General features: G+C 44.3%; 63 protein-coding genes and 1 pseudogene. 42 read left to right on the top strand and 22 right to left on the bottom strand.

The features are described from left to right. Both AAEY72_RS08975 and AAEY72_RS08970 read right to left on the bottom strand, forming a co-directional pair. Positions 1 to 557, bottom strand: a 557-nt coding sequence (locus tag AAEY72_RS08975) for a CNNM domain-containing protein (RefSeq protein ID WP_352310261.1), incomplete at its 3' end; no start/stop codon positions are given. A 215-nt stretch (positions 558 to 772) separates the two neighbouring features. Next, on the bottom strand, positions 773 to 2,464 hold the full coding sequence (locus AAEY72_RS08970) for an NAD+ synthase (protein WP_010195736.1): 1,692 nt from the start codon (positions 2,462 to 2,464) through the stop codon (positions 773 to 775). Positions 2,465 to 3,294: 830 nt separating this feature from the next. On the opposite strand from AAEY72_RS08970, the gene AAEY72_RS08965 reads away from it, so the two are divergent. The 3 genes from AAEY72_RS08965 to epmA all read left to right on the top strand — a co-directional run bounded on the left by AAEY72_RS08965 (position 3,295) and on the right by epmA (position 6,770). Continuing rightward, on the top strand, positions 3,295 to 4,416 hold the full coding sequence (locus AAEY72_RS08965; RefSeq protein ID WP_210541092.1) for an AI-2E family transporter: 1,122 nt from the start codon (positions 3,295 to 3,297) through the stop codon (positions 4,414 to 4,416). Between the two features lie 68 nt (positions 4,417 to 4,484). Continuing rightward, on the top strand, positions 4,485 to 5,663 hold the full coding sequence (locus AAEY72_RS08960; RefSeq protein WP_352310260.1) for a 4-phosphoerythronate dehydrogenase: 1,179 nt from the start codon (positions 4,485 to 4,487) through the stop codon (positions 5,661 to 5,663). Positions 5,664 to 5,720: 57 nt separating this feature from the next. After that, positions 5,721 to 6,770, top strand: coding sequence for an EF-P lysine aminoacylase EpmA (gene epmA / locus AAEY72_RS08955; RefSeq protein WP_352310259.1), 1,050 nt, complete (start codon positions 5,721 to 5,723; stop codon positions 6,768 to 6,770). A gap of 318 nt (positions 6,771 to 7,088) precedes the next feature. Here the strand turns inward: epmA and AAEY72_RS08950 are convergent, their stop codons facing one another. The 6 genes from AAEY72_RS08950 to AAEY72_RS08925 form a co-directional block, all read right to left on the bottom strand. Continuing rightward, positions 7,089 to 7,727, bottom strand: a complete 639-nt coding sequence (locus AAEY72_RS08950; protein WP_352310258.1) for an NAD(P)H-binding protein — start codon at positions 7,725 to 7,727, stop codon at positions 7,089 to 7,091. 189 nt (positions 7,728 to 7,916) lie between these two features. Then, positions 7,917 to 8,366, bottom strand: coding sequence for a YaiI/YqxD family protein (locus tag AAEY72_RS08945; protein WP_010195720.1), 450 nt, complete (start codon positions 8,364 to 8,366; stop codon positions 7,917 to 7,919). Continuing rightward, positions 8,366 to 9,742, bottom strand: coding sequence for a 5-(carboxyamino)imidazole ribonucleotide synthase (locus AAEY72_RS08940; RefSeq protein ID WP_352310257.1), 1,377 nt, complete (start codon positions 9,740 to 9,742; stop codon positions 8,366 to 8,368). Before AAEY72_RS08940 ends, AAEY72_RS08945 begins: the two co-directional genes overlap by 1 nt. Positions 9,743 to 10,228: 486 nt before the next feature. After that, positions 10,229 to 10,789: a 5-(carboxyamino)imidazole ribonucleotide mutase gene (gene purE / locus AAEY72_RS08935; RefSeq protein ID WP_010201919.1), complete on the bottom strand. Its 561-nt coding sequence runs from the start codon at positions 10,787 to 10,789 to the stop codon at positions 10,229 to 10,231. 99 nt (positions 10,790 to 10,888) lie between these two features. After that, a complete protein-coding gene (locus AAEY72_RS08930) occupies positions 10,889 to 11,854 on the bottom strand; it encodes a metallophosphoesterase (protein WP_352310256.1) in 966 nt (321 codons plus the stop codon). A gap of 168 nt (positions 11,855 to 12,022) precedes the next feature. Next, positions 12,023 to 12,631, bottom strand: a complete 609-nt coding sequence (locus AAEY72_RS08925; protein ID WP_010201910.1) for a rhomboid family intramembrane serine protease — start codon at positions 12,629 to 12,631, stop codon at positions 12,023 to 12,025. Positions 12,632 to 13,166: 535 nt separating this feature from the next. On the opposite strand from AAEY72_RS08925, the gene AAEY72_RS08920 reads away from it, so the two are divergent. Then, entirely contained in the window at positions 13,167 to 14,819 is a 1,653-nt protein-coding gene (locus AAEY72_RS08920) for a hypothetical protein (RefSeq protein ID WP_352310255.1), read from the top strand. 542 nt (positions 14,820 to 15,361) lie between these two features. Further along, positions 15,362 to 16,960 carry an OmpA family protein gene (locus tag AAEY72_RS08915; RefSeq protein ID WP_352310254.1) on the top strand — a complete coding sequence of 533 codons (1,599 nt, stop codon included), beginning with the start codon at positions 15,362 to 15,364 and terminating at the stop codon, positions 16,958 to 16,960. A 108-nt stretch (positions 16,961 to 17,068) separates the two neighbouring features. Here the strand turns inward: AAEY72_RS08915 and nagZ are convergent, their stop codons facing one another. Continuing rightward, positions 17,069 to 18,151 carry a beta-N-acetylhexosaminidase gene (nagZ, locus tag AAEY72_RS08910; RefSeq protein WP_352310253.1) on the bottom strand — a complete coding sequence of 361 codons (1,083 nt, stop codon included), beginning with the start codon at positions 18,149 to 18,151 and terminating at the stop codon, positions 17,069 to 17,071. A gap of 553 nt (positions 18,152 to 18,704) precedes the next feature. Here nagZ and AAEY72_RS08905 point away from each other — a divergent pair. Then, the gene (locus tag AAEY72_RS08905) at positions 18,705 to 20,915 is read left to right on the top strand and encodes a carboxy terminal-processing peptidase (RefSeq protein WP_352310252.1); all 2,211 of its coding nucleotides are present in this window, start codon (positions 18,705 to 18,707) and stop codon (positions 20,913 to 20,915) included. A gap of 482 nt (positions 20,916 to 21,397) precedes the next feature. Here AAEY72_RS08905 and AAEY72_RS08900 read toward each other — a convergent pair whose 3' ends face one another. Next, a complete protein-coding gene (locus tag AAEY72_RS08900) occupies positions 21,398 to 21,883 on the bottom strand; it encodes an FKBP-type peptidyl-prolyl cis-trans isomerase (protein ID WP_010201899.1) in 486 nt (161 codons plus the stop codon). 326 nt (positions 21,884 to 22,209) lie between these two features. Here AAEY72_RS08900 and AAEY72_RS08895 point away from each other — a divergent pair, with 326 nt between their 5' ends. After that, the gene (locus AAEY72_RS08895) at positions 22,210 to 24,249 is read left to right on the top strand and encodes a M61 family metallopeptidase (RefSeq protein WP_352310251.1); all 2,040 of its coding nucleotides are present in this window, start codon (positions 22,210 to 22,212) and stop codon (positions 24,247 to 24,249) included. Between the two features lie 127 nt (positions 24,250 to 24,376). Here AAEY72_RS08895 and copM read toward each other — a convergent pair whose 3' ends face one another. Further along, complete coding sequence (gene copM / locus AAEY72_RS08890; RefSeq protein WP_194620781.1) at positions 24,377 to 25,195, bottom strand: CopM family metallochaperone; 819 nt, start codon at positions 25,193 to 25,195, stop codon at positions 24,377 to 24,379. A gap of 357 nt (positions 25,196 to 25,552) precedes the next feature. Next, positions 25,553 to 26,167 carry an rRNA large subunit pseudouridine synthase E gene (locus AAEY72_RS08885; RefSeq protein WP_352310250.1) on the bottom strand — a complete coding sequence of 205 codons (615 nt, stop codon included), beginning with the start codon at positions 26,165 to 26,167 and terminating at the stop codon, positions 25,553 to 25,555. Positions 26,168 to 26,855: 688 nt separating this feature from the next. Here AAEY72_RS08885 and icd point away from each other — a divergent pair. Continuing rightward, entirely contained in the window at positions 26,856 to 28,115 is a 1,260-nt protein-coding gene (gene icd / locus AAEY72_RS08880) for an NADP-dependent isocitrate dehydrogenase (RefSeq protein ID WP_194620783.1), read from the top strand. A gap of 499 nt (positions 28,116 to 28,614) precedes the next feature. Here the strand turns inward: icd and AAEY72_RS08875 are convergent, their stop codons facing one another. Beyond that, complete coding sequence (locus tag AAEY72_RS08875) at positions 28,615 to 30,834, bottom strand: NADP-dependent isocitrate dehydrogenase (protein WP_194620784.1); 2,220 nt, start codon at positions 30,832 to 30,834, stop codon at positions 28,615 to 28,617. Between the two features lie 669 nt (positions 30,835 to 31,503). Between AAEY72_RS08875 and AAEY72_RS08870 the strand changes: the two are divergent. From AAEY72_RS08870 to AAEY72_RS08850, 5 genes and pseudogenes are all read left to right on the top strand, one after another. Continuing rightward, positions 31,504 to 32,856 (top strand): annotated as a pseudogene (locus AAEY72_RS08870) (GNAT family N-acetyltransferase). A gap of 409 nt (positions 32,857 to 33,265) precedes the next feature. Then, positions 33,266 to 33,769: a chorismate--pyruvate lyase family protein gene (locus AAEY72_RS08865; protein ID WP_352310249.1), complete on the top strand. Its 504-nt coding sequence runs from the start codon at positions 33,266 to 33,268 to the stop codon at positions 33,767 to 33,769. Positions 33,770 to 33,926: 157 nt separating this feature from the next. Next, the gene (locus AAEY72_RS08860) at positions 33,927 to 34,385 is read left to right on the top strand and encodes a hypothetical protein (protein WP_352310248.1); all 459 of its coding nucleotides are present in this window, start codon (positions 33,927 to 33,929) and stop codon (positions 34,383 to 34,385) included. Positions 34,386 to 34,892: 507 nt separating this feature from the next. Then, entirely contained in the window at positions 34,893 to 36,149 is a 1,257-nt protein-coding gene (glyA, locus tag AAEY72_RS08855; RefSeq protein WP_210541110.1) for a serine hydroxymethyltransferase, read from the top strand. A 403-nt stretch (positions 36,150 to 36,552) separates the two neighbouring features. Further along, a complete protein-coding gene (locus AAEY72_RS08850; protein WP_010201879.1) occupies positions 36,553 to 38,091 on the top strand; it encodes an alanine/glycine:cation symporter family protein in 1,539 nt (512 codons plus the stop codon). Between the two features lie 269 nt (positions 38,092 to 38,360). Here AAEY72_RS08850 and gltS read toward each other — a convergent pair whose 3' ends face one another. The 4 genes from gltS to AAEY72_RS08830 all read right to left on the bottom strand — a co-directional run bounded on the left by gltS (position 38,361) and on the right by AAEY72_RS08830 (position 42,352). Beyond that, positions 38,361 to 39,635 (bottom strand): sodium/glutamate symporter, encoded by a 1,275-nt coding sequence (gene gltS / locus AAEY72_RS08845; protein ID WP_352310247.1) that lies wholly within the window; start codon positions 39,633 to 39,635, stop codon positions 38,361 to 38,363. 118 nt (positions 39,636 to 39,753) lie between these two features. Beyond that, the gene (locus AAEY72_RS08840) at positions 39,754 to 40,113 is read right to left on the bottom strand and encodes a barstar family protein (protein WP_352310246.1); all 360 of its coding nucleotides are present in this window, start codon (positions 40,111 to 40,113) and stop codon (positions 39,754 to 39,756) included. A 1-nt stretch (position 40,114) separates the two neighbouring features. Next, positions 40,115 to 40,894 (bottom strand): ribonuclease domain-containing protein, encoded by a 780-nt coding sequence (locus tag AAEY72_RS08835; protein WP_352310245.1) that lies wholly within the window; start codon positions 40,892 to 40,894, stop codon positions 40,115 to 40,117. 156 nt (positions 40,895 to 41,050) lie between these two features. After that, positions 41,051 to 42,352 carry a glutamate-5-semialdehyde dehydrogenase gene (locus tag AAEY72_RS08830; RefSeq protein WP_352310244.1) on the bottom strand — a complete coding sequence of 434 codons (1,302 nt, stop codon included), beginning with the start codon at positions 42,350 to 42,352 and terminating at the stop codon, positions 41,051 to 41,053. A gap of 392 nt (positions 42,353 to 42,744) precedes the next feature. Between AAEY72_RS08830 and AAEY72_RS08825 the strand changes: the two genes are divergently transcribed. The 10 genes from AAEY72_RS08825 (at position 42,745) to AAEY72_RS08780 (ending at position 54,330) form a co-directional block, all read left to right on the top strand. Then, complete coding sequence (locus AAEY72_RS08825) at positions 42,745 to 43,041, top strand: hypothetical protein (protein ID WP_352310243.1); 297 nt, start codon at positions 42,745 to 42,747, stop codon at positions 43,039 to 43,041. Positions 43,042 to 43,378: 337 nt separating this feature from the next. Further along, on the top strand, positions 43,379 to 44,179 hold the full coding sequence (locus AAEY72_RS08820) for an ABC transporter ATP-binding protein (RefSeq protein WP_010201862.1): 801 nt from the start codon (positions 43,379 to 43,381) through the stop codon (positions 44,177 to 44,179). Between the two features lie 274 nt (positions 44,180 to 44,453). Then, positions 44,454 to 45,254, top strand: coding sequence for a transporter substrate-binding domain-containing protein (locus tag AAEY72_RS08815; RefSeq protein WP_352310242.1), 801 nt, complete (start codon positions 44,454 to 44,456; stop codon positions 45,252 to 45,254). A gap of 103 nt (positions 45,255 to 45,357) precedes the next feature. Continuing rightward, entirely contained in the window at positions 45,358 to 46,296 is a 939-nt protein-coding gene (locus tag AAEY72_RS08810) for a transporter substrate-binding domain-containing protein (protein ID WP_210541116.1), read from the top strand. Between the two features lie 166 nt (positions 46,297 to 46,462). Beyond that, positions 46,463 to 47,302 carry an ABC transporter substrate-binding protein gene (locus AAEY72_RS08805; RefSeq protein WP_502945359.1) on the top strand — a complete coding sequence of 280 codons (840 nt, stop codon included), beginning with the start codon at positions 46,463 to 46,465 and terminating at the stop codon, positions 47,300 to 47,302. A gap of 463 nt (positions 47,303 to 47,765) precedes the next feature. Further along, positions 47,766 to 48,500 (top strand): ABC transporter permease, encoded by a 735-nt coding sequence (locus tag AAEY72_RS08800; protein ID WP_010201853.1) that lies wholly within the window; start codon positions 47,766 to 47,768, stop codon positions 48,498 to 48,500. Positions 48,501 to 48,512: 12 nt separating this feature from the next. Continuing rightward, positions 48,513 to 49,238, top strand: a complete 726-nt coding sequence (locus tag AAEY72_RS08795) for an ABC transporter permease (protein WP_194620792.1) — start codon at positions 48,513 to 48,515, stop codon at positions 49,236 to 49,238. 196 nt (positions 49,239 to 49,434) lie between these two features. Next, positions 49,435 to 50,151, top strand: coding sequence for a fumarylacetoacetate hydrolase family protein (locus AAEY72_RS08790; RefSeq protein ID WP_352310241.1), 717 nt, complete (start codon positions 49,435 to 49,437; stop codon positions 50,149 to 50,151). Positions 50,152 to 50,405: 254 nt separating this feature from the next. After that, the gene (locus AAEY72_RS08785) at positions 50,406 to 52,610 is read left to right on the top strand and encodes a PhoX family protein (protein ID WP_352310240.1); all 2,205 of its coding nucleotides are present in this window, start codon (positions 50,406 to 50,408) and stop codon (positions 52,608 to 52,610) included. 235 nt (positions 52,611 to 52,845) lie between these two features. Next, complete coding sequence (locus AAEY72_RS08780; protein WP_352310239.1) at positions 52,846 to 54,330, top strand: esterase/lipase family protein; 1,485 nt, start codon at positions 52,846 to 52,848, stop codon at positions 54,328 to 54,330. Between the two features lie 132 nt (positions 54,331 to 54,462). Here the strand turns inward: AAEY72_RS08780 and hslO are convergent, their stop codons facing one another. Beyond that, positions 54,463 to 55,443: an Hsp33 family molecular chaperone HslO gene (hslO, locus tag AAEY72_RS08775; protein WP_352310238.1), complete on the bottom strand. Its 981-nt coding sequence runs from the start codon at positions 55,441 to 55,443 to the stop codon at positions 54,463 to 54,465. Positions 55,444 to 55,819: 376 nt separating this feature from the next. On the opposite strand from hslO, the gene AAEY72_RS08770 reads away from it, so the two are divergent. From AAEY72_RS08770 to AAEY72_RS08710, 13 genes are all read left to right on the top strand, one after another. Next, positions 55,820 to 56,791: a glutamate/aspartate ABC transporter substrate-binding protein gene (locus AAEY72_RS08770; protein ID WP_194620796.1), complete on the top strand. Its 972-nt coding sequence runs from the start codon at positions 55,820 to 55,822 to the stop codon at positions 56,789 to 56,791. 95 nt (positions 56,792 to 56,886) lie between these two features. Next, positions 56,887 to 57,633 carry an amino acid ABC transporter permease gene (locus AAEY72_RS08765; RefSeq protein ID WP_110921780.1) on the top strand — a complete coding sequence of 249 codons (747 nt, stop codon included), beginning with the start codon at positions 56,887 to 56,889 and terminating at the stop codon, positions 57,631 to 57,633. Beyond that, on the top strand, positions 57,630 to 58,301 hold the full coding sequence (locus AAEY72_RS08760; protein ID WP_352310237.1) for an ABC transporter permease subunit: 672 nt from the start codon (positions 57,630 to 57,632) through the stop codon (positions 58,299 to 58,301). The genes AAEY72_RS08765 and AAEY72_RS08760 overlap by 4 nt, the downstream gene beginning before the upstream one ends. 231 nt (positions 58,302 to 58,532) lie before the next feature. Next, complete coding sequence (locus AAEY72_RS08755) at positions 58,533 to 59,264, top strand: amino acid ABC transporter ATP-binding protein (RefSeq protein ID WP_037033768.1); 732 nt, start codon at positions 58,533 to 58,535, stop codon at positions 59,262 to 59,264. A gap of 215 nt (positions 59,265 to 59,479) precedes the next feature. Next, on the top strand, positions 59,480 to 60,700 hold the full coding sequence (locus tag AAEY72_RS08750; protein WP_352310236.1) for an FAD-dependent oxidoreductase: 1,221 nt from the start codon (positions 59,480 to 59,482) through the stop codon (positions 60,698 to 60,700). Positions 60,701 to 60,984: 284 nt separating this feature from the next. Beyond that, positions 60,985 to 62,757, top strand: coding sequence for an AMP-binding protein (locus AAEY72_RS08745; protein ID WP_352310235.1), 1,773 nt, complete (start codon positions 60,985 to 60,987; stop codon positions 62,755 to 62,757). 351 nt (positions 62,758 to 63,108) lie between these two features. Continuing rightward, positions 63,109 to 64,884: an AMP-binding protein gene (locus tag AAEY72_RS08740; RefSeq protein WP_352310234.1), complete on the top strand. Its 1,776-nt coding sequence runs from the start codon at positions 63,109 to 63,111 to the stop codon at positions 64,882 to 64,884. Positions 64,885 to 65,159: 275 nt separating this feature from the next. Next, positions 65,160 to 66,770, top strand: coding sequence for a carboxyl transferase domain-containing protein (locus tag AAEY72_RS08735; RefSeq protein WP_352310233.1), 1,611 nt, complete (start codon positions 65,160 to 65,162; stop codon positions 66,768 to 66,770). 152 nt (positions 66,771 to 66,922) lie between these two features. Beyond that, a complete protein-coding gene (locus tag AAEY72_RS08730; protein WP_352310232.1) occupies positions 66,923 to 67,732 on the top strand; it encodes an enoyl-CoA hydratase/isomerase family protein in 810 nt (269 codons plus the stop codon). A gap of 60 nt (positions 67,733 to 67,792) precedes the next feature. After that, positions 67,793 to 69,910 carry an acetyl/propionyl/methylcrotonyl-CoA carboxylase subunit alpha gene (locus tag AAEY72_RS08725; protein ID WP_352310231.1) on the top strand — a complete coding sequence of 706 codons (2,118 nt, stop codon included), beginning with the start codon at positions 67,793 to 67,795 and terminating at the stop codon, positions 69,908 to 69,910. Positions 69,911 to 70,102: 192 nt separating this feature from the next. Next, positions 70,103 to 71,023 (top strand): hydroxymethylglutaryl-CoA lyase, encoded by a 921-nt coding sequence (locus tag AAEY72_RS08720; RefSeq protein WP_352310230.1) that lies wholly within the window; start codon positions 70,103 to 70,105, stop codon positions 71,021 to 71,023. Between the two features lie 203 nt (positions 71,024 to 71,226). Next, entirely contained in the window at positions 71,227 to 72,414 is a 1,188-nt protein-coding gene (locus AAEY72_RS08715) for an isovaleryl-CoA dehydrogenase (protein WP_194363649.1), read from the top strand. A gap of 138 nt (positions 72,415 to 72,552) precedes the next feature. Next, positions 72,553 to 73,071 carry an energy transducer TonB gene (locus AAEY72_RS08710; RefSeq protein WP_352310229.1) on the top strand — a complete coding sequence of 173 codons (519 nt, stop codon included), beginning with the start codon at positions 72,553 to 72,555 and terminating at the stop codon, positions 73,069 to 73,071. 88 nt (positions 73,072 to 73,159) lie between these two features. On the opposite strand, the gene AAEY72_RS08705 is transcribed toward AAEY72_RS08710, so the two are convergent. Together AAEY72_RS08705 and AAEY72_RS08700 are read right to left on the bottom strand one after the other, a co-directional pair. After that, on the bottom strand, positions 73,160 to 73,882 hold the full coding sequence (locus AAEY72_RS08705; protein WP_352310228.1) for a pantothenate kinase: 723 nt from the start codon (positions 73,880 to 73,882) through the stop codon (positions 73,160 to 73,162). Positions 73,883 to 73,963: 81 nt separating this feature from the next. Beyond that, complete coding sequence (locus tag AAEY72_RS08700) at positions 73,964 to 74,953, bottom strand: biotin--[acetyl-CoA-carboxylase] ligase (protein ID WP_352310227.1); 990 nt, start codon at positions 74,951 to 74,953, stop codon at positions 73,964 to 73,966. 195 nt (positions 74,954 to 75,148) lie between these two features. Here AAEY72_RS08700 and AAEY72_RS08695 point away from each other — a divergent pair, with 195 nt between their 5' ends. After that, on the top strand, positions 75,149 to 75,952 hold the full coding sequence (locus AAEY72_RS08695) for a sulfite exporter TauE/SafE family protein (RefSeq protein WP_352310262.1): 804 nt from the start codon (positions 75,149 to 75,151) through the stop codon (positions 75,950 to 75,952). A 3-nt stretch (positions 75,953 to 75,955) separates the two neighbouring features. Continuing rightward, complete coding sequence (locus AAEY72_RS08690) at positions 75,956 to 76,489, top strand: hypothetical protein (RefSeq protein WP_352310226.1); 534 nt, start codon at positions 75,956 to 75,958, stop codon at positions 76,487 to 76,489. On the opposite strand, the gene AAEY72_RS08685 is transcribed toward AAEY72_RS08690, so the two are convergent. Both AAEY72_RS08685 and AAEY72_RS08680 read right to left on the bottom strand, forming a co-directional pair. Further along, the gene (locus AAEY72_RS08685; RefSeq protein WP_352310225.1) at positions 76,476 to 77,042 is read right to left on the bottom strand and encodes an IS630 family transposase; all 567 of its coding nucleotides are present in this window, start codon (positions 77,040 to 77,042) and stop codon (positions 76,476 to 76,478) included. The two genes, AAEY72_RS08690 and AAEY72_RS08685, sit on opposite strands and share 14 nt — an antisense overlap. After that, positions 76,969 to 77,319 carry an IS630 transposase-related protein gene (locus tag AAEY72_RS08680; RefSeq protein WP_352310224.1) on the bottom strand — a complete coding sequence of 117 codons (351 nt, stop codon included), beginning with the start codon at positions 77,317 to 77,319 and terminating at the stop codon, positions 76,969 to 76,971. The genes AAEY72_RS08685 and AAEY72_RS08680 overlap by 74 nt, the downstream gene beginning before the upstream one ends. Here AAEY72_RS08680 and AAEY72_RS08675 point away from each other — a divergent pair. The 4 genes from AAEY72_RS08675 (at position 77,307) to ligA (ending at position 85,632) form a co-directional block, all read left to right on the top strand. Then, complete coding sequence (locus AAEY72_RS08675) at positions 77,307 to 77,942, top strand: hypothetical protein (protein WP_352310223.1); 636 nt, start codon at positions 77,307 to 77,309, stop codon at positions 77,940 to 77,942. The genes AAEY72_RS08680 and AAEY72_RS08675 overlap by 13 nt on opposite strands. 89 nt (positions 77,943 to 78,031) lie before the next feature. After that, the gene (locus AAEY72_RS08670) at positions 78,032 to 82,033 is read left to right on the top strand and encodes an AAA family ATPase (RefSeq protein WP_352310222.1); all 4,002 of its coding nucleotides are present in this window, start codon (positions 78,032 to 78,034) and stop codon (positions 82,031 to 82,033) included. Positions 82,034 to 82,248: 215 nt separating this feature from the next. Beyond that, positions 82,249 to 83,265, top strand: a complete 1,017-nt coding sequence (locus AAEY72_RS08665) for a cell division protein ZipA (RefSeq protein ID WP_352310221.1) — start codon at positions 82,249 to 82,251, stop codon at positions 83,263 to 83,265. Between the two features lie 279 nt (positions 83,266 to 83,544). Then, entirely contained in the window at positions 83,545 to 85,632 is a 2,088-nt protein-coding gene (gene ligA, locus AAEY72_RS08660; RefSeq protein WP_352310220.1) for an NAD-dependent DNA ligase LigA, read from the top strand. The last annotated feature ends 230 nt before the right edge of the window (positions 85,633 to 85,862 follow it).

The raw sequence follows: 85,862 nt of genomic DNA, 5'->3' as shown, positions 1-85,862 counted from the left end.
AAGCTTACGTCCATTCTTCTTGGTGTGTTTATCACTACAAAAAGGGCAGTTTTTTGATTCATGGCGTTGATTCCTTGGAAATATAGACAGTATATAGCGTTAGACCCTACGCCAGCATGAATAATGTCCATTACACCAAAAATTAAAAAAATCATCGGCCGTACAACTTTGATAGCAATCGGTTCAGAGTTGGACATGGCGAGACGTTTGGGCATAAGGTCGGCAAACAGCACAAAGACGCTGGTGATGATGATAAATGACACAACAGAGGCGAGCGCTTCATGACCGAATAGACGCTCTAAATAAGGACTGATGGCTGATTCGCCGATAACACCTGCCAAAATGGCCACCGCATTGAGCGCGATCTGTACCACAGTAATAAAACTGCCAGGATGCTCTTGCATATTGAGAACATCAAGCGCGCGCACTTCGCCTTCTTTGGCCATCACTTGTAGTTTGATTTTTCGGGCGGAGGCTAGTGCTAGCTCGGAGCTGGAGACAAGGGCGCTGAGCGCAATTAATAAAAAGATAAACACACCAGCAGTTAGCAAGCTCATGAGATACTCGGATAGAAATAGGTAGGGTAGTTAGATTAAAAATAAAGGGTTCAATTTGTGGACGCGAAAAGCTTATTTGTGAATGTTCAACACATTCTAGTCAGAAACTAAAAAAGCTGGGCAAGCACCCAGCTAATAATTAAAGATTGATTTTTAAACAAGGAGGTTGTCATTGTCTGACTTTTTTACGGTAGCAGTCAGACAATGGTTGCAACCTAGCCTTTTATCGACCATTTATTCACCAATGGGTAACGACGCTCACGACCAAAGGCTTTATGGCTGATCTTCGTGCCAATTGGTGCCTGACAGCGTTTAAATTCGTTATTGTCGACCATTTGGATAACCTTGGCGACCAAGTCAGCATCGAACCCTTTATCTACGATATCTTGGTAGCCCATGTCTTCATCGATATAAGACATCAAAATGCCGTCTAAGATGTCATAGTCAGGTAAGCTGTCCTGATCTTTTTGGTCAGGGCGTAGCTCGGCTGATGGGGGACGGGTAATCACGCGCTCAGGAATCACAGGCGTGTCTTCTAGACGGTTGCGATAGCTGGCCAGTTTATAAACCTGTGATTTATAAACATCTTTTAGCACATCGAAGCCACCTGCCATATCACCATATAAGGTTGAATAACCAACCGCCAGCTCTGATTTGTTGCCAGTCGTGATGACCAAATGACCAAATTTATTGGACAGTGCCATCAATACAACACCGCGCGCACGTGCTTGGATATTTTCTTCAGTGGTGTCCGCAGGTGATTTATTAAATAGCGGGGCAAGGGTATGACGAATACCTTCGACCGCATCAAAAATTGGACAAACCGTATAAGAAACATTTAGACGACGGGCTTGTGCTTGTGCGTCTTCTAAGCTGATTGGTGACGTATATTCATAGGGCATCATGACCGCATAAACTTTATCCGCACCCAAGGCATCGACTGCGATACACAGCGTTAATGCCGAATCAATACCACCTGATAAACCGACGATAATGCCAGAGAATCCTGAAAGGTTGACATAATCACGCAAGCCAACTACCAGCGCTTGATACATCTCTGATTCGCGGCTGAGGGTCAAAGGTGCTTTAGACTGCGCATTGAATTTGGCAGTTTTGACATCTAAAGTCGCGAGTAGCAATTGGTTCATAAAGCGTGGCGCTTCGTGGGCAACGCTACCATCAGCTTGAACTGCCATAGAGCCACCGTCAAAGACCAAGTCATCTTGACCGCCAACAGCATTGACATAGATGATGGGGAGGCCATTCTCACGGCTGCGTTTGGTCAGCATGGTTTTACGATTGTCTTGTTTTTCAATTTCGAAAGGTGAGGCATTTAAGCTGATGACCAGATCCGCGCCTTGCTTTTTGAGGTCAGAAATAGGGCCTTTTTCCCACAAATCTTCACAGATGAGCAGACCAATGGTAATGCCTTTATAATCAAATAGGACTTGATTGCGACCTTTGTCAAAGTAACGACGCTCATCAAACACGCCATAGTTTGGCAATATTTGCTTATGATAAAAGCCTTTTTGATGCCCATTATGTAGGATGGCTGCTGAGTTGAACGTGCCATGGTGATCGACGTGCGGATAACCAACGATCATGACTATGTCATCGATATCACTTAAGCTAGATAAAGCGCTTTTGATGCGACCTGACAAGCTTGGGCGCAGCAGTAAGTCTTGGGGTGGATAGCCTAATAGTGCGAGCTCTGGAAAGACAATCACATCAGCACCTTGCTCGCGAGCTTCTAGTGCCAGTGTGCGCATTTTTGCTGCATTGGCGGTAATATCACCGACCAAAAAGTGTGATTGGGCTAAAGCAAAAGTAACGCTGTCTTGGGTTTTAGTGGTCTTACTCGCCTCATTTGAGGCAGTAAGGTTAGGGTTATCATTGTCTTTTGACATTGTTATTGTTCCTATGAATATAGTATTTAAAATTTGGTGGATCAGTGTTGGTTTAAAATAAAAATTAATCCGAAATTACATCAAAGCATTGCGCGTCAGTCATGGTTTTTTTTACATTGTTTTTAACCGTGAGTTCGTATATCGAACTCGCATGATGCGTACAACGCTTGTATAAGCATTAATGTAATGCTTATATAGCAGACCCAAATTATGCTGCACTACTCTAAAAAACTAGACATTAACAGTGTTTAGAGAGGAAGAATAAAGAAGGGTTATGATAAAGGATTCGCTCTAATAATGACGAAAATAAATAAGGTCAAATTGAAGTAGCGACACTTAAAATTTCAAAACAATTATTCTAGTATAACATCAATTGTTGATACTAATAGAACGCGCCAGTGATTTACCTTGCTAGATAGTGACTCATAAAGTGACAGCAAATAGTACTCAATGGTTATTGTTTTTCGGTATTCATTCTATGTATGATGGTTTGGTTAACAACGTAACGGTCCAGTGAAGTTAGCCCAAAAAAATTGTAAGGAAAGATTACAACATAGGGTTATTTATTTGACCTACTTTGTTGCATAATACCTGTCGGTAGGTAGTCTGCTTCTTGTCCTGTTTTCTAAGACATTATTGACATCAACTGTGTTACGGTTGACGTGAGGCAAGCTTACTTGTAGCCAATATTGACCTGTATATTTATAGCCAACTACCCTCGCTAATGAACAGCAATCTACGGAAATTGCCCGTAGATTGCTGTTCACCTATTTATAAACTTTGCAGCAATGCCGTATGAGGTTTTGCTGTCCGCTTTTGGTTTATACACTATGATAGAAAACTGGACAAAAGAATTTATTATTCAGCGCTTATTGGCCATTACTTTATTGGTTGTGCTGTTTATATTATGTTTTCAAGTGGTACAGTTTTTTATTGTACCGGCACTATGGGCGGCGATTTTAGCGTATGTTACTTTTCCTATTTATAACTTTTTTCACCAACGCGTAAAGTTCAGCTCAAACGTTAGCGCCGCTATTATGACCGTGAACATCTCTCTTATGATCGGCGTGCCGCTCGTGGTCGGTATCTTTATTTTGCAGCAGGAAGCCTTAAGTATCATCAGTAACTTAATTTATCGTATTAAAGTAGGTTATTTGGACGTGCCTGATTCTGTCAAAGATTTACCGATTATCGGTCAACAAGTCAAAGATGTGCTGTGGCGCATCAATAAAAACCCCGAAGGGACGCTAGAAGCGTTTCGTATTTGGGTACAGTCCCATTTATATTATGGCAAAATCGCTTTTGATGTGGTGTTCAGTAGTCTTGCCAAGCTTGGCATGGCGCTGATGACCCTGTTCTTCTTTTATCGTGATGGCACAAGCTTGGTTCGCCAAATTCGTCAAGCCTTACGTAACATCATTGGCAATCGTATCGATGGTTATATTGACTCTGTCGGTACGACCACTCGCGCTGTAGTATATGGCATTGGGCTGACCGCATTGGCACAGGCGATACTGGCTGGTATTGGTTATTATTTCTCTGGTGCGCCAAGTCCTATTTTACTGACAATTATCACTTTCATCATTGCCTTAATCCCGTTTGGTACGCCATTCGTGTGGGGCGGGGTGTCGATTTGGTTGTTAAGTCAGGGTCATACGGTGGAAGGTATTGGCTTGGCATTGTGGGGCGTGTTGGTCATCAGCTGGGTCGACAACCTTATTCGTCCTATCGTGATTAGCGGTGCCACCAAGATTCCTTTCATCATTATTTTTATCGGGGTATTGGGCGGGTTAACAGCTTTTGGTTTCGTTGGTCTGTTCATCGGTCCTGTGGTATTGGCTATCGGTCTTGCGGTATGGCGTGAGTGGATATCGCAACACAAAAATGAAATATTCGCCCCACAAGAAATCATGTTGAGCGATAAAAACACACAATCAGCGGTTGATGAGTAAAGTAAAAACAGCTGAGTCATAAAGAATAAAACACCGATCGATAAAGATATTTAATAAGGCTTAACGCGATGACGGATACAGTAACAGGAATCACTATTTTGGCGGATAGTAATATCGCCAGCCTTGATGAGTTTTTTACTGCCACTATGCTTGGTCAGGCGACTGAGCAGACGGTAAATATTATCAAAGTAGCTGGACGTGATATCAATGCGCAATTGCTTGCCGAATTACAGCCAACTATATTGTTAATACGCTCTGTAACGTCAGTAAACGAAGCATTACTGGCTGATAATGAAAGTGTGGAGTTTGTTGGCTCTGCAACGATCGGTACCGATCATGTTGATCAAGATTATTTGGCTGCACGCAATATCACTTTTGCCAATGCTGCTGGCTGTAGCAAACATTCGGTCGCCCAATATGTACTGACGGCTATCTTAACGCTGCGTCCGCAGTATTGGCAGCCATCAACGACGCTATCAATGACATCATCAATGCCACCATTAACCTTGGGCATCATTGGGCTTGGTAATATTGGCAGTACACTCGCTCAGTATGCGACTGCTTTGGGCTGGCAAGTACTGGGCTATGACCCATTATTACACCCTTCAGATATCAATAATGCCAGTTTTGAGCAAGTGCTTAGCCAAAGCGACGTTGTCAGTTTACATGTGCCACTCACGGACAAAAAAAGTACGGATAAAAAGGCTGCGGCTGGACAAAGTTTTCAAAGCAGTAATGGCAGTGATTATCCAACGCGTCATTTAATCAATGCAGAGGCTCTAGCAATGATGTCGCCGCATACCATGCTCATTAATAGCGCGCGTGGGCCTGTTGTTAATGCGAGTGATTTAGAAGCAGATATTGAGCGTAACGAGCGGCAAGTGGTGCTTGATGTGTTTGAGCACGAGCCAGAGATTTCTGAAGGCTTGTTGGCCAAATTGGCTATCGCCACGCCGCACATCGCTGGCTATACCGTAGAAGGGAAGCTGCGCGGCACGCAAATTATCTATGATGCGCTATGTGAAAAACTGGCGGTCGCACCTGTTCAGTCTATGCAAAAACTGCTGCCACTAAATATGTTTTTATGGTCTGAGTTGAAGGCGCATCCAGATAGATTGATTAAGTTCTATGACATTATGCAAGATGATGCTTCTCTGCGGAGTCAGGCAGTTGATGGACAAGTTAGTGGTGCTGATTTTGATCAACTGCGCCGTGATTATCATTTGCGCCGTGAATGGCAGTTTTAAAGCCAACCCTCGGTTTACAAACTTATTTTTATAATCCATTAGCCACAGTAAATAGTCATGAATCAATCAATCAGTTCTTCTGTTAAGCCGGATACTAAGCCAGATGCTAAGCCCAGCTACGCACCCACTATGACGCTAGGTATGGCGCAGCAGCGTGCGCAATTCATGCAGGATATTCGTCAGTTTTTTAATAAGCGGCAAGTACTAGAAGTGCAAACACCGCTACTGTCGCAAGCTGGCAATACAGATACTTTTTTGCAGTCCGTCGCTGCGCAAGTTACCTATCAAGATCGACCTTGTACTTATTACCTGCATACGTCACCTGAATTTGCCATGAAGCGTTTACTGGCTAGCTGGCAAGTGCCTATTTATCAGATCTGTCCCGTTTTTCGAGATAATGAGATAGGCTTACGTCACAATATTGAATTTACCATGCTGGAATGGTATCAGCCGAATTATAGCTTAGCCGATATGGCGGCTGAGCTTGGCGAATTACTAGAAGCGCTCTATGGATATCCGATTGTGATGAACCATTACCGCTATGTTGATGCTTTTATGGACTTCGTCGGCATACATCCGCTGACGGCTAGTCTAGCCGCTCTACAAGCAGTGGCAGAGGATAAAGGGTTGACCGGTTTTGATTTTAATAGTGTAGAAAGTAGCGCAACCAATAGTGAAGAAGATATTCGTCAAAGTTGGTTGGACCTATTGTTCAGCCATGCAGTTGAGCCAAACTTGGGTCACGATTTGCCGACTTTGATTATAGAATATCCGCCAGCAACGGCAGCATTAGCAAAAACGGCTTTAGATAAAGACGGTAATAAGGTGGCTAAGCGCTTTGAGTTATATGTTAATGGTATTGAGATTGCCAATGCTTATGACGAGCTGGCAGATGGGCAGGCATTAAGGGCACGCTTTGAGCAAGACAATCGACTGCGTCAGCGCCATCACTTGCCAGTTATGCCAATCGATGAGCACTTATTGGCAGCATCCGATGACTTGATACCCTGTAGCGGTATCGCCGTCGGTATCGATAGATTGCTCATGGTGATAACAGGGGCGAATAGCTTAGAGGACGTCATTCCATTTCCGAGTGGTTTGGCGTAATATAGCCGACACTGTATAGTCAAGGAATGTTGGAATCGCTACAAGGCGACCGACCGCAGATAGCACACTGAGTACATCTAGGACGGGTAACACCGTAGCGGTTTAAAAGTGCTCTTACTATATGTATCAATGAGATAAAGTGTTAGGCGTACCCAGTTTAAATAATCACTTTCCTTACTGATTTTGAATACCGTACAAAGCAAAAGGGTCACTTATCGATTGGCTGTTTGAACGCTCGCCAATAAATAAGTGACCCTTCTTTTAAGCTTTTTAAAGATCTAATCTCGTTAGATTCCTATAAGCCGTTATCAAATAAGCTTATACACTGGCTACAGCTTCATCGATTGCTGTCTCACCGTTATGCATGCCAAACACTTTCTTGGTCGTATTGCTCGCATTTAATACAGCCACTAAAGTAGCGGCAACATCTGCAATCGAGTTTTCACCAGAATTGTTGTCATTGACGATGATTTTACCAGTCGCTTCGCGTTCTTTTAGCGCCGCTGCTTGTACGATAGTGTAGTCAAGGCTGCTGTTATTTACCAACCACTGATCGGCATAGTGCTTAGAGATGTAATAGCCTTTTAAGTCGCCAAGTCCTAACTCGTCCCATTTCTTAGTGTCTAATGAGAACACTGTGCTGAGCATGATGTAGCGTTTGATACCTTTATCCTGTACCGCTTGCATGGTTTTGATCGCACCATGTAAATCGACTTCTAAGATATCTTTACCACCAGAACCAGCCACAAAATAAACCGCATCGATATCTTGATCGATTTGCTTCTGAATCGCGTCTTTTTGAGCCGTAATGTCTAAATCCAACTGGCTATAATTGTCATCATTGAGCAATTTTTCTTTTTGACGAGTTGTACCTACCACTTGGTGATTATCAGCCAATAACTGCTTGACCAAATCTGTTCCCACTCGACCGCTTGCGCCAATTACTAGAATTTTCATAGTCAATCCTATTCTTATGTACGTTACTGTTGTTGTAAAAACTGAGTGTAGCGTAACAAGGATGGTTGGCACACTTCGTTATGAAGCGTGCCGATTGCATAGTGTTTGGTTATGATTGTATACGGTTTGCAAAGAGCACAGGCTATGAGAGGTTTAGATTGAGTGGAAGGGAAATAGCATTATTAAAAATCAACGTACCAAACGATTTAGACCATCGGCAAAGGCTTTTTTATCACGGTCGCCGTATGGTTTTTGTCCGCTCATCTCTTGTAGCTCTAGCACACCAGTACCGCGCATGGTATCCATAAAATCGCGCATATTGAGCTTTTGCTTGATATTGTTTTTGTCATAGACCATGCCGCGTGTGGTCAGTACCATGCCGCCTTTGTCCAAAATGTCATTGGCCAAAGGAATATCACTGGTAATCGCAAGATCGCCTGGTTGTATTTGTTCTACGATATAATCATCCGCTTTATCAAACCCTGATGGCACTACCGTCATGATGAGCAACGGAGACTTACGCAGCTTAATTGGCTGATTGGCGACAAAAATAGCCATTGTCTGCGTCCGTTCAGCCGTTTTGATAATCAAATCTTTGGCAATTAATGGCACCGAATCAGCATCCACCCAAATTTGCATTATTTTTTAGCCTTCTCTGTTTTTGATTTAGCCTCTATAACTGGCTTGGTTTGGCTATCCTTGATAGCGTTATCATTTTTAACCGTGTCGTTACTGTCTTTAGACGTTCTATCAGCTGCTATAACCGCCGAATGATCTGTCACTTTTGGCTGATTATCGATGACACCAGAGGCTAATTTTTTATCAAGACCAACTTTATTGGGAAGTACCGCGACGAGTTTGGCTAAGGCAGGCTCTAAATCGGCAACATCATTGGGCATCAATGTGATGTGTGCAATTTTTCGATCCTCACGTTCAGCCTTATGATAACTATGATAATGCGCGCCATCGATAGCTAGCACGGCGCTGATATCAGGATATTGCCCTAAGACGTTGAGCATAATCGCTGGATGAACATTGTCTGTGTCACCTAATGGTAAATTGACCACGGCACGGATATGGTTTTCAAATTGACTGGTAACAGCGCCTTCAATACTCCAGTGTCCAGAATTGTGTACACGCGGCGCAATCTCATTGGCGAGTACAGCGTCATTGCCACGCGCGTCTTTGGTGACGAACAGCTCAAGCGCCATCACGCCCACATAACCCAAATGATTCATGACCGTGGTAATCGCATCGGTCGCTTGCTTAAATAAATGGCTAGTCCCAACCGCAGGTGCTTGGGTCTTGGCCAAAACACCATGATGATGATGGTTTTCAACCAAATCATAACAGCGTACCTGACCGTTCTGTCCTCGTGCCGCGATAATAGAGACCTCACGGCTAAAATGAATAAAACCTTCTGCAATCAATGGCGCGGGCGTTGGCGTCAGCTCACCTTTACCACTGACAGCGTCTTTGAGGTCTTGCCAGGCGGCTTTGATATCGCTGTCTTGCTTAATGACAAATTGACCTTTGCCATCATAACCGCCGCGGCTGGTCTTGAGGACGATCGGCAGTCCAAGCTCACTGCAAGCTTGCTGTAGCTCGGCTTCAGAGTTGACTGCTTTAAAAGGGACGGTGGCGATATCAAGCGCATTAAACATCTGCTTTTCTTTTAAGCGATCTTGGGCGATATCAAGGGCAATCGGTGGCGGAAACATACCTTGCTTGCTACCAGATGTTGATAAATTGGCCAGTTGTTCAACCGTCGCCGTCGGTGTGTTTTCAAACTCCAATGTAAATACATCGGCTGCGGCAATAAACGCTTCTAATTGCTCGCTATGAAAGACGCGCCCGTAAAGGCTGGCAGGGCATTCAGCATTGTCTTCTAAAAACACACACTGATAGCCTAGAGGCATGGCCGCTTCGGCAAGCATCATGCCAAGCTGACCACCGCCTAAAATACCGATAGTACGAATGGTTTGGGTAACAGGATAAGCGTTCGCTGTGGTCATGGCAGGCTCTTTGAATTGAAAATGAATAAAGGGTATTCGGTTTAGGGTCTGTTGAACATTCAAATATTAGGACTGCTGATCGCTAAAATTGCACCAAACCTTTTATCAAATCAGGCGCAAACCGACGATAATGTCGAGACCTTAGCTAGGTTTACAACAACGTTTGGGGTGATTTTAGCATCAGCCTTTCAGGGCAGGTCTATTTTTTGCCAATACATGGCGAAATTGTCTAACCTAGAATGACTAGGCGTCAAAAATTTCACTGCGTATTGTCTAAAAAATAGCCACTGCCAGTTCCACATTTGAATGTTCAACAGACCTTATTTAGATCTGAAATCTAATCTATTAAAATAGGAAAAGGTGCACTGTATGCACCTTGTATTTAGTAGAACTCATCTAAGCATAAATATCAAGTTTAGAACATTTATAATCAGATAATGGGTCTTCGTGTTTTTTTAGAAACTATCATCAATTCAGTTGTATTTTTTAACTGTTGATAATGCCCGGTGTTGGGCTGGCAAGGATGGTTTCGGTTTGTGTTTGGCGTAGAGTATCCAGCTTAGTAGCGATTGCGTCGTCATGCAAGGCCAAGACTTGAATCGCCAGCAATGCGGCATTATAAGCACCTGCCGCCCCAATTGCTAAAGTACCAACCGCAACACCTTTTGGCATCTGTACGATAGATAATAAGCTGTCCCAACCACTGAGCATCGAGGATTTTACAGGGACACCAAATACTGGTAGCGGCGTTTGGCTGGCACACATACCCGGCAAGTGAGCAGCACCACCAGCCCCAGCGATAATAACTTGTAAGCCATTACCTTTAGCATTTTTGGCATAGTCAAATAATCTGTCAGGCGTACGGTGTGCTGATACCACTTCACAATCAAAAGCGATATCAAAGTCTGCAAGCAATTGCGCAGCGGCGCTCATGGTTGCCCAATCAGACTGCGAGCCCATGATAATGCCAACTTTTGGCTGACCAGCAGGAGAGGCGATTGGACTGTTTTGCTCAACAGAGTTAACACTAGCTGATTGGGTACTCATGCTTTGATATCCTCAAAACGACCATCATACAAAAGTTTTGCCGCCTTCGTAAAGCCAAGTTTACCGATTAATGCTAAAGCGAGTGAAATGGCACTCATATTATGAATGTATAACGGTGTCTTTGTCATGGCGATATTGCACAAAATTGCTGGCTTTGAGTGGCAAAGGCTGCTCGGTATCGAGCTGATAGCCTGTTAGGTAACCACTATCTACCGCTGCCGAATAATCAGTACAAGCAACTTGTGGACTCAATGGTTCAGGTGTCCCAGTTAGCCAATAATGGCCGACGAATACGGGTTTATCGGTTTTGAGCGCAAAATTGATATTTTCTGCTAAGGCATCTACTGGAATTTGTGCCAATGCAGAGGAGGGGGCACGTGCAACCTCATATAGCGTACGCTCGTTCAGACTCTCAAGCCACCAACGTACCCGCACTCGTGTGCGCTCGGTACCTTCTTTATCAACCATCACCATGCCATCAGGTAGCGGTGTCTCTACGCCTTTTAATACTCTCTCTAATGCTTCAAAATTCTCGCTATGCTCTTGAGCAGTTACGACAAGTCCTTTAGGCGTTAAGCAGTTATCAGCAGTCAATAAGGGTGCTAATACCGCCATGCTGTCCACATCCCAACAGGCGTGCACAAAGCAAGCATAGTCAGTCTCCAGCCATAAGGGAATTTCATATAACCGCTCAAGCCAATAGCGATGGCTTTCTGAGCCAAAGGGCACTTCTGCGAGAAAAGCCTCGTGTTGGCGCGTATGTGTCTCATTGTGTGAGCGTAAGTATTCCTGAGGATTATTAGGGTCGAGCGTTGCAAAGGCTAAAGCATTGTATTCATGATTGCCCATCACTGCATCGGCAACATCCGCATCCAGCATGGCAAAAACAATTTCTAACGTGGTCAACTGCTGCGACCCACGGTCGATCAAATCACCGATAAATAATGCCCGATGACCTACTGGCGGCACAAAGTACTGTCCGTTATGGCGATAGCCTAGCTGGGTAAGCAGACCCACTAGCTTGTCTGCATAACCGTGAATATCACCGATAATATCTATAATCATAAGTCACTGTCTAATCTTAAAGTATAAAATTGCTCGACATGCCGAGCAACGCGACGAAATTAAAAAGGAGTTAAATTTTTTTAACTGGTTTAGATTTAAGCGTCATTCGTTTAAGTAGTTTAACCAAGTGACGCTTCTTTCTTAAAACAGACCTCTAAAAATCATACTTTAAAGGCTTGGCGATAATAACGCGTTTAAAAAATGCGGGAGTACTTGTGGCTCCAGAATAATAGTGGCGATTATGCCAAACGCGCCGCCCCACAGATGCGCCATGTGATTGATGTTTGAACCACCGCGTTTGTCCGCATAAATGCTATAAGCCACGTAAGCGACGGCAAATAATATCGCTGGGATAGGAACGACTGCAAATAAATAGATTTTTTCCCAAGGTGCCAGCAAGATAAAGGCAAATAATACCGCTGATACACCGCCTGATGCGCCAAGGCTGAGATAGCTGGCATTGTTTTTATTTTTAATATAACTTGGAATCATCGCGATAATGATAGCCAATACATAAAACACCACGAAACCATAACCGAATAAAAATGATTGATATAACCCTTCGATAGCACGACCGAAAAAATACAAAGTAAACATATTAAACAGTAAGTGCATACTGTCAGCATGAATAAAACCATGGGTCACAAAACGATCCCATTGACCATTATTTACCGCGGGTGGATAAAAAATGAGTCGATTGAATAGTGTCTTGTTTTGCCAAGCCAACAAGCTGACAATAACAGTGATAATGATGATAAGGGTCGTATGGTTAAGCAAAGGGTAATCCTTAGGCCGAGCCTAGTGTGTGATTGTGGTATATACAACAGGGTGAACCGCCTAAATGCGATGGCTAAATAACCACTGGGTAAGACAATCAATAATAAGTAGTGATATGACAGTGCCCATAATAATTGCTGATCATCGATTCAGCAACGATCAGAGTAAGTCAAAAACCCATTATGTAGAGAACTGTGCTTTAATAATCATTTATTATTAACAATATAACAGTGTATAAAAGAGAGTAAGTAATGCTTCGTATACTGACCGTAACGTTAATGCTAAATGCATTTGTAGCAAGCAGTCTACAGCGCCTTAAAAATAAACTTAAGTCTACATATATATTTAAGATAAGATAAAATAAAATCGTTCATATGAGCGACGCATAGCAACAACTACCAACAGCACAGCCGTTTCATAGGGCGCAACTTATAAAGTATAGGCATTTAAAGTACAGGCATTAAGCAAAGCGGATAAAAAAACGATTTACTTCTTTTATATATTTAAACATTAAAGCCGGTAGAGGCCGTCAGTTATGAGTATTATTGAGCAACTAGAACAACATGTCACGCCAGCTGTGTTGGGTGATAATAGCAGCGTCGCCCATATCTGCCTCCTTGAGCAGTTTTATGCGATTTTGGTAGCCCGCTTGGCTTTGCCAGAAGTTTATTCGCAGTTGCTAAGGTCGGATCAAGTCGTGGTTGCTGATAGCTTGCCAGAAACCCCTCTCTTTGAGCAACTATGGCAAGCCCCAAGTATGCGGCAAACTCTAGTGCAAGAACTTGCCGCCACACATCATATCGATGAGCTTGCTACCGTACAGTTACTTATAAATGCTGCGCCACTGGCCTACCGTGAGCTAAAAGTACTGGCGAATGGACAGTTTTTGCCTGCGTTTTTGCAAAGAGAACAATCTGCCTTGCGCCAGTATTTACCCACATGGTCAGCACCTTTTATCACGGCCTCCCAAAGTATTCATCAACCATCCAGTGCACCGAGTGTCAGAGCGGATGCTACTATAGCAGCTGTGCCAGATATACCAAAGGACAAAGTCAGTGCCCCTGATACAACCGCGATAATGCCGTCGACAGCAGCTGCCATAGAGAATAGTAGTGTTCATCCAAATACTAGTGTGAATTTAAGTAAGCATAGCAATAGCAATTTAAACAATCTTACTGATGTTATGCATACCAGTCCTGCTGACCATCATTTGGCAGAAAATGGCAGTATGAAGCGAGAGAAAGTCCGTAGCCGTAATCAACGCAATGATTTATTGGTACGGGTGTTTTTATTGATAGTGGCAGTGGTAGCGATAGGCTTTGCGGCATGGGCACTGTTAATTAAGCCTAATGGTGAGACAACAGTAGAACCTGTGGCCACCGCCCCAGTCGTTGTTCCGTCTACCATTGAACCAGCCGCACAGGTTTTAACGCCAGTTGAGCTCATCGTTAGAGTAGATGACAGTGGCAGTCTATATACTTGTAGCGCAACGGTCGGGGATGAAGCGTTGCAAAGCATACTACAACAGGCACTCAATACAAGTTTCGGTGAGCAGGCAAGTATCTGTGAGTTGACCATACAGGTAGGCGTGGCCAGTAGTATGAATAGTATACCAGCAGAGGTGCTGCCCAATATCTTGACTATGTTGAGATCAACACCATTTGCTCAACTGCATTTACAAAATGAGCGAGTGACCTTGGAAGCGCCAGACAATATACTCCTACAACGCTTGGTCACTGACATACGTACGTTAGCGCCAGCGCTGATGATCGACAGTGTAGCACCATTACCGTTGCCCAATAATAGTAACGGAGTAGGTGATATGACGGCTATGAATGGTCAGAATCCTCAGTTTGAGTCCGATGCCAGCGCTGCAAACAATGCTTATAACAGTAACGTTAATGGTAATAATTTTGCCGAGAATGCAAACAATAATGGTGCTGGAGAGTATCAAGCAACAGATGACGATACCGGTGATAGTATGATGCCCGCACCAGCCCGCAATACACCAGTGCGTAGCAATAACGGCAATCTTACTAATGTGCCTAGCAACTTACCGAATAACTCAAATAGCCGTGCACCTACAAACAATACAAACAGTAGACCATCAGGCCCTATCTCCCTGTCTGAAGTAGATAATATGGCCAGCAATGTTATTGTGGCTGAGCCCGCGCAAGTAAGAAACTGATTAGACCGACCATTGAGATGTAATATGAGTCATATTACATCTCAATACTTTTATAAAAAGTGATGGTCAAAGGTGATGGTTATAAGCAATCAGATGAAGTCGTTTTATTACTATAGTCAGTTCGGAATAAAATCGATACATTGCCAGTTAGGGGTGACTGGTATAAATTTCCCTTACTTGCTGCTATCACAGAGGCTACGAAAAATTCATTCCAGTGACACTGTATTTGTTTTAAAGTGAATCTACTATATGAATTTCATTGTTTAATAAACAGTTCTGTTTCTACCGCAAGCACTATCGATATGTTAGGGATTTGTACTTTGTGGTCTTTCTAGTTACGCGTAACAACTGAAACATTACCTAACGTATCATTTGCACAACAACGTGTTGATTGTTAACACTTACTTAATACTTTTATAATAATGAAAATTGAATATTGCCAAGATGGTTTTAACGGTTACGGCTCTTATCTCTTAGCAAAATTTTTGAGTATTTTAATTATATAGATTGATACTAATAAGTATTAATAGGAGAGTTATATTATGGATGTTATCAGCCATTTGACGCGAACGGTAAGCCCCGCAGTATTGGGAGATGACCGTAGCCCAGCTAAGAAAAACTTGCTTGAGCAATTTTATGCTATTTTTGCTGCTCGCTTGGCAGACAAAGATACTCATGATCGCTTTTCTAACGAGAGTATCGCTCGTGATGATCAGGGATTTCATGAGCGCGTATGGACGGACAGCGCACACCGTGACCAAATAGCTCGTGAGCTTGCTGGCAAACACAATGTCGATGTCACTGCTTCTCGCGGTTTAATCGCGATGGCAGCACCACTTGCGTACCATGAAATAAAGAGCTTGGCAGGGACGACACCTGTGCCGCAGTTTTTAAACGACAACTCGGCTAGCTACCAACATCATATTCCTGCTTGGGCGAGTGCAGTTTTGCCAGCAGGTATGATTGCCGCTGCGCCTGCAGGCGCACGAATGTCTGATACGGTCAGCACCGCACCCCTTCAGCGCGAAGAAGAAACAGAAGGCAGTTTTATGAAAGCGCTGCTGCCCATCATTGGTCTGATTATTTTAGGCGCTTTGGCTTGGGCATTGCTTAGAGGCTGCCAAGAAAATCCTGAACCCGTTGCTACGCCTGCTATCACCCAAGAGCAAGCCGCCGAAGGTAATGCAACAGCTGTTGCCGCTGATGTTGAGCCTGCGTCATTGCGTATCGCCACAGGTGAGAACGGTGAATTATATGCTTGCCGTATGAACGTTGGTAACGAGATGCTACAGACCAATGTCATGAATGCTTTGACCAGTGCATTTGGTGATGAAGCCAATAACTGCCGTGCCGATGTCGATGATAATTTTGCGATAGATATGCCTGCCGCTGCCCAGCTGGCTGCTATCTTGCCTATCGTCAAAAACGTACCGAATGCCAGTATGCTCATAAAAGGTGATACCATCACGGTCAATGCACCTGATGCGGCAACTTTAGACAAGCTGGTCGCTGATTTGCAAGCAGCAGCGCCTGCGATGACAGTAAAAGCCGAAGGTGCATTAGACGCACAAAGTGAGATTGACAACAGTTTAACTGCTGCCGACACCGCGATGAGCAACCTTGGTGAAAACCCTGATCCACGTGATGTGGCGCGTGCCTTGAGCTTGCAGGTTATTAACTTCGAAGTAGATGCAAAGTCTATTCCTGATGCCAACAAATCATTTCTTGACCGTGCCTCTAAGATAATCACTGAAGTACCAAATATGAATTTGATGATTATCGGTCATACTGATAGCCAAGCAGATGACGCTTACAACATGAAACTGTCTCGCGATCGTGCCGAATCTGTAAAAGAATACTTAGTATCTCAAGGTATTGACGCAAGTAAACTAAGCACTAAAGGCATGGGTGAAACAGATCCTATCGCTGATAACTCGACGGAACAAGGTCGCTTTCGCAACCGCCGTATTGAGTTCGTGGTCAATGATGAGACCACCAGTGCAAATGATGGTATGATTATTAGCAACGATGCGCTTGATCCTGACTTGAATCCATTAGACAGCAACAATGATGACCTATTGCCAGATAGTGATGATGCAAGTCGTGGTACAGCAGTAGATCCACAAATGAATACTCAGTAGTCTTTAGTCGGTAATCTTTAAAAAATTATTGATAGTAAGAAAATAATGAATACAAAAAACCGCATCTGAAAAGGTGCGGTTTTTTATTTGCCAAAAAATGAGCGACTGTTATTTATAGACAGTGGGATCTTTTAGCTCATTATTAGACTCAGATGTACTCTCTGTTGACGTATTAAAAAAGGTCTGAGTCACATTTTTCTTTGCTTGCTGCCAGTAGTCAAACTGCTGACAAGTAGCGTCAAGGTCACCTTGCCAAACGGGGATATTGCCGCACATGGTTTTGATACGTTTTTGATTGGGGTAGGGCAGATTTTGCGCTGCTTTAGCTGCTTCATGGGCGGCAATTCTATCATTACATACCAAGGCAATGTCGCAACCAGCTTCAATTGCTGCTTTGACGCGCGCGCTAATATCTCCAGCTGCCTGCGCGCCTGCCATAGATAAATCGTCAGAAAATAAAACCCCATCAAATTTAAGCGCATCACGGATGATGTCTTTGAGCCAAATTTTAGAGAATCCTGCTGGCTTGTTATCCACTTGTGAAAAAATCACGTGCGCTGGCATCAGCGCATCAAGCCATGGCAGCGTTTGGGCAAACGGCTGCATATCGCTGTTCATAATCTCATCTAAACTACGGCTATCGATGGCTTCTGATATATGGGAATCAGGAGCGATGGCACCGTGACCGGGGAAATGCTTCCCAGTGGTTGCCATACCAGCCGCTTTCATGCCGTGCATAAACTGGGATGCCAAAGCGGTGATGGCTTGCGGGTCTTGATGGAAGCTACGATCACCAATGACTTGGCTGATACCACCTCTGTCGAGTACAGGGGCAAAGCTCAGATCAATGCCCACGGCCAGCACTTCTGCTGCCATCAGATAGCCGCAATCGTAGGCACAGCTAAGCGCATGGCTGGGATCTTGATTAAATAAGTCACCCAGTCGCCCCATAGCTGGCAGTGGGCTAAACCCATCACGTAACCTTGCGACGCGTCCACCCTCTTGATCAACACCGATCAATATATCAGCATTGTGATAGCGTATATCGTCACACAGTGCGCGTACTTGTGCGGCATCTTTGACATTTCGTCCAAACAAGATGACCCCGCCAACTTGAGCTTGCTTGATTAAACTCACATCTTCAGCAGTCAGTGCGGTACTATCGATATCAATCATTAAGACGCCGTACATCGCGTAATCCTTATTATGTTATATCAGTGATTGCATTTATATCAGATTCAAATACAACCGACTGTTCAGTGTTATATTATGACAGCTATTATGAATTGAGTATAATCTGCTGGTCAAATCGGCCAAAAATAATGGCTATTAACTGTTAAATAGCGATCAGTAGCCACGAGCAATAAATGTGATAGAAAGTTTGGTATGTACCGCGGTAAAGTGTAATATTGCTTATACAGATTGAGACAATGACGCATTTATGGTCATGCTAGTATTGAGTGATTTTTCGCAAGACGCGGGTCGTACTTTTCCAATAATTAATATCGCTAAAAAGCCAAGTAGTTAAAAGGCTGCGCCGTAAAAAAATAACTAATACCATTCACAAAAATTAGAGTAGCAAGGAAAACGAGTATAAGTGCTACGCATTGTAGACTAAACGAGTTTGACACCGCCAATCGTACTTTTTGGGTTTGGTGTAAATTTGATGGATAGGGACTCACCAAGCAAATACTTTCGATGACAATTGATAATACTTTCAACTTAAAATAACTAGGTATATATGATGAAAAAACAACCAGCACAGTGGTTACTCAGTGCAGCGTCAGTGGGCATCGCCGGTCTTATTCTCACCCAAAGCTACGGCACTGCAGTGGCAGATACTAACACCGAAGGTTTCGTCCAAACACCTGAACAAAAAGTCACCACTCGTCAAGTAGCCGCCTTGCTGGATCGCAGCCATTATCTCAATCAGCCGCTCGATAGCAAAACAGGCAGCGAGATTCTGTCTATGTATATTGATAGCCTTGATCCAAACCATACCTTGTTTTTGCAGTCTGATGTCGATGAGCTAAAGAAAAAGTATGCCGCCGAATTCGGTGATCGCCTCAAACGTGGTGATCTGTCTGCAGGTATAGAGGTATTTGAGCGCTATCGTAAACGCTCAAACGAATATTTTGCCATGGCAAGCAAAATGCTAAAGACGGATCTGGATTTGACCAGCAATGAGACTATCGTACTTGACCGTGAAAAGCTCGGTCACTTCAAGTCCAAAAAAGAGCAGCGTGATTACTGGGCGCGTCAGTTGAAGTTTCAGTTGATGAGTATCACGTTAGGTCAAGAAGACGAAAAAGCCAAAGAAAAAGTATTCTTGAATAATCCAGACATCACTCGTGGACAGGATTTAGTACGTAATGACGAGCGTACGCCCAGTGAGATTTTACTCAATCGTTTGTCACGTCAACAAGAGCAGTTCAAGCGTCTCAAAGATGATGAAATCATGGAGACAATCTTGAATACTGCCATGCTGACCTATGATCCGCATAGTAACTATTATGCACCGGTTCAAGCAAACGAATTACAAATCCAATCGAGTCTACAATTAGAAGGTATTGGCGTCTCTATCCGTCCTGATCGTAAAAACCCAGACTACACGCGTATTGTGACTCTGGTGGATGGTGGCCCAGCAGCCAAATCTGGTCAGATTAAACCCAATGATTTGATTGTCGGGATCGCCAAAGATGGCAAAAACATGATCGACGTGGTTGGTTGGTCGACACGTGAGATTGTCAGTCTTATTCGCGGTAAGCGCGGCACTTCAGTCACGCTCAAGCTACGTCAGGCTAGTGCCCCAGAAGCCAGCGCTCGTACCGTCACTGTGGTTCGGGATATCATTCAGCAAGAAGAGTCAGGCGTGACCCAGCGCGTTGTAGAAGTACAGCGTCCTAATATCGATAAAACGCCAAAACGTATTGGTGTCCTTGAGATACCAAGCTTTTATTTGAACTATCGAGCGCGCCGTAACGGGGAAGATTATCGTAGCGTCAGTATCGATACTGAAAAAGCACTCAAAGAATTGAATAAAGAAAATATCGATGGTCTCGTGGTCGATCTGCGTAATAACCCTGGTGGTTCATTAGACGAAGTGGCCAAAATGCTCGGCTTCTTTATCAAGAGTGGACCACTGGTGCAAATTCGTGACAATCGCGGCAACATTCAGGTGTACCGTGATGATGATGGTGGCGAACAACTCTATGATGGCAAGGTGGTCGTTATTACTAACCTAGCATCTGCCTCCGCTAGTGAAATTTTTGCAGCTGCCATTCAAGATTATGGCCGTGGCTTGGTAGTCGGTAGCACCACTACGGGTAAAGGCTCTGCTCAGATTCAACTGGACAATTTAGCGCTAGGTTCTGCGACTTTAACTCAGCGCAAGTTCTATCGTATCACCGGTGGTAGTACGCAAAATAAAGGCGTTGTTCCCGATGTCGAATTGGTCAATATCTATGATGATGCGACCTTTGGTGAGCGCGCGCAGAAAAAAGCACTGCCTTGGGATACCATCAAAACCGCACCTTATAAGCCTGAAGGCAAATTTACCAACGATACGTTAGCAACGCTGAATCAGCAGTCTACAATCCGTCAGCAAAAAGACCCACAGTTTACTTACTTATCAACGTTGAACGATATTCGCAATATGGATGATGAGAAAAAACCTGTCAAGCTCGATATCAATAGCCGACGCGCCAAGATGCAGCTGATCGAAAAGCGTTCATTAGAGGCGGAGAATAAACGTCTCATTGCCACAGGTGAGCGTCCGTATGCCAATTGGAATACCTATCAAGCCGCGATGGATGCGAAGTTTGAAGAGCGTAGTCAAATGAAAGCCAATGAACGCCCAGAGCTACCTGAAGATGAAACTTTCATCAATGAAGCGGCTTATATTATGCTCAGCGCTGACTCAAAAAAAATGATCAGCCCTGAAGACAGTCTCTAGCAAGCGTATCACTGTGAGCTAGAAAAGCAGTTAAATAAAAATCCGTGTAAGCATAGGCTTACACGGATTGACGCTTAGACCTCTTACTAACTTATCATCAATCTGCGATTATAACTGTACGGCACGATTGAACGAAATGGTTCATTGATACTAGGGATTGGTATCTTAAAATCGCGTCAGGGATAGATGGTTTGCTGATTAAGGACAATAAGGCTGGATGCCTGCTAGTTATAAGATACTCCGGGATTAAGTATCATATAGCGTTAACATGGATGGTTGGTAATAAAAGCCGCATAGCGCTCGTCGTTACGCGGCTTTGTTACGTTTGGAAGAATGTGTTTCTATCAATAAGCCATAAAAATCCATAAGCCATAAAACACAAAAAAAGGTCAGTAGACGTATCTACTGACCTTTTAGAATAAACGACAAGCTTCATCTTACTTACTTGTCGTTTAAGCGTTTTACTAATGCTCTAATAGAGATTAGTGTTCAACGCCACCTGCGCCATGTACATGGCCGTGGCTTAGTTCGTCTTCAGTCGCTGCACGTACTTCTTGGATTTCAACATCAAAAGTCAAACGCTTACCAGCTAGTGGATGGTTAGCATCAACAACTACTTCGTCATCATTCACTTCAGTAACCGTAACCAACATTACTTGGCCACCGGCTTCTGACTGAAACTGCATGCCAGGCTGGATGTCATCAACGCCTTGGAAGTTATCGCGTGGTACATGTTGTACGGCTTGTTCTTGATATTCGCCATAACCATCAGCAGGCTCAACGACAGCGTTAACTTTTTCGCCAGCAGATTTGCCTTCTAGTTGTTGTTCTAGGCCTGGGATGATGTTGCTGTGACCATGTAGATAGGCCAGTGGCTGACCTTCTGGTGATTGGTCGAGCACGTTGCCTTCGTCGTCTTTTAGCGTGTAATTGAATTTGACGGCAGTGTCTTTTGCGATAGTAGTCATAAATTATCCTAAATATATCTGTGTAAAAAATTAAATACGGTTGCAATAAACCTAAAAAAGCCAATCGGCAAGCCAGATAGCCACGTCATTAGTCAGTTATCATCAGTTTATTAAAGTAACTTTAGCAGTTAGCATCTTTAATTGCGATGGCCCACATAACTTTCAAGGGAAAAATCATAAAAAATGCCAATTAATGTCATAATTTATGAAAATAAGCGCTATTTTCTATGCTTTACCGTACAGCGGGTTGCTTGTAAAGGGTCTGCCAGTTGCATTTTCGGCTAAGGACTTCTACCATAACGATAAAAATAAGGATGAGAAAGACGATGAATTCATTGATCAATAACGCTAACGTGCCTACTTCTGACGCCAACACTGCCAATAATGAGTCAACAGAAACTGTCTCAATCAGTAAGGCTGCTCGACCTGTGCCTAATATTAGCTATCGATTCGATTTTGAGCGTTTTTTTGAGCATTTGGTTGATGTGTCGCTCACCTTTACTACAAACGTAGATGCTCCAAATCTTTGGTTGCCAGCATGGATACCAGGTAGCTATTTGATGCGCGAGTTTGCCCGAAACATTACTGCGGTGCATTATCAAATTATGGACGACGATAATAAAAGCGCTGAGATGCACCGCGCGATAAAGACAGACAAACACACTTGGCAGTTGCCACATGTCAAGGCGGCTCAGACAGTAAATGTTCATTATGAAGTTTACTGCTATGATTTATCCGTGCGCACCGCTTATGTTGATCAGCAGCGTCTATACGGGAATTTCACCTCTTTAGCATTAGCAGTCGATGGCCAGGAGCAGACGCCTGTACAAGTCAGCTTAATAGTGCCAGCCGCATTTTTGGCGGATAAACAAGAAAGCCATGTGCTTTTAGCCTGTGGTTTAGACGCTACGCACCTGCGCCTTGATGGACAGCAAACGGATGAGCAGAAAGAGGATGGTCAATACAGTTACGAGCTACAAGCAAACAGCTATCACGAGCTGATTGATTATCCTTTTGAAATCGCTGAGCAGGATACATTTGATTTTATCGTCCAAGACCACGCGCATCAGACCTTACCTCACCGTTTTTATCTGTCGGGTAAGCATAATGCCAATATGGGCAGGCTACAGCAAGATGTCACCCAAATTTGTCAGACGTATCTAGATTGGCTGGGTGATGCACCATTCAACGACTATACGTTTATGACTTTTGCCAGTGGACAAGATTATGGTGGTCTTGAACACATCAATTCGACCAGTCTGATTACGCCGCGTCGCGACTTGCCGAATATTGACGAACCCAAAATACCTAGCAGCGATTATCAGCGTTTTTTAGGCTTATGTAGCCACGAGTACTTTCACGCGTGGTGGGTCAAAACCGTACGCCCCGATGTTATGTTGGATGTAGATTTGCGCCGTGAAGCCTTTACACCACTGCTTTGGGTATTTGAAGGTTTTACGTCTTATATCGATGACTTTATGTTGCAAGCATCAGGCGTGATCGATAAGCCAAGCTATCTCAAGCTACTGGCTGAGCAAGTCAATCGCTATTATCAAACGCCTGGACGCGCCTATCAAAGTATCGCTGAGTCGAGTTTTGATGCGTGGATTAAGTTATATCGCAGTGATGAAAACACAGGTAATGCTGGGATCAGTTACTACAATAAAGGCGCATTGGTGGCGCTTTGTTTGGACTTAACCTTGCTCGAAAAGAGCAACGGTCGTTATCGTTTATTTGATGTAGTAAAAGCTTTTTATAGCCAAGCAACGCAGAATGACAACCGACGGATTGGTATCAGCAGTGCCGATATGGGTAAGGTTGTTGGGCACTTTATGTCGCTTGCCGATTGGCAAGAGTTTGAGCGCCGCTATGTCAATGGCGTTGATGAATTACCGATTGAAGCACTATTGACTGCAAATGGTATAAAAATGCGTACTAATACCAAGGAAACTGCTGACAAGTATGTGCCTTGGGGCATGCGCTGTCATGAGACACCAGCTGGACTCAAGGTAAATCGCGTGACACGTGACAGTGTGGCTGCCAAAGCTGGTATTTCGGCGCATGATGTTATTGTCGCTATTGATGGTATTAAAGCAGACACTAAGCAGTTAGCGTCGCTTAGTACGGCAGAGCATGATGTGGAATGTTACCTGTTTCGTCGTGATGAGTTGATGTGCGTCAGCGTATTACCTAAAGCAGCGCTTAGTAGTGGACAGCAGCAAGGCATGACTGAGAAAACCTTTCCGCATAAAGTAAGTTTACACTTGGCAAAGACAGATCCAGTGCTCGATGATAATGGTGACCGTTTACCACTACCGGTGGGCTGGCAGACATGGCTTAATGTCATGGAGCGTCAGCAAGTATAAATATATCAAAAGTATAGCTGTATCAACTCGATAAAAACCCCTGCTAACCATTTATGATTAGCAGGGGTTTGATGTTATGGGTTTTACATTTATTGATATTGATTGACCGTATCTAGGTAGTGGGCTACTACTCAGCAGGTTCTTTAGCATCTACTTCGTTTTCGACAGTTGCGTCATTACTAATAGTGTCATTGTTGAGCTTGTCGATTTTGTTAGCGGCAATCCAATTTTGCATCACTTGAATCTCAGGCTGCTGGGCGTCGATGATATCTTGAGCCAACTTGCGCATCTCTTCATCTGTACCATATTTGAGCTGTATCTTTGCCATGTCTACAGCGCCAATATGATGTGGCAACATACCGCGTGCAAAAGCCATATCAGGTAGAGGATCGGTAATAGCGAGCATCATGTCACCATGCATCCCGTCCATGCTCTTGGCATAGGCTTGCTGCATGGCTTGAGTATTAGGTTTAGGTTTGGCAGCATCAGGATGGCCGGCAAGCCATTTGTTCAGAATGTCTATCTCAGCTTGCTGCGCTACCATAATTTTTTGCGCAAGTTCTCGCATGGCTGCGTCAGTACCATACTTCAGCTCGATTTTTGCCATGTCGATGGCGCCGCGATGATGCCCCAGCATGCCTTTCGCAAAGGCGGTATCGGGATCGTTATATGCCATACCGATCATCATCTCATCATGCATTCCTGTCATCGACTTAGTGTAGTCTTTGAGAATGTCTGTCATTTGCTGCTCATCTGCCATTGCATCGCCACCTGCCATATTATGACCATCCATATTCTCTTGATCAGCCGTCATCTCAGTTGCTGGTGCCGCGACTTCTTCTGCGGGCATCACCTCACTACTCTCTGTTGCTGGCTGACAGGCGCTCAGAATAAACGCAGCAGAAATGCTGGTGGCGAACAAGGCAAAACGACGAGAAGCAATCATGACATATCCTTATAGAGACAAGCTAAACAATAAATAAACGCGAAATACGGCACTAATATGACAGTAAGGCAGTAAAGTGCTGAATCTTAACAGATAAACCTTACCAGTTCGAGACGCTATGTTTAACAGGTCGTAATATATTTGCTAGATTTTATTACTAATCTATATAAAACCACTAATCTACATAAAACAGGCATAGTCAGGTCAATATAAAAGAGATACAGCGTGACTGGTATAATTTTTTTGTAGCAACTGCCAGTACCACATTTGAATGTTCAACAGACCCTAGACGTTGTTCGATGTGTCTATGGTCTTATGAAAATTATCATCAGTCAATACGCCTGATGACAGAGCAAGTTAATTACTGACACCCAATTCCCTCAGTTTCGCACTATCTAAATGAATACGTACAAACTCACCAACCGCTAGTTCCCCCAATTCGAAGCCTGCGACTGACCAACGAATAAGACGCAGGCAAGGCAATCCAACGTGAGCCGTCATGCGTCTGACTTGGCGATTCTTTCCTTCATAAATCGTCAGCATCAACCATGATGTCGGTATGCTTTTACGCTCACGGATAGGTGGCTCACGTTGCCAGAGTGGCATAGGCAAATCCTCTTCACTAAGCTGTTTGATGTCGGCAGGTAGGGTTTTGCCATCTTTGAGAATGACGCCCTGTCGAAGCTTATCAAGTTGCTCAGTAGTAGGCATGCCTTCAACTTGCACTAAGTAAGTCTTACCTTGCTTACGTCCAGCATTGGCCTTTGGTGGATGGGTAATGGCTTTGTTAACCCTGCCATCATTCGTCAGAATCAGCAAGCCTTCAGACGTCGCATCCAGCCTACCAGCCACGCGCAAAGACTTGTCAGTAAAATACTCTGATAGGGTGGTGTGGTCGTTGTTGCTGTCATCACGGAACTGACTTTGCACACCGTAAGGCTTATTAAACAGAACGAGACTGGTGGTCGACATAAAGTAGCATTTCCTAAATAAAAGTATTGATGAATCATTGCGAAAGATGAAAAGTAGTAGTCAAAATAAAAGGTGTTCAACACGCCCTGATTGCAGATCAATTATAAGACGGTTGATGACTTAATTAACGGCATTTTAATGAAAACGAAACACATAAAAAATAATGTATTAACTTGTCATAAGTAGGCTACAGATATGAAAATTTATATTCAATATAAAACCATGTTATTATAGTGGTATTTATAACATTGATATCTGTACATGAGCTATGCACAAGAAAAATCATTGCTCAGACCTTTAGCTTAGTACAATGGCTAGGATAAAACGTGACATTTATTGCGTACTCAAGCTTACAGAGCATTGATATTTATTAATTTTATCTCAGCTTTTTTGTCGTTTCTCTTTTTTATGTCCATAGCATTATATTTTCAGGTGCTTTTGTGAGAGGGGTTTTTCTCTTCTTATTAATTGTATTATTTTGCCAATTTTTATTTCGAAGCCTTGAGTGTAAAGCGGTTTTGTCAAACGGTTAGATACAAGGCTATTAAACATAAGATCGTAAGTGCGCCACTTATGCTTGCTCAGCTAACAGGCGTTAATTCACGCATACCTATAATAGAATGGCGAAAGCATAACAGAGTGCTCAGTATACTTGCGATGTCCAACATACAACCAAGGAGTTTTATTCATGTCCTATGATAAAGTTATCGTACCAAGAGACGGCGAAAAAGTAACCGTCAACGCTGATTTATCGTTGAATGTCCCCAATCATCCAATTATTCCCTTCGTTGAAGGCGATGGGATTGGGGTGGATATCACTCCAGTTATGATTAAGGTGGTTGATGCCGCAGTTGATAAAGCTTACCACGGCAAAAAATCCATCATTTGGATGGAAGCGTATTTAGGTGAAAAAGCAGCGAAAATTTACGATGGTGATTACTTACCAAGCGAAACGCTAGAGATTTTAAAAGATTACGTGATCAGTATCAAAGGGCCATTGACCACGCCAGTAGGCGGCGGCTTTAGTTCGTTAAATGTGGCTGTACGCCAAAACCTTGATCTGTATGTTTGTCAGCGTCCAGTGCGCTGGTTTGAAGGCGTGCCAAGCCCCGTGCAGCATCCTGAGCTGACGGATATGGTTATCTTTCGTGAAAATACAGAAGATATTTACACGGGTATCGAGTGGAAAGCGGGCAGCGATGATGCCAAAAAAGTTATCAATTTCTTAAGAGATGAGATGGGTGTGACCAGCATTCGCTTCCCTGAAGATTGCGGCATTGGCATCAAACCCGTATCTAAAGAAGGCTCGCAGCGTCTAGTACGTAAAGCCATCCAGCATGCTATCGATAACGATTTGCCGAGTGTGACTTTAGTGCACAAAGGCAACATCATGAAGTTCACCGAAGGCGCATTCAAAGACTGGGGCTATGAATTAGCCGCAGAGCGTTTCGATGCAGAGTTGTTAGATGGCGGCCCTTGGATGACGATGAAAAATCCAAAAACGGGTAATGACATTATCATCAAAGACGTGATCGCTGATGCGTTCTTGCAGCAAATCCTGATGCGTCCTGCCGATTATTCCGTCGTCGCCACGCTTAACCTAAATGGTGATTACATCTCTGATGCCCTAGCGGCTGAAGTGGGTGGTATCGGTATCGCACCGGGTGCTAACAAAGGCGGCGCAATCGCTGTCTATGAGGCGACTCATGGTACTGCCCCTAAATATGCTGGTCAGAACAAAGTAAACCCCGGCTCGTTGATTTTATCGGCTGAGATGATGCTACGTGATATGGGCTGGGTCGAAGCAGCCGATCTTATTATTAATGGTATCCAAGGCGCTATCGCTAATAAAACGGTCACTTATGACTTTGAGCGTTTGATGCCTGATGCTATCTTGCTCAGTACTTCTGAATTTGGTAAAGCCATCATTAAGCATATGGATGCGTAGTCATCGTTTTATCATGAGCTAAAAGCAATTTAAAATAAGCTATAGTCATTCCACTATAAAAGTATGACAGCGTTAACCTCGCTTGAAGTATCATATATACATCTACACTCGGTTGCCTTGTACTACTTTTAAATTGAATCGACTATATTAAAAAAGCCATCTACAATCATGTAGGTGGCTTTTTTATGGTAAGTTTTTCTATGCTGATGTTATAACTATGGTCAAGGAATTTTAGAATCGCTACGATATTGCTGATATTAATTTTTTGTAGCCTCTGTCTGCTGTAGGCACAGCAAGCAAGAAAAATTGATATCAGCAGTGCGTGATGTATCGATATTACTTTTCACTGACTATATAAGCACTAATATCTCTTTATCTGCGGATAATAAAAAACACCCCACAACTCTATAGAGCGGTAGGGTGTTTTATTGTTTTTAACTGACGCTAGCGGCAAAAGCATGAAAAAGTAACGTTACTTAAGACCAGCCAGTTAAATCTATTACAACGATGCTAACGCTTCATTGAATAAGGTGCTTGGGCGCATGACTTTTTCAGCCAACGCTTCATCCGCGAAGTAGTAGCCTTTGATGTCTACCGCTTTGCCTTGAGCTTCATTGAATTGTTTAATAATGGCGTCTGTATTGCTCTTAAGCTTTTGCGCAAATGGGGCGAATTGCGCTTTTAGATCAGCGTCTTGGTCTTGCTCAGCAAGCTCTTCAGCCCAGTACATCGCCAGATAGAAGTGGCTACCACGGTTATCTAACTCACCCGTCTTACGTGACGGTGACTTGTCATTTAGCAGCAGTGTTTCGGTGGCTCTATCAAGCGTATCTGCTAAGATTTGCGCTTTAGCATTGTCGTCGTTTTTGGCCAAATGCTCCAACGACTCAGTCAAAGCTAGAAACTCACCCAATGAATCCCAACGTAGATGGTTTTCTTCTACCAGCTGCTCAACGTGTTTGGGTGCAGAACCACCAGCACCAGTTTCAAATAAACCGCCGCCTTTCATTAGTGGCACGACTGATAGCATCTTAGCGCTCGTTCCTAGCTCTAGGATAGGGAACAAGTCTGTTAGGTAGTCGCGTAAGATGTTACCCGTGGCAGAGATAGTATCTAGACCGCGAGCGACACGCTCTAAGGTATAACGCATGGCGCGAACTTGTGACATGATTTCAATGTGCAGACCGTCAGTATCATGATCTTTCAAATACATGTTAACTTTTTTGATTAGCTCGTTCTCATGTGGACGGTACGGGTCTAACCAAAAGATGACAGGCGTATCTGAATCACGTGCACGGCGGACGGCAAGCTTCACCCAATCTTGGATAGGGTCGTCTTTAACTTGACACATGCGCCAGATATCGCCTTTTTCCACATCTTTTTCAAGCAATACTTCATCGGTATCAATATCTACAATACGGGCAATACCAGTAGCACTAGACTCAAAGGTTTTGTCGTGTGAGCCATATTCTTCTGCTTTTTGTGCCATGAGGCCTACGTTAGGAACCGTACCCATGGTAGTTGGATCAAAGTTACCATGCCATTTGCAGAAATTGATCATTTCTTGATAAATACGGGCGAAGGTAGACTCTGGCATGACGGCTTTGCAATCATATAGTTTGCCATCAGCGCCCCACATTTTACCACCATTACGAATCATGGCAGGCATTGACGCATCGACAATAATATCGCTTGGTGAATGGAAGTTGGTAATACCTTTTGAAGAATCAACCATCGCTAGACGTGGGCGATGCTCTTGGCAGGCATGCAAGTCTTGCTCGATCTCTTCACGTTTAGATGATGGCAGGGCAGATATTTTGTCGTATAGATCAGCCATACCATTGTTGACGTTAATGCCTAGCTCGTCAAAGAAAGCACCATGCTTATCAAATGCATCTTTATAATAAATTCTAACCGCATGCCCAAACACGATAGGGTGCGAAACCTTCATCATGGTGGCTTTTACGTGCAATGAAAACAAGATACCAGCTTCGCGGCAATCTTCCATTTCTTGCTCATAAAACTCTAGCAGCGATTTTTTGCTCATGACCATTAGGTCAATGACTTCTCTATCAAGCAAAGCAATTTTTGGCTTCAATACTTTCGTCGTACCATCATCAAGTAACAGCTCCATACGCACGTTACGGGCTTTATCCAAAGTCATCGACTGTTCGCCATCGTAAAAGTCACCGCTGTGCATATGCGATACGTGAGTACTTGACCATTGCTTCCACTCGCCCATAGAATGCGGATGCTTGCGCGCAAAGTTCTTAACGGCTTTTGGTGCACGGCGATCTGAGTTGCCTTCGCGCAATACAGGGTTAACCGAACTGCCTAGACTCTTACCATAACGCTGACGAATTTCTTTTTCTTCGTCGGTTTTTGGGTCTTCTGGAAAGTTAGGGATGCCGTAGCCTTTGCTTTGTAGTTCTTTGATACAGGCTTTTAGCTGCTGAACAGAGGCACTGATATTTGGCAGTTTAATAATGTTGGTATCAGGATCTTGCGTCAGTCGACCAAGCTCAGCTAGATTATCAGGAACGCGCTGATCTTCATTTAAATATTCTGGGAATTCAGCCAACACACGCGCGGCAACAGAGATATCAGTGGTTTCAACCTCAACTCCTGCAGTCTGGGTAAATGCTTTGACAATAGGTAAGAAGGATAAGGTTGCTAGCGCTGGGGCTTCATCAGTTTTTGTATAAATAATTTTTGACATTATAGTAGTGTATCCCTTTAGGCTGTAGTTAATATTAACGCTTAAACAAATGGGTATTTCTATAGAGACTCTATGCGATAGTGAATCGTGATTGAATCAAATGTATCATGAGTCGTCTCTTTGAGACTCTCTGTGCAAAACTGCCTGAAAATAGCTGGCTGGTTATCATTAACCCACTATAGATCCTATGCGATGTCAATCTCGCATAATGAACCAATTGTACTATTTTTATTCATATCTCATGTATACAAATTATATTAAGCTAATAATAGCCTTATTCTACCAGTCATGGGCTTTGATATCATCTTTTCTGTACAATTACCGTTTTTTAAACCCGTTTTTTTGAAGTGTTAAAGTGGATACCGACAGTCATAATATCAAGGCAATCAACAGATAAGCAGTTCACCACATTATTTATAAAAATAGAACGGTTAGGGCAGTTAGGGCGTGTCCTTATTTTTAACCCATTTAGGCATTTTCGTTCAGATTGAGGGCATGCCCTAGTTTAGTAAAGTCATCTACATTCGTGTGGCTGGCTTTTTTTATGCTATTTTGATAGTTAGGCATGCTGCGTAATATTTCAAGAAATATTGTTGTTTTTGCAAATTGTGACAGCAAAAGCACTCACATTTGGTAGGCTAGACCATTACGAAAAACAGTGTAGGTACTATGACTTTACAATATGCGCTACTCAATGATACCAGCTGGCAGAGCCAAGCACAGTGGCAAACGCCAGACACCCCTTTTATGTCATTTGCTTTTTGGCAAATACTGACTGACACGGGAGCGATTGGTGAGCAGGCAGGGTGGCTACCGATATTTATTCTGGTACATCGTGTTGCCGATTATGCTGATAGCGCCAATAGCGTAACAGACAGTGCGGCAGACACAGCCCTGCAACCTGTCGCAGTCATGCCAGTATTCATAAAGGGTCATCATCGCGGTGAGTTTGTGTTTGATCACTCATGGGCGGAGGCTTATGCGCGCTATGGTATCGATTACTATCCTCGGCTGGTCACCAGCGTGCCCTATACACCGATTACAGGTCAGCGTCTTTGGTTGGCAGCTGGTGAGCATTTGAATGATGATATTCTCAAAACAGCCATTGCTGGTGTTGATGATGTCGCTCAGCAAGTGGGCGCCTCAAGCTGGCATGGTCTGTTTGTCACGCCTGAGCTTGCATCTATTGCCACCACGTCTATGCCCACTGAAATCGATATAGAGCTTGCGATAGCTGCCCAAGAAAGTGGTGTAGAGTCCACTCCTATTGAGATGCCGATACTTGAGCGTCAAGGCTGTCAGTTTTTATGGCAAAATAAAAACCTCAGCCAAGACAGTCAGCCATTTGCTGATTTTGACGGATTTTTGGCGACACTAAGAGCCAAAAAACGTAAAACCATCCGCGCTGAACGTCGTAAGGTCGCCGAGCAAGGCATTAGCTGTCAGCGCAAGTGCGGTAATGACATCACGAATGAAGACTGGCAAGCGTTCTATCATTGTTATGTGATGACTTATGCAATACGCGGGCAAAAGCCTTATTTGACGCTCGATTTTTTTATGGCGTTAGCCGATAGATTGCCTGAGCATATTATGTTGGCGCAAGCCATGGATGCTGACGGTGAAATTATCGCGAGTAGCTTATTTTTATACGATAAAGCCGATAGCGACAAGGCTGATGGTGATGTTGATAATAATGCCACCTTGTACGGTCGCTATTGAGGCGCACTCGGTGAGTATGATAGCTTGCACTTTGAGCTGTGCTATTATCAAGGGCTTGAATTTGCCATTGAGCAAGGGCTAAAATCCTTTGATCCCGGTACGCAAGGCGAGCATAAACTGGTACGTGGTTTTATTCCAACGACGACACACTCGCTGCATCGTATCTATGATCCACGCTTTGTACCTGCGATTGGTGACTTTTGTGCTAGAGATCGTGAGCATATGGCACAGTATCGTCAGCAGGCATTTGATGCATTACCATTTAACGCCGATAATATGCCAGACTTTGATATCAATCATTAATGCTCGATTTTACGAATATTGATTAGGGTCTGTTGAACATTGAAATATAGAACTGGCAGTGTCTATTTTTTAGACAATACGCAGTGAAATTTTTGACGCCTAGTCGTTCTAGGTTAGACAATTTCGCCATGTATTGGCAAAAAATAGCCCTGCCCTGAAAGGCTGATACTAAAATCACCCCAAACGTTGTTGTAAACCTAGCTAAGGTCTCGACATTATCGTCGGTTTACGCCTAGCTTGATGCGATTTTAGCGATCAGCAGTCCTAATATTTGAATGTTCAACAGACCCATTATTAATATCTGCTTTTATCAATGTTACCTTTATTAATGTCGCTTGATTAACAGACACTCGCAGCCGTTTATTTCTAAATTCTCACTATTAGCCGTTAACTATGTCCAGTAACTCTTATGCCCAGTAACTTTCTTGCTTGTCCTGCCACTTTTATCCCGCCCTATGAGCTATTGCCTTGGCTTAATGCCGAAGGTTCTCTAACTGCCGTATTAGAAAAAAGAGCAGGGCAGCCATTACGCGTAGAACGCAGTTTTGAGGGCTTTCGACCCTTAACGTTGCAACAAAAAAGACAACTAGGGCTGCAAGGCTCAATGCTGAATCGTCCATTACTGGCGTGGATACGTGAAGTACAGTTATATGGTAATGATGAGCAGCCGTGGGTAGAAGCGCAAAGTATCTTTCCTTTATCGACTCTAAAAGGCAACGCGCGGCGGCTGCAACAGCTAAAAGGCACGCCAATCGGCTATGTGTTATTTAAACGTCGTCGCACTTTACCCAATCAGCGTTTTATCAGTCATACCGATGCTGGCTGGCAACGGCAAACGCGTTATGATTGGTATGGGCGCACGCTAATGATTAGCGAAACCTTTTTGCCAGCATTCTTAGCCAATGACGCATAGCAAATTGGAGTGGCTATGAAAATGACAAGTGACGCATGATAAATAAAAAGATAAATTGGCACTATTATTGAATTAACAGTTGTTCGGTAATTTAAGAATATGGTATAAATACATTTGGGTAACATTTTTATACTTTTCTTAACATCAGGAACTTCTTATGAGTTTATTAAAGCCGTTGCTATCTGTATCGTCAAAATCCATAGTCTTGCTAGCGGTCAGCACGTCATTATTTGCTTTATCTGTTAACGCAAACGCTGGTTTTTTGGATAGTATTTATGAGGTGCAAAACACCATCAGCTCAATTGGTAGAACGGCCGATACCATCAGAGGTAGCAAACAGGCGGTGTCTGACTTAGGCGAAGAAGTAGGCTTTACAGAAACAGTGGCTCAAAACACTCAGAGTAATACGGGAAAGCTGGTTTCTGGTTCTATATTGTCTGGCAAATTACAAAGTACCAAACTGCATTCACAGGCCAATAAAGCTTCAAACCCAATCGCTATCTTATCTCAGCAAGAAATTATGATTTACATGGGCACTGAACAAAATGGCTACTATCATGTACAAAGTGATAAAGGTGAAGGTTGGGTTTCTAAGCCATTGGTCAGCATCCAATAGTTCATTAGCGCCATGCTTTAATTAAATGCATATGGCTGTAGATTAAAAAATAGATTTGAAAACAGTCATCTTCAGGTGGCTGTTTTTTGAGTTATAGACAGCTTTCTATTGATTTAGAGCGGGTAAATCCTTTATTTTATTGGCTATTTATCTGTGTTATATGGTCATTTAATTCACTCATCTTAAGGTGAGATTTTTTGCGCTCGCAGCATGAAATTTCATGTTACACTTAGTCTAAAGCGATGATAGCGATACCCACTCGTATCTTATTTATTGCCGAACTGGATAAGCCAATGACAGACCGATTTCCTCGCTTACTCCTATTAATCTTCGCTAATACAGCCAATCTAAAATAATTCCAATACTGGTAAACTGCGCACAAAAGTGCCAATGTACTTTAAGCGATGTTGGCGCAGTAATGGTTTTATTGCGGGTAGGCTATAGCTTATTTTCAATGACGTTTTTTAATAACGTCTTTTAACGAAAGTCACTACCTAGGACATCACTATGTTTAAAGATATTTCTATCAAAGAGTTTGATCCAGTACTTGCTGAAGCGATGGCTGCAGAAAGCGTTCGTCAAGAAAATCATATCGAATTGATTGCGTCTGAAAACTACTGCTCACAAGCAGTGATGGAAGCGCAAGGTACTGACCTTACTAACAAGTACGCAGAAGGCTATCCTGGCAAGCGTTACTACGGTGGTTGTGAGCATGTGGATGTCGTTGAACAATTGGCTATTGATCGTGCAAAAGAGTTGTTCGGCGCTGAATATGTCAACGTTCAGCCACACTCAGGTAGTCAAGCAAACTCTGCCGTATTTTTAGCATTGCTAGAAGCAAATGACACGGTACTAGGCATGAGCTTAGACGCTGGTGGTCACTTGACGCATGGCGCACACATCAACTTCTCAGGTCTAAACTATAATGCCGTGCAATATGGATTGGTAGACGGTACTGGTCTTATTGATTATGACCAAGTAGAGAGTTTAGCGCGTGAGCACAAGCCAAAAATGATTATTGCTGGTTTTTCAGCGTATTCGCAAGTGGTCGATTGGGCACGTTTCCGCGAAATCGCTGATGAAGTCGGCGCTTACTTATTGGTTGATATGGCACACGTTGCTGGTCTTATCGCTGGTGGTGTTTACCCAAGTCCAGTACCGTTCGCTGATGTCGTGACGACCACCACGCACAAAACCCTACGTGGCCCACGTTCAGGTATGATCTTGGCACGTGATGAAGTGCTTGCTAAGAAACTAAACTCAGCCGTATTCCCAGGCAACCAAGGTGGCCCGTTGATGCATGTCATCGCGGCAAAAGCAGTTTGCTTTAAAGAAGCGTTAGAAGACAACTTCAAAACCTATCAGCAGCAAGTCGTGAAAAATGCACAAGCAATGGCAAAAGTCATCCAAGAGCGTGGCTATGAAATCATCTCTGGTGGTACTGAAAATCATCTCATGCTGATCAGCTTGGTTAAGCAAGAAATGACGGGTAAAGAAGCCGATAAATGGCTTGGCGAAGCTCACATCACTGTGAACAAAAACGCTGTACCAAACGATCCAAAATCACCATTCGTGACGTCTGGTATTCGTATCGGTACACCAGCCATCACTACTCGCGGCTTCAACGAAGCGCAAGCGGGTGATTTGGCAGGTTGGATTTGCGATGTGTTAGACAGCCGTGGTGATGAAGCGGTTGCGACTGAAGTACGCGGTAAAGTAGAGGCGATCTGTGCAGAATTGCCAGTCTATGCTAAAAATCAGTAAACTTTAGAATGGTAATAAGAAAAACCGCTAAGCTTTTGCTTAGCGGTTTTTTTGTTATTGCTTTCTACAAGTCTTAGATCATTTAACGCAAACCTGTGTTGATATTGTCATTTCGCCCTTTTAATTATATTTAAGTCTGTTATTTATACTAAAAAATACTACCGACATTTTTCGATAGTTATAGTGATCTTGGCTATTATTTTTCAAAAACTAAGCTAAAAGTTAATTGAGAAAAATATTTAAATATTTTTGTTTAGATAAAAATATTAGTATATAGTCAATATTGGCAGTTTAGCAAAAACAGTACAAATATTGGTCTATAATTACCTACTCAGTATTGACAGATATGCAATTTTTATACAGTCACAAGGAAGTGATACTTATTCTTATTAAAGGGATTTTTATGAAAAAACAATCTTTAGTCGCAACGATGCTGTTACTTAGCACTACTCTTGCGCAAGCAGCAGAACAACAATCAGGTCTAGCAGCATTTGGAGCAGGTCTCGATGGCTTTATGGCCAGTATATTTGGCTGGTTCGTCGATCTTATTTTCTTTTCAGTACCTCTTGGCGAAGTAAGCTTTCCGCTAATTGTAGGTTGGTTGTTAGTTGCCGCATTAGTCTTTACCTTTTATTTTGGCTTTATTCAATTTCGTCATATAGGCTTATCTTTAGATATTGTCAGAGGCAAATATACTGATCCAAACCCTGCTGTCAAAGAAGAAGGCGAGGTTAGCCATTTTCAAGCACTAGCTACTGCTTTGTCAGGTACGGTTGGTCTCGGTAATATTGCAGGTGTCGGTGCAGCACTCGCCATTGGTGGACCTGGTGCTACCTTTTGGATGATTATGGTTGGTCTGTTCGGTATGGCGACCAAGTTTGTAGAGTGTACGTTAGGTGTCAAATACCGTACGATCCTGCCTTCTGGTGCCGTATCAGGTGGACCTATGTACTACCTAAGCCGCGGTATGGCTGAACGTGGTATGGGTGGATTTGGTAAGGTGTTAGCCGTTGGTTTTGCCCTTATGTGTATATTGGCCACTTTTGGTGCTGGTAACATGTTTCAGGGTAACCAAGCCTTTGCAGTCATGAGCTCTACTTTTAGCATTCCAACTGATTACAGTATATTCTTTGGTATTGGCTTAGCGTTTTTAGTCGGTATGGTTATCATTGGTGGTATGCCACGCATTGCAACCGTTACCGAAAAAGTCGTACCTTTTATGGCTTTATTGTATATCACAATGAGTGTCATCGTACTGGTTGCAAACTTTAATCATATCGGCGCCGCATTTGGCGAGATTTTCACAGGTGCCTTCACTGGTGCTGGCGTGGCTGGTGGCTTTATTGGCGCGTTAATCCAAGGGTTGAAACGTGCGACTTTCTCTAACGAGGCGGGTGTTGGTTCAGCCGCTATTGCTCACTCAGCGGTAAAAACCAAAGAGCCTGCTACTGAAGGTTTAGTAGCGCTGTTAGAGCCTTTCATTGATACGGTTGTTATCTGTACTATGACGGCGCTCGTTATTACTATCTCTGGGGTGAACACCGTTGCAAACTTGCAAACCCAAGCGCTCACTGGTGTGGATCTAACCCGTGCTGCCTTTATGGAAACGGCACCTATATTCCAGTATTTCCTAGCTGTCGCGGTATTATTGTTTGCTTTCTCAACGATGATCTCATGGTCATATTATGGTCTAAAAGCTTGGACGTATCTCTTTGGTGAAGGTAAAGGCGGCGAGATGATATACAAACTTATCTTCTTAGTCTTCGTTGTTATCGGTACCATCGTACAGTTTAGCTTCGTTATCGACTTCTCAGATGCGGCTCTGTTCGCTATGGCGATCTTTAACATCATCGGTCTATACTTCTTGATGCCAATTGTGAAAAGAGAGGTTAATTCTTTCATAGCTCGTGTGAAAAGTGGTGAAATTAAAAAGTATAAATAATGGGTTCGATTAAACACTCTATTATAACTTGATAATTAAAAAAGCCCGCCAAGATGAGTCTTGGCGGGCTTTTCGATGTCTAGCATTCGTTATTTGCTAGATAGCTATTAAACTTTAGGTAGAAGCGATCTGTAGAGAGTTGCCCGTTTACGCAAAAAACCAGTGAGTATTAATCAGATTTTGCTGCAAGTTATATAACATAAAACCGCTTAGTTTTTGCTAAGCGGTTTTTTTCATTGGATCAAGTTTTGCTCTGTGACAGCATCAGCCTACATAAACGGCAACTTCGTAAATATCTGCAATACCGTCGCATTGACAATATCAACAAAGAAAGCACCAACCATTGGTACAATCAAAAATGCTTTAGGCGAAGGCAGATAGCGGTCAGTGACTGCCTGCATATTCGCAATCGCTGTGGGTGTTGCACCCATACCAAAACCGCAATGTCCCGCTGACAAAACAGCCGCATCATAGTTTTTACCCATGACTTTAAAGGTAATAAAATAGACATAAATAATCATGATGACTGTCTGTACCAACAAGATAATCAATACAGGGCCGGCTAGATCAGTCAATTGCCATAGCTTCAAAGACAGCAGCGCCATGGCCAAAAATAGACTCAAAGAGGCGTTACCGAACACATCAATCGAACGGTCAAACATATCAAAATTGAAAACCATCGTTAGCACATTTCGAATGATGACACCGCCTGCCAATGCCCATACGAAAGTGGGCAACTCAAACCATGTACCCTTTGCTACCAGTGTCATCACTTCTGCAAAAGCCAATGCCGCAGCAAAGAGCGCTAATGTTTCGATAGTAGAAGACGCAGTGATAAAGCGCATGCTATCTGGTCTCTCAAAGATTTCTTTATCACTGTGCGCGTTATCTTCGTCATGCTTGGTACTATATAACGACTGTGCGCCCGCGACTTTTTCAATATCACTAGGGTGTGGGTTGGCAAGTGTGGGCTTTAGTCCAAGTCGATTAATTAAACGACGGGCAACAGGGCCACCGACGATACCACCTGCGACCAAACCATAAGTAGCAACAGCAATACCAAGCGTTGTGGCGCCGACCACGCCGTAGTCTTCTTCTAAAGTAATGCCCCAAGCACCTGCCGTACCATGCCCACCAGTCAAGGCGATAGAGCCGGTCACTAGACCGAGCAGAGGATCAAGCCCCAAGGCACTTGCCATCGCCACGCCAACGATATCTTGTAAAATGATGAAGACGGAGACTACGACAGTGAAAATTAATAAGGGTGTACCACCGGCTTTTAGCCTGCCAAAATCAGCACTTAAGCCAATAGATGCAAAGAACATCAGCATAGTCGCCGTCTGTAATCCTTGGTGAAAATTAAAACTATACCCCCAAACCATATTGAGAATATAGACGATAATAGCAGCGACCAAACCACCAGCAACCGGTTCGGGAATATTAAAATCTTCTAAAAACTTGACTCTCTTCACCAAAAATCGGCCAAGTAGCAGCACCAAGGTGGCTAATATCAATGTGTAATAACCGTTTAAGGTAATCTCCATAGGTTAATCCTTTCTATAAAATAAATTAACCTGAATTCGGGATAAATATGGCTTTATCTCGAATTCAGGTTTCTATGATTACGACTAATTATCGGTGACTATCAGCTACGCTCAGTGATTAGACTTCGTCCTCAGATGGCACAATGAGCCACAGTTGTGGTTTGCCAAATTCTCTATAGGCATCCTCAATGATGCTCTTAAAGACATTGAAATCTTCGGTATTTATCCTTTTTATCACCGTCAAATCAAGCGTTAAATGCACCACCTCGCTATCTGTCAAGCAGTCCCACGCGCTGTCCCAGTTGTGCGAAAAATAACTGGGGAAGTCACAGGCGCGGGCTAGACTCGTCAATAGCGTGGTTTTATCCAGTGCGTCACCCACGGGTATGGTAACAGCCTCAATAGGAATGACCGCATGTAGTGCTGTACCGTTTTGGTTAATGTGGTTTTGATTAACATAGTGGATGGCTTCACTCATTTTAATTCACCTCCAATTTTCTAAAGCTATCATAATGGTCGACCGTCAAGTAATAAACGTTAGGTGGATAGCCTCCGGTAACGATACGCCGCGCGCCGCGATGTGACACATTAGGAGTAGGTACGGTGTATTCACGGTAATAGCCTTGCGACTGCGCGGGTAATCTGCCCTCACGATTATAAAACGTCGTGCCATCTTTATTCGGATAAGGAAAAGGCCCGCCTTGCTGAATGAGCGCTACCGTCCTATCTATTTGAGCATCACCCGTTACGCCAGAGTTGGTGGCTGGGCTTGAGCTTTTAGATGCCGATATCGTCGTCGACTCAACACCATTAGCAAAGAAAGTGGATTTTAAGTCACCAAAGAAATAAAACGCGACGGCGATAATAGCGATAAGGCTAAACACGGTAGAGCCTAAGCTTCTCTTATTTTGATTACTGCTTTGATTGCTGCGATTTGAGACGCGACTGCTGTGATTTGAGTTACGACTACTGTGCTGGCTATTTCGTTTGGCATTATTAGGCCTGTGCTTGGGCACATTTGACGCAGTGTCATTGTCAGTGTCTGCTTCAATACTCAGTGAAGATGACGTGACTTCAGTGGCTCGTAATTGGTCTTTATCATTACGTACACTATTGAAATAGACGCTTTGACCGACGGTTATCGGCTGTGACAATCGAACTTTACTGACATGAAAAAACACATCCTCATTTTGATCGTCCACATCGATAAAGCCATAGCCTTTATCTTGGTTCCAGTGCTTAATCTTGCCACTTTGCATGGGTCAGCTTTCCTGTAGATTGCTTTTATAAAAAATAACGGGTATGTAGCATATATAACATATTGTCATTCATAAAAAAACGCCAGCAATTAAGCTGACGTTTTTTTGGATTATACGTTAAGTTAAACGGTAGATGATAGGGTGGGACGCAATGAGCTAAGCGCGTGTCTCACCATGACCATAAACGATCCATTTTTGTGAAGTCAGACCTTCGAGACCGACAGGGCCACGCGCATGGATTTTATCCGTTGAGATACCAATCTCAGCACCTAGACCATATTCGAAACCATCAGCAAAGCGGCTAGAGGCGTTAATCATGACGCTGGCAGAATCGACTTCACGGATGAAGCGTTGCGACTTGGTATAGTTATCAGTAATGATGACATCGGTATGATGGCTGCCATGAGTATTAATATGCTCAATCGCTTCGTCAATACCTGACAATACTTTTACCGCCAAGATGGGCGCTAAATATTCGGTATCCCAGTCTTCAGCAGTTGCGGCAGATAGATGACCTTTGAGCACAGCATTATCATTCAAGATTGCTTGCGACTTTTCATCGAGGCGTAGTTGCATGGCATCATCGGCTTGAACGATGGCTTCAGCAATTTTTGGTAATAGCTCACCCGCGACTGATTCATCGACCAATAGTGTCTCCATGGTATTACAAGTGCCGTAGCGATGGGTTTTGGCATTGACGCTGACTTTGATAGCAATCTCAGGATCGGCATCACTGTCAATAAAGGTGTGGCAGTTACCGTCTAAATGCTTAATCACAGGGACTTTGGCATCACGGCTGATACGCTCAATCAAACCTTTGCCGCCGCGTGGGACGATGACATCAACATAATCAGTCATCGTAATCAGCTCGCCGACAGCAGCACGATCGGTCGTTTGCAATACCTGCACACTGTGCTCAGACAGTCCGACTTTTTTTAGACCTTCTAAGATACATTTAGCGATTGCTTGATTGGATTCAAAAGCTTCAGAGCCACCGCGCAAGATAATCGCATTGCCTGATTTTAAGGCTAAAGAGGCGGCTTCCAGCGTTACGTTAGGACGCGACTCATAAATCATACCGACCACGCCGAGTGGTACACGCATTTTGCCCAAATGAATACCCGATGGTTGGTAAGTCATGTCGGTGACTTCACCGATAGGATCAGGTAGCGCCGATACGTCTTTTAGACCTTGTAGCATACCATCGAAGCGCGCATCGTTTAGCTCTAGACGGTCAAGTAGGGCGGCGTCTAAGTCGTTCTTTCGACCGTTGTCCATATCGATTTTATTGGCAGACAAAATATCTTTTTTCGCCTCTAGCAATACGTCATAGATTGACATAAGGGCGGTATTTTTGTCGCTAGTATTGGCTGCTGCAAGGGCACGTGATGCCGCGCGTGCTTGCTTACCAACAGATTGCATATAGGTGGTAACGTCTGTGATGTTTGATTGACTCATAAATTTTTCCTTATAGTGATACATGTTCTAAATAAATAAAAGCGCCTAAAGAGGCGAAAATTTAGCAAAAAAAGCAGCTTTGGATGCCCATATGGCATTATGCTATTTAACATAGAGGAGATTGAGGTGATAGTAAAGATGATTTTGTGAACAGAGCCTGCTTTACAAAGCGCTTATGAGGGCTTATCTGGTGCTGTTTTGTTTGTCTTATTCTGCGTTTCTTATTGGATAACTGTTATCAATACACCACTCTATCTTTACGTGTCTTTAACAGAACTGCGCTGTAAATACTAAGGTAGCCGTGATGTATCGTCAGTATAGTAAGCACTAAGACAGTAACGCTATCGATAGATAGTGTTGAATCAAAAGACCATAGGTAATGGAGAATTGACATGGCTACTAAACAATATGCATATAAAAACTGGCTGACGGTTGGGCTGGTCGCAGGGGCACTGGCGTTGAGTGCTTGCGGCAAAAAAGATGAGTCACCAATGGAAACTGAACCGACAGTAGATGCACAAACAGCAGTAGAGGAGCGCGCGACTGCAAGTAGCTCTGATGATATTGCCATTGCAAGTGCCGATGATGGCATGGCTGTTGGTGCAAATGATGATGTGGCAGTAGCAACCGCAGATGATTCAGAAGTGTTGGATGGTACTGAAAGCTCAGAGCATGTTTCAACGTACTAATCGCAGGCTATCAATAAACACTATCAATAGATACTATTTAAGACGCGATGTTACCATCAGATAAAACAACGCCTAGTACACTAAAGTGATAAAATAAAGCTCAGCACCTAAATGCGGTCTGGGCTTTTTTTGTGCCAGCAGTCCATTGGATGATTCATGAGCTAATGCTGCGCAAAGTTTGCGTTTTCTCTGCATTATAGGAGACAATACCTCTCTTATGGTGTCTTAGCCATCGCGCTATCCTATTAAGGTGGTATGTAAGGCATTGCTTTATACTCTATACGATGCTGTTTTTTATTTTCGTTCTCACTCATATATATTGGAAGCCTGCTGAACCATGCTTGATACTGCAAAAAACCCGACTCGTCCTATCGCCTTAGATCTACAAGACGTCCATAAAAGCTATGGCTCATTGGCAGTGCTAAAAGGGGTGTCGCTCACTGCCTATGATGGTGATGTGATCTCTATTTTGGGCTCTTCTGGCTCTGGAAAATCTACCTTATTGCGCTGTATTAATTTGCTTGAAAAGCCCAATCAAGGTCGTATTATCATCGGTAATGAAGAGCTGATGTTAAAGCCTGGCAAATCAGGTGAGCTACAAGCCTCAGATATCAAGCAACTGGAGAGTTTGCGTGCGCGTGTGGGCTTCGTCTTTCAGAACTTCAACTTGTGGCCGCATAAAACGATTTTGCAAAACATCATCGAAGGGCCAACGCAAGTTTTAAAGATTAAAAAAGATCAAGCGATCAGTGATGCCGAGCAGCTGCTTGATAAAGTGGGTTTACTTGACAAAAAAGATGCTTACCCTGCCAATCTATCTGGTGGTCAGCGTCAACGTGTCGCCATTGCCCGTGCTCTTGCTATGCAGCCACGGGTATTGTTATTTGATGAGCCAACGTCTGCCTTAGACCCTGAGCTGGTGAATGAAGTGCTGGCAGTCATGCGTGAATTGGCAGAAGAAGGGCGCACGATGCTGATTGTCACTCATGAGATGCGTTTTGCCCGCGAAGTGTCTAGCCAAGTCGTATTCTTACATCAAGGAGTCGTTGAAGAGATGGGCACGCCCGAACAAATCTTTGACAATCCTACCTCTGAGCGTGTCAAAGACTTTATGGCATCGCATCGTCAAAACAGTTAGCCACTTATTGTGGACTATCTTCTATGACATATCGCTCATGCCACTCAACTTTCTGATTGGTAATTGTCGTTAGCTATTTATTACCCAATAATAACAGTCGGTATGCAAAACGTTTGTTTTTGATATTTTACTCAGGTATTATCAAAAGGCTTACAGGCGGTCAATAATGACGGCTGCTTGTATCTTCTGCTATCTATATTTCTTGTCTGGCAGGGAAGTCAGAGAACAAAATATCAGAGCCCTACATTAAAACCCATTAGAATTTAAGGAATGTATGATGTCTAATTCTCGCCTATTATGGTCATCGATGACCGTCACTGCAGCATTAATGCTGAGTGCTTGTAGTCAGTCTGCTGATGAAACGGCTGGTGCCAACGCTGATGCACCCGCGGCAGAAACGGCTGGCAAGACCATTCGTATCGCAACTGAAGGCGCTTACCCTCCTTTTAACTATACCAATGCCGATGGCACGTTGGCAGGTTTTGATATCGACGTTGCTAATGCCTTATGTGACCAAATGCAGGCCAAATGCGAAATCGTTGCCCAAGATTGGGACGGTATTATTCCGGGGCTATTGGCACAAAAATATGATGCTGTGGTCGCTGGTATGTCTATCACTGCTGAGCGTCAAGAAAAAGTTGATTTCAGTGAGCCTTACTTCGCCAATACCATGGTATGGCTGACCGATACCAAAGGCAGCTTTGATCCTACTTCGATCAAAAGCCTAACGTTGGGCGGTCAACGTTCAACGACGCCTGGTGCATATCTACAAGATAATTATGAAGGCAAAGATGGCAACACCGTTAAGCTTTATGATAATTATGACAATGCCTATTTGGATCTAAAATCTGGACGTAGTGATGCAGTATTGGCTGAAAAAGTCTCAGCCAAATCATGGTTAGCAGACAATCCAGAAGGTTTCGGTGTTGTTGGTGACGAAATTGACAATGACGATAATATTGCCATTGCCGTCCGTAAGGACGACCCACTCAGAGACGACTTTAACAAAGCGCTTAGCGAAATCCGTAGTAACGGTGAGCTGGCACGTCTTGAGCAAATCAACTTCGGTCAGTAAGCGTTTATAAATGAGCTTGCAAGAAAGTGCGTTGATCAATCAGTATCGATCAACGAATAGTGGGTTAATACACGGCTGGTAAATATATTAAGGAACAATAGGTATGACAATTTCAATGACATCATCAATGACTAAGAAAGCTTTGTGGCTTGCGCCGCTAAGCGCAGCAATGCTAATGCTGGCGGGGTGTAATAATAGCTCAGCACCAGCAGACAGTGCCGAAGCGGATGCAGCGAGCGATACGCCTTTGAATATCAAAATCGCGACCGAATCAAGCTATAAGCCTTTTAGTTACACAGATGCCGATGGCAAACTGATTGGCTATGAGATTGAGTTGGTTGACGCATTATGTGCACAAATGAAAGCAGAGTGCGAAGTTATATCGCAAGATTGGGATGGCCTGATTCCAGGACTGAACGCACAGAAGTTTGATGCGACCATCGCTGGTATGTCAATCACCCCTGAACGCAAAGAAGTTGTAGAGTTTAGCGACCCTTATTTTCACAGTGGTATCATCTTAATCGGTAAAAAAGGTGATGATATCAGCGTAGAAGGTCTCGAAGGTCAGCCAGTCGCTTCACAGCGTTCAACGGTTGCCTCGCAATATCTACAAGATGAACATGACAATGCTGATATCAAGCTTTATGACACTCAAGACAATGCCTATCTGGATCTGACCTCAGGTCGTGTGCGCGCGATGATGTCGGATAAAGTAACGGGTATCGACTGGTTAAAAACTGAAGCAGGTAAAGACTACGAAGTCAAAGGCCAAGAAATCAGCACCAACGATGATGCCATGGGTATTGCCTTCCGTAAAGGCGATCCATTAGTCGCCAAGTTTAATGCAGCGTTGGCCGAGCTAAAAGCCAATGGCACCTATGATCAAATCACTGGCAGTTATTTTGGCACCAGCACTACGGCTGCCGCGCAAAAAGCGACTGCTACTGGCAGTGTTGAGCAAGTAGTCGTTGTTGATGAAGGCAATGTCGATGCCAATGCGATGATTGCTGAAGAAGAGCAAACAGAAGCCGCGACCAACTAATACGAGGCTTGCCTGTATCAGGCAAGCCTTGTTTTACGAAATTGTTTCTCTAATATAAAAATCAAGGATGATCATGAGCAACTATCTTGTTCCAGCCAGCAGTATGACTTGTGCCTCAGTCAAAAAACTGGTAACGACCAGCCGCTGGTCAATGTCGCTACTGGGCATGGTATCGGTCTTTATGCTAGCGGGTTGTAGCAATAGTCAAGATAGTGCTGACGATAGCAGTTCAGAAGCTACCGAGGCCACCGCTGCTGATACAAAAGAAGTATTACGTATTGGTACTGAAGGCGCGTATGCCCCTTTTAACTATACCAATGCAGATGGCACACTGGGTGGTTTCGATGTAGATATAGCAAATGCTATCTGCGACGATATGAAAGTCACTTGCGAGATTGTCGCTCAAGATTGGGATGGTATTATTCCTGGCCTCAAGGCTGGTAAATATGATGCCATCGTCGCGGCGATGTCGGTGACACCTGAACGCGAGCAGCAAGTGAGTTTTACGGATTCTTATTTTAGCAATGCCTTGGTTTTTTTGGCTAAAAAAGACAGTAGCTTTAATCCAAGCAATAGCGATGATATCAATGCGCACTCTATTGCCGCGCAGCGCTCGACCATCTCATCACAGTGGTTAGAGGACACCTATCCAAAAGCCAATATGAAGCTCTATGATACCTTGAGTAATGCGTTCTTAGACTTGGGTTCAGGTCGCGTCGATGCGATGATATCTGACAAACTGCCAGCCATAGAATGGCTCAGCTCACCATCAGGCAGTAACTATGTGCTAAAAGGTGAAGAGATTGATATCAATGATAATTTTGCCATAGCCGTACGCCCAGGCGATCCGCTACAAGCGAAGTTCAATGAATCATTAGCCAATTTAAAAGCCAATGGTACTTACGACAAAATCAGTCAAAAATACTTTACTGTATCAGCCGCCAGCACCAGTGCAGCGACAGTAGAAAACACTGAGCAACCAGCAGCAGATAGCACAGCGCAATAACCATTTGCTATCATGGTGCTATTCGCTATTGCAGTATGAATAACGAGGACATCGCCATCATGGCAATGTCCTTTTTTATTTTTTGGTGAAGTGCCTTATGTTTTTTATACCGTTATTTGAGTGTTATTAAGACCTCCTGTTGTTTAAATGGTTATCGACTGTCAACTTTGGTCAAATCTCGCTTATTTTTCTTCTTCTTGCAGGGATAAGTAGCTATTTAGGGCGCGCTTTTACGTGTCAGTATTAACATAGCGTCCAGCGAGTATGATAAAATCAGCGCTCATTTTTACTGTGTCAATTACCGCGTCTATAATCGTGTAAATATTTTTTTGTGCTATTAACTAGGTTGTCCGTATCAATTTGATATAAGATACGGTTTTAGGCCGCGCTCAGCTATTGATGCTGATCCTTTTAACTCATATTTTGCTAATATTGCTAATATAAAGAGACTGAGTGGATAATTGTGTTTGATTTACAAGGATTTGGTGCGCTTTTATTAAGCGGCGCTACCGTCACCATACAACTTGCCATGACCAGTTTGGTCATCGGTATGTTTTTTGGTCTGCTCGGTGCCACAGCGAAGCTGTCGAATATTTGGCTGCTACGTAAGCTTGCGACTGTCTATACCGCCACGATGCGCGGGATTCCTGAGCTACTTTTGGTACTGTTTATCTATTATGGCGGTTCTATACTGCTGATGAGCATTCTCAAAAAGTTCGGCTATAACGACTATGTCGAGATTAGTGCGTTTTGGGGCGGTGTCATGGCGTTGTCGATTGCTTTTGGTGCCTATGCGACTGAAATTTTTCGCATGTCGATTCAAGAGATTCCGATAGGGCAACGTGAAGCGGCGCAAGCGATTGGCATGCGTCCTTTTCAGACTTTTTATCGCATTACTTTGCCGCAAGTCTGGCAAATTGCTTTGCCAGGATTGGGCAATCTGTTTTTGGTGTTGCTTAAAGACACGGCATTGGTATCGGTGGTTGGTCTCAAAGATATCATGTATCAGTCCTCGCGCGCAGCGCAGTCAACACAGCAGCCGTTTACTTTTTATATGGCGGCGGCGATTATCTATTTGGGTTTAACCATGCTGATTACGGGCTTTATGATGTGGCTTGAATGGCGTGCCAATCCAGCGGCGCGCTATGCCAAAAAGCTGAGCCGTCAATCCGTTCAACGTCAATCGACCATAGGGTAGAGGAGAGATACTATGGATTGGAATTGGCAGGTTATTTTTGAGCATATCCCTGACTTACTAGGCGGCGCGGTTTTGACCGTCCAACTAGTGATAATATCAGGTGTTATCGGGCTGCTCTTTGGTTTGGTTTTAGCTTTGTTAAGACTGTCTAAAAGCTGGGCAGTACAGATAATTCCTTTTCTGTATATTTTCTTTTTCCGTGGCACACCGCTGCTGGTGCAGATATTTTTGATTTATTATGGTCTTGGTCAGTTCGAAGCGGTACGTGATTCGTTCTTATGGGAGCCAGTACTGAGTAAAGCCTATTGGTGCGCTATTATTGCCTTTACGCTCAACACCAGTGCCTATTTGGCAGAAATCATTCGCGGTGCGATTCAAAACATTCCTATTGGTGAGCTAGAAGCGGCCGATGCGATTGGCATGTCAAAATGGCAAAAACTGACACGTGTTACCTTGCCGCGTGCTTTTGGTATTGTGATTCCAGCCTACAGTAACGAAGTCATCTTTATGCTAAAGGGTAGTGCGTTGGCATCCACCATTGCCTTGATGGATATCACGGGTGTTGCTCGTACGATTAGTGCGCGTACTTATACCTTAATGGAGTTGTTCTTTGCGGCTGGTATCGTCTACTTGTTATTGTCATGGGTGATCTTATTTAGCTTTAGACTGTTTGAAAAAAGAATGAACCGTCATGCCAGCTATGTGCCACCAGATGTGATGACCAATACGATTCCTTAGTTGTTTGTCATCAGATGGCTTATTATTGAAACGATTTATCGTTAACGTTATGCTAGATAGTGCTGAATTTGCTAATACAATCTGATAATTTTGCTGTGAAAGCCTGGGGCGTGTCCTCATTTTAAAAATGGTCACAAAATTTAGCCATTTTTAGCCCATTTAGATACAATCACTTGAATTGAGGACCCGCCCTATTATGAGCCAATCACCACATATGTCTTTAGTCAATGCCATTGCCGCAAGTGTCAATGATGATGACAGCGCTGAGAATGCCAATCAGAGCTTACGCGCGCCCATCGGAAAGGTCGTCTGCGTTGGTCGTAACTACGCCGCTCATGCTCAAGAATTGGGCAATGAGGTGCCAGCCGCGCCCATGCTATTTATGAAGCCAGCCTCTGCGGTGGTTTCTATTCGTCAAGGCGTTATCCGCCCAAATCTAGACCTGTTTGGCGATACGCATTATGAAGCGGAACTATGTGTTCAGCTATCGGCAGACCTATCAGCCGCGACGATTGAGCAAGCACAGCAAGCGATCGGCGGTGTGACATTGGGACTGGATTTGACCTTGCGTGACTTGCAAACTGAGCTAAAAGAAAAAGGTCATCCATGGGAGCGTGCCAAGTGTTTCGACGGTGCTTGTGTACTCGCCGACTGGATCGATCCGCAAGCGTTCGGGGATTTTACTGAGGTGCATTATCAGTTGACCATTAATGATACGCTGAAGCAAGACGGCGATAGTGCTTTGATGTTGTTTCCAGTTTATGAATTATTGGCCAATATCAGTCATGCGTTTAGCTTACAAGCAGGCGATGTGATTATGACAGGTACGCCAAGTGGCGTTGGCATATTGCACGCAGGCGATAAGCTCATGCTAAAATTGGGTGCGCATGAATGGCAGGCGCAAGTGCAATAAACTTGCTAAGATTACTATCAAGTATCAAGTATCAAGTATCAAAAATCCCAAGTTAACGCTTGGGATTTTTTGTTTTATCCGTCACCATAAAATTTTATCATCAGAAAGCTTGTCATCAAATTGTCATCTGCCTTTCAACGTACTGTCATAAATGCTCAGTAGACTTAAGCGTAATTCGTATTGTTGTGGCAGACAAGATACAGCCGCAACGAGCCTTTTTACGCCAATCCAGCCTAACAGCAAGGTGACTGATAATGACAGTATTGAATAATAAGCAACTGCTTGCCCACGAAGTCGTTGAGGACTCTAACCCTAGCGATAATATCGACTTTCAAACCATTATTAGTCGCCGCTTAAACCGCCGCAGTATTTTAAAAGGTGGCACAGGATTGACGGCAGCCGCTTTTTTTGGCGCGTTACCGTTGGTCGGCTGTAGTGACGATGATGACGGTAATACTGTCAATAATAGCGCAGGCAACAGTGCTGCTATTCCTGCACAGGGTGATCTCAAGCGTCCGGAAGCTTTGAAGTTTACCGCAGTGGCACACTCCACTGCCGAAACGATGAGCGTCGCTGAAGGCTACAAAGCGGAGATGATATTGCCACTGGGTACACCACTGATTTCTGGTATCGATGAGTGGAAAGACAATCGTGAGCAGTCTGCCGAGTCGTTCGAATGGCGCATGGGTGACAACCATGATGGCATGTGGTTCTTTGGTAAGAAAGGCGGCGCGTATGATGCTAAAGCGTCAGACAATGGCCTGCTGGTCATGAATCATGAATACGTGAATAGTAACGAATTGAGTCCGTTTGGCTACTATGTGACCCAAGATGATACTGCCGCCCCGATATTTCAAAATCGTCGCCTTGCTAGCGATGTGCGCCGAGAGGTCAATTGCCATGGTGTTGCGGTGGTCGAGATGAGCAGACGTGCTGACGGTACGGGCTATGAGATGGTGGCTGATTCAAAATACAATCGCCGTATTACCAGCAGTACGACCGCGCAGTTAGCTGGTCCTGTCGCTGGTTCTGATTTGGTCAAGACCAAATTTGATCCGACAGGCCTTCAGACGCGTGGCATCAATAATAACTGCGGTGCAGGACTATCACCTTGGGGCACGTATCTGACCACCGAAGAGAACTTCCTAGGCGTATTTGCGCGTGGACAAGATGCCAGTCAATTGAGCGCTGGGTACAACTACGGGCGCGAACGCTACGGGGCTATGGAGAATTTTCCGGGTTGGGAGTACCTATGGCACACACCAGAGGCCAAAGACGCCAAAATCCCTGACGAATTCTCACGTTGGGACATGACCGCTGTTGGGGCAAGCGCTGCCGATGATTACCGAAATGGTTTTAATACCTTTGGTTATATCACAGAAATCGACCCATTTGACCCAAAATCTGTACCTCAGAAACGTACCGCACTGGGGCGTTTTGCTCATGAAAACTGTGCCTATGCGCCTGTTGAGCAAGGCAAGCCCGTGGTCTTTTATATGGGCGATGATGCTCGCGGTGAATATATTTATAAGTTTGTATCCAAAGCCACATGGTCAAATTCGGATATCGGTGGCGGCCTAAAAGCTGGTGACAAGTATATGAATGAGGGCACGCTCTACGTCGCGACCTTTAATGAAAATGGTCGAGGCGAATGGAAGGCGCTGATTCATGGTCAAAATGGACTGGACGCTTCTAATCGTGACCTGCCTTTCAATGGACAGGATGAGGTTTTGATCTTTGCCCGTGCTGCTGCTGACGCACTAGGTGCAACCAAGATGGATCGACCTGAATGGGTGTCAGTTAGCCCTATGACTGGCGAGGTGTACGTGACCTTGACCAATAATAAATATCGCGGCGAGCGTGACGACCAGCCCGTTTCAGCGTCCAATCCGCGCAGCTATGAAGCAGGTGGCAAAGCGCGTGGCAATGACAATGGGCATATCATCCGCTGGGCAGAAGCGGGCGGCGATCATGCGGCAACGACCTTTGAATGGGATATTTATCTGTTTGCTGCGCCTAGTGGTTTGTCCGCAGAAAATTTATCGCAGTTAAATGCCAGCAATGATTTGTCTTCGCCAGATGGCCTGTACTTTGACCCACGTGGCGTGTTGTGGATTCAGACCGATGATGGTGCTTATACCGATACCACGAACTGCATGTTACTGGCGGCTCTACCGGGCAAGGTGAGTGATGGTGCGCTTACCACCACTTCGGCTGGGCAACAAACGTCAGTCGGCATGCTTGCTAGTGATGATAATATCAAACGTTTTTTCGTTGGTCCCGAAGGCTGTGAAGTGACGGGTATTACCATGACCCCAGACTTCAAAACGTTATTTATTAATATTCAACATCCTGGTAATACATGGGGTGCTATCGCTGGCGGCAAGACACCGCGCTCAGCTACAGTTATGATTACGCGCGAGGATGGCGATGTCATACTGGCCGAGTCATTTATATAAATAATTAACACTATATAGCAGATTTATAAAAAATTAATCAGTCTAAAAAATCCCAAGTAATGGCTTGGGATTTTTTTATTTTATGAGATCAATGACATCATCTAAGGCTTATCTCTATAAAATTATTAAGTTATTTGCTAAGAAACGTACCCGAAAGTCAAATCATTTCCCTTCTATTTGTCTCATTTAAAGGATAGTATGTAAAACTATCCCCTTTGCTGAATGTTTCAATATTATGAATCGTCCAAATTTATCTTATGCTGACAGTGTTATCCCTGATAGCGCTTACAGTAATGCCCGCAGCCGTCATGAACTTGAGGCGCATTTTGTCTCAGACGATAGCATGCCGCCGCTGCACGGTGATTTGTACGAGCAAATAGATCAACTTGAAGCCATCGATGTCGATGAGCTGGTCAAATTGTTGGCAGATGATAATAATGTGACGACGCTGCGTGAGCCTGTCTCTCTGGCTGATTTTTTTGAGGGCTTAGCCCAGCTGGCGACGATGGGTGTGGTTGAAGTCACTGACATCGTAGAAGCCATCCACCGTGAGGTTATTTTGCGTCCTCTAGGGCGTTTTAACGAAGGCAATGTTAACAATTGGCAACGTGGTATCACTGGACGCATTTATGGGACGATACGCCATATTATGCTGATGGTTGGTAATAATCTCGCATCAGTACTACGCATCTATAAAAGGGCGATCGATCAAAAAAGCTCACGACCATTGCCAGATTCTTTAAAGAAATTGGTCAATATCATCAATGGCGTCATGGGTGATCACCTCGTTAATAATGACAATGCGCTTGCTGTTCCGATGGTGTTATACGACAGAGACGGCAATCTACAACGCGAAACGCTATCAGGGCGTGTCGCTATTTTGTGCCATGGTCTATGTATGAGTCACTTAAGCTGGCAAGCTCAAGAAAGTAATGACTTAGGCGTGGCCATTCATACCAGTCAGCCTGATACGACAGTGTTGTACTTGGACTACAATACAGGCAGACGTATCTCACGCAGCGGTCGTAAATTCTGTCAATTATTACAAGATTTGGTCGACAATAACCCCAATATCAGTCAGATAGATTTGATCGGTCATAGTATGGGCGGCTTGGTCTCTCGTAGCGCGCTGTTTTATGGCGAGCAAGAGCGCCTAGACTGGATAAAACGAGTGGGCAATCTCATCACGCTAGGCTCGCCGCATCATGGCGCCGTGCTGGAGCGTATTGGTAATTATGTGCAAGACATCATCGCCAAGCTACCATTTGCAGGCTCGCTTGCCAAGCTTGGTGATATGCGTAGTGCGGGTATCATTGATTTGCGTCACGGCAGTATTCGTGATGCTGACTGGAATTCTCTAGAAGGTCGTAATGTGCTGCCGCAAGACTTTCGCCACCCTGCACGGTTGCCAAGTGGTATCAAAACCTATTTTGTCGCCAGTGCTTTGATTGAGACGCATTACGAGTCTAAAGTGACAGATTTGCTAGGGGACAGCTTGGTATCGGTCGCATCAGCGCTGGGCGAGGATGATGTCGAGCATGCTTTGTTTGTACCAGACGGTCACAAAGCAATATTTTATGGCGTCAATCATATGAACCTAATTCATAGTAGACGGGTGCGCGAGCAAGTCGTTGAATGGTTGCTCGATAATGGACGAAGTGACTATGCTGGTAGAACGCGCATATATTCTTACCCTAGAAGTTTAGATGTGGCAGTGTAGAGGATTATAACCTCAAATTTTTACAGCATTTGAGGTTGTAAAATATACGGCCTCTCAAACACAAAACCCCTCAAGCATCACACTTGAGGGGTTTTGTGTTTCTATAAAGGCTAATCCATAGTGATGAAAAATTTACTCAGCGAATATCGCTGCTACATCATCTTTATTGAACTTATAGACTTCACCGCAAAATCCGCAATCCATCTCAAATGTCCCGTTTTGCTCTTCGACGATGTCTAAAGCCTCTGCTTCACCGATTTGTTCGATTGCCATCTCGCATTTTTCGCGCGAGCAGGTGCAACCAAATGCTAGGGGAGCAGGGTCGGGTGCCACGATGTTTTCTTCATGATACAAGCGATACAAAATCTCGTTGGCATCCAGCGTCGTCAGCTCTTCTGGCTTGACCGTACGCGTCAATACAGACAAACGCGTCCATAAATCATCATCAATACCAGCATCTTCATTTTGCTCGACTTCAGCCGTTTCTTCAGCCGTACGCGGTAGCATTTGTACCAATATACCGCCCGCTTGCAAGCCGTCAGATGCAAGGTTAATCAACGTCGGAATCTGTGCAGATTGCTTCTGATAATGTGCCAAGCAGTCTGCCAAATTATCATGGCTACGCTCGACGATACCTTGATATGGCTCGCCGCCCTCAGGCTGAATGTTGATAAACAACACGCCTTGTCCAGTCGCGCCCAGCTCAGCAAACGCTTCTTTGGCATGGGTCATATCATTCCAAGCTTGCACTTGCTCATCAGTCTCGCCCTTCCAGCTGGCAAGCGCACGGATGATACCGTCTTGATCGCATTCTGCCATCGCCCAATTCAGCAAGCTATCGCTGTCTGATGATTGCAACTGAATAGAGAGGCGACCATTGATTTTGACCGTACTGATAAGCAAACTCGCTGCCGTCAACATCTCGCCCAATAGGCGTTTGATGGCTTCAGGGTAGGGCTTTTGGGCAATCGTGCTTGCATAGCTGCGTGATAGGCGTACCACATCACCGCGTACAGGCGAATCTTCAATAAAAAAACGTTGGCGTACGTCGTTGTCATTATGATTGCCAGCAGTTTGGCTGTCCGTATTTGGGACTTGAGTATCTTGTGTCATAAGTCATTTATAGTATTAAGAAGTTGTTAGCTTTATGGGGATTACTGCTGATTTATCAATCACAGTTACCATACTGTTTTATCACTTATGGGTAATAGTGATCGATAAGTGCTCTTATAGGTTCGTCAGATATCTGTGAACCTCTGTGGTGGTGTAATAGCTGTGAGCCATCGAACTTTAACCAAAAAATAAATAGATTCCAAAATAACACTTCCCTCAAAAAAAAATCACCCTCTACCGTGAATTTGTTGTACAGTAACATTAAGTTGCATTGTGTTAAACAATAGCAACAACCGTACGGATGCGGGGCAGTCAGGTCAGCCAGACCTATGTCGTCCAAGCACTCATTTAATCTTGTGATAAAAGGATGTATTTCATGACCTACTCATTTTCCAAACCGTTGACTTTAGCTGTGTTAATGGCATTGGGCCTAACAGGCTGTAATAACAGCAGCCAAACCAGCACTGACGCGCCAGCAGATGATGCAGCGACTTCAGAGACTATGAACGGTACGCTACAAAAAATTAAAGACTCTGGCACCATCGTTGTCGGCTATCGTGACTCTTCTATTCCTTTTTCATATGTTGCCGATGATCCTAACCAGCCTATGGGCTATGCGCATGATCTAGAGATGAAAGTGGTTGAGGGTATTAAAGAAAAACTCAACATGCCAGATCTAGAAGTTCGTTATAACCTCATCACCTCACAAACTCGTATTCCTTTGGTTCAAAACGGCACGGTCGACTTCGAGTGTGGTTCAACAACCAATAACGTCGAGCGTCAAGAGCAAGTGGCTTTCTCTAATGGTTTCTTTGAGATTGGCACCCGTCTATTGACCAAAGCAGACTCTGGTATCAAAGACTTTGAAGACCTAAAAGGTAAGCGCCTAGTAACTACCGCTGGTACCACATCAGAGCGTTATATTCGTCAGTACAATGATGAGAAAAAGATGGATACCGATATCATCTCTGCTAAAGATCATGGCGAAGGTTTCTTGATGTTAGAGAGCGGCCGTGCTGATGCGTTTATGATGGATGATGTATTGCTAGCAGGCGAAAAAGCCAAAGCTAAAAATCCTGATGAGTGGGTCATCGTTGGTACGCCGCAATCATTTGAGATTTATGGTTGTATGATGCGTAAAGACGATCCTGAATTCAAAACAGTCGTAAACGACGCGCTGAACAAAACCTTTAGCTCAGGCGAAATCAATAGCATCTATGACAAGTGGTTCCTAAACCCAATTCCACCAAAGAACGTCAACTTGAACTTTGAGATGTCAGACAACTTAAAAGCACTTATCGCCAATCCACATGATAGCGATCAGCCTAAAGTAGCAGTTGCACAGTAGTATTTGTCCTTCAATCTAGCTTGCTTACGTGTTCAGATCGGACTCATCGTTCATCTGACACGTAAGTTTTTCAATCGCTGTTCGGAGAGACAATCATGAATTATAGCTGGAACTGGGGTGTGCTCTTTGAGCATACGGGTATTGGCAACGAGCTGTATATCCACTGGATGATTACTGGTCTTGGCTGGTTATTACTGATTGGTAGTATTGCTTGGACCATCGCGATGGTCGTCGGTACTGTCTTCGGTATCATGCGTACCTTACCTAACAAAACAGCTCGTCGCATTGGCACCGCTTATGTGACCTTTTTTCGTAATATTCCGCTGCTTGTGCAGCTATTTTTTTGGTTTTATGTGGCACCTGGTTGGTTGACACCAGCGTTACAAGAATGGTGGTTTAGAGATTTGTCGCCGAATACATCCGCGATGCTCTCAGCCAGTATTGGTTTAGGACTGTTTACAGCAGCTCGTATCGTCGAGCAAGTGCGTACCGGTATTGAGTCGCTACCAAAAGGACAAGTAAACGCGGCGTATGCGCTAGGCTTCACTATTCCACAAGCTTATAAACAAGTACTGCTACCACAAGCATTCCGTATTATCTTACCGCCGCTCAGCTCTGAGCTGACCAACTGTTTTAAAAATGCCTCTGTCGCCTCGCTGGTTGGCGTCATGGAGCTCATCAGTCAAACCAAAACCATCAGCGAGTACACACAGAATAGCCTTGAGATTTATACTTATGCGACGATTATTTATCTCGTCTTTAATCTCTCGCTAATCGCTATTATGGGTTTGATCGAGCGTAAATTACGAGTACCAGGGCTTATCGCAGGGAGTCAGAAATGAGTATGATGACCGAACTTGCGACCGCGTATCCAGGCTTAATGGGTGGGATGATTACCACGCTAAAAGTCCTGTTTTTGGCTATCATCGGTGGTATCAGCTTAGGTACCGTATTGGCGCTCATGCGCTTATCAGGTATCAAAGCATTAGAGATTCCCGCTAAGCTGTATGTTAATTATTTTAGATCCGTACCGTTACTGTTGGTGCTACTGTGGTTCTACTTTGCCGTTCCGATGATTTATTTTTGGATAGCGGGTAAGTACTTACAACTAGATGCAGCCTTTGCCTCTTGTGTTGTCGCGTTTATGATGTTCGAAGCGGCTTACTTCTCAGAAGTCGTCCGTGCGGGTATTCAGTCTATCGGTAGTGGTCAGGTTAATGCGGCTAAAGCATTGGGCATGACTTATGGGCAAACAATGCGTTTGGTTATTTTGCCACAAGCCTTTCGCAAGATGCTGCCGCTCATATTGCAGCAATGTATTATCTTATTCCAAGATACGACTTTAGTGTTCGCTATTGGTCTGACTGACTTCTTCCGAGCGGCATACGTACGTGGTGAGCTAATGGGACTATTGACGCCTTATATCTTGGGTGCTGGAGCGGTGTACTTTGTCCTAAGCTTGGCAGCTTCAGTCGGCGTACAACGCGTACAGAAAAGGTTAAGGTTTTAGTAAAGGACTGTTAAGCGTTAGAGTCGATCAATGCATGATTGTCTGATCTCATTGGGTAGACTCTAACTCTTTCAAAATTTAACTGCGTTAATTATTAATATATTTTGCACGACTGCAATTGGGCAAGATTAAGATTAAGAATAAGGCTAGGAGCCAATGATGAATGATGCTAAAACGTTTACAAATGACTTTGGTGGACTGGTCACAAATAGTGGTCATGCTAGCAGTGAGATGGTCGTTGAGATAGATAGCGTTAGCAAGTGGTACGGCGACTTTCAGGTACTGACTGACTGTACCGCTCATGTCCACAAAGGCGATGTCGTCGTGGTCTGTGGTCCATCGGGTAGCGGTAAGTCCACCTTGATCAAGACCGTGAATGGGCTAGAGCCTTTCCAAAAAGGCAATATCATGGTCAACGGCATCTCTGTCGGTGATCCAAAAACCAACTTACCTAAGCTACGTAGCCGTGTCGGCATGGTGTTTCAGCATTTTGAGCTATTTCCTCACTTAACCATCATCGATAATTTAATGGTCGCGCAAATCAAAGTGTTGGGCCGTAAAGAGAGCGAGGCCAAGAAAAAGGCGATGGCGTATCTAGATCGAGTAGGGTTGACCGTTCAAGCCAATAAATATCCTGCTGAACTATCAGGTGGTCAACAGCAGCGAGTCGCAATTGCTCGTGCGCTCGCGATGGATCCCATAGCGATGTTGTTCGATGAGCCAACCTCAGCACTCGATCCTGAGATGATTCAAGAAGTGCTTGATGTCATGGTAGAGCTGACTCGTGATGGCATGACGATGATGTGTGTGACGCACGAAATGGGCTTTGCCAGTCAAGTAGCCAATCGTATTATCTTTATGGATGAAGGTCATATTGTAGAAAACTGTAGTAAGGATGAATTCTTTGAAGGCGCGAAAAGTGAGCGTGCGCAGCAGTTCTTATCAAAGATTCTCAATCACTAACCATTTATACCGCGCTTATTATGTAGCTTTATGAAATACAAAGCGTCTATTAATGAATAGGCGCTTTTTTTGTGCGTGATAGCTTGATGCATTTCATAGTCATATCGATATGATTGGCTATACAAGTGAGTAGATGAGTGAATGGCTGTTTACTGATACAATGGCGGTCAATATTCTAACAACTAAAATAATCTCTTATTTATATTGGAGCTAATATGAGCGCTGAAAACTCAGAAGTATTAAACAACGGTATTGTCATCGTTGGTGCAGGTTTGGCAGGCTGGCATGTGGTTGATGCCATTCGTGCGAAAGACAAAGACATTCCGATTACTTTGGTGACAGCTGATAGTGGTGATCGTTATCATAAACCAATGCTGACCATGGCCATTAGCCAAAAGAAAAGTGCGGCAGACTTAGTAAGAGCCACTGGTGTTGATGCTGCAGAAGCTGCAAATATTAAGCTACTAGCCAACACGCAAGTGACGGGTGTTGACACGACCATTCAACAGCTGCAATTGGTCTCTGCACAGCGCTCAGATCCAGCCAACACGGATTATGCCACGATCAGTTATGGCAAGTTAGTACTGGCGATGGGTGCGCATCCTATCTTCCCAAAAAGTTTACCAGAGGATCTAGTCTGGCACGTCAATCATATTGAGCGTTTTGGACAGTTGCAAGAAAAGCTCGCAACAGGTAGCCAGCACGTTGCCATCGTCGGCGCGGGTATGGTTGGGACAGAAATTGCCGAAGACTTACTCAAAGCTGGTCATCAGGTGACACTCATTGATTTAAACGATGCACCACTATCACAAATGCTACCGCCAAAAGCGACGGCTCGTATCGCTCAAGCGGTCAAGTCGCAAGGGATTAACTTTTTAGGGGGTTATCAAGTATCTGCTATTACTCGTATCAGTGATGGAAAGCTACAAGTCAGTTATGAGGCGCTAGCATCAGCGACAGACAGTACGACTGTTGAGCCAATTGAACCGCTCATCGTAGATCATGTGATTGCCAGTACAGGTCTGACGGTCGATGATAAGCTGCCTGCTGCTGCTGGCGTCGAGTTCAATCGTCGCACTGGTATCGTGGTGGATGCGCCAACATTGCGTACCAGTACAGCCAATATTTATGCGATTGGTGACTGCATGTCTATCGATGGCGTGCCTTGTCGTTACGTGGCTCCATTACGCGCACAGGCTGCTACCATCGCTGATGATATCTTAGGTCATGAACACAGTGGCTATGAGCATAAACCGCCCATGATTCGCCTGAAAAACAAAGCAATCTCTGTCATGGTAACAGGTGTGCCGCAAGCGACTGGCAACTGGCAGGTCAAGATGGAAAGTGATGAAGAGCTGGTCATGGACTTGCTTAATGATAGTGATGCAGTCAGCGCAACGGTAACGATCAAAGCACCTGCAGTGCTTAAAGCCTAACGGATAAAGCCTAATTGTAAAAGCATTATAAAACATAGCCAGTGTTGCCATCTTAATGCAGCGCTGGCTTTTTTATGGCTGTTACTTTTTATCTCAACTATAATCGATACGTACTGTATCTATATGATTGACAGGCTTTCATTTAAGGCGCTATATTGGCTAGGGCGTGATTCAATTATAGTCTATGGTGACAAAGAGTATTTAAGGAAGAATATGGCATTTGCCTACGTAGTCTATTACCGCTCTGATAAAACATATTAAACAGCAAAACGAAAGGATTCGTTATGATTCAAGTTTCTGACTTTGACCGTACTAATAATGACAGTATTCTCAATAATGTTCCCAAGGTTGATATAGGCGCACGCTCAGCAAATGCGCCACTCACCCAAAGCCATGATAAAGGACTTGATGTACCATTGATTGAGGCGACCATCGGTGATTTTTTCGATGCCATTGTTAGTAGATACCCTGAGCGTGAAGCCTTGGTTTCTCGCCATCAAAATATCCGCTGGACATATCGCGAGCTACAGCAGAAAGTCAATCAGTTAGCGAGTGCCATGATTGAGATGGGGCTTGAGATCGGTGATCGTATCGCTATTTGGTCGCATAACAATGCTGAATGGCTGTTGATGCAATTAGCCACGGCAAAAGTCGGTGTTATCCTTGTCAATATCAATCCTGCTTATCGAACTTTTGAGCTGCAATATGCGCTGAATAAATTGGGCTGCTCGGCATTGGTGTTGATGCGTCATTTTAAAACCAGTGACTATACGCAAATGATTCGCGAGCTATGTCCTGAAATTTATCATAAGAATTATCAACAACTTGATTTGGTCGAGATTCCAACGATTGAACGCATCATTTGGATTGATGAGCCAGACTCTGACGAAGACTTTAATTTTATGCAAAAGTTCTCTGCATGGATGGCAGAGGGTGATGCCGATGATCCACGTGTAGCTGAGCGCCAAGCCCAGCTTAAGAACACCGATGCTATCAGTGTGCAGTTTACCAGTGGGACGACAGGTACGCCAAAAGGTGCCACCTTAAGCCATCGCAATATCCTCAATAATGGCTATTTTCTTGGCGAAGGAATGAAGCTGACCTGCGATGATAGGCTATGCATTCCATTGCCGCTTTATCATTGCTTTGGCATGGTGGGTGGTAATTTAGCCATTTTAACCCATGGTGGTTGCGCCGTTTATCCTAATGATGGTTTTGATCCGCTGACCGTATTGCAAACGGTCGAAGAGGAGAAATGCACCGCCTTGCTTGGTGTGCCGACGATGTTTATCGCGGAGCTTGATCATCCAGATTTTGATAGTTTTGATTTGACCAGCTTGCGTACAGGCGTCATGGGTGGCTCTAGCTGTCCGATAGAAGTCATGCGCCGTGTCATGGATAAGATGCACATGAGCGAAGTCACTATTGCGTATGGTATGACCGAAACCAGTCCAGCGTCTTGTCAGACCAGCTCACAAACCCCACTCGAAAAAAGAGTCTCTACCGTCGGGATGGTGCTGCCAGCGCTTGAGGTTAAAATCGTTGATACTGAAACAGGCAATGTCGTCCCGATTGGCGAGACGGGCGAGCTACTGACCTATGGCTATGCCGTCATGAAAGGCTATTGGGGCAGCCGCTCTAAGACACGCGACGCAATCTCTGATGGCTGGATGCATACTGGTGATTTAGCAGTGATGGACGAAGATGGCTATATCACTGTGGTTGGTCGCAGTAAAGATATGGTTATTCGTGGCGGTGAAAACATCTATCCCGTAGAAATCGAGAACTATCTCTATCGTCATCCTAAGATTCGCGATGTACAAATCGTTGGCATTCCTGATAAAAAGTACGGTGAAGTGCTTGCAGCGTGGATTATTGCAAAAGAGCCGAACAGCTTAAGTGAAGAAGAGGTAAAGCAGTTCTGTCAGGATCATATTGCTCATTATAAAGTGCCGACCTATTTTCGCTTCGTCAATGAATATCCGATGACCGTGACTGGAAAAATTCAGAAATACAAAATCGTTGAGCAAATGATAGAGGAGTTGGGTCTAGAGTAATTTGGCATCATTTTGAGCAGTAGCCATTATCCAGTGTGAAAGGATTATGCAGTGCAACTATCAAGCATTGATACCGTTAATTGCTAAAGAGGCCAACCATAATACCAATTGTATGGTTGGCTTTTTTATGTCAAATATTTGCCATGATTCTATGCTACCTTTTACCAAGTGCAAGTATTTAATGACTAATTAAATGATACATACTGTATTGATATTGTTGACACGCTTTCATTGATGGCGTTATAGTAGCTGAATGCTATGTAAGACCTGATCAAGGAAGAAAGCTTGCCCACAGGCTATCAATAAGCACTATCTATAAATACTATAAAAAGTAAAACGAAAGGACTCGTTATGACTCAACATTCCGATTTGAACGCGACTCACGTTGATTTTGATGCTATTTTAAATAATATTCCTAGTATCAACATGGGCGCACGCTCAGCGAATGCACCGCTTACCCAAAGCTATGACAAAGGTCCTGATGTGCCGCTGATTGAAGCGACTATCGGTGATTTCTTTGATGCTATTGTCTCTAAATATCCAGAGCGCGAAGCACTGGTCGTGCGCCATCAAAACATCCGCTGGACATATCGTGAGCTACAGCAGCATGTTAATCAGCTGGCCAGTAGTATGATTGAGATGGGGCTTGAGATTGGCGATCGCATCGGCATCTGGTCACACAACAATGCTGAATGGTTGCTCATGCAATTAGCGACGGCAAAAGTCGGTGTTATCCTCGTCAATATCAATCCTGCCTACCGTACTTTTGAGCTGCAATATGCCTTGAATAAATTGGGCTGCTCAGCGCTCGTGCTTATGCGTCACTTCAAAAGCAGTGATTACGCCAGTTTAATCCGCGAGCTGTGCCCTGAGATTTATCATAAAGACTATACGCAGCTTGATTTGGTTGAGATTCCGACGATTGAGCGTATCATTTGGATTGATGAGCCAGAGTCGGAAGAGACCTTTGGGTTTATGCAGAAATTCTCTGCATGGATGGCGGAAGGCGATGCCAACGATCCACGTGTTGCAGAGCGTCAAGCCCAGCTCAAAAATACGGATGCCATCAATGTGCAGTTCACCAGTGGTACGACTGGTACGCCAAAAGGGGCAACTCTAAGCCATCGCAATATTCTTAACAACGGTTACTTTATCGGCGAGGCTATGAATCTCACTGAAGAGGACAGACTGTGCATTCCAGTACCGTTGTATCATTGTTTTGGTATGGTGCTTGGCAACCTAGCGATTCTCACGCATGGCGGCTGTATCGTTTATCCGAACGATGGGTTTGAGCCATTGACCGTATTGCAAGCAGTTGAAGAAGAGAAGTGCACAGGTCTACATGGCGTGCCAACGATGTTTATCGCAGAGCTCGACCATCCTGAGTTTAAAAACTTTGATTTATCGACCCTGCGAACGGGCATTATGGCTGGCTCTAGCTGTCCGATTGAGGTCATGCGCCGAGTCATCGATAAGATGCACATGAGTGAAGTCACCATTGCATATGGTATGACAGAGACCAGTCCAGTATCTTGCCAGACCAATGAGCATACGCCGCTTGATAAGCAAGTATCGACGGTGGGGTTGGTACAGCCTGCACTTGAAGTTAAAGTAATCGATACCGCAACGGGTGAAATCGTGGCGCTGGGCGAAACAGGCGAGCTACTCACGCGTGGTTATTCAGTGATGAAAGGCTACTGGGGCAGTCGCTTTAAAACGCGCGAAGCCATCCAAGATGGCTGGATGCATACGGGTGATTTGGCAACCATGGATGAAGATGGCTATGTCAAAATCGTTGGCCGTAGTAAAGACATGGTCATCCGTGGTGGAGAAAATATCTATCCAGTAGAAATTGAAAACTACCTTTATCGTCATCCAAAGATTCGTGATGTGCAAATCGTCGGTATTCCTGATAAAAAGTATGGCGAAGTATTGGCTGCGTGGATTATCCCTAAAGAAGCTGGCTGTTTGACTGAAGAAGAAGTACGCCAATTCTGTAGTGAGCATATTGCTCATTATAAAGTGCCAGCTTACTATCGCTTTGTCACTGAATATCCAATGACCATCACTGGCAAAATTCAGAAATATAAAATCATTGAGCAGATGAAAGAAGAGCTGGGATTATAGTTAATCTGACTATTATGTCTAATTTATTAAAAGTTATGGTCGATACCAAGTGGAATAAATACGTTATGGTATAACGCGAGACTTGTATTAATTTTTCTAGCTTGCTGTGCCTACGCCGACAGAGGCTACAAAAAATTCATCCAAATCTCGCTGTATCGATTATAAATTGAACTGACTATATGAATAAGAATACGAATCCAGACTAAAATAACCAGTAGCTAGAATAATTTGCATAAAAAGCTACTCGCATCTACGTATTAAAGAAAAGGGATATCATGAGCGCTATCATAACCAGTAAACTGAGTCCAAACTCAAGCGACTTTCAGCAAAACAGTGCCGCGATGCAAGAGATAGTCGATGACTTGTATGTACACTTGCGTAAAGTCGCTCAAGGCGGCTCAGAGCGCGCACGAGCCAAGCATTTAGCCCGTGGCAAACTTTTGCCTCGTGAGCGTGTCGAGCGTTTGCTTGATGTGGGTACACCATTTTTAGAAGTGGCACCGATGGCCGCACATGATATGTATGGCGAAGAGATTCCAGCGGCTGGCGTGATTGCGGGTATTGGCCGTATCAATGGTATTGAGTGTATGATTGTCTGTAATGACGCCACAGTAAAGGGCGGAACGTACTATCCAATGACGGTCAAAAAGCATCTACGAGCGCAAGAAATTGCGCAAGAAAATCATCTACCGTGCATTTACCTAGTTGATTCAGGTGGTGCAAACTTACCGAACCAAGATGATGTATTCCCTGATAAAGAGCATTTCGGCCGTATCTTTTTTAACCAAGCTAACCTGAGTGCCGCGGGTATTCCGCAGATTGCCGTGGTCATGGGCAGCTGTACCGCTGGCGGTGCGTATGTGCCTGCCATGAGCGATGAATCTATTATCGTCAAAGAGCAAGGCACTATCTTCTTGGGTGGTCCGCCACTGGTAAAAGCAGCGACAGGCGAAGAAGTCACTGCCGAAGATTTGGGCGGCGGCGATGTACATACCCGTCTGTCAGGGGTCGTCGATCACTTAGCACAAAGCGATACCCATGCGTTGTCGATTGCGCGCAACATCGTTAGCCATCTAAATCGTCCTGCGAAGCAAGTGCCCAATCAAATTAAACCGCGTCCACCACGCTATGATGCCAAAGAGCTATATGGCGTCATTCCAACGGACAAGCGCAAGCCATTTGATATCAAAGAAATCATTGCTCGTATCGTCGATGACAGTGCTTTTGATGAATTTAAATCACGCTTTGGCACGACGCTGGTTTGCGGATTTGCTCATATTGAAGGGATGCCTGTTGGTATCATCGCCAACAACGGTATCTTATTTAGTGAGTCAGCACAAAAAGGAACACACTTCATTGAGCTGTGCTGTAAACGCAAAATCCCATTGGTATTTCTTCAAAATATCACGGGCTTTATGGTCGGTCGCAAATATGAAAACGAAGGCATTGCCCGTCATGGTGCCAAGATGGTGATGGCAGTCGCCAATGCAAAAGTGCCAAAATTCACGGTTATCGTTGGTGGTTCGTTCGGCGCTGGTAACTACGGTATGTGTGGTCGCGCTTATAGCCCGCGTTTCTTATGGATGTGGCCAAATGCCCGTATCTCGGTGATGGGCGGCGAGCAAGCCGCCTCGGTACTAGCAACGGTCAAACGTGATAATTTTGATCGCAAAGGCGAAGCGTGGAGTGATGAGGACGAAGCCGCATTTAAAGCGCCGATTCGTGAAATGTATGAAGAGCAAGGTCATCCATATTATGCGACGGCACGTATGTGGGATGATGGCGTGATTGACCCTGCTGATACGCGACATGTATTGGCATTGGGATTGAGCGCTGCCTATAACGCTCCGATCGAAGAGACGACTTTTGGTGTTTTTAGAATGTAATAATTTTAAGGCCTTCCCATAATAAGCTACTACTGCATCAACCTCATTTGAAGTACGATTTGTACATCTACATTCGGTTTCCTTGTATTAACATTATTATGGATTGACCAAGCGTTGGTTTAAGTATTTACATAAAAAATATAGAGAAAGTTATGCAAAAAGACAGTGATAAAAATTATAAAAGCTTATTGGTTAAAGTCGAACAGCACGTGGCTACGGTGACATTAAACCGCCCTGAGATACGTAATGCCTTTAATGATGAAATGATTGCTGAGCTAACTGATGCATTCAATACGCTTGGTGTTGATGATGAGGTACGTGTCATTGTGCTAGCGGCTGCTGGTAAGGCCTTTTGTGCAGGTGCTGATCTCAATTGGATGCGCGCCATGGCTGACTATAGCTATGAGGAAAACCTAGCAGACGCAGATAAATTGGCACAGATGCTTAAAACTATTTACGAGTGCCCAAAACCAACAGTTGCGGCTATTCAAGGCGATGTTTATGCCGGTGGCATGGGATTAGTGGCTGCTTGTGATGTGGCCATCGCTGTCAAAATTGCAAACTTCTGCTTAAGTGAAGTGTGTTTGGGTTTAGCCCCTGCAACGATTAGCCCTTATGTCATCCGAGCACTAGGTGCTAGAGCGTCGCAGCGTTATTTCTTAAGTGCTGAAGTATTTGATGCCAAAAAAGCACGTCAGCTTGGCTTTATCCATGAGCGTGTTAGCGAAGAGTGGCTAAGTGATGAAGTAGCTGCGTTCTGTAATAAGGTCGTCAAAAACAGCCCTGATGCGGTAAAAACCTGCAAGCAGCTATTACACGATGTCGCTGGTGCACCTATTACAGATGAACTGATTGCTGATACGGTCAAAGGTATCGCTGATATCCGCTCATCAGAGCAAGGCAAAGAGGGCGTGCAAGCCTTTTTGCAAAAGCGTAAACCTGATTGGCTGACAGCAGACTAACGATATAAATGGGTAAATAGACAAGACGTCAAATAACAACGACAAGACACAGGGATAGTTATGTTTTCTAAAATTCTAATCGCCAACCGTGGTGAAATTGCCTGCCGTGTTGCAGCTACTGCCAAGCGTCTGGGTGTCAGCACCGTCGCTGTTTATTCTGATGCGGATCGTGAAGCTAAGCATGTGGCTGTCTGTGATGAGGCTATCTATTTGGGCGGCTCGGCACCGAAAGACAGCTACCTAAAAGGCGATGCCATTCTTGCGATAGCGCTTGAGACTGGCGCACAAGCGATTCATCCGGGTTATGGGTTTTTGAGCGAAAATGCTGATTTTGCGCAAGCCTGTCAGGATGCAGGACTGATATTTATTGGTCCATCGGCTGATGCTATCCGAGCCATGGGCGGCAAGTCTGAATCCAAGCGGTTGATGGAAACAGCTGGCGTGCCATTGATACCGGGCTATCATGGTGACAATCAAGATGCAGAATTTTTGCAGCAGCAAGCCGATAGTATCGGCTATCCAGTATTAATCAAAGCCAGTGCAGGTGGCGGCGGTAAAGGCATGCGTATCGTGGAGCAAAGTCGCGACTTTGTGGATTTATTAGACTCATGTCGCCGTGAAGCCATTACCAGTTTTGGTGATGATAAAGTGTTGGTTGAAAAATACGCCTTAAAACCGCGCCATATCGAAATCCAAGTATTTGGCGATACGCATGGCAACTATGTGCATTTATTTGAGCGTGATTGTTCCGTACAGCGCCGCCATCAAAAAGTATTAGAAGAAGCGCCCGCACCGGGTGTTGATATTGCGATGCGTGAAGCGATGGGAACCGCTGCTATCGAAGCGGCTCGTGCAGTCGATTATGTTGGCGCAGGCACGGTCGAGTTCATCGTTGAGCAGCGTGAAGATTCTATGAATTTTTATTTCATGGAGATGAATACGCGGTTGCAGGTTGAGCATCCAGTCAGTGAAGCGATTACTGGTGTCGATTTAGTTGAGTGGCAGCTTTTAGTCGCGGCAGGTCAGCCATTGCCAAAAACCCAAGCCGACCTAACTATCAACGGTCATGCAATTGAGGCGCGCATCTGCGCCGAAAACCCTGACAACAGCTTCTTGCCAGCGACAGGTACGTTGTTTACGTATCAAAAACCTGAACACAGCACCTTTATGATTGATAAAAATGGTACTGGCGTGCGTATCGATGATGGCGTGCGCGAAGGTGATGTAATCAGCCCGTTTTATGACTCTATGATTGCCAAGCTCATCGTTCATGCGCCGACGCGAGAGCAAGCATTAGCCAAGCTCGATCGAGCACTTGCCCAAACGCGTATTGTAGGTTTGCCGAATAACGCGGCATTTTTACGCTATATTTTAAATACAGAATCTTTTAGTAAAGCCAATCTCGATACTGCATTGATTGAGCATGAGCGTGATGCTATTTTTAACCAGCAGCCTTTAGCCTTATCGATGCTCGTTGTGACCGCTATTACTCGTCAGCTTGCGAGCGAAATGGCGATGCAAGAGTCAGATATCGATCCATTTAGCAAACTTACCGGCTTCCGTGCTTATAATGATTACACTCGCTCATTTAGCTTAGTTTATGATGAGAGTGCTTATACGGCCCGAATGAGCAACTGGCACAATGCGAATTGTTCTGATAGTAAAAAGGGTAGCGATAATCTTAGTAGCTTTACGCTCGTTATTGAAAAAGAAGTCGCGAATACACAGGATAATAGCAATATCAATGTAGCTGCTCAGACCGAAACAGTTTATGAAGGTCAAGTGGGCTATGTCAGCAGTGACGAACACAATCATACGTTATGGTTAGATGGTGCACGTACTAGCGCACAAAGCTGGGTGCTTAATGAGACGGTCTATGTGTTCACAGACAGTGGCCGTGACGAGATTACGCTTGTTGATATTATGGCGCACGTGGGCGAAGAGTCCGCAGCGGTCGGCAGTTTAAAATCACCGATGCCAGGACAGGTTGTTGCCTTTAAAGTGGCGGTTGGCGATACTGTTAAAAAAGGCGAGCCACTTGCCGTCATCGAGGCCATGAAAATTGAACATACCATCACTGCACCGACAGATGGTGTGGTGGCAGAATTGCTATTTGCAGCAGGTGACTTGGTCGCTGATGGTGACGAGTTATTACGCATTGATACTGAAAGCGAATAGCTGACGGAAGAATAATATAGTCAGTGCAATATAAAAGAAGTACGTTCAAAATAGCTTTCTACTGGTATACATTTTCCTCGCTTGCTGCGCGCTTCGCGCTCCAGAGGCTTCGCAAAATCTATCCCGGCAATACGATATTATTTTTAAATTGAATCGACTATAGAAAGGCGAGCATTAAAAAGGATGATAAGTATGAAAAATGCATACCCAAAACACGTCACCATCGTTGATGTCAGTCCACGCGATGGCTTGCAAAACGAGTCAACGACGGTACCGACTGAGGTTAAGCAAACGCTTATCAACGATTTGATTGCGGCAGGTATCAAAAAGCTGGAAGCAACAAGCTTTGTCTCGCCAAAGTGGGTACCACAAATGGGTGATAATAGCGCGCTGCTTGACGCGCTAGCACCGACACGGCAGACGGAGGTTTGCTATTCAGTCCTAGTGCCTAATATGCGCGGTTTTGAAAATGCTATTTTGCACCGTCCTGATGAAATCGTTATTTTCGGCTCAGCTAGTGAAGCCTTTAGCCAAAAGAATATCAACTGTAGTATTGACGAGAGTATCGAGCGCTTTGCACCAGTAGCTGCTGCGGCAAAAGCGCAGGGTATCAAAGTACGCGGCGTGATTTCATGTACGGTTGGTTGTCCTTATGAAGGTGACATTGACCCAAGCCAAGTAGCGTATGTGACCAAGCGTCTGGTAGAGATTGGGGCTGAGCAAATTGGCATTGCCGATACCATTGGTGTTGGTACGCCACTCAAGGTGCAGCGCGCGATACAAGCTGCATTAGAATATGCTGATATCTCTATGCTATCGGGTCATTTTCATGATACTTATGGTCAAGCATTGAGCAATACTTTAGCGGCACTACAAATGGGTGTTAGCGAATTTGATACCTCAGTGGCTGGACTGGGTGGCTGTCCTTATGCCAAAGGCGCAACAGGTAATGTGGCGACCGAAGATGTGGTGTATATGCTGCATGGTATGGGTATCAGTACTGGTATTGATTTGGATAAATTGGTCGTGGCAGGCGAGCGTATCAGTGCGTTTTTAAAGCGTCCAAATGGCTCAAACGTGGCACGTGCCATCATCAATAAACGTCAGTCTTAACAAGTATAGTCAATCCACTATAAAAGTGTGACAGCGTTAACCTCGCTTGAAGTATTCAATATACATCTACACTCGGTTGCCTTGTCAGACTTTCACATTGAATTGACTATGACTGCAAAAATGACATTATAAATACAGTTATAGTGGTTTTAAAAAAAGATTAAAAATCGAAATTTAAAAATATCAAAACACAAGGAATAGTTATGAGTTTACCTGGATTGAATTTTCAGCTTGGCGAAGATATTGATGCATTACGCGATATGGTGCAGCAGTTTGCAACCAATGAAATTGCCCCACGTGCTGCCGAGATTGATAGCAGCGATGAATTCCCAATGGATCTGTGGCAAAAGATGGGTGATATCGGTCTGCATGGTATTACCGTTCCTGAAGAATACGGCGGATCTAACATGGGCTACGTCGCACATATGGTCGCGATGGAAGAGATTAGCCGTGCTTCGGCATCGGTAGCGCTAAGCTATGGTGCGCACTCAAACCTATGTATCAACCAAATCAAACGTAACGGCAGTGAAGCACAAAAACAAAAATACTTACCAAAGCTGGTCAGCGGTGAATTCATCGGTGCATTGGCTATGAGTGAAACGGGTGCCGGCTCAGATGTCGTCAGCATGAAGCTCAGAGCTGAAGAGAAAGACGGTAGCTATGTGTTAAACGGTACTAAAATGTGGATCACCAATGGCCCAGATGCGGATGTGATGGTGGTCTACGCGAAGACCAATCCTGAGCTAGGCGGCAAAGGCATGACAGCCTTTATCGTTGAAAAAGGTATGGAAGGCTTTGGTACAGCGCAAAAGCTAGATAAGCTCGGCATGCGTGGTAGCCATACTGGCGAAATGACCTTTAACAATGTGACCGTGCCGAGCGAAAATATCTTAGGCGGTCTCAATGAAGGTGTTAAGGTATTGATGAGTGGCCTAGATTATGAGCGTGCCGTATTGGCTGCAGGTCCTATCGGCATCATGCAAGCAGTGATGGACAATGTCGTGCCTTATATCCATGATCGTAAGCAGTTCGGTCAAGCCATCGGTGAGTTCCAGCTTATCCAAGGCAAAGTTGCGGACATGTATACGATATTGCAAGCAGGTCGTAGCTTCTTGTACACCGTGGGTAAAAACCTCGACATGTTGGACGCGCGTGGTGCTGGTCATAGTCGAGAAGTGCGTAAAGACTGTGCCAGTGTGATTTTATGGTGTGCCGAAAAAGCTACTTGGATGGCAGGTGAAGGTATTCAAATATTTGGCGGCAATGGCTATACCAATGAGTATCCACTTGGTCGCTACTGGCGCGATGCTAAGCTATATGAGATTGGCGCAGGTACCAGTGAAATCCGTCGTATGCTAGTCGGTCGTGAGCTGTTTAACGAGACCAAATAAAGCGAGACTAAATAAAATGTAACTACGATTTAAAAGTTAACTTTTATCGAATAATTTTATTTTAAAATCTAAAAATGTGCTACGTTATATTTCTCATAGCGTGGCACTTTTTAATGACTGAAATAAAAGAATTTTACAATGACCCATACATCACATACCAAGCCAGACTTTAATACCGTTTCTTCCTTACTAACCAACATAAAATCTATCGGTGCTAATAGCCTGTTAGTCGCTTTGTTTACATTTTTTACGATGACAGCCAGTGTCACGCCTGCACAAGCAGAGCTGGTTGACTTGTCTAATCCTGAACCTGTTATTCAGCTCTCTACTCGAGATGCTAGCTGGCTGAAACCGCCGATATTCGATTGTGCTATTCGTCATAACCCCATAGATAGATATTTAATTCATTGTTCCTATGATGAAAATGGGGCTGCTATCAAGCCTTGTGATAGAACGGATTTAAAAATAGTTTTGTCATTACGCGTTGATAAGCAAGGCAGTATTGAAAATATAAAAGTGATTGAGAGTAGTGGTGTAGAAAGGATCGATAAAATGGCTATTAGAGAACTGTACAAAGCTCGATTTAAGCCTTTCTTGAAAAAAGGAAAGGCAGTAATGGGAAATGTTGATGTACCGATTGTATTTACAGCACGATAACCGTCGTATTTAAACCAAAAAAAGCAGTACGTTTTAAGCGTACTGCTTTTTCTATTCTAACTTTATAAAATACGACAACGCACGTCAGTTATTTACTATGATCAAAATATCGTGCCAGACCATTTAATAATAAATCATCACGCAGACGTACAGGACGGTTGACGTGCTGTGAGATAATGGCTGCATCACCACCCGTCATGATGACTTCAAAGTTGGGATGACGGTGGCTAATCTCATTAATCGCACCGACGATTGATAATAGTATGCCGCGATGTACCGCATCTTGTGTGGTCACACCTTGGCCGACACTATCGAACGTCCCGTTAGAGATGGTGATTTGTTTGGTACCAGAAAACAACGACTCACGTTGCAGATAGATACTGGGGAAAATATAACCGCCCAAATGCTCAGCGTGATCAATCAAATCAATCGTCACTGCTGTACCGCAACCAATCACACATTGACGCTTTTTCTTATCGACCGCGCCCAGCATTTGTAGCCAACGATCACAGCCGAGCTGCTCATCATTATATTGACTCTTCATGAGTGTGTGAGCGGCATCGACATGGACGAATTCAAACGGAATATTTAGACGGCTTAAGGTCTCTGACACCTTGGCATTCAGCTCGTCACCTAGTACGGACGAGATACCAATAAAGTCAGGAGCAAAACGCTCAAAGCGATCCGTCAGACCCATCAGCAATTCGGCTGGTGCCTGCAAATGTTGTTTGGCATCATGTGTGACTATCTGACCGATATCATCGGTGAGCCAGTATTTCAGGCGGGTATTTCCAAGATCAAGCCAGAGCATAAAATTCCCTTTATATAGCGCAGCAATTATCAACATCCTATCCTGATAGCTACTGCACTTTAGTGCTCGTTTATTAAACGATTAAGTCGTTTGAATAACGTCGATGCGTCCGGTGAAAAGTGCAGAAATCTTACCGTTATCTTGGCGCAATTGCAAACATCCATGTGTATCGATACCACAAGCGTGGCCCGTGAGTATATTCGTTTGACCGTTATGCTCTTGGGTCACACGTAATCGCAGTTCGCTCAGTGCATCCATCGAGTCAAACTGCTTCAAAAAGCTATCCAGATAATAACGATGTCCCGTTGGTTTCTCTATACTTAAGTGCTCAAAGCGCGTCATAGCAACCATTAACGCTTTACTCATTTGCTGATAGAGCACACGTAAGCTCGGTAGACTGGCAGCCTGCGCTTTTGGCTGTAGTGTCTCAGCAATATCTTGTAAGCTAATCGCTTGATAACTCATGCCTTCAGAGGTTTGCGCAGTTAGCTTGGGAGTGGCTTGGACATTGAGACCGACACCTATGACCACGCCAACCAGTTTGCCTGCTTGCGATACGGGTTCAATCAGAATCCCAGCAAGTTTATTAAACGGCAGCGTCTGATGGTCTAATTCCGTATTATGCACATCAGCGCTATCTAAGGCAGTCTGAACTTGATTTTGACTTTGATAAAAGCCCAAATCATTTGCCCACTTCACGCCGATTGGCGTTAGTCCATCCGTGTGCAATTGCTCATTTAGCATTTGGATGACAGGCATTTTTGCCAGCTCTACACCGATGATTAATGACAGTAAGCCGCTAACCGGTATGTGAACAGGATGATAGAGAGACAGGTAGACATTACCACGCGGTGATTGCCATGAGCGCCCGTGTTGTCCGCGACCAGCGCTTTGGGTTTCAGCCGTTAGCAGGTGCATCTTGGTCGCATTCAATGTGCCATTTTGTACGTCCGCTATTAGCTCGCTATTCGTAGACGCGCTACTGGTAAGATGGCGATGATTCAGCTCAGGTAAATGCTCAAGTATTAATGACTCAGACACAGAGTGAGATGATTGATTAAGTATCGGCATAAGTTTATTCTACTTGAGTAATGTCGCTGGGATAATCTTTGATATACTGGACGGTTTTCGCAAACAGACAGCATAAAGATTGGGGTGTGATTTGGCAAATGCAATTAAGAAGATGTCACTAAGTGCATAAACAGGCAAATCAGTAAGATAAAAATACCGTTCAAAATACAAGAAAAATAAAAGGCTAATTCGATGATGCTATATGTGTGGTTTGTGATTGCAGGGGCGTTTGCTGGCGTGAGTGCTGGTTTGTTTGGCGTGGGTGGTGGCATGATTATCGTACCAGCATTGGTATGGATTTTTACCGCTTATGATTTTTCACCGGAAGTGATCACTCATTTGGCGATTGGTACGTCACTGGCGACCATCGTTGTGACCTCGATTAGCTCACTCACTGCTCATAATAAGCGCGGCGGTGTACGCTGGGAAGTATGGCGAAAAATGGCATTGGGTCTGGTCGTCGGTAGTCTGGTGGGCGCGGGTGTTGCGGACATGATTGACGGTAAGGTACTACAAGCTATTATCGGTATCGGCGCGCTTTTAGTGGCGATTAAGATGCTGTTTTTCTCTAATAAAGAACAGTTGGGGAAGCCATTACCCTCTGCTGGCATCCAGTTTGGTGCTGGTACGGGTATTGGTATGGCGTCGTCTATTTTCGGTATTGGCGGTGGTAGTTTGACCGTACCGTTTTTGAACTGGGCGGGATTACCGATGAAACAATCGGTCGGCACCTCAGCGGCTTGCGGTCTACCGATTGCATTGGCTGGCGCGGCAGGGTTTGCATGGTTCGGTCAAGACGTGGTCAATCTCCCTGAGGGTACGATAGGGTTTGTCCATATCACGGGATTTTTATGCATCTCAGTGGCTAGCTTTGCGATGGCAAAAGTCGGTGCCAAGCTCGCCCATGTATTGCCTGCGCTGATGCTTAAACGTGCGTTTGGCGTGTTGTTAGTGTTTGCTGGCGGGCAGTTGTTGTTGAGTGGGATTGGGGTGTTGTAAAATATGAATAAAATAGTAGAGACCTTAGAATCAAACATATCTACTGTAAAAAATAAGAAGCCATTAGCCTACTTCGATCAAAATATTCTAGATATGTTTTATAAATATATTCCTGAAGAGCACTCTGTGAGTAACCTCTTCACTGAAGATTTCCAAGTGGTTTACTCTGATATTACATTAGCTGAAATCCATAAAGCAGGAGTCAATGGTAAGAATGTGAAATATACTAACAATTTTCTAGATGTACTGACTAGATTAAATGCTCAGCATATTTCCTTAATGATGGAAGATGGACATATTATCAATGAGATTTATAGATCATTCCAATCACCTGCAGCTCACTATAAATTGTTTTTAGAAAATATAGAGTATGATGAGTTTATTTTACCTATGCAAAAAACTAGTTTAGCGTTATTTGGAGGTGTAAATGATTATGAGGCTTTAAAAGCTGAACAAAAAAAAGTAATGCAAGATCTGCAGACTTATTTGAAAGTTCAAATTGAGTTATTAAAAGAGGGTATAGTTAAGTCTTTATAAAATCGATACAGCCCATATCATGAAACAGTTTAGGTAGATTATTCTCCATCCACCCTTGGTGTAGAAACTTAGCCTGTGCCCATTTTTTCTCGATAGGGTTCAGATCGGGGCTGTACGGCGGCAGCCAAAGAATACGGTGGCCATGTCTGTTGAGTAGTTTTTGAATACGTCTGTTTTTATGAAACCGAGCGTTATCCATGACAATCACGCTCTTGGTTTTAAGACTTGGAATAAGTGTGAACTTACACCAGTCATAAAATATATTGCTATTGATATTTGTCTCAACGTACTCAAGCGCAAACAGCATTTTCTCATAGAGAGCTCCGATGACATTCGTACGCTTCTTTGCTTGCCAGTTGTAGCTATCGATACAGGGTTTACCTATCGGTGCATAGCCATGAGAGCGAATGGTTTCAGCCTCAAAGCCGCTTTCATCCATATAGACAATGGGATAGCCTTGCTGAGTAAAGCGATCAAGCTTACTCTGGAATATCGCTCTTTTTATCGGACACGCTTTCGGGTGTTCTAAGGTCTTTTTTTTGACTGATACCAAGACGCTTTAAAGCATTAAAGATGCCCGTTTTACTACAGTTCAAGCGACGAGCTCTTTCATAGTTATAATCATCTGGGTATCTTTTTACGTCTTCAATTAATGCGTCATCAGGTATTTTAGTTGGTGCTTTATTTCTGGTTGTTTTAGGAGCTAGGTTCTGCTGCCAGCTGTGAATGGTGCTGGTGCTAAGTCCATAAAATAGCGCAGCTTCTCGTATGGTCATACCATCAGCTATGCTAGAAAGTACCTGTTTGCGATAGTCTATTGAATAAGTCATCGTTTATTTCATTAAATGCAATTGTTAATAAGATTGTATCGTTTTTATTTGGATTAGACTATAGTAATAAAAATTCAGATATTGAATTTTTTATCAAGAGTTATGAATCAAAAATCATAGAGCTTGACTCTCAAGTAGAGATTTTTAATGAAAGTATTGATAAATCGTTAGATAATATTCGAAATCATACGGCTGAAAAATCAGGACACCAAGCTTTAAGAGAGTATTTAAATATTGATATCAACATACTCAAAAATATTGGACCACCAAATACTTTAGATAGCATCTTGAAATACTTACGACATATAAATGAAGAAAATGAAGTAAGTATAGATTTAATTTTTAATTTTGATAACAGTCATATCAGCCTAGATAGAGAGTTATACATTTTTGAAAAAGTGAATCAAATATATGCTTTGCTCAATTTGATTAGTTATCACGAAGATGAGAAGTTGCATAAAGAAGATAAGCACTTTAGATCTCTGCGTGATATGCATCATGCTTCATATGCATGTTTCTGTGAATATTTTTTTACTAATGACAAACGATTAATAAAGAAAGTGCAAACAGCATATGAGTATTTAAATATTGCTACTCAAGTTTGTAGTTTACACCTTGAGTAAGTCTATATTTTTATGGATATAAACCCTAAAAACCCACCACAATTTCAGGTAGAATAGCCGCCTGTTTTTGCTAAGTTTACTGATCCTTCATGCGTCTAAAATCCCTAAAGCTGGCAGGCTTCAAATCCTTTGCCAATCCAACGACTTTTACCTTTCGCCATGGCATCACCGCCATTGTCGGGCCGAACGGCTGTGGCAAATCCAACGTGATTGATGCCATTCGCTGGGTGCTGGGTGAGACCTCTGCCAAGCAGCTGCGTGGCGGCGCGATGAGCGATGTTATTTTTGCTGGTACGCAAGACAAGGTTGCCAAAAGTGTCGCCAGTGTCGAGCTGACGTTTGAGCATACGCAAGATGAGCATACCGGCATTCGTCATGAATTTAACCTATACCAAGAGCTGTCTGTTCGTCGTCAGGTAAATAAAGATGGCCGCTCGGATTACTTTATCAATGGCACACGTTGTCGTCGCCGTGATGTGGTCGATGTGTTTTTGGGTACGGGACTTGGTGCGCGTAGTTATGCGGTGATTGAGCAAGGCATGATTGGACGTATTGTCGAATCTAGCCCCATGCAGCTGCGTGAGTTTATCGAAGAGGCCGCAGGGGTGTCTCGTTATCAAGCGCGCCGCGAAGAAACGCAAAAGAAGCTAGAGAAAACACAAGAAAACCTAGCACGTCTGCATGACATGCAAAGCGAGCTGGTCAGCCAACAGAAGCGTCTGTCGAAGCAAGCCGCCAGTGCGCAGCGTTACGAAGAGCTGGCCTTAACACTTGCTGATATTAAGCAGCAACTGGCCATTCAGCAGTTGTATCAAGCCAAGCATACTCAGCAGCAGCAAAAACTAGCGCATGAGCGTAGCACCGCTGAAGTCGCCACGTTGCAAGCCGACTATGAGACGCTAAAAGCCCAACAAGATGAGCTCACCACGCACATTAACCAAGAGCAATGGCTCAAGGACGATGCCCAAAGCGCTCACTATCAGCAGCAGCTAGGCTATCAACAAGCTGAGCACGAGCTGAGCGATGCCAAGTCACAATTGACTGTGATTGAGCAACAACTCGCGAGCTTGGATCAGCAGCGCGCACAAGCAGTGGGTGAGATTGATCGATTAAAAGCCGAGCAAGCCGAGCAGCAGAATATATTAGAGGCGTTACGTCCACAGCTCAGTGAGTTGATGAGTAAACGTGACATGCATAAACGTAATGAGCAACCGTTACAACGCGCATGGCATGACGCGCAAAACCAGCTATCACGCTTGCAAGATAATGTGCGCATGCTTGAACAACAGCAAGCCATTAATAGCCAAGCGCAAAAACGCCATCAGCAAAACCATGACAAATGGCAGCGCCGCCAGCAAAACTGGCAAAATCTATGGCAGCAATTACAACAGTCGCTATCAACATCTAGCAATAATAATGGTTTTGATAAGGACTCTGATAAGCGCTCTGATGAACAAGCGCCAACGGATGCACAAAACCTACAGCAGACGTTAGAGACGCAAGTTGCAGAGCTAAATAAACAGTTACAGCAGATAGAACGCCAACAAGACAGCGTCGATGAGCGTCTGTTGGAACTACAACCGCAAGCGCATGATTTACAGCAGCGCTTGAATACGCAGCAGCGTGAGTTGAGTGAGCATGAGAAGCGACACGCGGTATTGGCCAGTGAATATGATACCCTGCATCAGATATTGCATCCAAAACCTACACCGCAAAATCAACAGCAAGCCTCTGTCTCTACAGCGGATAATCTAGACGATAGCTCGGAAAGCAATGTCGTCAATCGCTATAACGAGTTGGCTATTACCACCTTACGTGAGCAGATTGAGCTGAGTGAAAAAGGGCATCAGCACGCGGCATTACTCGATAGTGTCTTGGCATTATGGCTAGATAGTCATGTACTGTTCTCTAACCAATCTAATCAATTAAACGTTGATAATACGAACGATGCTTCTCAGGAAGCGAACAGCTTATGGCACGTGCTTGAGCATGATCTAACGGATATTGTTACTTATCAAACAGCACAAAATGAGCAGGCTAATACAGAAGGAAAACCTTCGATAGAAAGTGGTCATAGCTTGTGGTTACCTGCTAAGAATGAGGTAGCTACAAAGCCATTTTCCAGTAGTTTGCCAGATAGCTTGGCTGATAAAGTAATGCCATTATCACAACTGATTAAGCAGCCTGCATTGGCGCTTTGGCAGCAGTGCTACTTGTATATTACGCAATCAGAAGCGAGCAATCAGCAGACTCTTGAAGACTTTGCCAATATCTTAAAAGCGTTGCCATCGTCAGCTATTTTGTTAACCACAGACGGTTGGCTCATCAGTCGTCAGGGTACGATTAATCTAAGTAAATTTACAGGTGAGCAAGATAGTCATGGTGAGAGTAATAGCCAGTTTTTAACGCAGCGTTTGCAGCAGCGCAGCCGTTTGCAAGCATTAGAAGATTTGCTATATGAGTTTGAAACCAAAATACAAGAAACGCAAAAGACCATTGCAAAGAATCAACGCGACTATGATGCGTTAACGGTCAATCTAGAAGAAACCCGCGCACAAGCAGATCAGCTCACCCGTGATAAACATAAATATCAGCAGCAGCTAACGACTCAGCGTGCCAATGCTGAGCGCCTGCAAGCAGACAGCCAGCGTCTTATGGCGGAAAAATCTGCCCTTGAGCAAGAGCAACAAGAGTTAGCTCAAGAGGGACAAGCGCTCACTCATGAGCAGCAAGATATTCAAAGTCAGATGGTAGCGTTAACGCCGCAAATAGCAGAGGCACGAGCGACTAATCAGCAACTGCAAGCTGAGCGCAGTGAGCTAAATCGTACACGCCAAGCCGATGATGATGCATGGCAAGCATTGCAGCTGCGCATCCAGCAGAGCGAGATGCGCCTAGAACATAGTGTCAGTAGCCTTGTACGGGCAACTGCGCAATATGACCAGTCACTACGCAGCGAGCAACAGCTAAAAGCGAGTCATCAGAAACAGCAGGATAAGCTACCAAGCTTGCAAGTGGCATTACAGACGGCGCAAACAGCACGAGACAAACAGCAGGTGCTATTGACCGAGCGTGATACGGCATTGGCTGCGCTAAAGCAAGACTATGCTCAGCAGCAGACAGCGTTGGATAGCGTGCAAAATACGCTACAAGTTCAGCAGGGTAAGCTTGCGAATCACGCTACTGAGTTGGCACTAAGCATGGCACGTTTAGACGATGCGAGCACCCATACCCATGATGCTTTAGAAGCGTACTATAAGGTGAGCCATAAATATAAAGCGGAGTCGCATTCAACACAGCACCCGCAGCATCAGCAACAAGTGATGAGTGTCTCAAACTTACTCGCGGATTTTATCGCTCATGATCGTCGTGTGCGTCCAGATAAAATCGCTGAATTAGAGGCTGAACGTGCCACGCTTGAGCAGCAGTTAGGCAAAATTGGCCCAGTCAATCTCGCCGCAGTGGCAGAGTTGGCTGAGGTCAATGAACGTCTAGAGCCATTGGCGCAGCAGACGGCAGATATCGCGGCGAGTATGCAGACGTTGACGGCAGCGATTGAGTCTATTGATGAGACGACTAAGACCCTGTTTATGCAGACGCTCGATGCCGTCAATACTGAGCTTGCCAATTTATTTGCCAAAGTCTTCGGCGGTGGTCAAGCCAGTTTGACGTTGAATACAGACGATATGCCAGCCAATATCCCCGCTGACAAGCATAGATCAGAGCAGTGGCGGGCAGGGCTTACTTTAATGGCACAGCCTAAAGGCAAGCGTAATAGTCGCCTAGCTGTGCTGTCGGGTGGTGAAAAAACCCTCACTGCGCTGAGCTTGATTTTTGCAATATTTAAGCAGCATCCCGCACCATTCTGTGTGCTCGATGAAGTCGATGCACCGCTTGATGATGCCAACGTCGAACGCTTTACCAGTTTGATTCATGAGCTGGCCGATGATTTACAGTTTATTTTTATCAGTCATAACAAACTGACGATGCAGATTGCCGATGAGCTAAAAGGCATTACTATGCCAAGCGCAGGTATTTCTACACTAGTGAGCGTCTCGCTAGATGAAGCCGCGCGTTATGTAGAGAGCTAAGACTCAAAAATCTGATACTAAAAGTACTATGAGAATCAGCGAGATGCAAATATAATCAATCAATTGGCATAAATGCAAATAAGCTTGACCTCAGTCCAGCATACTGGTTATAAAGTACACAATGTGGTGACGACATAGGTCAGCCATGCTAGAATATTGCCATTTATGCTCGTTTGTGTATTCCCTTTTGTTATATATACTAGGATGTATTTATCATGACCGTTATTCAGTTTATATTGATTGCCATTGCCGCGTTTATCGTGCTCGCAGGGCTGTTTATGGTCATTCGTAGCTTTAAGCGCCGCGCTGCTACCGAAGCTGCTGCGGTCAATTATGACAAAAATGGTATTCCCATCATACCGCGTCACGAGCGTAATATCGTCGATCAGCCAGACCTTGATGATACGGTCGCTGGCGAGACGAGCATCGGTCCAGATCGTAGCTACTTGGATGCCGTCGTTGAAGAAGAGCCTTTGACGCAAACGCATACTAACGTTGACGCCCAGCTAACAGCCGAGCATAGCAGTACCGTAACTGACGACCATGACGTCATCGATGAAGCTGACTATGCGCGCTGGCAAGATGAGCAAAGCCGTGCCGATAGTGCTGAATTTGTAGAAGCCGCTGATCAGATGCATATCGAGCAAGAGCCTGATGCGTTTTCAAGCCTTATGTCGGCAACGGATAATCTGATGCCATCGATCGACACGGCAGAAGAGCCTAGCTTCGATGACAACAGCCCGATACTGGATCAGCATCTATCAGAGTCAGGCGACGACGCGCAAAACGGTCCATTGATCAATGCCAAAGACAATATCAATATCACCATCTTGCCGCACCAATATCGTGACCGTCCAACGGCGACTATCCGTGGCCGTGATTTATTGGCGCTGATTGACAAATATGGTCTGCGCTATGGCGCGATGAATATGTTCCATCGCTATGAGCAAAAAGACGGCACCGGTATGCTTTGGTTTAGCATGATGGGTATCACCGATAGTGGTATCGCACCATTTGATCCGCATAGCGTGGCGACTAATACCTATACTGGTGTGGTGGTATTTTTATCGTTGCCACACCCACAAGCATTGCGCAGCTTCGATAGTATGATGAGCATTGCTTATATGATGGCAAGCGATTTGGATGCCATTATGCTGGATGAAGAGAACGAACCAATCACCTCTGAATACAAGCAGCAACTACGTAACCAAGTCCGCGACTATGAGGGTTAATCGTTACTAAAGTTGATTAAAATCGATAAATAATATCAGTACTAAAAAAGGCAAATAGCGATTAACGTTATTTGCCTTTTTTAATGGGCTTTAGTTTCTGCAAAATGCTAGAGTCGGTTCAAGATAATTTAGATACAAGGAAGGTGAGTGAAAGTCCTACACATAGTAGACTGAGCGAGCCTGACACAGTATTTGATTTATATAGGATTGGCTATACCGAGTATCCTGCAAACTTGTTATTATATCGACATCTTGAATTGCAAAGAAAAGACGCCGACTATGACTGACCCTATCTTACCGACCGCTGCTCAAGCTGAAACCAATAAAAATGCGGCTCATGATACTGGCGATACTATCGTCATCCAAATGCGCACGTTTATAGATGCTCTTAAGCAGAACAATTATGCCTATTATGTGCTCGACAATCCCATCTTAGAAGACAGCGAATACGACCAATTGCGCCGCTCTTTATTGGAGCTTGAAGAAGCATATCCAGATTTGGTACAGCCAGACAGTCCGATTAATCAAGTCGGTGATATGCCGTTATCAGCTTTTACTCAAGTCACTCATGACATCCCCATGCTGTCACTGGGCAATGTTTTTGACTATGACGAATTACATGCCTTTATGCGCCGCGTCAACGACCGTCTAAATGACGCGCAAAAAAATCCTGAGTATGAAATGGAGCTAAAGCTTGATGGATTGGCTGTGTCGTTAAAATATGAGCATGGCAAATTTGTACAAGCTGTCACGCGCGGTGATGGGCAAACGGGCGAGGATATTACGCAAAACACCAAGACCATTCGCAACTTGCCACTTTGGCTCGCGGATGCCGCTGATATTGAGCTGCTAGAAGTGCGCGGTGAAGTGCTTATGCCCAAGGCAGGATTTGAGCGTCTCAATCGCCTAGCAGAAGAGAGTGAAAATAAAACCTTTGCCAATCCACGTAATGCTGCTGCGGGTAGCTTACGTCAGTTAGATCCAGCTATAGCAGCCAGTCGTCCACTCGCATTCTATGCTTACTCCATCAATCAGGGATTGCCTGAGGCCATCGAAACACAGTCAGCAGGCTTGGCGTGGCTAAAAACCATTGGCTTTACCGTCAGTGCGGTAGAAGTGGTCGCAAATCCACGTGCCGCACTGACGTATTATGAGTCAGTAATAGAAGGTCGTGCCGATTTGCCATTTGAAATCGATGGCATGGTGATAAAGGTGAATAACCTGTCATTGCAGCAGCAGCTTGGGTTTCTATCCCGCGAGCCACGCTGGGCAACTGCTTATAAATTCCCTGCTGAGACCGTGATGACACGTCTAAACGATATCGAATGGCAAGTCGGACGCACCGGCGCGATTACCCCAGTGGGTAAGCTCGAACCCGTCAAAGTCGGCGGCGTCACGGTTAGTAATGTTACCTTGCACAATTTTGGTGAGATTCAGCGCTTAGACGTGCGTGCAGGCGATATGGTCAGCGTCCATCGTGCAGGGGATGTCATCCCCAAAGTCACTCGTGTTTGGCATGACCAGCGCTCAGCAGACTCAACACCAGTGACGCTGCCGTCTACCTGTCCTGTCTGCGACTCTCCTGTCGTCCTGCCAAAAGATGAGGCATTAGCACGCTGTACGGGCGGTCTATTTTGTCCCGCGCAGCAGCAAGAAGCGTTGATTCACTTTGTCTCGCGTCGTGCGATGGATATCGATGGGCTTGGTGCGAGTTGGCTCATTAGCTTCTTTGAGCATGGTTTGGTCAAGACGGTGGCAGATATCTATCAATTGCACAATCATCAAGACGAGCTAATCACGCTAGAAAAATTGGGTGAAAAATCGGTACAAAACATCCTCAGCGCTATCGAAGCTAGCAAACATACCACGCTAGCACGATTCATTTATGCACTTGGTATTCGCGGTGTGGGTGAGGGCACGGCACAAAACTTTGCACAGCAATTTGGTGACCTCGATAGCCTGATGGCAGCCAGTATCGAAACTCTGATTAAAACCCCTGACGTTGGTACTATCACTGCCGAGCTGGCTTATGAGTTCTTCCGTGCACCGCACAATATCGAAGTGATTAATTCATTGCTTGAAGCTGGCGTCTATTGGGATAAGGTCGAGCAAAAAGCTGCTGGAGACTTGCCACTTGATGGGCAGACGTGGGTGATTACGGGTGCGCTTGAAAAAATGGCACGTGATGAAGCTAAGGCCAAACTGCAAGCGTTAGGCGCAAAAGTATCGGGCAGTATTTCTGCTAAAACCACGGCATTATTGGCAGGCGAAAAAGCGGGTTCAAAAATGGCGAAGGCTGAAAAACTGGGTGTGAAAGTGGTGGATGAAGAAGAGTTCTTGGCGTTGGTTGGGGATGAGAACCGTTAAAACAAAGAACTGCTAACTGCGAGCATAGCTCTTGTCTTGCGTCGGGCAAAACAGTGTTTTGCTTATGCCTCCTCAGGTTCGTAAGAGAAAATTCCTTAGAGGGGATTTTCTGGTTAGGTTATATTTTAATAACAGGCTCGTTTCTAGCGCAAGAGCAAAAGATTTAAAAGCATGGCCTCAGCATTAAGTTCTTTTAAAGTGGGCAAATATGCGGGTCATGAGCCGTCTTT

The sequence above is a fragment of the Psychrobacter sp. W2-37-MNA-CIBAN-0211 genome, assembly GCF_040309405.1.
Classification (GTDB): domain Bacteria; phylum Pseudomonadota; class Gammaproteobacteria; order Pseudomonadales; family Moraxellaceae; genus Psychrobacter; species Psychrobacter glaciei.
Note: the sequence above shows the minus strand (reverse complement) of the source record. Positions and strands in the feature narration are given on the sequence as shown.

Bases quoted from the DNA above. Each gene is read 5' to 3' on its own strand.
- AAEY72_RS08970 (WP_010195736.1), bottom strand. From the start codon at position 2,464: ATGTCAAAAGACAATGATAACCCTAACCTTACTGCCTCAAATGAGGCG.
- AAEY72_RS08965 (WP_210541092.1), top strand. From the start codon at position 3,295: ATGATAGAAAACTGGACAAAAGAATTTATTATTCAGCGCTTATTGGCC.
- AAEY72_RS08960 (WP_352310260.1), top strand. From the start codon at position 4,485: ATGACGGATACAGTAACAGGAATCACTATTTTGGCGGATAGTAATATC.
- epmA (WP_352310259.1), top strand. From the start codon at position 5,721: ATGAATCAATCAATCAGTTCTTCTGTTAAGCCGGATACTAAGCCAGAT.
- AAEY72_RS08950 (WP_352310258.1), bottom strand. From the start codon at position 7,727: ATGAAAATTCTAGTAATTGGCGCAAGCGGTCGAGTGGGAACAGATTTG.
- AAEY72_RS08945 (WP_010195720.1), bottom strand. From the start codon at position 8,366: ATGCAAATTTGGGTGGATGCTGATTCGGTGCCATTAATTGCCAAAGAT.
- AAEY72_RS08940 (WP_352310257.1), bottom strand. From the start codon at position 9,742: ATGACCACAGCGAACGCTTATCCTGTTACCCAAACCATTCGTACTATC.
- purE (WP_010201919.1), bottom strand. From the start codon at position 10,789: ATGAGTACCCAATCAGCTAGTGTTAACTCTGTTGAGCAAAACAGTCCA.
- AAEY72_RS08930 (WP_352310256.1), bottom strand. From the start codon at position 11,854: ATGATTATAGATATTATCGGTGATATTCACGGTTATGCAGACAAGCTA.
- AAEY72_RS08920 (WP_352310255.1), top strand. From the start codon at position 13,167: ATGAGTATTATTGAGCAACTAGAACAACATGTCACGCCAGCTGTGTTG.
- AAEY72_RS08915 (WP_352310254.1), top strand. From the start codon at position 15,362: ATGGATGTTATCAGCCATTTGACGCGAACGGTAAGCCCCGCAGTATTG.
- nagZ (WP_352310253.1), bottom strand. From the start codon at position 18,151: ATGTACGGCGTCTTAATGATTGATATCGATAGTACCGCACTGACTGCT.
- AAEY72_RS08905 (WP_352310252.1), top strand. From the start codon at position 18,705: ATGAAAAAACAACCAGCACAGTGGTTACTCAGTGCAGCGTCAGTGGGC.
- AAEY72_RS08900 (WP_010201899.1), bottom strand. From the start codon at position 21,883: ATGACTACTATCGCAAAAGACACTGCCGTCAAATTCAATTACACGCTA.
- AAEY72_RS08895 (WP_352310251.1), top strand. From the start codon at position 22,210: ATGAATTCATTGATCAATAACGCTAACGTGCCTACTTCTGACGCCAAC.
- copM (WP_194620781.1), bottom strand. From the start codon at position 25,195: ATGATTGCTTCTCGTCGTTTTGCCTTGTTCGCCACCAGCATTTCTGCT.
- AAEY72_RS08885 (WP_352310250.1), bottom strand. From the start codon at position 26,167: ATGTCGACCACCAGTCTCGTTCTGTTTAATAAGCCTTACGGTGTGCAA.
- icd (WP_194620783.1), top strand. From the start codon at position 26,856: ATGTCCTATGATAAAGTTATCGTACCAAGAGACGGCGAAAAAGTAACC.
- AAEY72_RS08875 (WP_194620784.1), bottom strand. From the start codon at position 30,834: ATGTCAAAAATTATTTATACAAAAACTGATGAAGCCCCAGCGCTAGCA.
- AAEY72_RS08865 (WP_352310249.1), top strand. From the start codon at position 33,266: ATGCCCAGTAACTTTCTTGCTTGTCCTGCCACTTTTATCCCGCCCTAT.
- AAEY72_RS08860 (WP_352310248.1), top strand. From the start codon at position 33,927: ATGAGTTTATTAAAGCCGTTGCTATCTGTATCGTCAAAATCCATAGTC.
- glyA (WP_210541110.1), top strand. From the start codon at position 34,893: ATGTTTAAAGATATTTCTATCAAAGAGTTTGATCCAGTACTTGCTGAA.
- AAEY72_RS08850 (WP_010201879.1), top strand. From the start codon at position 36,553: ATGAAAAAACAATCTTTAGTCGCAACGATGCTGTTACTTAGCACTACT.
- gltS (WP_352310247.1), bottom strand. From the start codon at position 39,635: ATGGAGATTACCTTAAACGGTTATTACACATTGATATTAGCCACCTTG.
- AAEY72_RS08840 (WP_352310246.1), bottom strand. From the start codon at position 40,113: ATGAGTGAAGCCATCCACTATGTTAATCAAAACCACATTAACCAAAAC.
- AAEY72_RS08835 (WP_352310245.1), bottom strand. From the start codon at position 40,894: ATGCAAAGTGGCAAGATTAAGCACTGGAACCAAGATAAAGGCTATGGC.
- AAEY72_RS08830 (WP_352310244.1), bottom strand. From the start codon at position 42,352: ATGAGTCAATCAAACATCACAGACGTTACCACCTATATGCAATCTGTT.
- AAEY72_RS08825 (WP_352310243.1), top strand. From the start codon at position 42,745: ATGGCTACTAAACAATATGCATATAAAAACTGGCTGACGGTTGGGCTG.
- AAEY72_RS08820 (WP_010201862.1), top strand. From the start codon at position 43,379: ATGCTTGATACTGCAAAAAACCCGACTCGTCCTATCGCCTTAGATCTA.
- AAEY72_RS08815 (WP_352310242.1), top strand. From the start codon at position 44,454: ATGATGTCTAATTCTCGCCTATTATGGTCATCGATGACCGTCACTGCA.
- AAEY72_RS08810 (WP_210541116.1), top strand. From the start codon at position 45,358: ATGACAATTTCAATGACATCATCAATGACTAAGAAAGCTTTGTGGCTT.
- AAEY72_RS08805 (WP_502945359.1), top strand. From the start codon at position 46,463: ATGGTATCGGTCTTTATGCTAGCGGGTTGTAGCAATAGTCAAGATAGT.
- AAEY72_RS08795 (WP_194620792.1), top strand. From the start codon at position 48,513: ATGGATTGGAATTGGCAGGTTATTTTTGAGCATATCCCTGACTTACTA.
- AAEY72_RS08790 (WP_352310241.1), top strand. From the start codon at position 49,435: ATGAGCCAATCACCACATATGTCTTTAGTCAATGCCATTGCCGCAAGT.
- AAEY72_RS08785 (WP_352310240.1), top strand. From the start codon at position 50,406: ATGACAGTATTGAATAATAAGCAACTGCTTGCCCACGAAGTCGTTGAG.
- AAEY72_RS08780 (WP_352310239.1), top strand. From the start codon at position 52,846: ATGAATCGTCCAAATTTATCTTATGCTGACAGTGTTATCCCTGATAGC.
- hslO (WP_352310238.1), bottom strand. From the start codon at position 55,443: ATGACACAAGATACTCAAGTCCCAAATACGGACAGCCAAACTGCTGGC.
- AAEY72_RS08770 (WP_194620796.1), top strand. From the start codon at position 55,820: ATGACCTACTCATTTTCCAAACCGTTGACTTTAGCTGTGTTAATGGCA.
- AAEY72_RS08765 (WP_110921780.1), top strand. From the start codon at position 56,887: ATGAATTATAGCTGGAACTGGGGTGTGCTCTTTGAGCATACGGGTATT.
- AAEY72_RS08760 (WP_352310237.1), top strand. From the start codon at position 57,630: ATGAGTATGATGACCGAACTTGCGACCGCGTATCCAGGCTTAATGGGT.
- AAEY72_RS08755 (WP_037033768.1), top strand. From the start codon at position 58,533: ATGGTCGTTGAGATAGATAGCGTTAGCAAGTGGTACGGCGACTTTCAG.
- AAEY72_RS08750 (WP_352310236.1), top strand. From the start codon at position 59,480: ATGAGCGCTGAAAACTCAGAAGTATTAAACAACGGTATTGTCATCGTT.
- AAEY72_RS08745 (WP_352310235.1), top strand. From the start codon at position 60,985: ATGATTCAAGTTTCTGACTTTGACCGTACTAATAATGACAGTATTCTC.
- AAEY72_RS08740 (WP_352310234.1), top strand. From the start codon at position 63,109: ATGACTCAACATTCCGATTTGAACGCGACTCACGTTGATTTTGATGCT.
- AAEY72_RS08735 (WP_352310233.1), top strand. From the start codon at position 65,160: ATGAGCGCTATCATAACCAGTAAACTGAGTCCAAACTCAAGCGACTTT.
- AAEY72_RS08730 (WP_352310232.1), top strand. From the start codon at position 66,923: ATGCAAAAAGACAGTGATAAAAATTATAAAAGCTTATTGGTTAAAGTC.
- AAEY72_RS08725 (WP_352310231.1), top strand. From the start codon at position 67,793: ATGTTTTCTAAAATTCTAATCGCCAACCGTGGTGAAATTGCCTGCCGT.
- AAEY72_RS08720 (WP_352310230.1), top strand. From the start codon at position 70,103: ATGAAAAATGCATACCCAAAACACGTCACCATCGTTGATGTCAGTCCA.
- AAEY72_RS08715 (WP_194363649.1), top strand. From the start codon at position 71,227: ATGAGTTTACCTGGATTGAATTTTCAGCTTGGCGAAGATATTGATGCA.
- AAEY72_RS08710 (WP_352310229.1), top strand. From the start codon at position 72,553: ATGACCCATACATCACATACCAAGCCAGACTTTAATACCGTTTCTTCC.
- AAEY72_RS08705 (WP_352310228.1), bottom strand. From the start codon at position 73,882: ATGCTCTGGCTTGATCTTGGAAATACCCGCCTGAAATACTGGCTCACC.
- AAEY72_RS08700 (WP_352310227.1), bottom strand. From the start codon at position 74,953: ATGCCGATACTTAATCAATCATCTCACTCTGTGTCTGAGTCATTAATA.
- AAEY72_RS08695 (WP_352310262.1), top strand. From the start codon at position 75,149: ATGCTATATGTGTGGTTTGTGATTGCAGGGGCGTTTGCTGGCGTGAGT.
- AAEY72_RS08690 (WP_352310226.1), top strand. From the start codon at position 75,956: ATGAATAAAATAGTAGAGACCTTAGAATCAAACATATCTACTGTAAAA.
- AAEY72_RS08680 (WP_352310224.1), bottom strand. From the start codon at position 77,319: ATGACTTATTCAATAGACTATCGCAAACAGGTACTTTCTAGCATAGCT.
- AAEY72_RS08670 (WP_352310222.1), top strand. From the start codon at position 78,032: ATGCGTCTAAAATCCCTAAAGCTGGCAGGCTTCAAATCCTTTGCCAAT.
- AAEY72_RS08665 (WP_352310221.1), top strand. From the start codon at position 82,249: ATGACCGTTATTCAGTTTATATTGATTGCCATTGCCGCGTTTATCGTG.
- ligA (WP_352310220.1), top strand. From the start codon at position 83,545: ATGACTGACCCTATCTTACCGACCGCTGCTCAAGCTGAAACCAATAAA.